Origin of the sequence: Arthrobacter sp. C2 (assembly GCA_024207135.1) — a bacterium.
Classification (GTDB): Bacteria; Actinomycetota; Actinomycetes; order Actinomycetales; family Micrococcaceae; genus Paeniglutamicibacter.
This window is the reverse complement of sequence record CP042428.1, coordinates 1,597,028-1,708,879: the sequence shown is the minus strand read 5'-3', so window position 1 is coordinate 1,708,879 and position 111,852 is coordinate 1,597,028. Positions and strand designations below refer to the sequence as shown.

115 protein-coding genes and 4 tRNA genes (2 of these 119 only partly in view) are annotated in these 111,852 nt (G+C 65.8%); 84 read left to right on the top strand and 35 right to left on the bottom strand.

Features of this window, described 5'->3' with window-relative positions; genetic code table 11:
* Both FPY90_RS08015 and FPY90_RS08010 read right to left on the bottom strand, forming a co-directional pair.
* Positions 1–1,166: the 5' portion of an amidohydrolase gene (locus FPY90_RS08015; protein ID WP_071212885.1), read on the bottom strand. Its footprint begins 22 nt before the window's first position; 1,166 of the gene's 1,188 nt are visible here — the first part of the coding sequence; it begins with the start codon at positions 1,164–1,166; its stop codon lies beyond the left edge, outside the window.
* Between the two features lie 64 nt (positions 1,167–1,230).
* Positions 1,231–1,668: a hypothetical protein gene (locus FPY90_RS08010; protein ID WP_071212886.1), complete on the bottom strand. Its 438-nt coding sequence runs from the start codon at positions 1,666–1,668 to the stop codon at positions 1,231–1,233.
* Between the two features lie 130 nt (positions 1,669–1,798).
* On the opposite strand from FPY90_RS08010, the gene FPY90_RS08005 reads away from it, so the two are divergent.
* The 7 genes from FPY90_RS08005 to FPY90_RS07975 all read left to right on the top strand — a co-directional run bounded on the left by FPY90_RS08005 (position 1,799) and on the right by FPY90_RS07975 (position 7,759).
* Entirely contained in the window at positions 1,799–2,071 is a 273-nt protein-coding gene (locus tag FPY90_RS08005; RefSeq protein ID WP_071212887.1) for a metal-sensitive transcriptional regulator, read from the top strand.
* A 9-nt stretch (positions 2,072–2,080) separates the two neighbouring features.
* The gene (locus FPY90_RS08000; protein ID WP_071212888.1) at positions 2,081–2,767 is read left to right on the top strand and encodes an MOSC domain-containing protein; all 687 of its coding nucleotides are present in this window, start codon (positions 2,081–2,083) and stop codon (positions 2,765–2,767) included.
* Between the two features lie 339 nt (positions 2,768–3,106).
* A complete protein-coding gene (locus tag FPY90_RS07995; RefSeq protein ID WP_498684893.1) occupies positions 3,107–5,116 on the top strand; it encodes a DEAD/DEAH box helicase in 2,010 nt (669 codons plus the stop codon).
* 1,000 nt (positions 5,117–6,116) lie between these two features.
* A tRNA-Thr gene (locus FPY90_RS07990) sits at positions 6,117–6,188 on the top strand.
* Positions 6,189–6,259: 71 nt separating this feature from the next.
* Positions 6,260–6,333, top strand: a tRNA-Met gene (locus tag FPY90_RS07985).
* 480 nt (positions 6,334–6,813) lie between these two features.
* Positions 6,814–7,509 (top strand): VTT domain-containing protein, encoded by a 696-nt coding sequence (locus tag FPY90_RS07980; RefSeq protein WP_498685549.1) that lies wholly within the window; start codon positions 6,814–6,816, stop codon positions 7,507–7,509.
* A 178-nt stretch (positions 7,510–7,687) separates the two neighbouring features.
* Positions 7,688–7,759, top strand: a tRNA-Thr gene (locus FPY90_RS07975).
* Positions 7,760–7,826: 67 nt separating this feature from the next.
* On the opposite strand, the gene FPY90_RS07970 is transcribed toward FPY90_RS07975, so the two are convergent.
* A complete protein-coding gene (locus FPY90_RS07970; RefSeq protein WP_071213231.1) occupies positions 7,827–8,435 on the bottom strand; it encodes a DedA family protein in 609 nt (202 codons plus the stop codon).
* A 283-nt stretch (positions 8,436–8,718) separates the two neighbouring features.
* Here FPY90_RS07970 and FPY90_RS07965 point away from each other — a divergent pair, with 283 nt between their 5' ends.
* From FPY90_RS07965 to FPY90_RS07930, 8 genes are all read left to right on the top strand, one after another.
* Entirely contained in the window at positions 8,719–10,698 is a 1,980-nt protein-coding gene (locus FPY90_RS07965) for a MinD/ParA family ATP-binding protein (RefSeq protein ID WP_498684892.1), read from the top strand.
* A gap of 1 nt (position 10,699) precedes the next feature.
* Positions 10,700–11,635 carry a DUF2797 domain-containing protein gene (locus FPY90_RS07960; RefSeq protein ID WP_498684889.1) on the top strand — a complete coding sequence of 312 codons (936 nt, stop codon included), beginning with the start codon at positions 10,700–10,702 and terminating at the stop codon, positions 11,633–11,635.
* A 32-nt stretch (positions 11,636–11,667) separates the two neighbouring features.
* Complete coding sequence (locus FPY90_RS07955; RefSeq protein WP_071212891.1) at positions 11,668–11,961, top strand: hypothetical protein; 294 nt, start codon at positions 11,668–11,670, stop codon at positions 11,959–11,961.
* Between the two features lie 69 nt (positions 11,962–12,030).
* Positions 12,031–12,480, top strand: coding sequence for an FAS1-like dehydratase domain-containing protein (locus tag FPY90_RS07950; RefSeq protein ID WP_498684885.1), 450 nt, complete (start codon positions 12,031–12,033; stop codon positions 12,478–12,480).
* Positions 12,480–12,920 carry a MaoC family dehydratase gene (locus tag FPY90_RS07945; RefSeq protein WP_498684883.1) on the top strand — a complete coding sequence of 147 codons (441 nt, stop codon included), beginning with the start codon at positions 12,480–12,482 and terminating at the stop codon, positions 12,918–12,920. The genes FPY90_RS07950 and FPY90_RS07945 overlap by 1 nt, the downstream gene beginning before the upstream one ends.
* Positions 12,921–12,976: 56 nt before the next feature.
* On the top strand, positions 12,977–14,164 hold the full coding sequence (locus FPY90_RS07940) for an MFS transporter (RefSeq protein ID WP_498684882.1): 1,188 nt from the start codon (positions 12,977–12,979) through the stop codon (positions 14,162–14,164).
* A gap of 13 nt (positions 14,165–14,177) precedes the next feature.
* Positions 14,178–15,254, top strand: coding sequence for a UDP-N-acetylmuramate dehydrogenase (locus FPY90_RS07935; RefSeq protein ID WP_498684879.1), 1,077 nt, complete (start codon positions 14,178–14,180; stop codon positions 15,252–15,254).
* 18 nt (positions 15,255–15,272) lie between these two features.
* On the top strand, positions 15,273–16,415 hold the full coding sequence (locus FPY90_RS07930) for a winged helix DNA-binding domain-containing protein (protein WP_498684878.1): 1,143 nt from the start codon (positions 15,273–15,275) through the stop codon (positions 16,413–16,415).
* Positions 16,416–16,575: 160 nt separating this feature from the next.
* Here FPY90_RS07930 and asd read toward each other — a convergent pair whose 3' ends face one another.
* From asd to FPY90_RS07875, 11 genes are all read right to left on the bottom strand, one after another.
* Positions 16,576–17,658: an aspartate-semialdehyde dehydrogenase gene (asd, locus tag FPY90_RS07925; RefSeq protein WP_498685548.1), complete on the bottom strand. Its 1,083-nt coding sequence runs from the start codon at positions 17,656–17,658 to the stop codon at positions 16,576–16,578.
* Positions 17,659–17,854: 196 nt separating this feature from the next.
* Positions 17,855–18,088, bottom strand: a complete 234-nt coding sequence (locus FPY90_RS07920; protein ID WP_071212898.1) for an NF038396 family protein — start codon at positions 18,086–18,088, stop codon at positions 17,855–17,857.
* Positions 18,085–18,594: a dihydrofolate reductase gene (locus FPY90_RS07915; protein WP_498685546.1), complete on the bottom strand. Its 510-nt coding sequence runs from the start codon at positions 18,592–18,594 to the stop codon at positions 18,085–18,087. The genes FPY90_RS07920 and FPY90_RS07915 overlap by 4 nt, the downstream gene beginning before the upstream one ends.
* Positions 18,595–18,653: 59 nt before the next feature.
* A complete protein-coding gene (locus FPY90_RS07910; protein ID WP_498684876.1) occupies positions 18,654–19,457 on the bottom strand; it encodes a thymidylate synthase in 804 nt (267 codons plus the stop codon).
* A gap of 142 nt (positions 19,458–19,599) precedes the next feature.
* Complete coding sequence (locus FPY90_RS07905) at positions 19,600–19,986, bottom strand: GntR family transcriptional regulator (RefSeq protein WP_071212901.1); 387 nt, start codon at positions 19,984–19,986, stop codon at positions 19,600–19,602.
* On the bottom strand, positions 19,983–21,791 hold the full coding sequence (locus FPY90_RS07900; protein ID WP_498684874.1) for a hypothetical protein: 1,809 nt from the start codon (positions 21,789–21,791) through the stop codon (positions 19,983–19,985). The genes FPY90_RS07905 and FPY90_RS07900 overlap by 4 nt, the downstream gene beginning before the upstream one ends.
* A gap of 111 nt (positions 21,792–21,902) precedes the next feature.
* Positions 21,903–22,238, bottom strand: coding sequence for a GNAT family N-acetyltransferase (locus tag FPY90_RS07895; protein ID WP_498684872.1), 336 nt, complete (start codon positions 22,236–22,238; stop codon positions 21,903–21,905).
* Positions 22,239–22,330: 92 nt separating this feature from the next.
* Positions 22,331–23,296, bottom strand: a complete 966-nt coding sequence (locus FPY90_RS07890; RefSeq protein ID WP_498684870.1) for an NUDIX hydrolase — start codon at positions 23,294–23,296, stop codon at positions 22,331–22,333.
* A 4-nt stretch (positions 23,297–23,300) separates the two neighbouring features.
* Positions 23,301–25,514 carry an RNA degradosome polyphosphate kinase gene (locus tag FPY90_RS07885; RefSeq protein WP_498684868.1) on the bottom strand — a complete coding sequence of 738 codons (2,214 nt, stop codon included), beginning with the start codon at positions 25,512–25,514 and terminating at the stop codon, positions 23,301–23,303.
* Between the two features lie 86 nt (positions 25,515–25,600).
* Entirely contained in the window at positions 25,601–26,578 is a 978-nt protein-coding gene (gene mshD, locus FPY90_RS07880; RefSeq protein WP_498684867.1) for a mycothiol synthase, read from the bottom strand.
* 25 nt (positions 26,579–26,603) lie between these two features.
* The gene (locus FPY90_RS07875; RefSeq protein WP_071212906.1) at positions 26,604–27,302 is read right to left on the bottom strand and encodes a winged helix-turn-helix transcriptional regulator; all 699 of its coding nucleotides are present in this window, start codon (positions 27,300–27,302) and stop codon (positions 26,604–26,606) included.
* A 200-nt stretch (positions 27,303–27,502) separates the two neighbouring features.
* Here FPY90_RS07875 and FPY90_RS07870 point away from each other — a divergent pair, with 200 nt between their 5' ends.
* The 3 genes from FPY90_RS07870 to ygfZ all read left to right on the top strand — a co-directional run bounded on the left by FPY90_RS07870 (position 27,503) and on the right by ygfZ (position 30,153).
* Positions 27,503–28,252, top strand: coding sequence for a hypothetical protein (locus FPY90_RS07870; protein ID WP_498684865.1), 750 nt, complete (start codon positions 27,503–27,505; stop codon positions 28,250–28,252).
* 228 nt (positions 28,253–28,480) lie between these two features.
* Entirely contained in the window at positions 28,481–29,080 is a 600-nt protein-coding gene (locus FPY90_RS07865) for a heme-binding beta-barrel domain-containing protein (protein ID WP_307583365.1), read from the top strand.
* Between the two features lie 2 nt (positions 29,081–29,082).
* A complete protein-coding gene (gene ygfZ, locus FPY90_RS07860; protein ID WP_498684862.1) occupies positions 29,083–30,153 on the top strand; it encodes a CAF17-like 4Fe-4S cluster assembly/insertion protein YgfZ in 1,071 nt (356 codons plus the stop codon).
* Positions 30,154–30,270: 117 nt separating this feature from the next.
* Here the strand turns inward: ygfZ and FPY90_RS07855 are convergent, their stop codons facing one another.
* The 5 genes from FPY90_RS07855 to FPY90_RS07835 all read right to left on the bottom strand — a co-directional run bounded on the left by FPY90_RS07855 (position 30,271) and on the right by FPY90_RS07835 (position 34,592).
* The gene (locus FPY90_RS07855; RefSeq protein WP_071212910.1) at positions 30,271–30,999 is read right to left on the bottom strand and encodes a GNAT family N-acetyltransferase; all 729 of its coding nucleotides are present in this window, start codon (positions 30,997–30,999) and stop codon (positions 30,271–30,273) included.
* A gap of 92 nt (positions 31,000–31,091) precedes the next feature.
* A complete protein-coding gene (locus tag FPY90_RS07850; RefSeq protein ID WP_071212911.1) occupies positions 31,092–32,120 on the bottom strand; it encodes a 6-phosphofructokinase in 1,029 nt (342 codons plus the stop codon).
* A gap of 283 nt (positions 32,121–32,403) precedes the next feature.
* Positions 32,404–32,649 (bottom strand): PspC domain-containing protein, encoded by a 246-nt coding sequence (locus tag FPY90_RS07845; RefSeq protein WP_071212912.1) that lies wholly within the window; start codon positions 32,647–32,649, stop codon positions 32,404–32,406.
* Positions 32,650–32,718: 69 nt separating this feature from the next.
* Positions 32,719–32,946, bottom strand: a complete 228-nt coding sequence (locus tag FPY90_RS07840; protein WP_071212913.1) for a hypothetical protein — start codon at positions 32,944–32,946, stop codon at positions 32,719–32,721.
* Entirely contained in the window at positions 32,943–34,592 is a 1,650-nt protein-coding gene (locus FPY90_RS07835) for a PspC domain-containing protein (protein ID WP_498684860.1), read from the bottom strand. The genes FPY90_RS07840 and FPY90_RS07835 overlap by 4 nt, the downstream gene beginning before the upstream one ends.
* 126 nt (positions 34,593–34,718) lie before the next feature.
* Between FPY90_RS07835 and FPY90_RS07830 the strand changes: the two genes are divergently transcribed.
* Together FPY90_RS07830 and FPY90_RS07825 are read left to right on the top strand one after the other, a co-directional pair.
* Positions 34,719–35,993 (top strand): ATP-binding protein, encoded by a 1,275-nt coding sequence (locus tag FPY90_RS07830; RefSeq protein ID WP_498684858.1) that lies wholly within the window; start codon positions 34,719–34,721, stop codon positions 35,991–35,993.
* Positions 35,986–36,660: a LuxR C-terminal-related transcriptional regulator gene (locus FPY90_RS07825; protein ID WP_498684857.1), complete on the top strand. Its 675-nt coding sequence runs from the start codon at positions 35,986–35,988 to the stop codon at positions 36,658–36,660. The genes FPY90_RS07830 and FPY90_RS07825 overlap by 8 nt, the downstream gene beginning before the upstream one ends.
* A 99-nt stretch (positions 36,661–36,759) precedes the next feature.
* On the opposite strand, the gene FPY90_RS07820 is transcribed toward FPY90_RS07825, so the two are convergent.
* Together FPY90_RS07820 and FPY90_RS07815 are read right to left on the bottom strand one after the other, a co-directional pair.
* Positions 36,760–37,959, bottom strand: coding sequence for a pyridoxal phosphate-dependent aminotransferase (locus FPY90_RS07820; RefSeq protein WP_498684856.1), 1,200 nt, complete (start codon positions 37,957–37,959; stop codon positions 36,760–36,762).
* Positions 37,960–38,157: 198 nt separating this feature from the next.
* Complete coding sequence (locus FPY90_RS07815; RefSeq protein WP_071212918.1) at positions 38,158–38,736, bottom strand: hypothetical protein; 579 nt, start codon at positions 38,734–38,736, stop codon at positions 38,158–38,160.
* A 171-nt stretch (positions 38,737–38,907) separates the two neighbouring features.
* Between FPY90_RS07815 and FPY90_RS07810 the strand changes: the two genes are divergently transcribed.
* The 8 genes from FPY90_RS07810 (at position 38,908) to FPY90_RS07775 (ending at position 45,110) form a co-directional block, all read left to right on the top strand.
* A tRNA-Trp gene (locus FPY90_RS07810) sits at positions 38,908–38,980 on the top strand.
* 117 nt (positions 38,981–39,097) lie between these two features.
* Positions 39,098–39,364 (top strand): preprotein translocase subunit SecE, encoded by a 267-nt coding sequence (secE, locus tag FPY90_RS07805; RefSeq protein ID WP_071212919.1) that lies wholly within the window; start codon positions 39,098–39,100, stop codon positions 39,362–39,364.
* Positions 39,365–39,421: 57 nt separating this feature from the next.
* Positions 39,422–40,219: a transcription termination/antitermination protein NusG gene (nusG, locus tag FPY90_RS07800; RefSeq protein ID WP_071212920.1), complete on the top strand. Its 798-nt coding sequence runs from the start codon at positions 39,422–39,424 to the stop codon at positions 40,217–40,219.
* A gap of 133 nt (positions 40,220–40,352) precedes the next feature.
* Entirely contained in the window at positions 40,353–40,784 is a 432-nt protein-coding gene (gene rplK / locus FPY90_RS07795) for a 50S ribosomal protein L11 (protein ID WP_071212921.1), read from the top strand.
* A gap of 159 nt (positions 40,785–40,943) precedes the next feature.
* Positions 40,944–41,654, top strand: coding sequence for a 50S ribosomal protein L1 (gene rplA / locus FPY90_RS07790; protein WP_071212922.1), 711 nt, complete (start codon positions 40,944–40,946; stop codon positions 41,652–41,654).
* Between the two features lie 1,065 nt (positions 41,655–42,719).
* Positions 42,720–43,274, top strand: a complete 555-nt coding sequence (gene rplJ, locus FPY90_RS07785; protein WP_007271013.1) for a 50S ribosomal protein L10 — start codon at positions 42,720–42,722, stop codon at positions 43,272–43,274.
* 68 nt (positions 43,275–43,342) lie between these two features.
* Positions 43,343–43,714 carry a 50S ribosomal protein L7/L12 gene (rplL, locus tag FPY90_RS07780; RefSeq protein ID WP_071212923.1) on the top strand — a complete coding sequence of 124 codons (372 nt, stop codon included), beginning with the start codon at positions 43,343–43,345 and terminating at the stop codon, positions 43,712–43,714.
* Between the two features lie 202 nt (positions 43,715–43,916).
* Complete coding sequence (locus FPY90_RS07775; RefSeq protein WP_498684852.1) at positions 43,917–45,110, top strand: acyltransferase family protein; 1,194 nt, start codon at positions 43,917–43,919, stop codon at positions 45,108–45,110.
* On the opposite strand, the gene FPY90_RS07770 is transcribed toward FPY90_RS07775, so the two are convergent.
* Positions 45,073–45,576, bottom strand: coding sequence for an aminoacyl-tRNA deacylase (locus tag FPY90_RS07770; RefSeq protein ID WP_498684850.1), 504 nt, complete (start codon positions 45,574–45,576; stop codon positions 45,073–45,075). The two genes, FPY90_RS07775 and FPY90_RS07770, sit on opposite strands and share 38 nt — an antisense overlap.
* A 5-nt stretch (positions 45,577–45,581) precedes the next feature.
* Entirely contained in the window at positions 45,582–46,775 is a 1,194-nt protein-coding gene (locus FPY90_RS07765) for an acetyl-CoA C-acetyltransferase (RefSeq protein WP_307581732.1), read from the bottom strand.
* A 309-nt stretch (positions 46,776–47,084) separates the two neighbouring features.
* On the opposite strand from FPY90_RS07765, the gene rpoB reads away from it, so the two are divergent.
* Entirely contained in the window at positions 47,085–50,591 is a 3,507-nt protein-coding gene (gene rpoB, locus FPY90_RS07760) for a DNA-directed RNA polymerase subunit beta (RefSeq protein WP_498684847.1), read from the top strand.
* 190 nt (positions 50,592–50,781) lie between these two features.
* Positions 50,782–54,675, top strand: a complete 3,894-nt coding sequence (locus FPY90_RS07755) for a DNA-directed RNA polymerase subunit beta' (protein WP_498684843.1) — start codon at positions 50,782–50,784, stop codon at positions 54,673–54,675.
* Positions 54,676–55,189: 514 nt separating this feature from the next.
* Here the strand turns inward: FPY90_RS07755 and FPY90_RS07750 are convergent.
* Positions 55,190–55,831 carry an HNH endonuclease signature motif containing protein gene (locus FPY90_RS07750; RefSeq protein WP_498684842.1) on the bottom strand — a complete coding sequence of 214 codons (642 nt, stop codon included), beginning with the start codon at positions 55,829–55,831 and terminating at the stop codon, positions 55,190–55,192.
* A 45-nt stretch (positions 55,832–55,876) separates the two neighbouring features.
* Entirely contained in the window at positions 55,877–56,974 is a 1,098-nt protein-coding gene (locus FPY90_RS07745; protein WP_498684840.1) for a hypothetical protein, read from the bottom strand.
* A 507-nt stretch (positions 56,975–57,481) separates the two neighbouring features.
* Here FPY90_RS07745 and rpsL point away from each other — a divergent pair.
* From rpsL to FPY90_RS07540, 41 genes are all read left to right on the top strand, one after another.
* Positions 57,482–57,856, top strand: coding sequence for a 30S ribosomal protein S12 (rpsL, locus tag FPY90_RS07740; protein WP_007271021.1), 375 nt, complete (start codon positions 57,482–57,484; stop codon positions 57,854–57,856).
* Positions 57,856–58,326 carry a 30S ribosomal protein S7 gene (gene rpsG / locus FPY90_RS07735; protein WP_071212929.1) on the top strand — a complete coding sequence of 157 codons (471 nt, stop codon included), beginning with the start codon at positions 57,856–57,858 and terminating at the stop codon, positions 58,324–58,326. The genes rpsL and rpsG overlap by 1 nt, the downstream gene beginning before the upstream one ends.
* Before the next feature lie 81 nt (positions 58,327–58,407).
* A complete protein-coding gene (gene fusA, locus FPY90_RS07730; protein ID WP_071212930.1) occupies positions 58,408–60,522 on the top strand; it encodes an elongation factor G in 2,115 nt (704 codons plus the stop codon).
* 235 nt (positions 60,523–60,757) lie between these two features.
* Positions 60,758–61,948, top strand: a complete 1,191-nt coding sequence (gene tuf / locus FPY90_RS07725) for an elongation factor Tu (protein ID WP_498684835.1) — start codon at positions 60,758–60,760, stop codon at positions 61,946–61,948.
* Between the two features lie 217 nt (positions 61,949–62,165).
* A complete protein-coding gene (locus FPY90_RS07720) occupies positions 62,166–66,257 on the top strand; it encodes a hypothetical protein (RefSeq protein WP_498684833.1) in 4,092 nt (1,363 codons plus the stop codon).
* Positions 66,258–66,337: 80 nt separating this feature from the next.
* Positions 66,338–66,463, top strand: coding sequence for a hypothetical protein (locus FPY90_RS07715; RefSeq protein ID WP_286135228.1), 126 nt, complete (start codon positions 66,338–66,340; stop codon positions 66,461–66,463).
* 566 nt (positions 66,464–67,029) lie between these two features.
* Complete coding sequence (gene rpsJ / locus FPY90_RS07710) at positions 67,030–67,338, top strand: 30S ribosomal protein S10 (protein WP_003803825.1); 309 nt, start codon at positions 67,030–67,032, stop codon at positions 67,336–67,338.
* A gap of 20 nt (positions 67,339–67,358) precedes the next feature.
* Positions 67,359–68,009 (top strand): 50S ribosomal protein L3, encoded by a 651-nt coding sequence (rplC, locus tag FPY90_RS07705; RefSeq protein WP_071212933.1) that lies wholly within the window; start codon positions 67,359–67,361, stop codon positions 68,007–68,009.
* Positions 68,010–68,013: 4 nt separating this feature from the next.
* Positions 68,014–68,616 carry a 50S ribosomal protein L4 gene (rplD, locus tag FPY90_RS07700; protein WP_071212934.1) on the top strand — a complete coding sequence of 201 codons (603 nt, stop codon included), beginning with the start codon at positions 68,014–68,016 and terminating at the stop codon, positions 68,614–68,616.
* Positions 68,613–68,915: a 50S ribosomal protein L23 gene (gene rplW / locus FPY90_RS07695; RefSeq protein WP_071212935.1), complete on the top strand. Its 303-nt coding sequence runs from the start codon at positions 68,613–68,615 to the stop codon at positions 68,913–68,915. The genes rplD and rplW overlap by 4 nt, the downstream gene beginning before the upstream one ends.
* A 30-nt stretch (positions 68,916–68,945) precedes the next feature.
* A complete protein-coding gene (gene rplB / locus FPY90_RS07690; protein ID WP_071212936.1) occupies positions 68,946–69,785 on the top strand; it encodes a 50S ribosomal protein L2 in 840 nt (279 codons plus the stop codon).
* A gap of 12 nt (positions 69,786–69,797) precedes the next feature.
* Positions 69,798–70,079: a 30S ribosomal protein S19 gene (gene rpsS, locus FPY90_RS07685; protein ID WP_068731512.1), complete on the top strand. Its 282-nt coding sequence runs from the start codon at positions 69,798–69,800 to the stop codon at positions 70,077–70,079.
* A 57-nt stretch (positions 70,080–70,136) separates the two neighbouring features.
* On the top strand, positions 70,137–70,502 hold the full coding sequence (rplV, locus tag FPY90_RS07680) for a 50S ribosomal protein L22 (RefSeq protein WP_071212937.1): 366 nt from the start codon (positions 70,137–70,139) through the stop codon (positions 70,500–70,502).
* Position 70,503: 1 nt separating this feature from the next.
* On the top strand, positions 70,504–71,334 hold the full coding sequence (rpsC, locus tag FPY90_RS07675; RefSeq protein WP_071212938.1) for a 30S ribosomal protein S3: 831 nt from the start codon (positions 70,504–70,506) through the stop codon (positions 71,332–71,334).
* Positions 71,335–71,751, top strand: coding sequence for a 50S ribosomal protein L16 (rplP, locus tag FPY90_RS07670; protein ID WP_113762236.1), 417 nt, complete (start codon positions 71,335–71,337; stop codon positions 71,749–71,751).
* A 2-nt stretch (positions 71,752–71,753) separates the two neighbouring features.
* Complete coding sequence (gene rpmC, locus FPY90_RS07665; RefSeq protein WP_071212940.1) at positions 71,754–72,023, top strand: 50S ribosomal protein L29; 270 nt, start codon at positions 71,754–71,756, stop codon at positions 72,021–72,023.
* The gene (gene rpsQ, locus FPY90_RS07660) at positions 72,023–72,310 is read left to right on the top strand and encodes a 30S ribosomal protein S17 (protein WP_113762234.1); all 288 of its coding nucleotides are present in this window, start codon (positions 72,023–72,025) and stop codon (positions 72,308–72,310) included. Before rpmC ends, rpsQ begins: the two co-directional genes overlap by 1 nt.
* Positions 72,311–72,485: 175 nt before the next feature.
* A complete protein-coding gene (locus tag FPY90_RS07655; protein WP_498684831.1) occupies positions 72,486–73,469 on the top strand; it encodes an endonuclease/exonuclease/phosphatase family protein in 984 nt (327 codons plus the stop codon).
* Positions 73,470–73,837: 368 nt separating this feature from the next.
* Positions 73,838–74,206 carry a 50S ribosomal protein L14 gene (rplN, locus tag FPY90_RS07650; protein WP_071212943.1) on the top strand — a complete coding sequence of 123 codons (369 nt, stop codon included), beginning with the start codon at positions 73,838–73,840 and terminating at the stop codon, positions 74,204–74,206.
* 2 nt (positions 74,207–74,208) lie between these two features.
* Positions 74,209–74,553 carry a 50S ribosomal protein L24 gene (rplX, locus tag FPY90_RS07645; protein ID WP_071212944.1) on the top strand — a complete coding sequence of 115 codons (345 nt, stop codon included), beginning with the start codon at positions 74,209–74,211 and terminating at the stop codon, positions 74,551–74,553.
* Positions 74,553–75,122, top strand: a complete 570-nt coding sequence (gene rplE / locus FPY90_RS07640) for a 50S ribosomal protein L5 (RefSeq protein WP_071212945.1) — start codon at positions 74,553–74,555, stop codon at positions 75,120–75,122. The genes rplX and rplE overlap by 1 nt, the downstream gene beginning before the upstream one ends.
* A gap of 62 nt (positions 75,123–75,184) precedes the next feature.
* Positions 75,185–75,583 (top strand): 30S ribosomal protein S8, encoded by a 399-nt coding sequence (rpsH, locus tag FPY90_RS07635; protein ID WP_071212946.1) that lies wholly within the window; start codon positions 75,185–75,187, stop codon positions 75,581–75,583.
* Positions 75,584–75,604: 21 nt separating this feature from the next.
* On the top strand, positions 75,605–76,141 hold the full coding sequence (gene rplF / locus FPY90_RS07630; protein WP_071212947.1) for a 50S ribosomal protein L6: 537 nt from the start codon (positions 75,605–75,607) through the stop codon (positions 76,139–76,141).
* Between the two features lie 2 nt (positions 76,142–76,143).
* Entirely contained in the window at positions 76,144–76,515 is a 372-nt protein-coding gene (gene rplR / locus FPY90_RS07625; protein WP_071212948.1) for a 50S ribosomal protein L18, read from the top strand.
* Positions 76,512–77,219: a 30S ribosomal protein S5 gene (gene rpsE / locus FPY90_RS07620; RefSeq protein WP_071212949.1), complete on the top strand. Its 708-nt coding sequence runs from the start codon at positions 76,512–76,514 to the stop codon at positions 77,217–77,219. The genes rplR and rpsE overlap by 4 nt, the downstream gene beginning before the upstream one ends.
* A gap of 2 nt (positions 77,220–77,221) precedes the next feature.
* Positions 77,222–77,428 carry a 50S ribosomal protein L30 gene (rpmD, locus tag FPY90_RS07615; RefSeq protein WP_071212950.1) on the top strand — a complete coding sequence of 69 codons (207 nt, stop codon included), beginning with the start codon at positions 77,222–77,224 and terminating at the stop codon, positions 77,426–77,428.
* Between the two features lie 2 nt (positions 77,429–77,430).
* Positions 77,431–77,886 carry a 50S ribosomal protein L15 gene (gene rplO / locus FPY90_RS07610; protein WP_071212951.1) on the top strand — a complete coding sequence of 152 codons (456 nt, stop codon included), beginning with the start codon at positions 77,431–77,433 and terminating at the stop codon, positions 77,884–77,886.
* Positions 77,887–78,173: 287 nt separating this feature from the next.
* Positions 78,174–79,478, top strand: a complete 1,305-nt coding sequence (gene secY / locus FPY90_RS07605) for a preprotein translocase subunit SecY (protein ID WP_071212952.1) — start codon at positions 78,174–78,176, stop codon at positions 79,476–79,478.
* Positions 79,475–80,047, top strand: coding sequence for an adenylate kinase (locus FPY90_RS07600; RefSeq protein ID WP_071212953.1), 573 nt, complete (start codon positions 79,475–79,477; stop codon positions 80,045–80,047). The genes secY and FPY90_RS07600 overlap by 4 nt, the downstream gene beginning before the upstream one ends.
* A 110-nt stretch (positions 80,048–80,157) precedes the next feature.
* Positions 80,158–80,988 carry a type I methionyl aminopeptidase gene (gene map, locus FPY90_RS07595; protein ID WP_498684823.1) on the top strand — a complete coding sequence of 277 codons (831 nt, stop codon included), beginning with the start codon at positions 80,158–80,160 and terminating at the stop codon, positions 80,986–80,988.
* Positions 80,989–81,219: 231 nt separating this feature from the next.
* The gene (gene infA, locus FPY90_RS07590) at positions 81,220–81,441 is read left to right on the top strand and encodes a translation initiation factor IF-1 (protein ID WP_068731548.1); all 222 of its coding nucleotides are present in this window, start codon (positions 81,220–81,222) and stop codon (positions 81,439–81,441) included.
* Positions 81,442–81,524: 83 nt separating this feature from the next.
* Positions 81,525–81,638, top strand: coding sequence for a 50S ribosomal protein L36 (rpmJ, locus tag FPY90_RS07585; protein WP_071894985.1), 114 nt, complete (start codon positions 81,525–81,527; stop codon positions 81,636–81,638).
* Between the two features lie 150 nt (positions 81,639–81,788).
* Positions 81,789–82,163, top strand: a complete 375-nt coding sequence (gene rpsM / locus FPY90_RS07580) for a 30S ribosomal protein S13 (protein WP_071212955.1) — start codon at positions 81,789–81,791, stop codon at positions 82,161–82,163.
* A gap of 43 nt (positions 82,164–82,206) precedes the next feature.
* Positions 82,207–82,608, top strand: coding sequence for a 30S ribosomal protein S11 (gene rpsK, locus FPY90_RS07575; RefSeq protein ID WP_071212956.1), 402 nt, complete (start codon positions 82,207–82,209; stop codon positions 82,606–82,608).
* A gap of 173 nt (positions 82,609–82,781) precedes the next feature.
* Positions 82,782–83,789: a DNA-directed RNA polymerase subunit alpha gene (locus tag FPY90_RS07570; protein WP_071212957.1), complete on the top strand. Its 1,008-nt coding sequence runs from the start codon at positions 82,782–82,784 to the stop codon at positions 83,787–83,789.
* 94 nt (positions 83,790–83,883) lie between these two features.
* Positions 83,884–84,396 (top strand): 50S ribosomal protein L17, encoded by a 513-nt coding sequence (rplQ, locus tag FPY90_RS07565; protein WP_071212958.1) that lies wholly within the window; start codon positions 83,884–83,886, stop codon positions 84,394–84,396.
* 212 nt (positions 84,397–84,608) lie between these two features.
* Positions 84,609–85,475, top strand: coding sequence for a tRNA pseudouridine(38-40) synthase TruA (gene truA, locus FPY90_RS07560; RefSeq protein WP_498685544.1), 867 nt, complete (start codon positions 84,609–84,611; stop codon positions 85,473–85,475).
* 343 nt (positions 85,476–85,818) lie between these two features.
* Complete coding sequence (gene rplM, locus FPY90_RS07555) at positions 85,819–86,262, top strand: 50S ribosomal protein L13 (RefSeq protein WP_071212959.1); 444 nt, start codon at positions 85,819–85,821, stop codon at positions 86,260–86,262.
* A gap of 36 nt (positions 86,263–86,298) precedes the next feature.
* Positions 86,299–86,799, top strand: coding sequence for a 30S ribosomal protein S9 (gene rpsI, locus FPY90_RS07550; RefSeq protein WP_071212960.1), 501 nt, complete (start codon positions 86,299–86,301; stop codon positions 86,797–86,799).
* A gap of 176 nt (positions 86,800–86,975) precedes the next feature.
* Complete coding sequence (glmM, locus tag FPY90_RS07545) at positions 86,976–88,322, top strand: phosphoglucosamine mutase (protein ID WP_498684820.1); 1,347 nt, start codon at positions 86,976–86,978, stop codon at positions 88,320–88,322.
* A 129-nt stretch (positions 88,323–88,451) separates the two neighbouring features.
* Positions 88,452–89,795: a UDP-glucose dehydrogenase family protein gene (locus FPY90_RS07540; protein ID WP_498684818.1), complete on the top strand. Its 1,344-nt coding sequence runs from the start codon at positions 88,452–88,454 to the stop codon at positions 89,793–89,795.
* Between the two features lie 230 nt (positions 89,796–90,025).
* On the opposite strand, the gene FPY90_RS07535 is transcribed toward FPY90_RS07540, so the two are convergent.
* Positions 90,026–91,561, bottom strand: a complete 1,536-nt coding sequence (locus FPY90_RS07535) for an NAD(P)H-hydrate dehydratase (RefSeq protein WP_498684816.1) — start codon at positions 91,559–91,561, stop codon at positions 90,026–90,028.
* 84 nt (positions 91,562–91,645) lie between these two features.
* On the bottom strand, positions 91,646–91,996 hold the full coding sequence (locus FPY90_RS07530; protein WP_498684814.1) for a holo-ACP synthase: 351 nt from the start codon (positions 91,994–91,996) through the stop codon (positions 91,646–91,648).
* 103 nt (positions 91,997–92,099) lie between these two features.
* On the opposite strand from FPY90_RS07530, the gene FPY90_RS07525 reads away from it, so the two are divergent.
* A complete protein-coding gene (locus FPY90_RS07525; RefSeq protein WP_498684812.1) occupies positions 92,100–92,675 on the top strand; it encodes a mycothiol transferase in 576 nt (191 codons plus the stop codon).
* Positions 92,676–92,766: 91 nt separating this feature from the next.
* Here FPY90_RS07525 and glmS read toward each other — a convergent pair whose 3' ends face one another.
* Positions 92,767–94,638, bottom strand: a complete 1,872-nt coding sequence (gene glmS / locus FPY90_RS07520; RefSeq protein ID WP_498684810.1) for a glutamine--fructose-6-phosphate transaminase (isomerizing) — start codon at positions 94,636–94,638, stop codon at positions 92,767–92,769.
* A gap of 148 nt (positions 94,639–94,786) precedes the next feature.
* Between glmS and coaA the strand changes: the two genes are divergently transcribed.
* The 7 genes from coaA to tsaD all read left to right on the top strand — a co-directional run bounded on the left by coaA (position 94,787) and on the right by tsaD (position 100,494).
* Entirely contained in the window at positions 94,787–95,746 is a 960-nt protein-coding gene (gene coaA, locus FPY90_RS07515; protein ID WP_071212965.1) for a type I pantothenate kinase, read from the top strand.
* A gap of 95 nt (positions 95,747–95,841) precedes the next feature.
* Positions 95,842–96,240, top strand: a complete 399-nt coding sequence (gene mscL / locus FPY90_RS07510) for a large conductance mechanosensitive channel protein MscL (protein ID WP_498685541.1) — start codon at positions 95,842–95,844, stop codon at positions 96,238–96,240.
* A 165-nt stretch (positions 96,241–96,405) separates the two neighbouring features.
* Positions 96,406–97,608 carry an alanine racemase gene (gene alr, locus FPY90_RS07505; RefSeq protein WP_498684808.1) on the top strand — a complete coding sequence of 401 codons (1,203 nt, stop codon included), beginning with the start codon at positions 96,406–96,408 and terminating at the stop codon, positions 97,606–97,608.
* Positions 97,601–98,149 carry a tRNA (adenosine(37)-N6)-threonylcarbamoyltransferase complex ATPase subunit type 1 TsaE gene (gene tsaE / locus FPY90_RS07500; RefSeq protein WP_498684807.1) on the top strand — a complete coding sequence of 183 codons (549 nt, stop codon included), beginning with the start codon at positions 97,601–97,603 and terminating at the stop codon, positions 98,147–98,149. The genes alr and tsaE overlap by 8 nt, the downstream gene beginning before the upstream one ends.
* 13 nt (positions 98,150–98,162) lie before the next feature.
* The gene (gene tsaB, locus FPY90_RS07495) at positions 98,163–98,834 is read left to right on the top strand and encodes a tRNA (adenosine(37)-N6)-threonylcarbamoyltransferase complex dimerization subunit type 1 TsaB (RefSeq protein ID WP_498684806.1); all 672 of its coding nucleotides are present in this window, start codon (positions 98,163–98,165) and stop codon (positions 98,832–98,834) included.
* The gene (gene rimI, locus FPY90_RS07490) at positions 98,831–99,316 is read left to right on the top strand and encodes a ribosomal protein S18-alanine N-acetyltransferase (protein WP_498684805.1); all 486 of its coding nucleotides are present in this window, start codon (positions 98,831–98,833) and stop codon (positions 99,314–99,316) included. Before tsaB ends, rimI begins: the two co-directional genes overlap by 4 nt.
* A 104-nt stretch (positions 99,317–99,420) precedes the next feature.
* Positions 99,421–100,494: a tRNA (adenosine(37)-N6)-threonylcarbamoyltransferase complex transferase subunit TsaD gene (gene tsaD / locus FPY90_RS07485; protein ID WP_498684803.1), complete on the top strand. Its 1,074-nt coding sequence runs from the start codon at positions 99,421–99,423 to the stop codon at positions 100,492–100,494.
* An 81-nt stretch (positions 100,495–100,575) separates the two neighbouring features.
* Here the strand turns inward: tsaD and FPY90_RS07480 are convergent, their stop codons facing one another.
* From FPY90_RS07480 to FPY90_RS07450, 7 genes are all read right to left on the bottom strand, one after another.
* Positions 100,576–101,718, bottom strand: a complete 1,143-nt coding sequence (locus tag FPY90_RS07480; RefSeq protein ID WP_498684801.1) for a glutamate--cysteine ligase — start codon at positions 101,716–101,718, stop codon at positions 100,576–100,578.
* Positions 101,719–101,851: 133 nt separating this feature from the next.
* Positions 101,852–103,114, bottom strand: coding sequence for a class I SAM-dependent methyltransferase (locus FPY90_RS07475; protein ID WP_498684799.1), 1,263 nt, complete (start codon positions 103,112–103,114; stop codon positions 101,852–101,854).
* 137 nt (positions 103,115–103,251) lie between these two features.
* Positions 103,252–104,121 (bottom strand): GDSL-type esterase/lipase family protein, encoded by an 870-nt coding sequence (locus tag FPY90_RS07470; protein ID WP_498684797.1) that lies wholly within the window; start codon positions 104,119–104,121, stop codon positions 103,252–103,254.
* Between the two features lie 380 nt (positions 104,122–104,501).
* Positions 104,502–104,876 carry a flagellar assembly protein FliW gene (locus tag FPY90_RS07465; RefSeq protein ID WP_498684795.1) on the bottom strand — a complete coding sequence of 125 codons (375 nt, stop codon included), beginning with the start codon at positions 104,874–104,876 and terminating at the stop codon, positions 104,502–104,504.
* The gene (gene flgL, locus FPY90_RS07460; protein ID WP_498684794.1) at positions 104,873–105,751 is read right to left on the bottom strand and encodes a flagellar hook-associated protein FlgL; all 879 of its coding nucleotides are present in this window, start codon (positions 105,749–105,751) and stop codon (positions 104,873–104,875) included. The genes FPY90_RS07465 and flgL overlap by 4 nt, the downstream gene beginning before the upstream one ends.
* A 17-nt stretch (positions 105,752–105,768) precedes the next feature.
* Positions 105,769–107,178, bottom strand: a complete 1,410-nt coding sequence (gene flgK, locus FPY90_RS07455; RefSeq protein WP_498684793.1) for a flagellar hook-associated protein FlgK — start codon at positions 107,176–107,178, stop codon at positions 105,769–105,771.
* A 9-nt stretch (positions 107,179–107,187) separates the two neighbouring features.
* Positions 107,188–107,673 carry a flagellar protein FlgN gene (locus FPY90_RS07450; RefSeq protein WP_498684792.1) on the bottom strand — a complete coding sequence of 162 codons (486 nt, stop codon included), beginning with the start codon at positions 107,671–107,673 and terminating at the stop codon, positions 107,188–107,190.
* Between the two features lie 245 nt (positions 107,674–107,918).
* Between FPY90_RS07450 and FPY90_RS07445 the strand changes: the two genes are divergently transcribed.
* The 5 genes from FPY90_RS07445 to FPY90_RS07425 form a co-directional block, all read left to right on the top strand.
* Positions 107,919–108,707: a sigma-70 family RNA polymerase sigma factor gene (locus FPY90_RS07445; protein WP_498685539.1), complete on the top strand. Its 789-nt coding sequence runs from the start codon at positions 107,919–107,921 to the stop codon at positions 108,705–108,707.
* Positions 108,708–108,824: 117 nt separating this feature from the next.
* Positions 108,825–109,661 (top strand): flagellin N-terminal helical domain-containing protein, encoded by an 837-nt coding sequence (locus FPY90_RS07440; protein WP_498684791.1) that lies wholly within the window; start codon positions 108,825–108,827, stop codon positions 109,659–109,661.
* A gap of 164 nt (positions 109,662–109,825) precedes the next feature.
* On the top strand, positions 109,826–111,130 hold the full coding sequence (gene fliD, locus FPY90_RS07435) for a flagellar filament capping protein FliD (RefSeq protein ID WP_498684790.1): 1,305 nt from the start codon (positions 109,826–109,828) through the stop codon (positions 111,128–111,130).
* Between the two features lie 2 nt (positions 111,131–111,132).
* Positions 111,133–111,537 (top strand): flagellar export chaperone FliS, encoded by a 405-nt coding sequence (gene fliS, locus FPY90_RS07430; protein ID WP_498684789.1) that lies wholly within the window; start codon positions 111,133–111,135, stop codon positions 111,535–111,537.
* Positions 111,530–111,852, top strand: partial view of a hypothetical protein gene (locus tag FPY90_RS07425; protein ID WP_498684788.1) — the 5' portion only. The gene runs 7 nt beyond the window's last position; 323 of the gene's 330 nt are visible here — the first part of the coding sequence; the start codon lies at positions 111,530–111,532; its stop codon lies off the right edge, out of view. Before fliS ends, FPY90_RS07425 begins: the two co-directional genes overlap by 8 nt.

Sequence of the window (111,852 nt, the reverse complement as noted above, 5' to 3'; positions counted from 1 at the left end):
GAGGCCACGACCGGGGTGCGGGTGGACGCATCGTATTCCATGACCTGGACCCCGCCGATCCACACGCGCATCGCCCGGGACATCACATCCAGCGGATCCCCGCTCCAGAGCACCAGGTCCGCGTCCTTGCCGGCTTCCAGCGAGCCGATGCGCGCCTCCAGGCCCAGCACCTTCGCCGGGTGGATGGTCACGGCCCGCAGCGCGGTCTCCCGGTCCAGGCCCTCCTTCACGGCCAGCGTGCACTGGTGGATGAGGAAGTTGATCGGGATCACCGGATGGTCGGTGATGATCGAGATCTCCACCCCGGCCTCGGCCAGCCGGCGCGGGTTGGCCAGCGAGCGGCCGCGCAGCTCCACCTTCGACTTGGTGGTGAACAGCGGGCCGATCAGCACCGGCACCCCGGCGGCGGCCACCACGTCGCCGATCACATGCGCCTCGGTGCCGTGGTCCAGGACCAGCTCGTAGCCGAACTCCGCGGCCAGGCGCAGCGCGGTGGCCACGTCGTCGGTGCGGTGGGCGTGCTGGCGCCACGGGATCTCCCGACGCAGCACCATGCCCAGGGCCTCGAGCCGCGCATCGCGCTTGGCCGGGTCGTTGGCGGCCAGGTAGTTCTGCGCCTCGATGAACCCCTGGCGGATCACCAATGCGGTGCCCAGCCGGGTGGAGGGGGTCTTGTCCTTGGCGCCGTGGATGCGCTTGGGATTCTCGCCCAGGGCGGACTTGATGCCGCTGGGGGCCCGCAGCACCATCTCGTCGACGTAGCGCCCGTGCGTGTGGATCGCGGCGGTCTGCCCGCCGATCGGGTTGCCCGATCCGGGGTTCACGTTCACGGTGGTCACCCCGCCTGCCAGCGCGTCGTCGAAGCCCGGGTCGAAGGGATCGATGGCATCGATGGCACGCACCGCGGCCATGTTCGGGTCCGTCATCTCGTTCACGTCGGAGCCGGAACCGTCCTCGCCCTCCGGGTGCATGCCCAGGTGCACGTGCGCGTCGACAAGCCCGGGCAGCAGCCACGCGCCGTCCGCGTCGAGGACCTGCGCGCCGGCCGGGACCTTGGCCTGCGGGCCCAGCGCGGTGATGACCGAGCCGCTGACCACGACGGTCCCGGTGAATGGTTCCCCGATGATCGGGACGACGTGGGCATTGGTGATCGCAAAAGTGTTCATGGGTGCACTCTGCCATGGTTTGCCGCGCTCCGACATGGGTCGATGTCCGGGCACAGGGGATTTCCTAGCGCTGGTTGCGGGCCTTCTCGGCACTGCGTTCGGCTCGGCGCCTGGCCCGGGCGGCCTTGGTTTGCGGGGCGAAGTACCTGGTGGTTCCCGGGCTCCAGAGCAGCGCGACGCCCACCAGCAGCAGCGCGCCGAAGATGCCCAACCGCACCCCGCGGGTCAACAGCGGGATGCCCACGATGATCCCGCACCAGGTCAGGGACATCCGCCCGGCCAGTTTGCCCAGCCAGAGCTGGAAGGTGCAATACCCGATGACTAGGCCCAGCCCGACCAGGGCGATGCCCGCACCCCAGAAACCCGGCGCCTCATTGGCCGGGCGCGAGGCGGCGTTGAGGAAGAACCCGGCGGCGAATGCCAGCGCCGAGGCGCAGGCGGCGGCCCACCACCAGCGCGCGGTGCGCAGCGAGGCCGGCAGCGCGTCCTTCACGGTTTTCACGAAGCAGCCTCGACGGCGTTTTGGTTCTTCTCCATGCACCGCAGGTTACCCGATGAAAGCCGGTGCGCGGATTCGCCCCACGGCCGCGGCGCGGACCGGGAGCGTACCCCCGGGCGTATATTCTGTGGACATGGAACTCGACCCCGTGGAACTGAAACCGGTGCTCAACCGCCTCAAGCGCGCCCAGGGCCAGCTGGCCGCCGTGATCCGGATGATCGAGGAGGGACGCGAATGCAGCGAGGTCATCACGCAGCTTTCGGCCGCCTCCAAGGCCATGGACCGGGCCGGCTTCAGCATCATCGCCAGCGGCCTGCAATCCTGCATGCTCGCCGAGGCCCGGGAGCCCGGGTCCGCCCAGCTGGACCGGGACAAGCTGGAAAAGCTCTTCCTGTCCCTGGCATAGGATTTTCCCATGACCCCCAACCCCGCCACCGGCCACCCCGAATCCGCCGACATTGCCCGCGGGCACCTGGAAGCGGTGTGCATCGTGCACGCGCTGAAGCCCGACGCGGGCGCGGTGGGCATCACCGCCATCGACAAGCGGCCCGTTGCCGGACCGGTCAAGGTGCGCAAGATCGGGCTGTACGCCGACACCCAGGTGGACCGCGAACACCACGGCGGCTACGACCAGGCGATTTACGCCTACTCCACGGCCGAGGCCGAACGCTGGGGTGCGGAACTGGGGCGGGAAATCGTCGCCGGGCTCTTCGGGGAGAACCTGCGGGTCTCCGGCATCGAAACCTCCGACGCCGTGGTGGGGGAGCGGTGGCGGATCGGCGCCTCCGTCGTTGTCGAGGTCACCTGCCCGCGGATTCCCTGCTCGACCTTTGCCCGGCACCTCGAGGAGGACAACTGGGTGCCCCGGTTCACCGAACGCGGGGATGTCGGCTGCTTCCTGAGGGTCGTCCGCACCGGGAAGATCCGTGCGGGCGACGAAGTGGTGGTGCTGTCGCGTCCGGGGCACGGGGTGCGGATCCGCGATGTCTTCTTCGGCCCCACGCCCGCGCAGGCGCAGGCGCTGCTGGCCGACCAGGCGGCCACCGGCCACCGGCTTCCGGACAAGGTCCTGCGCACGCTGCCCGGTGCCGCCGGGCAGTAGCCCGGAAGGTCCGGGCCCGGCAAATAGGCGGATTCAAGCCGCGAACGGGCACATCATAGTCCGGCTTGCCACCCCGTGTGCGCAACCTCACCGGCATTAAGTACCCCATGTTGCGCCAAGGGCGATAAGATTAGGTGTTCACTGTATCCGGCTTCCCTCGCATTCTGCCCAATTCTTGAGGCAGAAGCTGTCGTGTGTGAGCCCGCCATCTGATGCGGGTTGTTCCTTTCATAGGGGAGTCGCCGGACCAAAGTGATTGAGTCCGATTGTGCTGCGGAACCTCGTTGATACGGGGTCCATCCGCCCCTATGAATGAGGTAATTCCCTTTGTCTTCTGACATGCCCGAAAACCAGCCCACCGCCGAAACCAAGACCGAAGAAGATTCGATCCTCTTCACCGATCTGGGCCTCGACGGCCGCGTTCTCGCCGCCGTCTCCGATCTGGGCTACGAAAAGCCCTCCCCGATCCAGGCAGCCACCATCCCGCTGCTGCTCGAAGGCCGCGACGTCGTGGGCGTTGCCCAGACCGGCACCGGCAAGACCGCCGCGTTCGCCCTTCCCGCACTGTCGAAGATGGCCGAACTGGCCGACCTCAACGGCACCGCCCGCAAGACCCAGGTCCTGGTCCTTGCCCCGACCCGCGAGCTCGCGCTCCAGGTCGCCGAGGCCTTCACCTCCTACGCCAAGCACATGGGGGACTTCACCGTCCTTCCCGTGTACGGCGGATCCGCCTACGGCCCGCAGCTTGCAGGCCTGCGCCGCGGCGCCCAGGTTGTCGTCGGCACCCCGGGCCGCGTCATCGACCACATCAACAAGGGTTCCCTGGACCTGTCGGACCTGCAGTACGTGGTTCTGGATGAGGCCGACGAAATGCTGCGCATGGGCTTCGCCGAAGAGGTCGACAAGATCCTCGAAGCCACCCCGGAAGAGAAGCAGGTGGTGCTGTTCTCGGCCACCATGCCGTCCTCGATCCGCCGCATCTCCAAGCAGTACCTGCGCAACCCGCAGGAAATCTCGGTCAAGTCGAACACCTCGACCGGCACCAACATCCGCCAGCGCTACGTGCAGGTCATGGGAGCCCACAAGCTCGATGCCATGACCCGCATCCTGGAGTCGGAGAAGTCCGAGGGCGTTATCGCCTTCGTTCGCACCAAGATGGCAACCGAGGACCTGGCCGACAAGCTCAAGTCCCGCGGCTTCACCGCCGCAGCCATCAACGGTGACATCCCGCAGCAGCAGCGCGAGCGCACCATCGAGAACCTTCGCGATGGCAAGATCGACATCCTGGTGGCCACCGACGTTGCGGCCCGCGGCCTCGACGTGGAGCGCGTGTCCCACGTGATCAACTTCGACATCCCGCACGACACCGAGTCCTACGTGCACCGCATCGGCCGCACCGGCCGTGCCGGCCGCTCGGGCGACGCGATCCTCTTCATGACCCCGCGCGAAAAGTACTTGCTGCGTGCCATCGAAAAGGCCACCCGCCAGACGGTGGAGCACATGCACCTGCCGAGCGTTGACGCCGTCAACGACAAGCGCCTGGCCAAGTTCGCCGACCAGATCGGCGAGACCATCTCCTCGCAGGACCTGACGGTCTTCCGCAACCTGGTGGAGAAGTACTCGGCCGAGCACGAGGACATCACCGAGGTCGAGATCGCCGCGGCGCTGGCCCACATGGCACAGGGCGGCCGCCCGCTGCTCATGCAGGAAATGCCGGCCGCACCGGCCAAGCAGGCACGCCTGGCCAGTGGCGGACGCGACGGATTCAACTCCCGCGGCCCGTCCCGCTCCCTGACCGAAGGCAACGCCACCTACCGCATCGCAGTGGGCCGTCGCCAGCGCGTCATGCCCGGCTCCATCGTTGGCGCACTTGCCAACGAAGGCGGCCTGACCTCCGCCCAGATCGGCGGCATCGACATCCGTGCCGACCACACCCTGGTGGAACTGCCGGCCGACCTCTCCTCGGAGCAGATCCGCTCGCTGTCCCGCACCCGCATCGGTGGCGAACTGATCCACCTCGAGCTGGACAACGGCCGCAGCCCGAAGTCCGACCGCGAAGGCGGCTACCAGGGTGGCGGCGGACGCGGCGGCTACAGCGGTGGCCGTGGCGGTGGCGGCGGCTACCAGGGCGGCGCACGCAGCGGTGGCGGCGGTGGCTACCGCGGTGGCAACGACCGTCGCACCGAAGGCGGCTCCTCCGAGGGCGACCGCGGCTACGACCGCAACGCCGGTGGCGAGCGCAGCGGTGGATACCGCGGCAACGCCGGTGCCGGTGCAGGTGAGCGCAGCTTCGGCGGCTCCTCGCGCAAGCCCCGCACCACCGGCGGCCCGCGCCGTCGCGACTACTAAGCACTAAACAGCCAAGACCCCCGGTGAGGGGTGTCCTTCCGTAAAAGGGAGGGGCACTCCCGCCGGGGGTTTTGCTTTTCCCGGGCCCCCGGCCCCGTTACGGGTCTGGCCCGTCACCGGCCGTGCGCCGAGGACCCCGCAGGCCTGGAACCCGATGCGAGCGTGCCCCTGGGTGAGCACCTGCACCCCGGGTGCCATGCGAACAGGGAAGGCGCCGTCACGGAAGCGGCTGATTTCCCGGCGGCGAGATCGTGCCGACCCCGCGGGAGACCGGGACGTGCAGTGCGCGGCAGCCAGGAAGCCCCGGACGATGGCCCCGGCCCCGGAGGCCGTTCCCGGCCCACGGCCGCCTTGGCGGGGGCGCAGCGGCCCCTGCCTGCCATTGGGGGAGGGGCCCGCGAGGTGGCCGGCGACGGATCGCCGATCCGAGACGGGAGCACTGCCGGCGCGGCTGCCGCGGTGCGCGCGGCGGGACCCCTCAGCTCCCGCCAAAGCGGGTTGCACGTATGGGTGTTTGCGGGATCCCTGCGCGAGTGCTCGTCCACTTTTCTGTTGCCTCGGCTCCCGAGAGGAACCCACGGAGCTTCCGGAAGGTGAGCCCGCCCGGACGGTTCCCGGCGGTTCCGAAGGCTTCAGCGGGCCCATTCATGCAGCGGCCCAACAACCCGGAGCCCGGGCCCGACCGTTTCCGCCAATGGCAACCAGTCCCGACGCGGGGAGAATGCCGAAGGGGAGCCAGGCACGTTTCGGGACCGCCGCATGAGTGGGCCTCCCGGCCACCGTGCTCCGAGGCGACACCTTGGGCCACCGTTGCCGGCATCACTGGAACCGGAGCATTCCGCGCCATCACCCCGCACCGATCATTCGGTGAATTGCGTCACTGAGATTTTGGGTGAGTAACACCCTGACGTGCCGTTTTCAATGGATTTTGTGCGGTCGATCACAAAGTGCCATTCCGATTTCACAGCGTCGAAAATTGCTGGTAGAGTTCTTACTCGTTGCCCCCCTAGCTCAGTGGTAGAGCGCGTTCTTGGTAAGAACGAGGTCACCGGATCGATTCCGGTGGGGGGCTCTGAATGGAATGGCCCGCGCCTGAGTCAGCCCGCAAGGGAACCTGACGCGGACGCGGGTCTTACCATTCGTGGCGGCTTAGCTCAGCTGGTTAGAGCGCACGACTCATAATCGTGAGGTCCCGGGATCGAGTCCCGGAGCCGCTACACAAGAATGGCCCCGGAAACCCCAAGGTTTCCGGGGTTTTTTGTGTCCAAAAGCAGCCCGGGTGTGGCCGCCGTTGGATCAGCGGGCCACTGGCCATTTCCATGCGGCCGAACCGCTGAAATTCGACGCACCGTTCGGCTGGGTTGGCGATGCGGGCATTGCTTGGCTGTGGTCGGCCAGGCGGGGAACGCCCGTCCGCCCGAGATCAAGGAATCCAGGCGGAGAAAATACCGCAGTGGTGGCGCTCAACGAGGCTTTGAGCACAGGAGCTGCAATGACCGTGACTGATGCCCGTCCGGCATGGTGCCTTTTTGGGCGGCGCGGTTGATCCAGAGGCGATGGAACGACGCAGTGCCGGCGCCCGTTGTCCGGCCCCACGGGACGTTTCCGCGTGCAGGCCGTGAATTCGCTGGGAAACCGGTGCGCGCCGGGGTCAATCCTGTCCGGGGAGAACCCGGTGCCGTAGGGTTTTATCGGTGATTCCCTTTCTTGATGTGCACGCGACACTGGCAGCGATTGCGGTGCGGCCGGTGTCGGCGAGCTTCCTGCCGGACTGGCTAAACCCCGACGTATTCCTGCGGAATCCCGCCTTGGGCCCGTGGGTGATCCTGCTGATTTGCGGCATCGTGTTTGCGGAGACCGGACTGCTGGTTGGTTTCTTCCTGCCGGGTGATTCCATGCTTTTCACCGCGGGGCTTCTGGTCGCTACCGGCGCCCTGGATGTCAGCCTGCCGCTGTTTGCGCTGCTGATCTTCATTGCGGCCTTCGCTGGTGACCAAACCGGATACCTTATCGGCCGCAAGGCCGGCCCCGCAATCTTCAAGAAGCCCGATTCGAGGCTCTTCCGCAAGGAATACGTCGACAATGCGCGCATCTTCTTCGAACGCTTCGGCGGGAGGGCCGTGGTGCTTGCCCGATTCGTTCCGATCGTCAGGACGTTCGTCCCGGTCATCGCAGGCGTGGCACACATGCGGTACCGCGTTTTCGTGCTCTACAACCTCTTGGGAGCCCTGCTGTGGGGCGTCGGGGTGACACTTCTGGGTTTCTGGTTGGGTCAATACGAGTGGGTCGGCGAAAACATAGATGTCATCTTCATCGTGATCGTGCTCATCTCGCTCGTCCCTGTCGCACTTGAGCTGCTGAAGGCCGGGCGTCGCAAGGCACCCGAAAACTGACCCGCATCCCGGAGTCGGGGGCGGCGCGGCCCCCCGCTGCTGCGGGGCCGCATGGAGGAGCTGCGCCTTTCGGGGGAGCGGAAGCGTGCGCTGAAGGACGCCAAGATGTGGCGTTGGTCATGTCCGAGGTTTTCGATGTGCATTTTATGTCGTTCATTGGGTAGAGTATTTTCTCGTTGCCCCCCTAGCTCAGTGGTAGAGCGCGTTCTTGGTAAGAACGAGGTCACCGGATCGATTCCGGTGGGGGGCTCGATAAAAAACCGCGGTTGGTCCCAGACAAGGGTCCAACCGCGGTTTTTGTTTTGCTCCGGCGCAGTCTATTTGCGCAGCGACGTGTTCCCGCTGACCTTGGAAACGATCCGGTCGATGAGGATGCCAAGTCCGATGGCCACCGCGACTGCGACCGCCATGCCCAGAAGATGGTGTTCCTCGAACCACCGGCCGGCCAGGACGCCGATGAGAACGGAATAGGTCGCCCAGCCGAGGCTGGAGAAGCACGTCAGGATGACGAAGGTCCGGCGCGGGAAACCCGTGGCTCCGGCCACCAGGTTCACTGCGACACGACCGATGGGAACGAACCGGGCAACCAGGATCAGGGATACGGGGCGAAGCCGCAATTCGTACCCGGCCCAGGCAAAGGCGTGCTGGAGCCGCTTGCGGCGCATCCACGCAAACCTGTCGGTTCCGATGCTGCGCCCGATCAGGTACGCCACGTTGTCGCCGACGAAGGCGCCCAGGCCGGCGACCAGCCCCAGCAGCCAGGGATTCGGATTTCCGTGGGTCGGCACCAGGGAAGCCAACGCAACGACCAGCGATTCGCTGGGCACCGGCGGGAAGAAGCCGTCAATCGCGCAAAACAGGAAAATCATCAAGTACGACAGGGGGTTTCCGGCAGCAGCGAAGATGAAGGCGCTTAGCGAGTCCAAAGCCGTGGTGAAAAAGTCCAAGAGAGATCCTGTTCGTTCAATGTCCCGGGCTCCCCATTAGGTCAACGCGAGCTTCCATCTCCAAGGCTAACCACGACACATACCATTTCCTACTTTGGTGGCGTCTGTGATCAAGCCGACTCAATCCGGCGGTTCACGTGGGTTGCCCGATAAGATGGACGAAGTGCGAAAGCCGCAATCATGCGTGCCCGACCTGGAAGGTTGGACTCGTTGGGGTGATTCGCTCTCGACGACCATGAATCTCCAGGAGAGGACGAAGCACATGCCGAAAGCGGACTTCAACCAAGAGTTCCCGACCCGTGCTTCCCTGCGGCGCGCCCGCCAAGCCGAAGTTGCAGCGCAGGAACAGGCCAAGGACGAAGCGAAGAAGACCGCGGAAAAGCCCCGGGTGCTGGACGAATTCGATGCCGTTCCCGAATCCGGCCTCGAAGGATCCCCGGCTGCAACCACCAAGCCCGGACCTGCCAGCCCGGTCAACACCGCGGACGCCGCAAAAGCCAAGACCGCACCGACGGCCGCGTCGAGCGCACCGGCCCCCGCGAAGCCGCAACCGAAGCCAGCTCCGGCAAAACCCGCTCCCGCAGCCGCCGCGCCGGCCCGGGAAACGGGCGGCAACGACACCAAGAGCGTGAACAAGCCCGCTGCCGCCGCATCGGCGCCGCCAAGTGCCAAGCCCGCCGCCAAACCAGCAGCCCCGGCTCCAGCAGCCGCAAAGGCGCCGCAGGCCAAGGCCGTGCCGCCCAAGGCCGAGGCGCAGCCCGGCGCCGCTGCACCGGCCAAGCCCGCGGCCCCCGCCGCAAGCGCCGCCAAGCCACCGGCGCCCGCAGCTGCCGCTTCCCCGAAACCTGCTGCAGCCGCCGCACCGGCCAAGCCCGCGGCCCCGGCTGCGAAGCCGGAAGCTGCCAAGCCGGCGGCCGCCCCCGTGGCAAAGCCGGCTCCCGTGGCACCAAAGCCCGCACAGGCCGCAGCCACAGCGAAACCGGCTGCCGAGGCGGCCAAGCCCGCACCTTCCGCGGCAAAGCCGGCTCCCGCGGCCGCCACGCCGGGCGCGAAGCCCGCGACAACTCCTGCCAAGCCGGCGGTCGCGACCGACAACAAGCCTGCAGCTGCACCGGCCAAGCCTGCGACGCCGACGGGAACCGCCAAGCCCGCTGCGCCCAAGCCGGTTGCCCCGAAGCCGGCCGAACCCAAGGCCGCCAACCCCGCAGTGCCCGCCGCGACCTCGGCCGAGGCAGCGGACGCCTCCGCACCGGCCGAGGACCTCACAACGCCCGAAGGCCGCCGCCAGGCCTTCCGCGAGATGAACCCGGCGGCCGGGACCCGCGACACGTTCCTGCGGCCCGAGGACGAGACCACGTTCCGTGCCGAACGCGGTTTCCGCGGCTTCCTCACGCGCCTGGGCTTCAACATGGAACCCTCTGCCGAGGAAGTCGAGGAACGCAAATGGCGCCGCATCGTCGGCACCCGGCTCACCGAATCCAAGACCATCTCCGTGGTCAACGGCAAGGGCGGAGCCAACAAGACCCCCACCGCCGTGCTGCTGTCGGCGGTCTTTGGCCGCAACACCGGCGACCCGGTCCTGGTCTGGGACAACAACGGAACCCGCGGAACGCTGGGCTGGCGCACCGTCCAGGGGCCGCACGCCGCCCACTCCATGGACCTGCTGTCCGCCGCACCGCGGCTCAAGGACGTGAAAGTCGGGGACCCGGTCATCCACAACTACACGCACTACCAGCCCGAAGACTGCTACAGCGTCCTGCGCACCGACCCGACGCTGCTGGCCAGCGAGCAATTCGTCAACGCCGCGGACTTCGACGCGCTGCACTCGATAGCCTCGCGATTCTTCGCGCTGACCATCATGGACTCCGGCAACGACGAGTCTGCCGAACGCTGGATGCGCATGATCGACCACACCGACCAGCTGGTCATCGCCAGCACCACCGTGGAGGAGCATGCCGAGGCCGGCGCCCTGCTGCTCGAGGCCCTGGCCAAGCGCGGGGGGCACTACAAGGAGCTGGCCCAGAACGCCGTCGTCATCGTTTCCCAGCACCAGCCCCACGGCAACAGCGAACAGCTTGACCGCATCGCCCACGGCTTCGGCCGCCTGGCCCGCTCCGTGGTCACCGTTCCCTACGACGCGGCACTGGTCAAGGGACAGATCCGCTTCGAGGGACTGCGTCCGGCAACGCGCCGGGCCTGGCTGCACGCCACCGCCGCGGTCGCCGGGGCACTGCACGACTGAGGTGGAAGCCCCCGCCCTGCTCTGCCGCGGGATCCGCTGGCCCTCGGAACCCGGAACCCCGTCGCTGGTGCTCGATGACGAGAGCCTTCAGGCCGGCGACGTGGTGCTGGAACCGGGAACCCGGCTTGGCTTCACGGTGCTGCCCGGCCGCTGGTGCCTGGGCCACCAACTGATCAAGGACAGGACCCACCGCACCCTGGTGCCCTGCCCGACCGGCTCGCTGATTGCCCGCGGCACCCAGTGCGCCCCCTGCGAGGCCGCCGACCAATCCCGGCCGATGCATGAATTCCACCGCACGGGCCGCGCTTCCCCGGGCCTGCGCGACTACCTGGACCAGCCGCACTGGCTCTACGTGGCGACATTCGCCCAGGGAACCACCAAGGTCGGCACGGCCGCGAACCCCAGCAAATGGCGGCGCCTGGCCGAACAGGGCGCGATCAGCGCCCGCTATGTCGCTTGGTGCCCCGACGGGGTCTCGGTGCGCAACCTCGAGGACCTGGTGACCCGCGAGCTCGGATTCACCCAACAGGTCAGGGCCAGCTCCAAGGCCCGCGGCCTGCTGGAACACCACGTGACCACCGCGGATCTCGATGCGCTCAACGCGTCCAGGGCCGAGGCCGCGCGCACCCTGCTGGCGCAGCTGGACCCCGGGACCCTGGCCGGTTCCCGCGCCGTCGAGGAGACCTGGAACCGGCCGCCCCAGGGACAGGTCCTGCTGGCCGGGTTCGACGCCCACCGGCTGCAGCCCTACCCGGGGAACCTGGCCGAGGGATCCCACGGCTTTTACGTGGCCGGGGTCTCCGGGCAGGTGCTGGGCGTGGAACTGGACGGGCAACCGGAGCTGTTCGTGGCCAATGCGGCACTGCTGAAGGGGCGCAAGCTGGCACCGGGCGAACATGTGACACAGTCGCCACCGGTCCAGGGCGCACTGTTCTAAGCCGATTTGCGGCGCTGAATTAGGATTGGAGCATGACCAATACCCCCTGGGAAGCTTCTTCCGGACTGTACAAGAAACTGGCCATCGGGTCGATGGTGGTTTCCGGCACGGGCATCGTCCTGGCCCTGATCGGTGCCAACACGCACAACCGGCCGCTGATGTACACGGCCATGGGCATCATCGGCATCGGATTGGTGGCGCACATGATCGGGATGGGGATCCGCGCCCGCGACGCCAGGGCCTGGCGCGTCTCCCAGGGACTGGTCCGGCCCCGGCCGCCCAAGCGCGGCAAGCGCAACAACACCACCCCCGGGGACACCCCCTAGCCGGACCCCGGGCCCCACAACTTCCACCCCCAGCATCAGCACTCGTCCCACACAGGAGCGGCACAACCGATGAGCATCAACCCCGACTTGGCAGGCCGGGTCTACCCGGCCCAGGAGCCCTACGCGGTGGGCCGCGAAAAGATCCGCGAATTCGCCGCCGCCGTGAAGGCCACCCACCGGGCCCACTACGACCTAGACGCCGCGGCCGAGCTGGGCCACGGCGATCTGCTGGCCCCGCCGACCTTCGCGATCATCGTCGCCCAACGCGCCGACGCGCTGCTGGTCAACGATCCCGACAGCGGCATCGACTTCTCCCGCGTGGTGCACGCCGACCAGCGCTTCACCCACCACCGCCCCATCGTGGCCGGGGACCAGCTGGTCGCCGAACTGCACGTGGACACCGTGCGCGCCATGGGCGGCGGGGCCATGATCAGCACCCGCGCCGAGATCGCCACCACCGACGGCCAGAAGGTCGCCACCACCGTTTCCTCCATCTTGGTACGCGGAGAGGACCAGTAATGATCGACTTCGACACCCTTGAAAAGGGCCAGCAGATCGGCTCCACCACCGTCTTCGTGAACCGCGCGGACCTGGTGCGCTACGCCGGGGCCTCGGGGGACTTCAACCCCATCCACTGGAACGAGCGCTTCGCCACCGAGGTCGGGCTGCCCGGGGTCATCGCCCACGGCATGTTCACCATGGGGGCCGCGGTGCAGCTGGTCACCGACTGGGCGCAGGATCCCGGTGCCATCGTCGACTACCAGACCCGCTTCACCAAGCCCGTCCCCGTCGCGGACCCGGCCGGCACCAACCCGTCCGACGCCGCCGGCACCGCCATCGAGATCGCCGGCACCATCGGCGCGCTGGACGCCGAGGCCCGCACCGCCCGCGTGGACCTGGTGGTCAGCGTCGAGGGCACCAAGGTCCTGATCAAGGCCCAGGCCGTGGTGCAGCTCTGAAACCAGCACCGGATTCCGCAGCGCCCGCCCCCGGGCGCCGGGGCAACCCCGAGGTCATGCCCTGGCGCAACGGGGTGCTGGCACTGTACCTGGCCTCCGGGCTGATGCTCGCCACGCTGGTCTCCCGGCTGCCCTCGGTGCGCGACGCGCTGGGGCTGAGCCACGGCGAGGTCGGCCTGCTGTTGCTGTGCATGACGGCCGGGTCCTTCGCCTCGGTCTCGGTCTCCGGATTCGTGGTCATGCGCCTGGGTTCCAAGCGGACCCTGGTGCTCGCCGCCTCGCTGACCGCCGTGGCACTTGCCGTGGTGGGCGTCGCGGCGGCGGGGCTGCACTCGCTGGTGCTCACGGGCACCGCGCTGGGACTGCTGGGCGCCGGCAACGCCGCCTGGAACGTGTCCTCCAACGTCCAGGGCGCGGCCATGGAACGGGCCCTGGGCGTGCCGATCATGCCGGTGCTGCACGGCTTCTTCTCCGTGGGCACCGTGCTGGGCGCAGCGGCCGGGGCACTGGGTGCCGCGCTGCACCTGAGCATTTCCTGGCACTTCGCGGCCATGTCCGTGGCCGTGCTGGCCATCATCCACCTCGGCACCAGGACCTTCAGGCCCGACGCCTCCAACGCCGGGTCCGGGCATTCCAACAAGTCGCTGCTGGCCGACGCCTGGCGCGAACCGCGCACGCTGGTGCTCGGCGTGCTGGTGCTGGGCATGGCGCTGGCCGAGGGCGCGGCGGGGGACTGGGTCGCCCTGGCCCTGTCCGACGGCTACGGGGCCATCAACTCCGTGGGCGCCATCGGCTACGGGGTCTTCGTCACCGCGATGACCCTGGCCCGGCTCGGCGGCGGGTTCGTCCTGGCCCGGCTGGGCCGGGTGGTGGTCATCCGGATCTCCGCGGCGTCCACCCTGGCCGGACTGCTGCTCTTCGTCTTCGGCCCTTCCCTGCACACGGCCTTCGCGGCCCTGGTGTTCTGGGGCCTGGGGGTGGCGCTGAGCTTCCCGGTGGCCATGACCGCGGCGTCGGACGACCCGATGCGCGCCGCCGCCCGGGTCTCGGTGGTCTCCACCATCGGCTACGGCGCGTTCCTGGGCGGGCCCCCGCTGCTGGGCCTGCTGGCGGACCGTGTCGGGCTGCTGCATGCCCTGGGCTACGTGGGCATCCTCGTGGTCCTCTCCTTCTTCCTGGCCCCGGCCGCCGGCCCCCGCAAGGCCGCCGTGCCGGCACCCGCAACCAACACCACCGAACCCTAAGGCGCAAACCACCGTGAACACCCAGCTGCTCGCACCCCTGACCACCACCGGCGTCGGCGGCCCCGCCGACGCCTTCGTCCGCGCCGACACCGAGGAACGGATCACCGCCGCGGTGGCCGCCGCCGACGCGGCAGGGGAAGAGCTGCTGATCGTTGCCGGCGGCTCGAACCTGGTCATCGACGACGCCGGGTACCCCGGCACGGTGCTGCAGATCGCCAACCGGGGGGTGGCGATCGGCAAGGAGCTCTCCGACGGGCGCATCCGCGTGGACATCGCCGCCGGGCACCCGTGGGACGACGCGGTCGCCCAGACCCTGGCCGCGGGGCTCTCCGGGCTCGAGGCCCTGTCCGGGATCCCCGGATCGGCCGGAGCCACCCCGGTGCAGAACGTCGGCGCCTACGGCTCCGAGGTCGCCCACACGCTGCTCGAGGCCAAGGTCTACGAGCGCGCCACCGGCACCACCACCCACTTCGGGAATGCCGGGCTGGGGTTCGGCTACCGCGACTCGCTGCTCAAGCGCACCACCGCCAACGGCTCCCCGCAATACGTGGTGCTCTCGGTGGCCTTCGCCCTGCAGCGCCGGGCCGATTCCGCGCCGATCCGCTATGCGGAGCTGGCCCGCAGCCTGGGCGTGGCGGCGGGCGAACGCGCCGACGCCGCGGCGGTGCGCGCCACGGTGCTGGCCCTGCGTGCCTCCAAGGGCATGGTGCTGGACGCCGCGGACCGCGACACCTACTCCACCGGATCCTTCTTCACCAACCCGATCGTGCCGGCCGCGGTGCTCGACTCGCTGCCCGCCGGGGCCCCGAACTTCCCGGTGGACACCCCGGGCCTGGTCAAGCTCTCGGCGGCCTGGCTGATCGACAAGGCCGGCTTCGCCAAGGGCTTCGGCCTGGAAGGCACCGCCGGGGAAGCGCTGGCCGGCGGGCGGGCGGCGCTGTCCACCAAGCACACCCTGGCCATCACCAACCGCGGACACGCCTCCAGCGCCGACGTGCTGGCCATCGCCCGCGCGGTGCGCGCCGGGGTGCTGGAGCGCTTCGGCATCGAGCTGCACAACGAACCGCTCTTGATCGGCTGCGCCCTGTAGGGAATCGTGGGGTGCACCATGGCACCGCACCCGATCAAGCTCAGCAGCCCGCAGCGCACCGCCGTCGCCCACATGCGCCTGGCCGCGCAGGGCCTGCTGCCGCATCTTCCGCTGGCCACCGCGGCGTCGGCGGCCGCCAGTCCGGCCGAGGTCGTATCCGGGATGGGCATGATCCAGGCCCAGGATCTGCCGCAGGGATGCTGGGCCGTGGGGGTGCGGCTGCCCGGGGCCGGGCTCAGCGACATCCACGCGGCCCTGGCCGACGGCTCGGTCATCCGCTGCTGGGGCGCCCGCGGCACGCTGATGCTCATCTCCCCGGCACTGCATGCCACGCTGCTCGCGGTCACCGGACCGCGGATGGACGCCTCGATGGCGGGGACCCGGGCGGCGGAAAACATCACCGAACCCGAAATCGCGCGCCTGGCCGAGGTGGCGCGCGAGCGCTGCTCCGGCGCCGGGGCCACCCGTGCCGAGTTGCTCGCCGCCTTTGCCCAGGCAGGGTCCAGCACCGCCGGGCAGCGCGGCTACCACCTGATCGTGGCGGTGAGCCTGCGCGGGGTGATCGTGCAGGGCCCGATGGAGCCGGGAAGCAGCACCCGCCAGCTGTTCATGGCCACCGAGCAGTGGATTGCGGGCCGCGGGCCCGCCGGGCACGCGGACCCCGAGGCGGCGCTGCGGCTGCTGGTGGGGACGTACATCCGCTCCCACGGGCCGGCGACGGCAGCCGATTGCGCCTGGTGGCTCGGCCTGCCGCTGGCTCCGGTGCGTGCGGCCCTCGCCGCGCAGCAGCAGGAACTGCCCGGGCGCTCGCTGGGCGGGGAGGTCTTCCACTGTGCCGAGGTGCATGCCAACCGCTGGGCGGGCCTGCGCGGGGCCCGCGGGACGCTGGCGCTGCCGGGCTTCGACGAATTGCTGCTGGGCTACAAGGACCGTTCGGCGGCGCTTGCCCCCGAACACGCCCAGGCAGTGACCCCGGGGAAGAACGGGATCTTCCTGCGCACCGTGGTCTCCTCCGGGCACGTGGTGGGCACCTGGGGCGTGGAGGGCCGCGGGCGGAGCCTGCGCGCGCAAAGCTCGCTCTTTGTCCCGGTGACATCGGCCCGCAACGGGGCAGCGATCGGGCGTGCGCTGCAGGCCTACCTGGATTTCCGCAACGGCTGAGCCGCCCGGTCGGGGGAAAGGTGACACGGCCGCGGCGGACGAGGAAGGCGGGGCGCCGCGGGCATGAAAAAGCCGGCCGCCGCCCCCGTCCCCCTGCAACCAGGGGGACGGGGGCAACGGCCGGCCGTGGGTCTTCGGCCCGCGGGGCCGGTGCCCGGGGCTAGAGCCGGCCCTGGGCGATGGCCAGCATGCGGCGCAGCGGCTCGGCGGCGCCCCAGAGCAGCTGGTCGCCCACGGTGAACGCCGAGATGTAGGTCGGGCCCATTTCCAGCTTGCGGATGCGGCCCACCGGGATGTCCAGGGTGCCTGAGGCGGCGACCGGGGTCAGCGCGTCGACTGTGGCTTCCTTGGTGTTGGGCACGACCTTGGCCCACTCGTTGTCGTTGGCCAGCAGCTTCTCGATCTCGGCCACCGACAGGTCCTCGGTGAGCTTGAGGGTCAGCGCCTGGGAGTGCGAGCGCATGGCGCCGATGCGCACGCACAAACCGTCGACGACGACCTTGTTGGCCTCGGTGTTGCCCAGGATCTTGTTGGTCTCCACCCCGGCCTTCCACTCTTCCTTGGACTGCCCGTTGCCCAGGTCCGCATCGATCCAGGGGATCAGCGAGCCGGCCAGCGGCACGCCGAACTGGGTGGCGTCCAGGCCGCCGCGCTGCGCGGCCAGGACCTTGCGGTCGATCTCCAGGATCGCGGAGGCCGGGTCGTCGAGCTCGGAGGCGACGTGGGAGTTGATGTCGCCGAACTGGGTCAGCAGTTCGCGCATGTGCCGCGCGCCGCCGCCGGAGGCCGCCTGGTAGGTCATCGAGGTGCCCCACTCGACCAGCCCGTTGGTGAACAGTCCGCCCAGGCCCATGAGCATGCAGGAGACGGTGCAGTTGCCGCCGACGAAGTCCTTGGTGCCGTCGCCCAGCGACTTGTCGATGACGTTGCGGTTGACCGGGTCAAGCACGATCACCGAGTCGTCGTTCATGCGCAGCGTGGAGGCCGCGTCGATCCACAGCCCGTCCCAGCCGCGCGCCCGCAGGTCCCCGTGCACGGCGGAGGTGTAGTCCCCGCCCTGGGCGGTGACGATGATCGGCAGCTTGGCCAGGGTGTCCAGGTCGTAGGCGTCCTGCAGGGCGGGTGCGCCTTCGGCGAAGGCCGGGGCCGCGCCGCCGGCGTTGGAGGTGGAAAAGAACACGGGGTCGAGGTTCGCGAAGTCGCCCTCGTCCTGCATGCGTTGCATCAGGACGGAGCCGACCATGCCGCGGTAACCGACAAAGCCAACGGAAGAAGTCATGGTTCAAGCTTAAGGGGTGCCGGGCCCGCGCGGGGATTCGGTTACGTGCCAAGGCCGAACGGCGCATGGGCCCGATAAACGCCGAACGCCCCGGCCCGGAGCAACGTCCGTGCGGGGGCGTTCGGTGGTGTTCGGCCGGCGGGCCGGTCGAACGGCCGGACTATTTGCCGCCGTCTGCCAGCAGCGCCTTGCGCATGCCCACCAGCTTGAGCGAGCCGAACGCGAAGATCTGGGTGAACACCAGCAGCAGCACCAGTCCCATGATCTTGGAGCCGGTCAGGACCATGAACAGGCCCAGCCCGGCGAAGATCAGCGCGAAGAGCGGGAAGAGCATGTAGCCGAGCACGAAGAGGCCCTCGGGGCTGGTCTTCAGCGCCTTGATGGCGTCCTTCATGACTTCTGCTCCCACGCCTCGACGCGGTACTGGGTGCCGTTGGCCGCGGTGAGCCATCCGGCATCCGGTTCCGAGAGCGACTTGCTCCAGCCGTTGTCCAGCGCCGGGGCCTTGGTGTCGCCCTTCGGGGAGGCATTGATCACGGTCTTCACTGCCAGGTGGGCCCGGCCGGCGAATATCGAGTAGATCTCCCCGCCGCCGATGACCCAGATTTCCTGTGCGCCCTCGGCCGCGCGGGCGGCCTTCAGGGCCTCCTCGGCGGTGGCCACGGGCACGGCCCCGGCGCTGCGCAGCGCTTCGTGGCGTGCGGCATCGCGGGTGATCACGATGTTGGTGCGCCCGGGCAGCGGGCGGAACTTCTCCGGGAACGACTCCCAGGTCTTCCGGCCCATGATCACCGGGTGGCCGTTGGTGGTGGCCTTGAAGTGGGCCAGGTCCTCGGGCAGGGACCACGGCATGGAGCCGTTGGCGCCGATGACGCCGTCCGCGGCCTCGGCCCAGATCATGCCGATGCGTTCGGGGGCGGTGGTTTCGGCGCGGTGTCCGGCGCCTTGGTTTGGGTTGCTCATACGGCGATGGGGGCCTTAATCGTCGGGTGGTGTTGGTAATCCTCGATCACGAAGTCCTCGAGCGTGTAGTCGAAGATCGAATCGGGGGTGCGCGTGATGCGCAGGCGCGGGTACGGGTAGGGTTCCCGGGTTAGCTGTTCGGCGACCTGCGCGACGTGGTTGTCGTAGATGTGGGTGTCCCCGCCGGTCCAGACGAACTCGCCGCGCTCCAGGCCGAGCTGGTCGGCCACCATGCAGGTCAGCAGCGCGTAGGAGGCGATGTTGAACGGGACGCCCAGGAACATGTCGGCGCTGCGCTGGTAGAGCTGGCAGGAAAGCCTGCCGTCGGCCACGTAGAACTGGAAGAACGCATGGCAGGGCGGCAGTGCCATGTTCTCGATCTCGGCCACGTTCCAGGCCGAGACGATGTGCCGGCGCGAGTCCGGGTTGGCGCGCAGCGATTCCACGACCTGGGATATCTGGTCGATGTGGCGCCCATCCGCGGTGGGCCAGGAGCGCCACTGCACCCCGTAGACCGGTCCGAGCTCGCCGTTCGCGTCGGCCCACTCGTCCCAGATCTTCACGCCGTTCTCGCGCAGGTAGGCGGTGTTCGAGTCCCCGCGCAGGAACCACAGCAGCTCCACGGCCACGGACTTGAAGTGCACCCGCTTGGTGGTGATCAGCGGGAAGGATTCGGAGAGGTCAAAGCGCATTTGTCGGCCAAAAACGCTCGAGGTTCCGGTGCCTGTCCGGTCGCCCTTGGCGGTGCCATGGGCCAGGACGTCACGCAGCAGGTCTTCGTAAGGAGTTGGAATCGTCACCGCATCAGTCTAGCCGCGGGCACGCGGGTCGGGGGGAAACGACTGGCCCCGGACACCGGAAATGCGCTCATGATCACCACGAAGGGACCCGCCGCGGGCAGGGCCGCGGAGGGCCCCGCACCCGTGCGTTGCCCCCCTGGAATCAGGCCCGGTCGGTGGCCCGCAGCCGTCCCTGGACCAGCGAGAGCAGGGTGGCATCCTCGATGCCGGCGGCGCGCGAGGCGGCGATGAGTTCGGTGATCCGCAGCCGGATCTCCACCTCGGCTTCCAGCTTGCTGCCCGACGGGGTGTGGGTCACCACGGTGCCGAGCCGGCGCCGGGACTCGATCAGCCCCAGCGCCTCGAGCTCCTTGTAGGCCCGGGCCACGGTTCCGGTGGCCACGCCGAGGTCCGAGGCCAGGGCCCGGACGGTGGGCAGGCGCGAGCCGTCGGCCAGCTGCCCCACGGCGATCAGCGAGGCGATCTGCGTGCGGATCTGTTCGAACGGGGGAGTGGCGTCGCGCAAATCGACGGTGACCAGGGCGCTCAATGGTTGCTCGGGCTTGGGACCGGGGCGTCGAAGCGCGCGGTGCGGTAGGCGGTGGAGGCCGGCAGCAGGCACAGCACCGCCCCGAGCACCAGGCAGGTGACCTGGAAGCCGGAGGGAGCCGGGTCCTGGAACGAATCCGCCACCTGGCCGAAGTCGGTTGTGACCCAGTATCCGGGGGTGCCCAGGATGCCCGCGATGATGAACGAGACCCCGCCGAAGGTGCGGGCCCCGCGCTGGGCCACCAGCACGCGCAGCTGCCGGTCTTCGGCGCCGCTGGCTCCGCGGAGCACCGGGCGGCGTGCTGCCATGCGGTACAGGCCCCGGGCGAGCGCCGCGGCCAGCAGCAGGATGCCCAGCAGCCACCAGGCGGCGGCGGCAAGCGCCGGCGGTCCGGTGAGCAGGAACGTGGCGATGCTCGCCACGCCCGTGGTCGCGGCCAGGCACAGCACGATCACGAACCAGGTGGGCAGCAGGTCGGTGCGCGGCCGATTCAGGAGAACACCGCTGCCCAGCCGGCGGGACACGATCCAGGCCACCAGGGCCTGGAGCAGGAAGTATCCGGCGATGGCCAGCAGCATGGTCAGCGCGATCGAGGCCAGTTCGTCCAGGGAAGTGGTGCCGGATTCGGCGGTCCACGCCGGGATCGACCCGAGCATCGCCACGGCGACGATCGAGGCGCCCTGGGCCAGCAGCAGGAAATCCCGGCCCTGGGAATACGACGCGGACGGGGCGCCGGGCCGGCGGCCGGTGAACTGGGCCGAGGCGGCCAGCTTCGGCGGCCCGAAGGCCACGATGAGCACCAGCACCAGCAGCATCCAGAGCGTGGCGATGCCGTTGAGCGCGTTGGCCTGGTCCTGGGCCGTTGAATCGAAGTGGTAGCCGGCGTCGCCGAGGGGCATGGCCCAGTCCGCGCGGGCCCGCATGCCCTCGGTGATGTAGCCCAGGGCGGCCATGCCGAAGCCGGTGACGGCGAAGATCGTGGTGCGCAGCAGCCGGTTGATCCAGATGGAGCGCAGCACCGCGTTGTCCCCGGCGTCCAGGGAGTCCAGCGGCGGGCGGCGGACGACCGCGGTGGCCGCGCCCAGGGATGAGAGCAGCACCAGCCCGAGCCCGCCGAGCAGGTACGGGCCCACGAGGGTGCCGGGCCGGGTTCCGTTGATGGGCCAGGTGGCCGGCTCGTTGGCGGCGGCGTCGGCCTCGGCTTCGGTGAGGTACTCCTCGGGGTGATCGAGGTCCAGCAGGTTGCCGTCCGTGTCGATGGGGTTGCCGTACGCGTCGGTGTCCCCGGCGTAGATTGGCAGTTCGATGCCGGTGGAGTCCTGGTTGCCCACCCGGTCCGGGGCCCCGGGATCGTTCCAGGCCACGATGATGAGCACGGTGCTGATGATGGTGCACAGAAGAAGGAATCCGGCGAGGAACCGCGGGACCAGGGTCTTGAGCCGGCGCACCTCCAGCGAGGCGGCGCGCACGGGCTTCAGGTGCCGCGGCCAGGTGAACTGGCCCAGCACGTAGACGATGCCCAGCCAGAGCCCCGGGGCGGCGGCATGCATGATGAGCGTCGGGACGCTGGTGCCCGCGGAGCCGGTCTCGCGGAGCAGGTTTTCGCCGGGGTTGGCCCACAGGTTGGACAGCCCGGAGGTTCCGGAGGCGAGAAAGGCGATCAGCGCGGTCCAGAAGGCGTGGCGTGAGATTGCGGCGGTGGCGTTGGACGCGTTGGGCTCGGCGACCAGGAAGCGCAGCAGCACATAGAGCAGTGCCGCCGAGATGGCCAGGCCGGAACCGATGGCGGTGAGCGCGGCCATCATGAGGAACCCCTTTGGTTGGATCTTTGTCTCAATGTATCAACCCATTGAGACAAAGTCCGTCCGTTCGAGGGATTTCGGCCCGGCGCGGCCAAATCGTTACGGAAAGGGGGCTCAGACCAGCAGGTCGTTGTACTCCGGGTAGCGGCGCAGGTAGTCCTGCACGTAGGAGCACTCCGGGACGATCTTCAGCTTGCGGGCGCGCATGTCCTCCAGGACCAGGGTGACCAGCGCACGGGCATAGCCGCGGCGTCCGTATTCCTCGTTGATGATGGTGTGCTGCAGCGTGGCGACATCTCCCTCGACGCTGTAGCCCAGGAATCCCACGTAGGTGGCGCCGTGCCACAGGCTGTAGCGGCCGCGGTCCTCGTCGTGGTCCAGCCGCAACCCCTGGTGCGCGATCTTTTCCCCGGCGTTGCCGTGGACTGGGGGGGAATCGTGTCGGGCCATGATGCACTCCTTGAACCGTTGAGCCGTGAAAAACGCAACCGGGGCGCCGCCTGTCCGGGCGCCTACCTAGAGACTACCGCGAAGGGTCCGCGCTAGTCCTCAAACGCGTCGTAAACTTCCACCGAGACGAGTTTGCGCTTGCCAGAGACCGGTTGGTGGACCACGACGAGCGCCCCGGGGCGCAGGAACGGGTCCCGTTCGGGCAGGAAGGCGGACAGTGCCGAATCCATCCTGGCGCGCAGCTCGGACAGCACCAGCGGCAGCACCGGGCGGTGCGTGCACACCGCCTGGGCGCGGCGCTTGTCCAGCAGCTTGGCGACGGCGCGCTGGGCCTTGTCCGGGCGGCGCTGGGCCTCGTGCTCGGTGATCGCCGGCAGCATCTTCACGATGAAGCGGTGCTGTTGCACGTAGGGCGCGACGGTCTGCACGCACCGGGTCCACGGGCTGGAGGCGACCTTGGCCGGGCGCCAGGAACCCAGCAGCCGGGCCACGGCCAGCGCCTGCCGCTGCCCGGTGGCAGCCAGCGGGCGCTTGCCCTCCTCGCGGGTCCAGTTGGAGCGCGGCTTGGCCTTGGCGTGGCGCACCACCACAAAGGGGTGGGTATCCAGCTTCCCGGCCAGGTGCGCGGCGACCAGCGCCTCCAGCGGTTCCAGGTCCCCGGGGTTGGTCAGCCAGGAGCGGGCCATCTTCGGGGTGGCCCAGCGCACCGCGTCGGTTTCCCTGCCGTCCGGGACTGGCGGGGTGCCCGGGAACTTCGCGGCCCAGTAGTAGACGACCTTGGTGCCGGAGCCCACCGCATAGGTCATCGCCGGCAGCGGGATGCCCAACTGGATGTCCAGCCCGACCTCCTCGAAGACCTCGCGGGTGGCGCACTCGGGCAGGGTCTCCCCGGGATCGAGCTTGCCCTTGGGCCAGGACCAGTCGTCGTACCGGTCCCGGTGGATCATCAGGACCTCGAGACCGCCGCCGTTGACCCGCCAGATGAGGGCCCCTGCCGCCCGCACCGCGAAGTCGCCGGTGCGGATGGATTCCGAATCGCTTGAACGCACGAAATGCACGCCCCTAGCGCCTGACCACGGTCCGCTGGCGGGTGCGCGACTCGATCAGCCACGACTGGATGTCTTCCAGCGGCGCGCCGTCCTCGTCCTTGTGGTGCCGGGTCCACTGGCCCTCGGCGTCCAGGTGCCAGCTGGCGGTGCCCGGATCCATGTAGCGGTCCAGCAACGCGACCAGCTCGGCGGTGTCCTCGCGGCTGCTCAGCGAGACCAGGGCCTCGACGCGGCGGTCCAGGTTGCGGTGCATCATGTCGGCCGAGCCGATGTAGACGATCGGCTCGCCGGCGTTGTGGAACATGAACACGCGGCTGTGCTCCAGGAAGCGGCCCAGGATCGAGCGCACCCTGATGTTTTCGCTCAGCCCCGGAACCCCGGGGCGCAGTGCGCAGATCCCGCGCACGATGACATCGACCGTGACCCCGGCCTGCGAGGCGCGGTAGAGCGCGTCGATGACGGCCTCGTCGACCATCGAGTTGACCTTGATGACCACCCGGGCAGCCAGGCCCGCCTTGCGGTTGGCGATCTCCGCCTCGATCCTGTCGATCAGCCCCGAACGCAGCGAGCGCGGGGCCACCAGCAGGCGCTTGAAGGTGGAGCGCGGGGCGTACCCGGAGAGCTGGTTGAACAGCCTCGAGAGGTCCTCGCCTACCGCGTCGTCACTGGTCAGCAAGCCCAGGTCCTCGTAGTAGCGGGCCGTGCGCGGGTGGTAGTTGCCGGTGCCGATGTGGCAGTAGCGGCGCAAGCGCTCGCCCTCGCGGCGGATCACCAGGGAGAGCTTGGAGTGGGTCTTCAGGCCCACGATGCCGTAGACCACGTGCACCCCGGCCTGCTCCAGCTTCCGGGCCCAGGAGATGTTTGCCTGCTCGTCGAAGCGGGCCTTGATCTCCACCAGCGCCAGCACCTGCTTGCCGGATTCGGCGGCGTCGATCAACGCGTCCACGATCGGCGAATCGCCACTGGTGCGGTACAGCGTCTGCTTGATGGCCATGACCTTGGGGTCGTTGGCAGCCTGCTCCAGGAACGCCTGCACACTGGTGGAAAAGGAATCGTAGGGGTGGTGCAGCAGGATGTCGCGGCGGCGCATCGCGGCAAACACGTTCGCGGCCTTGGAGGTCTCGGACTCGTTGAGGAAGCGCGAGGTGTGCGCCAGGTGCCTGGGGAAGTGCAGGTCCGAGCGGTCGATGTTGGCGATCACTCCCAGCCCGCGCAAATCCAGCGGCGCCGGCAGGGCGAAGACCTCGTCGTCCTCGACGCCGAGCTCGCGCACCAGCAGCGCACGGATGTTCGGGTTGATGTCGTCGACGACCTCCAGGCGCACCGGCGGGCCGAAGCGGCGGCGCAGCAGCTCCTTCTCCAGGGCCTGGAGCAGGTTCTCCGCGTCGTCCTCCTCGACCTCGAGGTCCTCGTTGCGGGTGACGCGGAAGAAGTGGTGCTCGACGATGTCCATCCCCGGGAACAGGTGTTCCAGGTGCTCGGCGATCACGTTTTCCAGCGAGATGAAGCGCGCCACCCGGCCCGCCGAGTTCCCGGCGCGCGGCCCGTCCACGGAGATCAGCCGCGCCATGGTGTCCGGGACCTTCAGCCGGGCGAAGAGCTCCTTGCCGGTCACCGGGTTGCGGACCACCACGGCCAGGTTCAGCGAGAGCCCGGAGATGTAGGGGAAGGGGTGGGCGGGGTCCACGGCCAGCGGGGTGAGGATCGGGAAGACCTGGTCAACGAACCAGCGGCGCAGCTCCTCGCGGGCCCGCTCGTCCAGGTCCGCCCAGCCCACCAGCAGGATCTGCTCCATTTCCAGGGCCGGGCGGACCTGCTGCGCGAAGACCTTCGCGTGGCGCAGCTGCAGCGCGTGCGCGTCGGCCAGCAGCATTTCGAGCTGGTCGATGGGGCTCATCCCGGCCGCCGAGGGCACCGCCAGGCCGGTGGCGATGCGCCGCTTGAGGCCCGCTACCCGGACCATGAAGAACTCGTCCAGGTTCGAGGAGAAGATCGACAGGAAGTTGACCCGCTCCAGCAGGTGCATTTCCGCATCCTCGGCCAGCTCCAGCACCCGGGCGTTGAAGTGCAGCCAGCTCAGCTCGCGGTCAAGGAACCTGTCGTCGGCGAAGTCGCCGTCGGGGATCGGCGAGGGCTCGAAGTCGGGCAGCTCGATCCGGTCCTGGGTGGCGCGGGCCGCCGGGACGTCGGTGATGCCCAGGGAGGAGGTGGGTGGGTGCGAATCCATGAGCGTTGCCCCTAGCATGAAATATTGGTGGTGGTGCGTGCTTTCACGGCGGGCCGCGGAAAGGGCACGCGGCCTTGCGTCGCTTACTACCTTACCGAAGCCGGGGCGTACATGACGTCCACATCCCACTTGGTGAAGCCCAGTTTCCGGTAGAGCGAGACCGCCGGGGCGTTGTCCGCATCCACGTAGAGCATCAGCGCATCCAGGCCCAGGGAATCGAGGTACTCGATGCCCGCCAGCGTGAGCACCTTGCCCAGCCCGGTGCCCTGCGCCTCGGGGACGACCCCGACCACGTAGATCTCCCCGATGGCCTGGTGCTCGCCGGTGGTGGGGGAGGAGAGCGCCGGGTGCACCTTGGTCCAGTGGAAGCCCAGGATCTTCCCGGCTTCGTCCACGGCCAGAAGGAAGCCGGCCGGGTCGAACCAGTCCTCGGCCATGCGCGAGGCCAGGTCCTCGAGCGTCAGGGCACCCTGTTCGGGGTGGTGGACGAAGGCAGCGGCGTTGGCCGCGACCCAGCCGGCGGTGTCGGTGGCCGGGTCGAAGGCGCGGATGGTGATGCCGTCAGGGACGATGGCGGCGGGCACCTGCGTTCCGGCGACCATGCGCATGCGCCACAGCTCGCGCACCGGGGTGTAGCCGAAGCGTTCGGCGAGCTTGGCGGCGGCCTCGTGGTTCCCGTGCGCCCAGGCCCGCAGCGTGCCCAGCTCGGTGTTCTTCCCCAGGGCGGTGACCAACGCCCCGGCGATGCCCGAGTCGCGGAAGGAAGGGTGCACCACCATTTCCAGGGTGCCCGGTGCCGCGTCGGTGCCGCGCACCGCCACCGCGGCGCCGACCAGGTCGGTGGAGACGGTGTCGTCGTCCTGGCCCAGGTAGGCGTAGGCCCCCACCAGCAGCCCGGAGGCCGAGGGCGTGCGCAGGTCGAGCAGGGTCTGTTCGCTCAGCGGCGGGTTGCCGTCGGCTTCCTCGCCGGCAGCCACCAGCGCATGCAGCTCGGCGAGCACCTCCGGGTCCGGGGTGCCGGTGACGACTTCGATGCTGACTTCGGGATTCGGTGCGGCGTTCATATCCCTAAGATAGCCGCAGCGGCACCTAGGCGTCGACGACCTCGGTGTTTTCGTGGCGCGCCGGGGCAAAGCGGTAGCCGACGTTGCGCACCGTGCCGATGAGCTGTTCGTGGTCGGTGCCCAGCTTGGCGCGCAGCCGGCGCACGTGCACATCCACGGTGCGGGTGCCCCCGTAGTAGTCGTAGCCCCAGACCTCGTGCAGCAACTGCTCGCGGGTGAAGACCCGTCCAGGATGCGCCGCCAGGTACTTGAGCAGCTCGAATTCCTTGTAGGTGAGGTTCAGCGGGGTGCCGTGGACCTTGGCGGTGTAGCTGGCCTCGTCGATGATGACCCCGGCGGCGCGGATGGGTGCGCCGGCGGCTCCCGCGGCGGGTGCCGAGCGGGCGATGGCCAGGCGCAGCCGCGCCTCCACCTCGGCGGGCCCGGCGGTGTCCAGCAGCACGTCGTCGACCTGCCAGGATGCGGAGATCGCCGCCATCCCGCCCTCGGTGAGCACCAGCAGCAGCGGGGCCGAGATGCCGGTGGTGCGCAAGAGCTGGCACAGCGTGCGGGAGCCGGCCAGGTCCTTGCGCCCGTCCACCAGCACGACCTCGGCGCCGTCGGAGGCCAGCAGCGCGGAGCCGGAGGCCGGCAGGACGCGGACCTGGTGGGAGAGCAGCTCCAGCGACGGGACGATCTGGGCCGAGGTGCCGGGGGTGTTGGTCAGCAGCGCGATGATCGCCATCGGGACCTCCCCCTGTGCTTGGGTTGCCGCTTGTCCCCGTGCGGCGCCGCCTGCGCGGCGCACCCTGGGGGGACAAACGGTGCTTACAACATGAAGTATAGATTGCGACGGGTTTCGAACATGTTTCGCTCCGCGCAACACGCCCAGCGCCCCGGCGCCCGAATGGGGGCCCCGGGGGTGGTTAAGGCAGGATGTAACCTGTGAGACTCAAAGTTTTGGCCACCGGAACCATTGCCCTGGCACTGCTCGTGACGGCCAGCTACCTGCCCGGCCAGCTGGAAGGCGCGACCAACTGGCCGCTGGCCGCCGTGACCCTGGTGCTGATTGCCGCCTTCGCGCTCGGCTGGCCGAAGCTGATGAAGCTCTCGGCACCGCTTCCGGTGTCCACGGTGATTTTCCTGGTGGGTGCCGGTTCGACGGTGCTGGGCCTGTGGGCCCCTCCGCGTCCCTCGCTGGGATGGGTGGCACCGGCCCTGGCGGCCGGCGTCATCCTGGTGTTCCTCACCCAGCTGGTGCGCGGCACCGATGCCACCAAGCGCCTGGAATCGGCAGCCGTGGGCATGCTTGGCCTGCTTGTCGCCGCCTTCGGCTCCGGCTGGGCGGTGCTGGGCACCGAACCGGCCTGGCGCTCGGTGGCGCTGATGGCCGGGATCAGCATCCTGGCCGCCGCGGTGCCCGGGGTGCTGCGTTTGCCGGACCGCATCGTCTTCCCGCTGGGATTCGTGCTGGCCGTGCTGGCCGGCGGGGCTGCGAGCCTGCTCCACCCGGCGGTCCAGCTGGCCCCGGCGCTGGTGCTGGGCGCCGCGTGCGGGCTGGTGGTCGTCGGCTCGCGGGCCATGCTGGTGTCCTTGGGCGGACCCAAGGGAACCGTGCAGATGGCGGCCGCGGCGCTGGCCCCGCTGCTGGTGTGCGGATCGGTCACCTGGTACGTGTTGCTGCTGCTGCTTTAGCGGCTGCGGCGTGTCGCACCCAATGCGTGGCTGGCGTCATGAAAGAGGCAACCGGCGCCCCGAAGCGGTTAGGATGGTGCCATGAACGAATACCTTGGACTTGAAATCTTCTTCCTCTCCCTGCTGACCCTCGCGGGCCTGGGCATGGCCGGCTTCGCCGGGCTCGTGGTCGCGCGCCTCTTCAAGGGCCAGAAGTAACCTACCCCCGGCAGCAAAGAAGTACACACGATGGCCATTGAGATTCCCACCGACCTGACCCCCGAGCTGGTGCCGCTGTCGTGGTTGATCGGATCCTGGGAAGGGACCGGCCGCCTCGGCGAAGGCGAAGTCGACGACGAGCACTTCTTCCAGCGCGTGAGCTTCACCCAGAACGGCTTGCCGTTCCTGGAATACCGGTCCGAAACCTGGCTCACCGACGAGCAGGGCAACACGTTGCGCCCGCTCACGGTGGAGACCGGGTTCTGGTCCCTGGAACGCCCCATGGTCGAAGCGGACCTCGGCCCGGGCATGGTGCCCGGCGACGTGGTTCCCGCACTTCGCTCGGCGCAGGACGTCGAGGAGCTGCGCACCGATGAGGGCGGGTTCAAGATCCAGGCCAACATCGCGCACCCCGGGGCGATCTCCGAACTCTACTACGGCGTCATCAAGGGCCCGCAGATCCACCTGGCCACGGACCTGGTGATGCGCGGCACCAACGCCAAGGACTACGCCTCGGCCACCCGCATCTACGGGCTGGTTAACGGCGATTTGTTCTGGCGCTGGGACGTATCCACCGGCGGCAACGACCTGAAGGCCCACGCGTCGGCCGCCCTCAAGAAACAGGGATGACCATGGCGAATTCGCCGTTACTGTCACGACCCGGCGCAGTCGCCGGCGCAGGGATCGACGCGGGCACCGCCGCACACTACGGGGAACTGAACAAGGAGCAACGCGCGCTGTCCAACGGCTCCGCGGTGGCCGACATGTCCCACTTCGAGGTGGTGACCCTCGCCGGCGAGGACCGATTGACCTGGCTCAACACGCTTTCCAGCCAGTCGCTGACCGGGCTGCGTCCGGGACAAAGCACCCAGACGCTGCTGCTCACCGTGCAGGGCCGCATCGAATTCGACATCCGCGTGCTGGCCGATACGGACAAGCTCTGGCTCCTGGTGGAACCGGGCCAGGCCGAGCCGCTGGCCGCGTTCCTGAACCGGATGCGCTTCATGCTGCGCGTGGAGATCTCCGACGTCTCGGAACGGTTCGCGATCCTCGGGGCGTGCGCGGCGCAGCCTTCACTGGAAAAGTACCCGGTGTGGGTGGATCCGTGGCCCGGGGTCACCGAGGGCGGCTACGCCTACTCCGCGCCCGAGCACCCCGGTGCCGAGCGCCCGTGGTTCGAGTACATCGTGCCGGCCGACGAGCTGGAAACCGCCGTCGGTCAGACGCCGCTGGCCGGGATGCTCGCGGTGGAGGCGCTGCGCATCGCCGCCTGGCGCCCGCGCTTCGGCTTCGACACCGACGAGAAGACCATCCCGCAGGAACTGGACCTGCTGCGCACCGCGGTGCACCTGGACAAGGGCTGCTACAAGGGCCAGGAAACCGTGGCCCGCGTGCACAACATCGGCCGGCCCCCGCGCCGCCTGGTGTTCCTGCAGCTGGACGGCTCGATGCACACGCTGCCCGCCCTGGGCTCCGAGGTCCGCATCGGGGAGAAGACCGTGGGCACGCTGACCTCGGTGGCCTCGCACTTCGAGGCCGGCCCCATCGGCCTGGCCCTCGTCAAGCGCAACATCGACCCGGGCACCGACGTCGAGGTCGTCGACGGGGACGAGCACTACGCCGCGAAGCAGGAAACCATCGTGAGCCCGGACGCCGGCCAGACCGCCGGGCGCTTCACCGGGTTCCTGCGCACCCCGCACTAAACGGAAAACAGCAGCAAGGGACGGGAACGCTCCGCTTGCGCCACAACACGCACAACGCCCGGCCGGGAAATCCTGGTCGGGCGTTGTGCGTGGACGGGCCGGCTTGGCCCCGCGGCGCTAGAGCCCGGTGTGCAGCTTCAGGGTCATCAGCGAGCCGACCATCTCGAATCCCAGCGAGGTGGCCAGCGCGTTGGCGGCGTCCTGCCCCTCCTTGATCCTCGCCTGCGGGACCAGGCCCTCGGACAACGCGTCGTCCACGGCCAGCGCCGCGGCGTACCGGCCCAGCCCGTGGCCGCGCAGCCCCGGCGCCGTGAGCACCGTGGTGTCGGCCAGCAACCCGCCCGGCGCCCAGTAGCCGGCCCCGGCCACCGGGTCCTCCCGGGTGTCGGAAAACAGCACGAAGCATTGGTCCCAGCCGGCCAGCTCGGTGGAGGAGGCATCGTCGCGAGGGCTCTGCTCGCGCAGCTCCGCCAGGTCCTCCGCGTCGACGGAGACCGTGATGTGCTCCGAGTCCACGATCTCGAACGGGGCGTCCAGGTAGGTCAGCGCATCCACGCCCAGCGAGCGGACCGAGGGGGCCAGCCCGGAGCCATGCAGCAGGCCCAGCAGCGCCCGGTCATCGACGAAGCGCTGGTCCCCGGCATCGCGCAGCAGCGGCAGGATGTCCGCCGGGGCGCGGACCACCTGGTGGTCGCCCAGGTGCAGCACCTCCACGCGGTCGCTGCCCAGCGCGGGGACGAACAGGCTCACCGGCGGGCGGTCGGGTTGCAGCGCGGAGTCGGGCACGGAAAATTCGCGTGCCCAGGACAGGGCAACGATGGCGCGGGTGCCGAATTCAAGATTCACGTTTTCGAGCCTAGTGCAGGTGAAGGGTCGCGGATGCCGCCGGATGCGTGCAAAACGCCTCGGCGTTGCGCAGCACCGGCCCGCCGGGCGCATCAGCCGAAGAGGATCCGCGCCTCGTCGTAGCGGTCCTGCGGAACGCGCTTGAGGTTGTTCAGTGCCGCCTGGAACGGCACCCGGTTGATCTTGGTGCCGCGCAGCGAGACCATCGAGCCCCAGGCCGCCTCGGCCACCGAGTCCACCGCGGCCATCCCCAGCCGGGTGGCCAGCACGCGGTCGAAGGCGCTGGGCACCCCGCCGCGCTGGATGTGCCCGAGCACCGTGGCGCGGGTCTCGATGCCGGTGGCGTCCTCGATGAACGGGGCCAGCTGCTCGCCGATGCCGCCCAGCCGCGGGCGGCCGAAGGCGTCCAGGCCGCGCTCGGAGAAGGCGCCTTCGGCGCCCTCGGGCACGAAGCCCTCGGCCACGACGACCAGCGGGGCGCGCCCGCGGTCGTGCGCCTCGGAAACCCAGGCGTAGATCTGTTCCATGGTGGTGGACTGCTCGGGGATCAGGATCGCGTGCGCCCCGGTGGCCATGCCGGCGTGCATCGCCAGCCAGCCCACGTGCCGGCCCATGACCTCGGCGATCATGCAGCGGTGGTGGGACTCGCCGGTAGTGCGCAGCCGGTCGATGGCCTCCACGGCGATCTGGTTGGCGGTGTCGAAGCCGAAGGTGTAGTCGGTGGCGTCCAGGTCGTTGTCGATGGTCTTGGGCACCCCGACGATCTTCAGCCCGGCATCGGTCAGCCGCTTGGCCCCGGCCAGGGTGCCCTCGCCGCCGATGGCGATCAGCGCGTCCACGCCCAGGCGCTCCAGGGTGGCGGCGATGTTCGCGGCCCCGCCGTTTTCGCCCTCGAAGGCGTTGGTGCGCGAGGTGCCCAGGATGGTGCCGCCCTGCTTGGAGATGCCGCGGACCGCGTGGCGGGGAAGTTCGATGAAGTCCCCGTCCTTGACCCCGCGCCAGCCGTCGCGGAAGCCGACGAATTCATGGTCGTAGCTCTTGATGCCGTTCAGGACGGCTCCGCGGATGACGGCGTTCAATCCGGGGCAGTCCCCGCCGCTGGTCATGATCCCGATGCGCATGCTCACTCAATTCTTTTCCGTGCTCGATCACCCACGATGGACCTGCCTTCGGCCCGGGCGTTGTGTTGGAGCGCGACGTTGAGCTCGCCGAGAACAAGTGTAGCCAAGGCGGGGTTGTGATCGCCAACACCGCGTCGGCTGGATGGTCCCTGCATGACGCCGCCGTGCCGGCTAGTGTACGCCGCCCTGGCGCCTGCCGGACGCGCCGCGGGCCATGCCGCACGGGGAGGTTTTTCCTCGGCGGCATGGCCCGCGGGCAATGCATGGGGGGCGGGGGAAGGCGTCAGCGCACGGAGCGGATCAGCTTCTGCAGGGCGATCGTGTCGTCCTGGTTGGGGATCAGCAGCCAGGCGACCACGTAGGCGCCGAGGCCGAAGAACGGCAGCAGGAAGCTGAGCAGCACCCCGATGCGCACCAGGGTGACGTCCCAGCCGAACTTGTCGGCGATGCCGCCGGCGATCCCGCCGACCAGGCGCTTGGGGCCGCGGCGGAGCGGGATTGAGCGAAGGGAATTGAAAAAGGTGTCCATGGTGTCAAAGTCTTTCATGTGGATCGCGGTTTGTGGGTGCGGGAGCGGATTTTGCCCCTTCGGGTTTTCCTACCGGGAGCGGCGGGCGGCCATGATCCCGGCGATGACCAGGATCAGCCCGGCCCCGGCCACGAGCCCGATGAACAGCAGCGGTGCGCTGATCTGGAAGCTGAGCAGCAGCCCGGCCAGCAGCGCGATGCCGATGGCCAGCAGGATCAGGCCGAAGACCAGGGTGCCGGTGGGGAAAGCCGGTGCCTCTTCGGCGGGGCTGGAGGGTTGTGCGGTGTGCTGGCTCATGGTGCAACCTCTGCCTTCTCTACGTTGATTTCGATGCTGCTGAATGCCCCGTCGATCTGCAGGTGCAGTTCGGGGCCGCCGAGCCCGGCATTCAGGACTGTGCTTCCATTGCGGATTTCGGCGGTGGCGCCATTGATCCGTTGGGATCCGAAGGCGCTTTGCGAGTCGATGACCACCGGGATGTTGTCCGGAACGATCAACTTCGTGGAGGAGAAGACGTTGTCGATCCGCACCGTGGTGTCCGAGGTGATGGTGGAGTACGACCGCAGGTCCAGTTCCCCGGAGTGGAAGACGTTGGTGGTGCCCCCGCCATCGGTGGTGGTGATGCCGCGGAACGAGGAGATCGGCCCGGAATCGCGCAGCGATCCGCCGCCCCAGACCAGGGCGAAGACCAGGGCGACGATGCCGAACCCGACCAGGGCCCCGCCGGTGCGGTTGCTCAGCGCCGCCCCGATGACTCCCAGGGCGATGATGATCAGTGCCACCGCGAATCCCACGGCCAGCGGGCTGGCCGGCACCGCGAGCATGCCCAGGTGTTCGAGCCCCGTGACCAGGGCGAAGGCGAGCACCGCCAGTCCCAGCACGATGGTTGCCACGTAGCCGGGGACGGACCTGCCGCGGACCTGCCGCGGAGCCTTGCCGGAATCCGGCGCGGGGGAGCCCGTTGCCGGTTCGAAGCCCGACGGAGGCGTCGGCCCGGATCCCGAGGGCTGCCCCGCGCGGTGGCCGGACCGTGCATCGGTCGGGGAGGCGGGGGACTGGGATGTTGGTTGCGGCATGGTTTGCTCCTCCGGGTACGGGCCGTGCCCCGGCACGGCGGCGGTGAGTGGCGTGGTGGGTGCCTCGGATCCCGGGGCACCGGGTCCGGCGGGGTCGCCGCCCGAGGTCCGGGCATCGGCCCCGGCCGGGGTTTCCGCGTCGTCCGCCTTGGTGGCGTCCGCGTCCGAAGCATCCGAGGCGGGCACATCGTCCCTCGTGGAGCCCTCGTCGAAGGTGTCCTCGGCTGCACCTGCCGTTGTGTGGGTGGCAAAAGCGTCATCGGGCACCGTGCCCGAGGCGGTGGCGGGGGTTGCTTCCCCCGGCAAGGAGCCGGTGGACGCGGCAAAGGACGCCGTGGGTGCCGCCGCCTGGGAGGCCGGGGCCTGCGTGGCACCGGAACCTGCCGGGTTGGCCGGGGCCGGGCTGTCGGTGCCCGTGGCCCACGATGCGGCGGGTTGCTTGCCTCCGGCATTTTCGGCAAAGCGTCCGCGCCGGGAGAAGACCAGGAAGCAGACGCCCAGGATCACCAGCAGCGTCCAGAACCCGCCGTCCCACCAGCCAAAGAGTGCCGGGGAGCCGACCGCGCCGATGACGAAGAAGACCAGCGCCCCGCTCATCCCGCTGCTCCAGCGCCCGGCAATCGCCTCCTGCACGTGGATCTTCCCGTCGGCCCCGGGCAGCAGGGCCCAGCCGACGCCGTAGACCAGCAAACCCAGCCCGGCCACGAAGCACAGCGCCACGAAGGCGCCGCGCACCAGGATGGGGGCGATGCCGAAGCGCGTCGCCACCCCGGAGGCGACGCCGCCGACCCAGTGGTCCTCGCCGCGCCGCAGCCCCAGTTCTCGTATCCACCGGAAAAACCCGTGTTCCATCGATGCTTCATTCATGCTTCAATCCTCGCGCCTCGGCTGCGCCCCGCGCTATGGGGGTCGCCCCTGATTGAACCCTGAGCCCTACCCCGGGATCGGTGGCCAAAGGCCCGTTTGGGGCCCGGGGCATGCTTGGATGGATACATGAGCCAAACACCCCTGCGTCCCGAGTTGCTGCGCGGACCGTCGCGCATCGTTGCCGGGGTCTGCTCCGGGGTGGCGGCGCACCTGGGCGTGCAGGTGAAATGGGTGCGGATCGGCTTCCTGGCCGCCTGCCTGCTGGCCGGGGCCGGGGTCGTGCTCTACGCCTGGCTGTGGATCTTCCTGCCCAGCGCCAACGACGCCGAACGCGACGCCGAGCGGCGCAGCGGCACTCGCCGCTTCACCCTCGCCGAGGAACTGGGCGCCGGCACCCGCGGCGCGTCGGATGAACCGGGGGACGGCGCCCGGCAGGCCTCGCTGCGCCAGGTGCTCATCGGCATCGCCCTGCTGCTGGTGGCGGGGCTGGCCGGTGCGCAGCTGCTCGGGGTGGCGATCCGCTGGAATGTCGTCTGGCCGCTGCTGGTGGTGGTGGCCGGCGCGGTGCTGGCCTGGACGCAATTGGACGAGGGCGGACGGCAGGACCTGCGCAAGAACACCGGGGCGCTGGGCGCCGCCGGGCTGGCGCGGCTGCTGGTGGGCGTCTCGCTGGTGGTCGCCGGGGTGCTGCTGCTGCTCAGCGGGGCCGTGGGCCTCAGCTCCCTGCTCTCGGGGCTCGCGGTGGCGGTGGCGGTCATCGCCGGGCTGGCGCTGGTGCTGCTGCCCTGGGCGCTGCGCTTCTGGCGCGACTTCGTCTCCGAGCGCACCAACCGGGTGCGGGCGGCGGAACGCGCGGACATCGCCGCGCACCTGCACGACTCGGTGCTCCAGACCCTGGCGCTGATCCAGAAGCGCGCCGAGGACCCGGCCAAGGTGCTCACCCTGGCCCGCGCCCAGGAACGCGAGCTGCGCTCCTGGCTGTACGACGAGCACGAGCGCAGCGAGGACGGGATCACCGCGGCGATCCGCACGGCCGCCGGCGAGATCGAGGAACTCTACCTGGTCTCCATCAACGTGGTGGGCGTCGGGGAGCGCACCGGAGCCCCCGGGCACGAGGCCCTGCTGCAGGCCACCCGCGAGGCCATGGCCAACGCGGCCAAGCATGCCGGCGGCACCATCTCGGTGTACGTGGAGGCATCCCCCGCCAAGGTCGAGGTGTTCGTGCGCGACCGCGGACCGGGCTTCGACCCCTCCGCGGTCTCCGCGGACCGGCACGGGGTGCGCGAATCGATCATCGGGCGCATGGAACGCAACGGCGGGAGCGCCCGCATCAAGAGCGACACGGAGGGCACCGAGGTGCATCTGGTGCTGGAAACGGAAAACGGAGAAGGACATGACTGAGTCAACCGAAAACACGGCATCGAACCGGGTGCGGGTGGTGGTGGTCGATGACCACGGGATCTTCCGCTCCGGGCTCAAGGCCGACCTGGACGGGCGCATCGAGGTGGTCGGCGAGGCCGCCACCGTCGAATCCGCCATCGCGGTGGTGCACGCCCAGCTGCCCGCGGTGGTGCTGCTCGATGTGCACCTGCCCGGCGGGCGCGGGGGCGGCGGCGCGGAGGTGCTCACCGGCTGCGTGGACGTATTCCCGCAGGTGAAGTTCCTGGCGCTGAGCGTCTCGGATTCCGCCGAGGACGTGGTCACGGTCATCCGTGCCGGGGCCCGCGGCTACGTCACCAAGTCGATCTCCGGCGCCGAGATCTCCGATGCGGTGCTGCGGGTGGCCGGCGGGGACGCGGTCTTCTCCCCGCGGCTGGCCGGGTTCGTGCTCGATGCCTTCGGCACCCAGGCGGCGATCAGCGCCGACGAGGAGCTTGACCTGCTCAGCGCCCGCGAACTGGAGGTCATGCGCCTGATCGCGCGCGGCTACAGCTACAAGGAGGTCGCCAAGGACCTGTTCATCTCGGTCAAGACCGTCGAAACCCATGTCTCGAGCGTGCTGCGCAAGCTGCAGTTGTCCAACCGGCACGAACTCACCCGCTGGGCCGTGGACCGCCGGATCCTCTGATACCCCCGCGCCGGGGCCACCCGGAACGCAAGGAAGGCCGGCGGCCGGAATCCCGCAGGGGAATCCGGACACCGGCCTTCGCCGTGGCAGGCGGTTGCGCTACCTGGCCTCGCCCAGCAGGGTGGCCAGGCGTCCGACGCCCTCGGCCAGGTCGGTGTCGCCCAGCGCGTAGGACATGCGGATGTAGCCCGACGGTCCGAAGGCCTCGCCCGGCACCACGGCCACCTCGACCTGTTCCAGGATCAGTGCGGCCAGCTCGGCCGACGTCGTGGGAACCACGCCGCGGATCTCGCGGCCCAGCAGGGCGCGCACGTCGGAGTACGCGTAGAACGCGCCCTCCGGGACGGGGCAGTTGACCCCGTCGATGGCGTTGAGTGCCGAGACCATCGCCTTGCGGCGGCGGTCGAAGGCGGTGCGCATCTGCGCCACGGCATCCAGCGGGCCCGAGACCGCGGCCAGCGCGGCGACCTGCGAGATGTTCGAGACGTTGGAGGTCGCGTGCGACTGCAGGTTGGTGGCGGCCTTGATGACGTCCAGCGGCCCGGCCATCCATCCCACGCGCCAGCCGGTCATGGCGTAGGTCTTGGCCACGCCGTTGAGCACGATGACCTTGTCGCCCAGTTCCGGGGCGGCCGTGGCGATCGAGGTGAACACCGCATCGTCGTAGGTCAGGTGCTCGTAGATCTCGTCCGTGATGACCCACAGGTCCTTGGAAGCGGCCCAGCGGCCGATCTCCGCGACCTGGTCGGGGGAGTACACCGCACCGGTCGGGTTCGACGGGGAGACGAAGAGCAGCACCTTGGTCTTGTCGGTGACCGCGGCATCGAGCTGGTCGACGGTGACCTTGTAGCCCTGCTCCGGTCCCGCGAACACCTCTACCGGGACACCGCCGGCCAGGCGGATGGCCTCGGGGTAGGTGGTCCAGTATGGGGTCGGCACGATGACCTCGTCGCCCGGATCCAGCAGGGTGGCAAACGCGTTGTACACGGCCTGCTTGCCGCCGTTGGTGACCATGACCTGCGCGGCGTCGAGCTGGTAGCCCGAATCGCGCATGGTCTTTTCCGCAATGGCCGCGCGCAGCTCGGGCAGGCCGGCGGCGGGGGAGTATCGGTGGTACTTGGGGTTGCGTGCCGCGGCAACGGCCGCCTCGACGATGTAGTCGGGGGTGGCGAAGTCCGGTTCACCGGCACCGAAGCCGATGACGGGCCGGCCCGCCGCCTTCAGTGCCTTGGCCTTGGCGTCTACGGCCAGCGTGGCTGATTCTGCGATGGACCCGATACGTCGGGAAATGCGTGGCATGTCGTCGCTTCCTGGAAAGGGAGGTGTGGGTGTGCGTATGGAACAAGCTTAGTGGTCGCGGCCGTGGCGGCACGATTATTTGTTGACGCGCCGTCGTAGTGTGAAGCCGCACTTGCCCGGCGGACCGAGGCCGCCGACGGCCGGGCTCCCGGCGGCACCGTGGACGGTGCGGCCACGGCTCCCGGAAGGCTTCGGGACCTAGTGGCCCGGCTCGCGGCCGTAGCGATTCCGAAGCAGCTCCGCGGACCGCTCCGCGTCGATGTCCGTCTCCGGCTGGCTGTGCCGCACCTGGTGCCACTGGTAGTAGGCGGCGGCACCGAGGAACAGCGGCGGGGTCAGGGCAAAGGGCAGGAACAGCACCCCGGAGAAGTCGATCATTCCGAACTGGGCCCCTCCGGCCAGCACCAAAAGGCTGGTGCCCGCCCACATCAGCAGGCTCCGGCCCAGGCGCATCGCCCAGAGCACCAGGCCGATGCCGAGGTACCAGGACAGCGGAAGCGCCGAGCCCATGGCCAGGACCCCCACTCCGATCGCCAGCAGCAGTTGCAGGAACAGGCTCCCGGAAAGCCCCTTCCGGCCACGCAGGCAGATCCAGGTGCCCATGGCGATGAACATCGGCACGGCGGCGAGCAGCAGCTGGGGCAGCATCCCTGCAGCCGGTGAATACCGCGAGGTTGCGCGCAGGATGGCGTCAAGCACCGAGCCGCCGGCAAAGACCAGCAAGACCAGGGCGGTGGTGGAGCCGGGGTGCGGGCGCCGGGCTGTCGTGGGGAACATGCCACCAACCTAGCAGGATGTTTCCGGGCCAAATATCGGCCGGAAAAGGCCTACCGGGCCCCCGGTTCGACAATCGGCACAATCTTTGCGTAGACTTGATCCTCGGTGTTGGAAAACATCTGGATCACCAAGTCCGATGAGGATTTGATGGTCCGCGAGCTTGACGCTCGAAGGGTAGTGGCGCAATTGGTAGCGCAGCGGTCTCCAAAACCGCAGGTTGCAGGTTCGAGTCCTGTCTGCCCTGCGCAGTGGCAATCATCTACGGTTGCTCGGCGAATATTCACGTCACGGTGTGTTGTGGTCGATACGGCTGCGGCACACCGTGATTGTTTCAAGTGGGATAATCTGAAACGAGGAATCGGTGACCGAAACGACTGCGAGCGATTCGCATGGCGCTGGGCACAACAAGAAGCCGTCGAAAGCCGGTTTCTTCGCAGGCATTGCCCTCTTCTTCCGCCAGATGATTTCCGAGCTGAAGAAAGTCGTCACACCTACCCGCAGTGAGCTGGTCAACTACACACTGGTTGTCATCGGCTTCGTGGTGTTGATGATGTTGATCATTTCCGGTCTGGACTTCGTGTTCGGCAACGGATCGATTCTGATCTTCACCAATTCGCCCGAACAGTAACCCGGGACCAAACGCCCCACATTTCTGGTGAACCAGTAACAGAAAGCAGGAACCGCAGTGTCCGAGCAGGAACTCGAACCGCAGGCCACCGAAGAACTCGAAGGCCAGGCAGTAGAGGTCGATACCGATAAGGTGTCGGCCGATTCCGTCGTTTCCGAGGACGCCGAGCAGGCTCCCGAGGTAACCGAAGACGCCGCGCAGGCCTCCGAGGAAGCCGAGCAGGATGAAGCAGCCGAGGAAGCCCCGGCCGTGGATCCCATTGAAGAATTCCGCACCAAGCTTCGCCGCCAGCCCGGCGACTGGTACGTCATCCACTCGTATGCAGGTTACGAAAACCGCGTCAAGGTGAACCTCGAGACCCGTATCCAGACCCTGGGCATGGAGGAATTCATTTATGAAATCCAGGTCCCGATGGAAGAAGTCGTCGAGATCAAGAACACCACGCGCAAGATCGTGCGTCGTGTCCGAATCCCCGGCTACGTGCTGGTTCGCATGGAACTGACCGACGCCTCGTGGGGCGCGGTTCGCCACACCCCGGGTGTCACCGGCTTCGTCGGCAACGCCCACGATCCGGTCCCGCTGCGTCTTGAGGAAGTCTTCTCGATGCTTGAGCACACCATCGTGACCGAGGAAGCCGGCGAGCACTCGAAGGCCGGCCGCGCCCCGATCACCGAGGTCCACGTCGACTTCGCGGTCGGCGAATCGGTCATCGTCAATGACGGCCCGTTCGAGACCTTGCCGGCAACGATCAGCGAGATCAAGCTGGAATCCTCGACCATGGTCGTGCTGGTCTCGATCTTCGAACGAGAGACCCCCGTGACCCTGTCCTTCAGCCAGGTCACCAAGATCCAGTAACATTTAGTTTTCGTGCCTGCCACCCGGATGCTTTACCGGGCACAGGCACGGTTTCGGTCGCCGCGCCACGGCGGCCAACCCCCCGAGGCACGCTCCTGTGCAACGGGGCAACGCAAAAGAAGAAGGACCCGACATGGCCCCCAAGAAAAAGGTCACCGGACTCATCAAGCTGCAGATCCAGGCAGGCGCCGCCAACCCGGCACCGCCGATCGGCCCGGCGCTTGGTCAGCACGGCGTCAACATCATGGAATTCTGCAAGGCGTACAACGCCGCCACCGAGTCGCAGCGCGGCAACGTGGTTCCGGTTGAAATCACTGTCTACGAAGACCGTTCGTTCACCTTCATCACGAAGACCCCGCCGGCAGCCGAGCTCATCAAGAAGGCCGCAGGCGTTGCCAAGGGTTCAGCCACCCCGCACACCGTCAAGGTTGCCAAGCTGACCCAGGCCCAGGTTGAAGAGATCGCCACCACCAAGATGGAAGATCTCAACGCCAACGACATCAAGGCTGCTGCCTTGATCATCGCCGGCACCGCCCGTTCGATGGGCATCACCGTAGAAGGCTAATAACGCCCTTTACAACCGCGAACCTGGCCAGCCAGGAACGCAAACCAAAAACAACCAGACGATGCGGAACCAGCCGGAACTAACCGGTGCACCGCATTGCAAGTGGCAGGGTCGCGCGCGACCCAAACATGACCACGACTGCATAAGGAGAAAAAGCAGATGGCAAAGCGCAGTAAAGCATTCGTAGCCGCCGCGGCGAAGATCGAAGAAGACAAGTTCTACGCTCCGGTCGAGGCAATTGCCTTGGCCAAGGAGGTCGCCTTCTCGAAGGCCGACGAGACCGTTGAGGTCGCTTTCCGCTTGGGCGTTGACCCTCGCAAGGCGGACCAGATGGTTCGCGGCACCGTGATCCTTCCCCACGGCACCGGCAAGACCGCCCGCGTCCTCGTGTTCGCGAACGGCGACAAGGCAGAGGCTGCAATCGCAGCCGGCGCCGACTTCGTTGGCTCGGACGACCTGATCGCCAAGATCGCTGGCGGCTGGACCGACTTCGACGCAGCGGTTGCAACCCCTGACCTCATGGGCAAGGTTGGCCGCTTGGGTAAGGTGCTGGGTCCCCGTAACCTGATGCCGAACCCGAAGACCGGCACCGTCACCATGGACGTCGCCAAGGCCGTCAACGACATCAAGGGTGGCAAGATCGACTTCCGCGTCGACAAGCACTCGAACCTGCACTTCATCATCGGCAAGGTTTCCTTCGATGCGCAGAAGCTTGCAGAGAACTACGCAGCAGCACTGGATGAGGTTCTTCGTTTGAAGCCTTCCTCCTCCAAGGGCCGCTACATCACCAAGGCGACCCTGACGACCACGTTCGGCCCGGGCATCGCGGTTGACTCCAACGTCACCCGAGTTCTGCCTGACGCTTCCTAATTACGCGTCCACGTCGCTGACCCGGTACCAGCCCCTCACGGGTGCTGGTACCGGGTCAGCCCGTTTAACGGCATGTCGTCGCCAGCCGGACATCGGGCACTTGCCCGGACGCAGGAGGGCACGGATCAACAAGCCTGTGCAACGACCATGGGCGAACACCGGATTGGTAGCGGGCAATGTGGACCAACACTGCCGGACGACACCGACCGCGCCTGGCAGAGGCCCATGAACTTGGTTCTGGCCGTGGGCCGGGAAGAAACGGCCCGGAGGACACCTGGGGGGCGATGCCGGGGGAGCACCACCGAAGGCATGCTCGAGTCCTTGCCCTGGCAGCTGGCTGCCGACTTCCGTGGAAGCCCGCTTGGTTTGGGCCGTTGCCACTCAAAAACCTTGTCTGGGGCTGCCGCGGTCGAGTGCCGACGTGCAACCACGCCGTAATCGCCGGCATTCCACGGTTTCCCGACGCGTCCGGGGCCGGCTGGCTACCAATAGAAAGGCCTTTCGCCTGATCAGCGAGGCATCGGGAAAGATTTCGGCCCAGTGAGTTGTCGGATGGCACATTCCTGATAGGCTTAGGTGGTCGCGATCTGATTGCGACGGGTGACTATGTCACCACGCGCTCCACGGCGGAGACCCCAAGCCCCGCCCCGAGCGTGATACCGCAGCAATGCGTTCCCCCAAGTTGCATTGCTGCACAGACGGGCCCCTCCCTTCCGCTTTCCCCCAAGTTGCGGAACCTGAGGGGCCCGTCGCTTTTTCCTGGCAAGCCGTATCCGCGCACCGTCCTGGCACTGTTGCAAGGAACACCCCGCACTCGATTTGGAGCCGGTGGCGTTCCGCTGTTAGGCTTGGAACTACCGAAGACCGTCGGTCGAGGATTGCTGTTTATGCGGTAAGACTCCGAAAGTCCCACAAAGGACGACCTGCGCAGGTGAACGAAGTGAATTTTCCGCAATACTGTTGCGTTCTTTCCGCCCCGTGCATCTGCATGGGGCGTTTTTTATGTCAGTACTCCTGACCGGGCCAGATTGACAGGTTTCAGATCTATACCCCGGAAGGAGTGTTATGGCAACGCCGACTAAGGTTTCCGCAGTTGAGGAAATCACCGCCGACTTCAAGGAGTCGACCGCCGCTGTCCTGACCGAATACCGTGGGCTTACTGTTGCGCAGCTCAAGCAGCTTCGCCGCTCACTTGGTCAGGAGACCAAGTACGCGGTTGTGAAGAACACCTTGACTGGTATCGCAGCAAAGGAAGCCGGCATCGAAGCATTCGAAGGCCAGCTTGCTGGCCCGACTGCTATCGCCTTTATCAAGGGCGACGCAATCGCTGCCGCTAAGAGCCTCACGGATTTCGCCAAGGACAACAAGCAGCTCATCATCAAGACCGGCTTCTTCGAGGGCAAGGCCCTTGACGCAGCCGGAGTTGCCGCACTGGCAGCCCTTGAATCGCGTGAGTTCCAGCTGGCACGTGTTGCCGGTGTGCTGCAGGCTCCGGCTTCCGCCGCAGTCCGCACCATCGAAGCACTGCGTGCAAAGCTCGAAGAAGCAAACGGTGGCGCTGCTGAAGCACCTGCCGAGGCCGAGGCACCTGCTGCCGAAGCCGCCACCGAAGAAGCCTAAGCTTTCTTCAACCCCTCACTCAAGTAACTTGCGGCACATAAGTGCCGCCGACGGAAAGGCTGCCCACCATGGCTAAGCTGTCCACCGAAGAGCTCTTGGAAGCCTTCAAGGAAATGACCATCATCGAGCTCTCCGAGTTCGTAAAGACCTTCGAGGAGACCTTCGAGGTCTCCGCAGCTGCTGTCGCAGTTGCCGGCCCGGCCGCTGGTGCCGCTGAAGCCGAAGAGCAGACCGAATTCGACGTTATCCTCGAATCGGCCGGCGAAAAGAAGATCGCAGTCATCAAGGAAGTTCGTGCCCTGACTTCGTTGGGTCTGAAGGAAGCCAAGGATATGGTTGACGCCGCTCCGAAGGCCATCCTCGAAGCTGCCACCAAGGAAGCTGCAGAGAAGGCAAAGGAGGCCCTGGAGGCCGCCGGCGCAACGGTTACTGTCAAGTAATTCTTCGCTTCATCGCCTCTGGCCCACAAAACCCCTGGTTTTGCGGGCCAGAGGTCTTTAACCCCGGGCTTCCGGCGAAAAAGCTTTTGACTTGCTGTGACATGCATCTCTTGTTGACCTTTGGGGTACTGCAACTAATGTTCTTTGATACCGTAGATAACGGATAGATAACGAACTAGGTCAAGCGCAGGGGGAAGCAGCAATGTCGCACAACGCCACGGCAACCATCACCGCCCCGGCCGCCGCAACCCAAACCAAACCCGCCCATAGGGCTGATACTGCTCCGAAGAAGGCCCCGCGCCTGGCCCTGCTCGACGGACTGCGACTCGGCGCAGCCGTGCTGGTGGTGCTCTTTCACTACACCGCGTGGCACCACGGCTTCTGGGGAACCGCCGAGGCCAGGGACGCCTGGCCCCTGCTCTCCAAGGTCACCGTATACGGCAACATGGGTGTGCAGCTGTTCTTCATCATCAGCGGATTCGTCATCCTGCTCTCCGCCTACGGAAGAGGCGCCGGCCGCTTCGTCGGTTCGCGGATCGGGCGGCTGTATCCCGCATACTGGTTCGCCGTGTTGGCCACCGGAACACTGGTGATTTTCGTGTGGCCGCAGATGGGCGCGGGGCTGGGCATCAGGGAGCTGCTGGCCAACCTCACGATGTTCCACCCGGCCATGGGCCTGCGGCACATCGACGGGGTCTACTGGACCTTGTGGGTCGAAATGCGTTTCTACCTGCTCATACTTGCGCTGATCATGCTGCGCCTGCTGACCGTTCGGACCATGACGGTTTTGGCCGCGGCCTGGCCCGTGATCGGCTTGGCGCTGCACATCGCGAACCGCGAGGCCGCGGCACAGTTCCTCATGAGCGAATATGCGCCGCTCTTCTGCGGCGGGATCATGCTCTTCCTCATCTACCGCTTCGGACACAGCCCGATGCGCTGGTTCCTGCTGGCGCTCAATGTCGTCATTGCCGGGTTCTTCACGGGGGTGAAGGGACCGGCCGAGGCCCTGGAACTGGTCGGCTACGTCATTCCTGCCTGGCACTACTGGCTGATCATTGCCGGGCTTTTTGCCGCGGTGATCTTGCTGTCGCTCACGCCCCTGCGCAACGTGCAGTGGCGATTCCTGGCCACCATGGGAGCGCTGACCTATCCGGTCTACCTCTTGCACCAAGTGTGGGGTTGGTGGATGATCGAGCACCTCAACCCGGTGCTGGGTCAGTACCTGACGCTGTTCCTGGTCATTGGCATGGTGGTCGGTGCCGCCTACCTGGTCCAGAGGTTCATTGAACGCCCGCTTGCCAAGCCGTTGGCCGCCGCGACCACCAGGTCCCTGAACTACCTGGGCGGCCGGCTCGGGCTCACGAAGAAGTTGGAAGCTGCGGCTCGGGATCACTGATGTCGGCCACCGTGGCATCAAGTGCCGCGATCAGGTCCGTGGAATCCACGAATGCCGAGTGCCCATGGGCGCCGGCACCGATGCAGATCCGCCCGGGTTCGACGCCGAAGTCCGCGTAGACCGGCCACGGGGTACTCGATCCAAGCGGGGTTATCGTGCCGCGCTCATAGCCTGTGGCAGCGAAGGCCACGTCGGAGCGCGGCATGGACAACTTGTTCACGCCAAGCAGGGAACGCAGCTTGGGCCAGGAAATGACCCTGTCACCCGGAATCAGGGCGAAGAAGAACGACCCGTCCTTGTGCTTGACCACCAGAGACTTGATGATCTCGCGCGGCTGGATTCCCAGGAGGCCGGCTGCCTCGGCCAGGCTGCCGGCCGGAGGGCGGGACACGACCTCGACATCGAGGCCGCGTGCCGATGCGTCATGCATCATTCGTTCCACACCTGCCGGCAGCTGATCCGCCATCTTGCCTAGGCCTCTCGGCTCAGCAGCAGGGCATCGCCCTGGCCGCCGCCGCCGCACAGGCTGACGGCGGTCCGGCCGGAGCCGCGACGCTTGAGTTCCAGTGCCGCGGTCAGGGCCAGGCGGGCGCCGGACGCGCCGATCGGGTGGCCGAGCGCAATCGCACCGCCGTGGATGTTGGTCTTTTCCAGCGGGTAGTCCAGGTCCTTCAGCGACTGGCAGGCCACGGCGCCGAAGGCCTCGTTGATCTCGATGAAATCAAGATCCGAGGTGGTCCAGCCCTGGGTCTTCAGCGCGGCGGCAATCGAGTGCGATGGCTGGGAATGCAGCGAGTTATCGGGGCCGGCGACCTGTCCGGCCGCCCCGATGGTTGCCAGGACCTCCAAGTTGTGCGAATCGGCGTATGCGCGCGAGGTGACGATGACCGCTGCTGCCCCGTCCGACAGGGGAGAGGAGTTTCCGGCGGTAATGCTGCCGTCCTTGGCGAAGGCCGGGCGCAACCCGGCCAAGGTTTCGAGGGTCGTGTTCGGCCGGATTCCCTCATCGGTGTCGATGACCAAGGCATCGCCCTTGCGCTGCGGGATGCTGACCGGGACGATCTCCTCGGCAAAGACGCCCGATTCGACGGCCGCCGCGGCACGCTGGTGCGAGGCCGCGGCAACCTCGTCCTGCTCGGTCCGTGTCAGGCCCAGCTCGGTGTTCTTGGTTTCGGTGCTCATGCCCATGGAATTCCCGTCGAAGGCGTCGGTCAGCCCGTCGTTGGCGACCGAGTCGATGGCGGTGATGTTCCCGTAGGTCCAGCCCTTGCGTGAACCCGGCAGCAGGTGCGGGGTCTGTGACATGGATTCCTGGCCGCCGGCGACCACGACGTCCGCGTCGCCGACGCGGATCAGGCGTGCCGCATCGGTGACGGCTGCGAGTCCGGAGAGGCAGACCTTGTTCAGCGTGGTGGCGTTGACGTCCCAGCCGATCCCGGCCGCGATCGAGCTCTGGCGGGCCGGGTTCTGGCCGCAACCGGCCTGGACCACGTGTCCCATGATGACGGCCTGCACGTCTGCGGCCGCAACGCCCGAGCGTTCCAGTGCCCCGCGGATGGCGGCGGCGCCGAGGTCGACGGCACTGAGGGTGGAGAGTTGGCCGTTGAGGCGGCCGAAGGGGGTGCGCGCTCCGGCAACTATGACTGCGTCTCGTGGTGAGGACATGATGGTGGATCTCGCTTTCGGGGGTTGCGGTGAAACAACTGCTACCTCTACACTAGCGCGCTGTGGTTTGGCCCACAGGACCCCTGATCAATCGTGATGGAAATCTCAGTCAAATCGGCCCTTGGGTAGCCGGGTTGCATGCATGCCGGTGGACATGGTAAGCCGCATGGTGTAGCGTAGAGATTTGCGTCTTCTCTTTTCATCTCCGGCCTTCATATAGCGGTGGGCCTGCTCAGCGGTGCTGTGATCAGTGAAACTGGTCACGGGGAGACGACGCCGGAAACCTGACGGTCTGTGGAAGGATCCATCTTGGTCGCCTCGAGCACCTCTAACAACCAAACCGCTAGTTCGGCCCGCAGCGCGGAATATGCTGGCCGACTTTCTTTTGCAAAGATTCACGAACCACTTGACGTCCCGAACCTCTTGGCGCTTCAGACCGAGAGCTTCGATTGGCTCATCGGCAATGAGCGCTGGAAGAACCGTCTGGCATACGCCCAGACCATCGGTGACACCAGTGTAGCCAACGTCTCCGGCCTGGCCGAGATCTTCGAAGAGATCTCCCCGATTGAAGACTTCCAGGAGACCATGTCCCTGAGCTTCTCGGAGCCGGAGTTCGCTGATCCCAAGTACACGATGGCCGAGTGCAAGGACCGCGACGCAACCTACGCGGCTCCGCTGTACGTCAAGGCCGAGTTCATGAACAACAACACGGGCGAAATCAAGCAGCAGACCGTGTTCATGGGCGACTTCCCGCTGATGACCGACAAGGGCACCTTCATCATCAACGGCACTGAGCGTGTCGTGGTGTCCCAGCTCGTGCGTTCCCCGGGCGCCTACTTCGAGCGCACCCCGGACAAGACCAGTGACAAGGACATCTTCACCGCGAAGATCATCCCGTCGCGTGGTGCCTGGTTCGAACTCGAAATCGACAAGCGCGACCAGGTCGGCGTCCGCCTTGACCGCAAGCGCAAGCAGTCGGTCACCGTCCTGCTCAAGGCCCTTGGCTGGACCGAAGGCCGCATCCTCGAGGAGTTCGGTCAGTACGACTCGATCCGCGCCACCCTCGAGAAGGACACCACCGATACCCAGGAAGAAGCACTCCTGGATATCTACCGCAAGCTTCGCCCGGGCGAGCCGCCGACGGTCGATGCCGCACAGGCGTTGCTGAAGAACCTCTACTTCGAGGCGAAGCGCTACGACCTGGCCAAGGTTGGCCGTTACAAGATCAACCGCAAGCTCGGCGTCGACACCCCGCTGAACTCCCCGGACGCCTCGGTGCTGAACATCGACGACATCGTCGCGATGATCAAGTTCCTGGTTGCCCTGCACGCAGGCGAGAAGACCACCCCGGGCATCCGCGACGGCAAGCCCGTCGACCTGACCGTCAGCATCGATGACATCGACCACTTCGGCAACCGTCGCATCCGCGCCGTGGGCGAACTGATCGAGAACCAGGTCCGCACGGGTCTTTCCCGCATGGAGCGCGTGGTTCGCGAACGCATGACCACCCAGGACGTCGAGGCGATCACCCCGCAGACGCTGATCAACATCCGTCCGGTTGTTGCAGCGATCAAGGAGTTCTTCGGAACCTCCCAGCTCTCGCAGTTCATGGACCAGAACAACCCGCTGGCCGGTCTGACGCACAAGCGTCGTCTTTCCGCGCTGGGCCCGGGCGGTCTGTCCCGTGACCGTGCAGGCATGGAAGTCCGAGACGTCCACCCGTCCCACTACGGACGCATGTGCCCGATCGAAACCCCTGAAGGCCCGAACATCGGCCTGATCGGTTCGTTGGCGACCTACGGCCGCATCAACGCCTTCGGCTTCATCGAAACCCCGTACCGCCAGGTCGTCAACGGCCAGGTCACCGGCCAGATCGATTACCTGACCGCGGACGACGAGCTGGACCACTTCATCGCCCAGGCCAACGCGCCGCTGAGCGAAGACGGACACTTCATCGAAGACGGCGTCCTGGTCCGCGAAAAGGGCGGTGGCGGCGAGCCCGTCATCGTCGAGCCGTCCGAGATCGCGTACATGGACGTTTCCCCGCGCCAGATGGTGTCGGTGGCAACCGCACTGATTCCGTTCCTCGAGCACGACGATGCCAACCGCGCCCTCATGGGTGCGAACATGCAGCGCCAGGCTGTGCCGCTGCTGGCATCCGAGTCCCCGCTCGTGGGCACCGGCATGGAGAAGTTCGCAGCCGTGGATGCCGGCGACTCCGTCGTCGCCTCCACCGGCGGCGTGGTCTCCGAGGTGTCGGCCGACTTGGTCACCGTCATGAACGACGACGGCACCGAGGCCTCCTACCCGATCATGAAGTTTGCACGCTCCAACCAGGGCAACGCATACAACCAGCGCGTGATGGTGTCCGAGGGCGACCGGGTTGACTACAACTCGATCATCGCCGACGGCCCGTCCACCGACAAGGGCGAGCTCGCCCTGGGCAAGAACCTCCTGGTGGCGTTCATGTCCTGGGAAGGCCACAACTTCGAGGATGCGATCATCCTGTCGCAGCGCATGGTCTCCGACGACGTGCTCACCTCGATCCACATCGAAGAGCACGAAGTCGATGCCCGCGACACCAAGCTCGGTGCCGAGGAGATCACCCGGGACATCCCGAACGTCTCCGAGGAAATCCTGGCGCAGCTCGACGAACGCGGCATCATCCACATCGGTGCCGAGGTCGAAGCCGGCGACATCCTCGTTGGCCGTGTCACGCCCAAGGGCGAGACCGAGCTGACCCCGGAAGAGCGCCTGCTGCGCGCCATCTTCGGCGAGAAGTCCCGCGAAGTGCGCGACACCTCGCTGAAGGTTCCGCACGGCGAGTCCGGCGTGGTCATCGGTGTTCGCATCTTCGACCGCGACAACGACGACGACCTGCCCCCGGGCGTGAACCAGCTGGTTCGCGTTTACGTGGCCCAGAAGCGCAAGATCACCAATGGTGACAAGCTTGCCGGCCGCCACGGCAACAAGGGCGTCATTTCCAAGATCCTGCCGATCGAGGACATGCCGTTCCTGGAAGATGGAACTCCGGTTGACATCGTCCTGAACCCCTTGGGTGTTCCGGGCCGAATGAACGTCGGCCAGGTTCTGGAAATCCACCTGGGTTGGGCAGCCAAGCAGGGTTGGAAGATCGAGGGCGAGCCGGAGTGGATCAAGGATCTGCCGAACCTGCCGCGCGAGGTCGGTTCGACCACGGTTTCGACCCCGGTCTTCGACGGCGCTTCCGAGGACGAGATCCGCGGACTGCTGGACCACACCGCGGTGACCCGCGACGGCGTGCGCCTGATCGGCAACTCCGGCAAGACCCGTCTGTTCGACGGCCGCTCCGGCGAGCCGTTCCCGGATCCGGTCTCCGTGGGCTACATGTACATCTTGAAGCTCCACCACCTGGTGGACGACAAGATCCACGCCCGCTCCACCGGCCCGTACTCCATGATCACGCAGCAGCCGCTGGGTGGTAAGGCACAGTTCGGTGGCCAGCGCTTCGGTGAGATGGAAGTGTGGGCCCTGGAGGCCTACGGTGCCGCATACACCCTGCAGGAACTGCTCACGATCAAGTCCGATGACATCCACGGTCGCGTGAAGGTCTACGAGGCGATCGTCAAGGGCGAGAACATCCCGGAACCTGGCGTTCCGGAATCGTTCAAGGTCCTGATCAAGGAAATGCAGTCGTTGTGCCTGAACGTCGAGGTCCTCGGAACCGACGGACAGACCATCGAAATGCGAGACTCGGATGAAGAAGTCTTCCGGGCCGCGGAAGAACTCGGCATCGACCTTTCCCGGTCGGAACCGAACTCCGTCGAAGAGGTCTAGTTCCCCGCAGTGGGTTTTCGTGCCAGGGGGAGCGGTGCACCGGCAACGCCGGTCCGCCCGCCCCCGGCACGAAACCACGGCCACGGAACTGGATCACTTCCAGACCCAACGGTGGGCGCCGATCCGCAAGGACCGGCGAACACCCCACCACATTAGACTTCAGAGAACTTAGAAGAGAGATAAGGACCATATGTCCAGCGAATCCTCATTCGGCCTCATGCGCATCGGCCTGGCAACTGCGGAAGAGATCCGCGGGTGGAGCTACGGCGAGGTAAAGAAGCCCGAAACCATCAACTACCGCACCCTCAAGCCGGAAAAGGACGGTCTTTTCTGCGAAAAGATCTTCGGTCCCACCCGTGACTGGGAGTGCAACTGCGGCAAGTACAAGCGCGTGCGTTTCAAGGGCATCATTTGCGAACGCTGTGGCGTAGAAGTCACCCGCGCCAAGGTCCGCCGCGAACGCATGGGCCACATCGAGCTCGCCGCTCCGGTGACCCACATCTGGTACTTCAAGGGCGTTCCCTCGCGCTTGGGCTACCTGCTTGACCTGGCCCCGAAGGATCTTGAGAAGATCATCTACTTCGCGGCCTACATGGTCACCGCCGTTGATGAAGAGCGCCGCCACGCCGAGCTGCCGAACCTCCAAGCCCAGCATGACCTGGAACGCAAGCAGCTGGTTGACACCCGCGACTCCGACATCGCCTCCATCGCCCGCGACCTCGAGGACCAGCTTGCTGCCCTCGAAGCCGACGGCGCCAAGGCAGCGGAAAAGAAGAAGACCCGCGACCTCGCGGACAAGACGATGGCCCAGGTGCGCAAGCGCGCCGACGCCGACATCGAGCGTCTTGACCAGGTCTGGGACCGTTTCAAGAACCTGAAGGTCGCTGACCTCGAGGGTGACGAAGGCCTGTTCCGTTCGCTGCGCGAACGCTACGGACTGTACTTCGAAGGCTCCATGGGTGCCGAAGCCATCAAGAAGCGCCTCGAGGGCTTCGACATGGAAGCGGAAGCCGAGATCCTTCGGGAAATCATCGAGACCGGCAAGGGCCAGCGCAAGACCCGTGCCCTGAAGCGCCTCAAGGTCGTCAACGCGTTCCTGACCACCACCAACTCCCCGTTGGGCATGGTCCTGGACGCCGTTCCGGTGATCCCGCCGGAGCTTCGCCCGATGGTGCAGCTGGACGGTGGCCGCTTTGCGACCTCCGACCTCAACGACCTGTACCGCCGCGTGATCAACCGCAACAACCGCCTCAAGCGCTTGTTGGACCTCGGTGCGCCGGAAATCATCGTGAACAACGAAAAGCGCATGCTGCAGGAAGCTGTGGACTCGCTCTTCGACAACGGCCGTCGTGGCCGTCCGGTGACCGGTCCGGGCAACCGTCCGCTGAAGTCCCTGAGCGACATGCTCAAGGGCAAGCAGGGACGATTCCGCCAGAACCTCCTCGGCAAGCGCGTCGACTACTCGGGCCGTTCGGTCATCGTGGTCGGCCCGCAGCTGAAGCTGCACCAGTGTGGTCTGCCCAAGCAGATGGCCCTGGAGCTCTTCAAGCCGTTCGTGATGAAGCGCCTGGTTGACCTCAACCACGCACAGAACATCAAGAGCGCCAAGCGCATGGTCGAGCGTTACCGTCCGCAGGTCTGGGACGTTCTCGAAGAGATCATCACCGAGCACCCGGTGCTGCTGAACCGTGCACCCACCCTGCACCGTTTGGGCATCCAGGCGTTCGAACCCCAGCTGGTTGAGGGCAAGGCCCTTCAGCTGCACCCGCTGGTTTGTGCCGCCTTCAACGCCGACTTCGACGGTGACCAGATGGCAGTCCACCTGCCGCTGAGCCCCGAGGCCCAGGCCGAGGCACGCATCTTGATGCTGTCCTCGAACAACATCCTGAAGCCGTCCGATGGCCGCCCGGTTGCACTTCCTTCGCAGGATATGATCATCGGTCTGCACCACTTGACCACCAAGCGCCTGGACGAGAAGGGCGCCGGTCGTGCGTTCTCCTCGGCCGCCGAGGCGATCATGGCGATGGACCGCGGAGAGCTGCACCTGAACGCACCGGTCAAGATCCGCGTGTCGGGCTTCGTCCCGTCCGCTGACCAGCCGGCTCCGGAAGGTTGGGTCGAGGGCGCCGAGGCGCTCATCGAGACCTCCCTCGGACAGGTCCTGTTCAACGAGACCCTGCCTGCGGATTACCCGTGGGTGGAGCGTGTCGCCGGCAAGGATGCCCTCTCGGACATCGTCAACGACCTGGCCGAGCGCTACCCGAAGGTTGTTACCGCGGCAACGCTGGACAACCTCAAGGATGCAGGCTTCAAGTGGGCCACCCGCTCGGGCATCACCGTTGCCATCTCCGACATCACCTCGAACATGGACAAGGCCACCATCCTTGCCCCGTACGAGGAGAAGGCGCGTCGTGTCCAGTCGCAGTACGACAAGGGCCTGATTGCCGACTCGGAGCGCCGCCAGGACCTGATCGACATCTGGACCAAGGCGACCGACGAGGTTGCCGCGGCCATGCAGGCCGGCATGGAAGAGCTGAACACCATCAACCGCATGGTGACTTCCAAGGCTCGTGGTAACTGGCTGCAGTTGCGCCAGATTGCCGGTATCCGTGGCCTGGTGTCCAACCCAAAGGGCGAGATCATCCCGCGTCCGATCAAGTCTTCATACCGTGAAGGCCTGTCGGTCCTTGAGTACTTCATCGCGACCCACGGTGCCCGTAAGGGCCTGGCGGATACCGCGCTGAAGACCGCCAACTCGGGTTACCTGACCCGTCGTCTGGTGGACGTCTCGCAGGATGTCATCGTGCGCGAGCAGGACTGTGGCACCAGCCGCGGCCTGACCGTGCCGATCGCCTACACGGACGAGATCGGCACCGTGCGCATGCACGAAACCGTCGAGAACTCGGCCTACACCCGTACGTTGGCCACCGATGTGACCGACGCAGAGGGCAAGGTGCTGGCCGCGGGCGGCTCGGACGTGGGCGACGTGCTCATCGACGAGCTGTTCAACGCCGGTGTCACCGAGATCAAGGTCCGCTCCGTGCTGACCTGTGAATCGGCCGTCGGAACGTGTGCACTGTGCTACGGACGTTCGCTGGCCAGCGGCAAGACCGTTGACATCGGTGAGGCAGTGGGCATTATTGCCGCACAGTCCATCGGTGAGCCCGGTACCCAGCTGACCATGCGTACCTTCCACACCGGTGGCGCTGCCTCCGCGGAAGATATCACCCAGGGTCTGCCGCGTATCCAGGAGCTCTTCGAGGCACGTACCCCCAAGGGTGTTGCCCCGATCTCCGAGGTTGCCGGTCGCGTGACCATCGAGGATTCCGAGAAGCAGCTGCGCATCGTGATCACCCCGGACAACGGCGACGAAGAAATCGCCTACCCGGTGCTGCGTCGTGCACGTCTGTTGGTTATCGAGGGCGAGTCCGTCACCGTTGGCCAGCAGCTGGTTGCCGGTGCGATCGATCCGAAGCAGGTCCTGCGAGTTCTTGGCCCGCGTGAGGCACAGAAGTTCCTCGTACGCGAAGTCCAGGAGGTCTACCAGTCCCAGGGCGTGGGCATCCACGACAAGCACGTGGAAGTCATCGTTCGCCAGATGCTTCGCCGCATCACCGTCATCGAGTCGGGCGAAACCGACTTGCTGCCGGGCGAGCTGGCGGACAAGGCACGCTTCCAGTCGGAGAACCGCAAGGCCGTCTCCGAGGGCAAGCGTCCCGCATCCGGTCGTGACGAGCTGATGGGTATCACCAAGGCTTCCTTGGCTACCGATTCCTGGCTCTCGGCCGCGTCCTTCCAGGAGACCACGCGTGTCCTGACCCAGGCCGCGATGGAAGGCAAGTCCGATCCATTGCTCGGCCTGAAGGAAAACGTCATCATCGGTAAGCTGATCCCGGCCGGTACCGGCCTGGATCGCTACACCCAGGTGAACGTGGAACCGACCGAGGCAGCGAAGGCTTCGCTGTTCACCGGGCAGTCCGCCTTCTCCACCGGCATGGATTACGAAGGTCTGGAGCCGGGCCTGAGCCCGGAATTCCACGCCATCGCCATGGATGACTACGATCTCGGCAACGATTTCCGCTAAGGCGTAGTTCTTCTTCCCGGCATCGCCGGGAAGAAGAACACGTAACGAGGCCGGCCCGTGCCGCACTTCCCGCTCCTTGAAAGAGGAGGCGGGGGAGTGCGGTGCGGGCCGGCCTTTTTCATGCCCAAGGGTGTCGGTGCCGTATCGGGGTTCGGGAACCGGGGCCTGGCCGCAAGTGACGGCGGCAGGTGTCCGGGGGGCGCGAGGGTGGCACGGTGGGAAGATGGTGCGGCATTGGATGTAATTGCACCCGGTGTTCGACTGGTGGTCCCCTGAACCGCACGCTTGCGGGGCAGTGCGTGCGGTCTCATTTCGCGGAATGATGCGGAATTTCGGACGCACGCGAGAACGACCATGGGATTGTGCACCTAGTGGACAACCTGCCTGGTGATGTCTTGGCGGGCGGAGGAATGGCGGCTGGTGCCGTGTGCTCCTGCATGGAACCAAGCGGCCTTGCCCCTTCCGTTCTGGGAGGCAGGCAACGTGAGAAGCGGCGGGCCAAGCCGTTTGACGGTTAGCCGATGGCCTTGGCGCTCGGGTGGAAGATCCAATTTCGGCGGAGTCGCTGTTCGGGATCAAGGGCCTTGTTCTGCAGGACGTAGGGGATCGAATTCACCACCACGATCTTGAAGTGTCCGGCGTGGAAGGAAGCATGGCATGCCGGGCAAAGAAGCGCGCTATTGGCCAGGTTGGTTTCGCCGCCTAGGTACCAGGGCTTGATGTGGTTGGCTTCGCAGCGATGCCCTGCCATGCTGCAGCCCGGATTGATGCAGCCGATGTCCCGCAGCATCATGGCCCGTCTTTGTGCGCGGTTGAAGAACCGTTGGGTTCTGCCGAGATCCAGGGGTTGCGACTCCGTTCCCAGTACGGCCGGAATGACGTTGGCGGAACAGGCGAGTCTTCGCGCGTATCCGGCCGAAACCAGATGGTTGTGGCTGGTGAGACCCGGGTCGTTCAGCTTCCCGATCAGGGAATCCCAGGAAATCGTCACGATCAATTCCACATTGGGTCTCATGGGCAGATCCGGCGAGGCTTCCTGGTCGCCGTCGGCAACGAAGCGCGCGGAATCGAACAGGAACCGGAGCAAGCTCCTTGCCTTCAACCGTTCCCGGGCCGCCGCCGGCGCCTCGCCGGGTTGGAGCTGCAGCTCGGGCATCTGGTCTTCGGCGGGTCCGGGCCGTCCAACGTCGGCAAACCCTGCTCACGGCCGCTGGTCTTCCGGCATGTCGGGGTCGACGGCCCACGCGGGGACCGGCGGTGCAACCGGGAAAAGCGACTCGTTCGAAAGGCCCGGAAGCTCGGGCTGCTCACCGGAAGATTCCCCTGACTGTTGCCCGTTGCCCTCTCCATCGGGGGGTGTGGTGTCACGACCGAATGCGGACCGCGGATTGGACAGTTGGTCCGATAACGTCTGGAGCATCTCATGTCCCCGGAGGTCGGTGCAGAGCTCCCAGATGAATCCGCGCGGCTGCTTGCCCTTGTAACGCAGTCCGATGTGGGCTTCCATCTCCGCCTCGCTGCGTTCCAGCGCGCTAGCGTCGAGTTCCGCGGAGATGCGCTTGAAAAGCTGGGCGGTGCCGGAGGGGTTCCTGTCCGCCAATGATTCGGCAAGCTGCTGCTCAATGGACTCGGCTGTTGCCGCGGGATCCTGCTGGGCATCGATGCCTGGTTGGAGCGCGAGCATTCGCCGGGCGGCGAGTGCGACCTCGTGGGGGTCGGCCGAACCGTCATTGAACACGCCGGCCAGCTGTCCAAAGTGCGGGGGGAGAACGGCACCGTTGAACCCTGCACGGGGGAGCAGCAGGTCGTGGACGATGACCCGGTGCTTGGCCTGGGCAAAGGAAAGATGCAGCTGGTCCTTGAGCAGATCGGTGGCGTCCTTGAACAGCATCTTGGTCCCGGGAGCGTTGCGATGGTCACCGGGCAGCGAGATGCTTCCCCCGATGAATGCAGCCAAGCCGCGGTGCGCTTCGTGAAGCAGGGCGAGGGGTTCTTCCCGAAGTGTGTGGGCCTCGGTTTCCTCGAGTTTCCCCGCCGCAACGATTTGGGCACGACCTGCTGTCCGGGCCAGGTCCTCGGTCAGCAGTGCCAGGAACACGGACCTGGCAGGAGACGACGAGACGGCGTGTGCGACGTCGTCGAGGAGGATCTTTTGCATGGAGTTCAGGACGGCGAGCAGGCGCAACTTCTCGTCCACGGTGGTTGCGGATGGGTTTGCATCCGGGCCTTTCGTGGACGGAGCCAGGATCTGCTGGAGACCAGCCAATCCGGCGGTCGCGAGTGTTGCCGTCGTCGTCATGCCATCCACCATGGACCTTTGCCGGGTCGAAATGTTGGGTCTGGGCGAATATGTGGATAACTTTCGGTGAAGTGGCGGTGGCCCCGGGGTCGGATGGGAAGTGAAGGGGATTGCCCGGGGCGGTCGAATGGAGGCGGAAATTAAGTGATGTGCGTTTCAGCGCAAGCGCGCGGGGAAGGTCTGGTGGCGGGAGGCAATGGCGGAATTACGGTGGTTCCTGGAGCGACGGGGGAGCGTGGCCCGATTCCGCGGGGATGGGGGGCTTCTCGGGAAGAGGCGCGGTGTCAGGGGGCGGGTGATCCGCGTGCTAAGCTTGAGCTAATTGTTTTTCATGTGTGGCAAATGGACACGGTCCGGGTTGCGGGTAGGTTGCGCAACAGATGCCACACTTTCGCACGCCTAGGGTCAAATCCGAAGTCGCTGTGATGAAACGACTATAAACGCAGCGTCTCCAAGCAGTTTGATTGTGGGTGGCGCCGCAGAACAAAGAAACCGGAGGACACGAAAGTGCCTACTATTCAGCAGCTGATCCGCAAGGGTCGCTCGCCGAAGGTCACTAAGACCAAGGCCCCAGCCCTTAAGGGCAACCCGATGCGTCGTGGCGTATGCACCCGTGTATACACCACCACCCCGAAGAAGCCGAACTCCGCACTTCGTAAGGTCGCACGTGTGCGTCTTGCCGGTGGCGTCGAAGTTACCGCTTACATTCCGGGTGTCGGCCACAACCTGCAGGAACACTCCATCGTGCTTGTGCGCGGCGGACGTGTGAAGGACCTCCCGGGTGTGCGCTACAAGATCGTACGTGGCGCTCTCGATACCCAGGGTGTCAAGAACCGTAAGCAGGCTCGTTCCCGCTACGGCGCCAAGAAGGAAGGTAAGTAATGCCTCGTAAGGGCCCCGCGCCACAGCGCCCCCTCGTCTCGGATCCGGTATACGGTTCCCCGCTTGTTACCCAGCTGATCAATAAGGTTTTGGTCGATGGTAAGAAGTCCACCGCAGAGCGTATCGTTTACGGTGCACTCGAAGGTGCCTTGGCCAAGAACGGTACCGACCCGGTCGTGACCCTGAAGAAGGCCATGGATAACATCCGCCCGGCCCTCGAGGTTCGCTCCCGCCGTGTTGGTGGCGCAACCTACCAGGTTCCCGTTGAGGTCAAGCCCGGACGCTCCACCGCGCTGGCTCTTCGCTGGCTCGTTGGCTACTCCAAGGCTCGCCGCGAGAAGACGATGATCGAACGTCTCATGAACGAGATCCTCGACGCATCGAATGGTCTTGGTGCCGCTGTCAAGCGTCGCGAAGACACTCACAAGATGGCAGAGTCCAACAAGGCCTTCGCCCACTACCGCTGGTAAAAAGCGTTTTGTCCGGTTGGCGGGATTGGTCATAGACCGGTTCCGCCAACGTCGCGGGCATAACCAACAAAGGGAGACATCGTGGCACAGGACGTGCTTACCGACCTAAACAAGGTCCGCAATATCGGCATCATGGCCCACATCGATGCCGGTAAGACCACTACTACGGAACGCATCCTGTTCTACACGGGTGTGAACCACAAGCTCGGCGAAACGCACGACGGCGGCGCAACGACCGACTGGATGGAGCAGGAAAAGGAACGCGGCATCACGATCACGTCTGCCGCCGTGACCTGCTTCTGGAACAACAACCAGATCAACATCATTGACACCCCGGGTCACGTTGACTTCACCGTTGAGGTTGAGCGCTCGCTGCGCGTCCTCGATGGCGCCGTTGCGGTATTCGATGGCAAGGAAGGCGTGGAGCCGCAGTCCGAGACTGTTTGGCGCCAGGCCGACAAGTACAACGTTCCGCGTATCTGCTTCGTCAACAAGATGGACAAGCTGGGTGCTGACTTCTACTTCACCGTAGACACCATCATCAAGCGCCTTGGTGCCAAGCCGCTGGTCATGCAGCTGCCGATCGGCTCCGAGTCCGAGTTCACCGGCGTTGTCGACCTGATGACCATGAAGGCTTTCGTCTGGGAGGGCGACTCCAAGGGTGACGTCACCATGGGTGCCGCCTACGAAGTCCAGGAAATCCCGGCCGACCTTCAGGAAAAGGCCGAGGAATACCGCGCCAAGCTGGTTGAGGACGTAGCCGAGGGCTCTGACGAGCTCATGGAGAAGTTCCTCGAAGGCGAAGAGATCAGCATTGCTGAGCTCAAGGCCGGCATCCGCAAGATGGTTGTCAACTCGCAGCTCTACCCGGTCTTCTGTGGTTCTGCCTTCAAGAACCGCGGCGTCCAGCCGATGCTCGATGCTGTCATCGACTACCTTCCTTCGCCGCTCGACGTCGAGGCCATGATCGGCCACGACCCGAAGAACGAAGAGATCGAACTGATCCGCAAGCCTTCCGAGGACGAGCCGTTCTCGGCACTTGCGTTCAAGATTGCAACTCACCCGTTCTTCGGCCAGTTGAACTTCATCCGCGTGTACTCCGGCAAGGCAACTCCCGGTACCCAGCTGCTGAACTCGACGAAGCAGAAGAAGGAACGCATTGGCAAGCTCTTCCAGATGCACGCCAACAAGGAAATGCCCGTAGACGAGGTCCACGCCGGCCACATCTACGCTGTGATCGGCCTCAAGGACACCACCACCGGTGACACCTTGTGCGATCCGGCACACCCGATCGTTCTTGAGTCGATGTCCTTCCCCGATCCCGTGATCTTCGTTGCCATCGAGCCGAAGACCAAGGGTGACCAGGAGAAGCTCTCGACCGCGATCCAGAAGCTTTCGGCCGAGGACCCGACGTTCACCGTCTCCCTCAACGAAGACACCGGCCAGACCGAAATTGGCGGCATGGGCGAGCTCCACCTGGACATCCTGGTGGACCGCATGCGCCGCGAATTCCGCGTTGAAGCCAACGTTGGCAAGCCGCAGGTTGCATACCGCGAAACCATCAAGAAGGCTGTGGAGAAGGTTGACTTCACCCACAAGAAGCAGACCGGTGGTTCGGGCCAGTTCGCAAAGGTCCAGGTCTCCTTCGAGCCCCTGGAAGTTGTCGACGGTGTCATCTACGAGTTCAAGAACGGCGTCACCGGTGGACGTATTCCTCGCGAATACATCCCTTCGGTAGACGCAGGTATCCAGGACGCCATGCAGTTCGGCATCCTGGCCGGCTACCCGATGGTGGGCGTCAAGGCGACCCTCCTCGACGGTGCCTACCACGACGTTGACTCCTCGGAAATGGCGTTCAAGATTGCCGGTTCACAGGTGTTCAAGGAAGGCGCACGCCGCGCCCAGCCGATCATCCTCGAGCCGGTCATGGATGTCGAAGTCCGTACTCCGGAGGAGTACATGGGCGACGTCATCGGTGACTTGAACTCCCGCCGTGGTTCCATCGCCTCGATGGAAGACGCTGCAGGCGTGAAGGTCATCCGTGCGACGGTTCCGCTGTCTGAGATGTTCGGTTACATTGGTGACCTGCGCTCGAAGACCCAGGGCCGTGCAGTGTACTCGATGACCTTCTCCAGCTACGCAGAGGTCCCGAAGGCAGTTGCCGAAGAGATCATCCAGAAGTCCCGCGGCGAGTAATCGTCCGGACCAAGAATTGGCCGTGACCCCGATCATCGGGTGAGTGGCCGCACGATGGGGCCGGTGCGGAGAAATCCAATCCGGCCCCGCCAGGCCAACTAACGGATCCCACGTTGGATCCCGCAGCTAACCACAATTTAAACATTTCACTAAGCCCCCAGTAGACTTGTACAAGTTTCGTCCGCGACCCGTGTGGACGAGGTACGTCTTCTGTAAACGTTTCTAGGAGGAACCTGTGGCAAAGGCAAAGTTCGAGCGGAACAAGCCGCACGTCAACATCGGCACCATTGGTCACGTTGACCATGGCAAGACCACGTTGACCGCCGCCATTTCCAAGGTGCTTGCTGACAAGTACCCGGATCTGAACGAGCAGCGCGATTTCGCTAATATCGACTCCGCTCCGGAAGAGCGCCAGCGCGGTATTACCATCAACATCTCGCACGTTGAGTACCAGACCGAGAAGCGCCACTACGCGCACGTTGATGCCCCGGGTCACGCTGACTACATCAAGAACATGATCACCGGTGCTGCCCAGATGGACGGCGCGATCCTCGTGGTTGCCGCCACCGACGGCCCGATGGCTCAGACCCGCGAGCACGTTCTGCTGGCCCGCCAGGTTGGCGTTCCCTACCTGCTGGTCGCACTGAACAAGTCCGACATGGTCGAAGACGAAGAGCTTCTGGACCTCGTGGAAATGGAAGTTCGCGAACTTCTCTCCTCGCAGGGCTTCGACGGCGACGAGGCACCGGTTATGCGTGTTTCGGGCCTGAAGGCACTGGAAGGCGACCCGGTTTGGGTCAAGTCCGTTGAAGCACTCATGGACGCCGTTGACGAGCACGTTCCGACCCCGGTTCGTGACCGCGACAAGCCGTTCCTGATGCCGGTTGAAGACGTCTTCACCATCACCGGTCGTGGCACCGTTGTTACGGGCCGCGCCGAGCGTGGAACCCTCGCCATCAACTCCGAGGTCGAGATCGTCGGCATCCGCCCGGTCCAGAAGACCACGGTTACCGGTATCGAGATGTTCCACAAGCAGCTCGACGAGGCATGGGCCGGCGAGAACTGTGGTCTGCTGCTTCGCGGCATCAAGCGCGAAGACGTAGAGCGTGGCCAGGTCATCGTGAAGCCGGGTTCCATCACCCCGCACACCGATTTCGAGGCCAACGTGTACATCCTTTCCAAGGATGAGGGCGGGCGTCACAACCCGTTCTACTCGAACTACCGCCCGCAGTTCTACTTCCGCACCACGGACGTCACCGGCGTTATCACCCTGCCGGAAGGCACGGAAATGGTTATGCCCGGCGACAACACCGAAATGTCCGTCGTGCTGATCCAGCCGATCGCCATGGAAGAGGGCCTCGGCTTCGCAATCCGCGAAGGCGGCCGCACCGTTGGTTCGGGCAAGGTCACCAAGATCACCAAGTAATTTCGACTTGCTGATCCCGGCCTAACGGCCTGGAGAAGGCCCCTGCCGCACTGTTTCGACAGTGCAGCGGGGGCCTTTTTCTTGTCCCGTGCAATGCCTTGTGTACATCCCTGCCACATATATCAAACGAATGGTCTGAATGGGGTACGCTGGGGACTGCGCACGGCCCGGTGCCGGGCAGGACGCGCATGGAAACAGCTGAAGGCGGGGAACCGGTATGGATGGGTTGGCGTTGATGGTGGTGGCCGCGATCATGTTCGTGGCCGGGCTGTTTGTCGGCAGGCAGGCGGCGGCGAAAAAGCTCGCCGCACGGCCTCCGGCCGACGGGACGACGGACCGCATGGCCTTGGCCGCGGCGTGGCAGCGCGGATTCGATGCCGCGACGCTGGCGGCCACCCGGCCGCCGGTGTCGGACGCAGAACCGCTGGAAGGTGCGGCGCCCGCTCCGGCGCCGGCTCCGGTTGGGCCTGCGCCCGCGCCGACCCCGGAGGCTTCCGAAGGTGTGGGGCAACCTGCCGGGATCCAGGCCGGGGCCCCGGCGGCCCCGGCGGGACCGGCGCCGTCCGGCCCGGCCGCGGCACCGGCCCGTGCGGTGCCGCAGCCACCGCCGGCAGTGGCCCCGGTCGACCCGCGCGTGCGGGCGCTGCGGAACATCAACATCACGCTGTACGTCGCGGCCCTGCTCATGGTTGCCGCCGCGTCGCTGTTCATCGCCCTCGCGCTGCCGGCCGCGGCCAAGGTCGTGGGCCTGGGCGTCGTCGCGGCGGGCTTCTACGTCGTCGGGCTCGTCATGCATGCCCGCAGCGAACGGCTCCGCCCGGCCGCGGCGGCCTTCACCGCCACCGGCCTGGCGCTGGTCCCGATGACCGGACTGGCCCACTACCTGCTGCTCTCCACCACCCCCGGCGCCAGCTGGTTCACCACCTCCCTGGTGGGCACGGCGGCCTTCATTTTCGCCGCGGGGCGGCTGCAGTCCAAGGTCGTCGCCGGCCTGGCCACCACCTTCCTGGTGTCCACCGCCTACTCCGGCGGCGCGGTGCTCAACCGCGGCCTGATTTTCTACTTCCTGTTCAGCATGCTGCTGGCCGCGGCGATCACCCTGGTGGGCCTGAAGCGGCCACGCTGGATCTCCAACATCTACCTGGCATCCTTCACCGTCGCCCACCGCTACCTGGTGCCCGCGACGCTGGCGGCCGCCGTCTTCTCCGCGGCCGTGCTCGATGCCGTCGACTACGGGTGGCTCTTCACCGCCGCCGCGCTCTACTACGCAGTCGCGCTGGCGGCCGGCCCGCGGGCCGAGCGGTTCGGGCACCAACTCGCGGCGCGCGCCGCCGCGCTGGTCGCCATCGCCTGCTTCCTGCACGTGGCCGACGTGCCCGCCACCGTCCTCTGGCGCATCTTGGCCGCGCTGCTACTCGTCCAGGTGGTGCTGCTGGCCCGGTTCACCGCGGCCTACCGACGCACCACGGGCCTGGGCCGGGGGATCGTGCACAGCGAGGCGTGGATCCTGCTCGTGATCGCCGGCGCCTGCACCATGTTGGGCGCCGAGGGACTGCTCTCCGGGATCTGGCCGGGCGGGAAGGCCGCCGGGCTGGACCTTAACTGGGCGCTGGCCGTGCTGCTGGCAGCCGGCGTCTATGCCGGGGTCAGGTTCGGCGGGAATTTCCGCTGGGTGCCGTTGGGCGCCGCGGTGCTGGGTGCCGTCGAGCCGTCGGCGCTGAACCTGGGGCGTCAGGGAATCCTGGTCGCCGCCGCCGCGCTGGCCACCTGGGCGCTGGCGCGCCGGGCGGGCGGGCGCGAGCGGCAGGCCCTGCACTGGGCCGCCCGGATCGCGACGGTTGTCGCCGCCGGGGCGCTGGTATCCCTCGCGGCCTCCGGCTGGGTGCTGCGGCCGCGCTTCCACCGCTTGCCCACCGAGGTCCCCGGCGCCGCCTTGTTGCTGGAGCGGTCCGTCGAGGTCGCGTCCTGGGTCGGGGTCGGCCTGGCTGTGCTGGTGCAGCTCGCGTTGGCCGCCCGGAACCTGCGGCGGGCCGGGCGGACCGCGCAGCCCGGTGCGGAAACGCGTTTCGGCATGGCCGGGGAATCGGTGATCTTCACCGGGTCCGTGCTGCTGGCCGCGGTCGCCGCCTGGACGGTCTCGGGGCTGCTGCGCCGGGGAAGCCAGGGGCTGGCCGCGGACGTGCAGGACTTGGGCCTGGGCTGGAGCGCCGCGCTGTGGCTGAGCCACCCGTGGGGACTGGTGCTGGCCTGGCTGCTGCTGGGTGCCGGACTGCTCGGCGCCACCGCGGTGCTGGGGCACCGCCGCCCGGTTCCGGGCGGTCCGCGGAACACCGTCACCGCGGAAGCGAACCGGCCGCACCTGGTGGTGCAAGCCGGCGGGCTGCTGGCCCTGGCCGCCGGGCTGGGCCTGGTGGCGGGGCGCAACCCGGACTGGCTGGTGGAGATCGCGGCGCTGGCCGGCCTCGCCTACGCGGGCATTCGCATCCTGGCCGCCACCGGGACGGCCGGCAGGATCGGCTACGCACTGTTGGCCCAGGCACTGTACTCCGGCACCGCGTGGCACATCGCCGACCGCTTCGCCATGGACGTGCACGGGCAGTACGCGCTGTTTGCCTTCACCGTGGCCTCCGCGCAGGGGGCGCGGGCCTACCTGGGCCGCAATTCCGCGGCACGCAAGCCGTCCGATCCACGCTCGCTGATGACCCTTGCCGCGGTTGCCGTGTTGCTGCTGGTCCCGTTCGCCTACCTGGTCTCCGGGCCCCGCGGCCTGGACCAGGCCGCGCTGCTGGTCCAGTTCCTGTGCCTGCTGGCCTTCTCCGCCCTGGTCGCCGTGACCCGCGCACGCAAGGACGCGGGATTCGCGTACGTCGCGATCCCCGCCGCGCTGGGACTGCTGGGGCTGGTGCTGGCACCGGCCAACGGGCAGTCGCTGCGCGGCGGGGGATGGCTGCCGGAGCCGCTGTGGAACAACGACGTGGCGTTCGCGATCCTCGCGGTGCTGCTCATCGGCCTGCTGGTGGCCGAGCGGCGCACCGCCGGGGGGAAGGAACTCCGCTGGGTGCGGGCGGGGGTGGCGCTGCTCTACGCGGCGGCGCTCTTCGGCTTGCACGACGCCGCCGAACCCGGCTGGCAGGTCGCGGCCGGGCTGCTGGGTGCCGCCGCGCTGCTGGTCTTTTCCGCGACCCGCGGCATCCCGCTGCTGTTGCTGGGCAGTGCGGCGCTGGTGCTGCTCGCCGCGCTGCGCGGAACCGAATTCATCCACGTGCTGGCCGGGCAGCAGGGGAGCGAGCCGCTGGACACCATGCTCGCGCTCGGTGCAACCTGCGTGGTGCTGCTGGTCGCCGCGATCTTCGGCGACCGCTTTGGCGGCGACGGCGTGCCGTTCTCCGCGGTCCTGCGGCGCACCGCAGGCTGGGGCCCGGCCCACGGGCGGGTGCTCTTCAGCTCCTCGCTGGCCGCACTGGGCATCGGCGGGCTGATCGGCCTGGCCGCAGACGCCGACCGGTACGTCTACGCCGGGGCCGCGATGCTGCTGGCGGCCGTCTTTGCCGCGGCGGCCCTCGAGGTTCCGCTGGTCCGCCGCGAAACGGGTTACGAGGCGGCGGCGCTGGTGGGCGCCGCGGTCATCCAGCGCTGCTGGTGGGTCGCCGTCGGCGGCACCGGCACGTTTGCCGCGCTCTACTACTGGATCATCGTGCTCGGGGTGCTGGCCGCCTACGAGTACACGCGCAAGCGCGAGCGGAACGGCACGCTCGTGCTGGGCACCGCGGCCGGAGTGCTCTCGCTGGTCGGTCTCGGGACGGTCTTTTCCTCCACGCTGGGCCAGCAGTTGCTGGTCTTGTTGACCTTTACCGCATTGCTGGTTTTCGGCCTGGTGACCAACCGGAGGATCTTCACCGTGTGGGGAGCCGTCGGGGTCGGCGTCGCGGTGCTGTGGTTCCTGCGCGGCTTTACGTTCCTGTTGCTGCTGCTGATCGCGGCGGGCCTGATCGCGCTGGCCCTGTGGAGGCTGGGCCGGATGAACCGGACCCCGGACTCCCACGGCCTGCCCGGTCACGGGCAACCACCGGCGGGGCCCGCGGCGCCCGGGGACGGACAGCCGAACGCCGAACACCCGTGGGCCGAAGTCACGACGGACGGCTTCGCGGGGCCAGGGCCGGAACCGGAGCAGCAAGAAACCGGCCAGGGACGGCCGGGCCAAGGGATGCCGGGAACCCCGGCGGACCAAGGACAGGCACCGGCACGGCTCACGGGCATGCCATGGATGAAGCCTCCGGCCGATGACGGCGGCGGCGGCGACCGGGGCTGAGCGGGAAACGCCGGGGGTGATCGCGCAATCGGCCCGGTCTCCGCAGTGACCTCGGTGCCGCCAGCGGCTAGGCTGGTCCCATGAAGTTCTTGATAGTCCTGCTGATCGTTGTGGTGGTGGTTGTGGTCGTGATGCGCTTGCGCACGCAATTCTCGAAGGAGATCGACCGGGCCAAGGAAATCCGCCGGGCCAACCGCGACGAGTAGCCGCGGCACCGCGACGAGGCCGGTCGGTGAGCTTGCTCACGCGACGAGAGGGCAGCGGCCCCGTCAGCGTCGGCGGCCGGGAGAGGGATCACCGAAATACCGGTGTTTTCATCCTCCGGCCCAGGCGCGCCGGCGCTTCCGCGTGGTGGCCGCGACGATTGGTCGCCGGAGCCGGAACCATCAAAGATTTGGTGTTTGGGCCCGGAACCTGACACACTAGACAAGTTGTTCGTGAGCATTTCCATGGTTCATGTCTGCTGATCGGGAAACCGACACCGGGATATGGATTTTTTCTACCGAGATTGTGTCTCACCCGGGATAATGCCCGGGGCTGGGGAGCAATACAACCGAAATTCCTGGAAACACGAACAATGTCCCCCAAGGTTTTTACGGGTTCGGTGTCGCTGAAAAGTGCGACACGCCCGACCGCGGGGGTCGGGCTTCGGCGGATTGAGGAACCCGGATTTATTCGGATTCAGTTCGATGCGAGGCGTGCCGGTCCCGAAAGGGGCCCGTAGGGCACAGTAACTGTACAGAGAGTGCTAATTAGAAAGAGGCATCAAGCCATGGCGGGACAAAAAATCCGCATCCGGCTGAAGTCGTATGACCACGAGGTCATTGACGTTTCTGCCCGGAAGATCGTTGAGACGGTGACGCGCGCTGGCGCGACCGTAGTCGGCCCAGTGCCGCTCCCAACGGAAAAGAACGTGTACTGCGTTATCCGTTCGCCCCACAAGTACAAAGACAGCCGTGAGCACTTTGAAATGCGCACGCACAAGCGTCTGATCGACATCATCGATCCGACCCCGAAGGCCGTAGATTCGCTGATGCGTCTTGACCTGCCGGCGGATGTCAACATCGAAATCAAGCTCTAAGGGGAGGTGGCGAGAAAACTATGACCGCAACCCGTAACGTAAAGGGCCTGCTGGGCACGAAGCTCGGCATGACCCAGGTTTGGGACGAGAACAACAACCTCATCCCGGTAACCGTTGTACAGGCCGACAGCAATGTCGTCACTCAGCTGCGCAACGCCGAGCGCGATGGCTACACCGCGGTTCAGATCGGCTACGGCCAGATCGACCCGCGCAAGGTCACCCAGCCGCTCGCCGGCCACTTCGAGGCAGCAGGGGTCACCCCGCGCCGCCACGTCGTTGAGCTGCGCACTGCCGACGCCGATTCCTACGCCGCAGGCCAGGAACTGACCGTCGAAATCTTCGCCGCCGGCCAGAAGGTCGACGTCGTTGGAACTTCCAAGGGTAAGGGCTTCGCCGGCGTCATGAAGCGCCACGGCTTCCACGGTGCTCCGGCATCGCACGGTGCTCACAAGAACCACCGTAAGCCGGGCTCCATCGGCGGCGCATCGACCCCGGGCCGTGTGTTCCAGGGCCAGAAGATGGCCGGTCGCATGGGCGCCGAGCGCGTCACCACGCAGAACCTCACCGTTCACGCTGTGGATGCCGAGAAGAACCTCCTGCTGATCAAGGGTGCCGTTCCAGGCGCTCGCGGCCGCGTCGTACTCGTGCGCACCGCTGTGAAGGGAGCATAACTAAATGTCTAAGGCACTTACTGTCGAGTTCCCTTCGGAGATCTTCGACGTTCAGACCAACGTTCCGCTGCTGCACCAGGTCGTCGTGGCCCAGCTGGCAGCTGCTCGCCAGGGCACGCACAAGACCAAGAACCGCGCCGAAGTTTCCGGTGCCGGTCGCAAGCCGTTCAAGCAGAAGGGCACCGGCCGCGCCCGTCAGGGTTCAATCCGTGCTCCTCACATGACCGGTGGTGGCGTTGTCCACGGACCGACTCCTCGCGATTACAGCCAGCGCACCCCCAAGAAGATGAAGGCTGCTGCATTGCGCGGCGCCCTGTCCGACCGCGCTCGCAACAACCGCATTCACGTCATCGAAGCCCTGGTTGAAGGCACCACGCCGAACACCAAGGCAGCACTGGCCACCCTGCGCGCTCTGTCCGAGCGCAAGAACCTGCTCGTAGTCATCGAGCGCGCCAACGACGTTGCAGCCCTTTCGGTCCGCAACCTCACCGAGGTCCACGTCCTGTACGTAGACCAGCTCAACACCTACGATGTGCTGGTTTCCGACGACGTCATCTTCACCAAGGCCGCATTCGATGCCCTGGTCCAGAAGGAGGAAGCCAAGTGAGCACCTTCTCAAAGGCTCCGCACGATGTGGTCATCGCACCCGTCGTATCGGAAAAGAGCTACGGTCTGATCGACGAAGGCAAGTACACCTTCCTCGTTGACCCGCGTTCGAACAAGACGGAAATCAAGAACGCCGTGGAAGCTATCTTCTCGGTCAAGGTTGACTCCGTAAACACCCTTAATCGTGCCGGCAAGCGCAAGCGCACCAAGTTCGGATGGGGGACGCGCAAGGCTACCAAGCGTGCGATCGTCTCCCTGAAGGAAGGCTCGATTGACATCTTCGGCGGTCCGCTTTCTTAAGCGGAGACCACTTTAACGAGGAATTAAACTATGGGAATCCGTAAGTACAAGCCGACAACCCCGGGCCTTCGCGGCTCGAGCGTTGCCGACTTCGCAGAAATCACCCGATCGACTCCGGAAAAGTCGTTGCTTCGCCCGTTGCACAAGACTGGCGGCCGTAACAACACCGGTAAGATCACCACCCGTCACAAGGGTGGCGGACACAAGCGCCAGTACCGTCTGATCGACTTCCGTCGCCACGACAAGGACGGCGTGCCGGCAAAGGTCGCTCACATCGAGTACGACCCGAACCGCACCGCTCGCATTGCGCTTCTTCACTACGCTGATGGAACCAAGCGTTACATCATCGCACCGAACAAGCTCTCCCAGGGCGACACCGTTGAGGCCGGCGCAAATGCCGACATCAAGCCCGGCAACAACCTGCCTTTGCGCAACATCCCGGTTGGTACCGTAATCCACGCTGTGGAATTGCGTCCCGGCGGCGGTGCAAAGATGGCTCGTTCCGCAGGCGCCTCGGTGCAGCTGGTGGCCCGTGAGGGTCGCTTCGCCCAGCTCCGTTTGCCGTCCGGCGAAATCCGCAACGTTGACGTGCGCTGCCGCGCAACCGTCGGCGAGGTCGGAAACGCCGAGCAGTCGAACATCAACTGGGGCAAGGCCGGCCGCATGCGCTGGAAGGGCGTTCGCCCGACCGTGCGTGGCGTGGCCATGAACCCTGTTGACCACCCGCATGGTGGTGGCGAAGGCAAGACGTCCGGTGGCCGTCACCCGGTCAACCCGAACGGCAAGCGCGAGGGACGCACCCGTCGTCCCAACAAGGACAGCGACAAGTTGATTGTTCGCCGTCGTCGTACCGGCAAGAACAAGCGATAGGAGCCTGGAAACATGCCACGCAGCCTGAAGAAAGGCCCCTTCGTCGATCAGCACCTGTTTGTAAAGGTCGCTGCTGAGAACGAAAAGGGCACCAAAAACGTCATCAAGACGTGGTCCCGCCGTTCGATGATCATCCCCGACATGCTCGGGCACACGATCGCCGTACACGACGGACGCAAGCACATCCCCGTGTTTGTCACCGAGTCGATGGTCGGGCACAAGCTCGGCGAGTTCAGCCCGACCCGGACGTTCCGCAGCCACGTGAAGGACGACAAGAAGGGCAAGCGCCGCTAACCCGCAAGGGTTCAGCGAGTGCTTAGCACTTCTTCGAGAGACGAGAGAAGGAAAGCAATGGAAGCCAAGGCAATTGCGCGCCATATCCGCGTGACGCCTATGAAGGCCCGGCGCGTCGTCAACCTTGTTCGTGGCAAGCAGACGAACGAAGCACTGGCGATCCTGAAGTTTGCCCCGCAGGCAGCTTCAGAGCCAGTGTTCAAGGTTGTAGCATCGGCAGTGGCTAACGCCCGTGCCGCCGCAGACCGCGAGGGTGTCGCGTTCAACGAAGACGAGCTGTTCATCAGCGAAGCGTTTGTTGACGAGGGTCCGACCATGAAGCGGTTCCAGCCGCGTGCTCAGGGTCGGGCATACCAGATCAAGAAGCGCACGAGCCACATCACTGTGGTCGTCGCAACCCCTAAGAAGGGTGGGGAAGAGTAAAATGGGACAGAAGGTTAACCCGCATGGGTTCCGTCTCGGTATCACTACCGACCATGTTTCGCACTGGTTCGCCGACAGCACCAAGGTCGGTCAGCGTTACAAGGACTTCGTAAAAGAAGACATCCGTATCCGCGAACTGATGACCGTTGGCATGGAACGCGCCGGCATCGCCCGCGTGGAGATCGAGCGCACCCGTGACCGTGTTCGTGTGGATATCCACACCGCACGCCCGGGCATCGTTATCGGTCGCCGCGGCGCCGAAGCCGATCGCATCCGTGGCGAGCTCGAAAAGCTCACCGCCAAGCAGGTTCAGCTGAACATCCTCGAGGTCAAGAACCCCGAGATCGAAGCCCAGCTTGTTGCCCAGGGCATCGCCGAGCAGCTTGCTTCGCGTGTGGCTTTCCGCCGCGCGATGAAGAAGGCCATGCAGTCGGCAATGCGCGCAGGTGCCAAGGGCATCCGCGTACAGTGCTCCGGTCGTCTGGGCGGGGCAGAAATGTCCCGCAAGGAGTTCTACCGCGAAGGCCGTGTGCCGCTGCACACCCTGCGTGCGAACATCGACTACGGCAAGTTCGAAGCCAAGACCACCTTCGGCCGCATCGGCGTGAAGGTCTGGATCTACAAGGGCGACGTAACTTCGAAGGAACTGGCAGCCCAGGCTGCAGCAGCTCCGGCCCGCGGTCGCGGCGATCGTCCCGGCGGACGTCCGGGTGGACGCCCCGAAGGTGGCGAACGTCGTCGTCGCCCCGAGCGCAGCGCAGCTCCAGGTGCAGAAGCAGCTTCGGCTGTTGAGGCTCCCGCAGCAGCAGTTGCAGAAGGAGGACAGGCTTAAATGCTTATCCCACGCCGAGTAAAGTACCGCAAGCAGCACCACCCCGGTCGGAGTGGCGCAGCTTCGGGCGGTACCACGGTAGCCTTCGGCGAGTACGGTATCCAGGCCCTTACCCCGGCCTACGTTACCAACCGCCAGATCGAGGCAGCTCGTATCGCAATGACCCGCCACATCAAGCGTGGCGGCAAGGTCTGGATCAACATTTATCCGGACCGTCCGCTGACCAAGAAGCCTGCCGAAACCCGCATGGGTTCCGGTAAGGGTTCGCCGGAATGGTGGGTCGCAAACGTAAAGCCGGGACGGGTTCTCTTCGAACTCTCCGGTGTCAGTGAAGAGGTAGCACGCGAGGCATTGCGCCTGGCAATCCACAAGCTGCCGTTGAAGGCACGCATTGTGCGTCGCGAAGGTGGTGAATAGGAATGGCAATCGGATCCAAGGATCTAGCAACCGAAGCACTGGACGGCTTTGATAACGCCCGTCTGGTCGAGGAGCTCAAGAAGGCCAAGGAGGAGCTGTTCAACCTCCGTTTCCAGTCGGCCACCGGTCAGCTCGAATCGCATGGCAACCTGAAGGCTGTCAAGCGTGACATCGCTCGTATCTACACCGTGCTCCGCGAACGCGAGCTGGGCATTCGTCCCGACGTTGTAGTGCCGGTCGAAGAGACCAAGAAGAGCAAGGAAGCCAAGTAATGAGCGAGAAGGATAACGTCGTGGATGCAGCTGCAGAGCGCAACGACCGCAAGACCCTCCGTGGTTACGTGGTTTCCGACAAGATGCAGAAGACCATCGTCGTTGACGTCGAGGACCGTGTAAAGCACGCCCTCTACGGCAAGGTCATGCGTCGCAACAAGAACGTCAAGGCTCACGACGAAGAGAACAGCGCCGGCATCGGCGACCTCGTTCTCATCGCCGAGACCCGCCCGCTGTCTGCCGACAAGCGCTGGCGCCTCGTGGAAATCCTCGAAAAGGCCAAGTAAGCCCCTTTCGTTGGTTTTCACTTAGACGTGAACCAAGCTCAACACCCCGGGACCGCTGGATTCATCCAGCCGGTGCCGGGGTGTTTTGCGTTCGGCGGGGGAGTGCCGCCGGTAGCATGGGGGACTTGGCCCGGTCCCGGATCGGCGGGCTTCAACACAAGGGGTGGGGAGCACCATGATGGCCAACTCCGGAGCGGGACAGGTGCAGGTCGGCCGCGCACCCAAGACCCGTGGCTTGTTCCCCGTGGTCATTGCCGGGGCGCTGTTGGCGCTCCTGCCGCACCTGGACCTCGGGGACTCCAGGTCCCTGGCGGTGCTCCAGGCACTGCTGCCAGCCCTCTGCCTGGCCGCGCTGGCACTTGGCCTGTTTCTGCTCTTTCGACGCGTCTGGGTTCCCGCTGCGGTGCTGCTGGTCAGCGCGGCCGTTTCATTGGTCCCGGTGCTCCAACCCGGTGCCGGGGGAACTTGTACACCGGGGGTGCCGGTGACAGTGCTGTCCCTGAACGCGGGGCGCGGGAATGCCGATCCCTCGGTGCTTGCCGATGCCATCACGGCGTCCGCCCCGGATGTGCTGGTCCTGGTCGAGGCGAGCGAGCCGATGCTGCAGGCGTTGGCCGGCACACTGCCGCAGTGGGACTACACCCACCGGACCGGGTCCGTTGTCACCGGCGGCGCCGTGGACACCGTCATCCTCTCGCGCCACCCGATACATTCCGAGGCTCCGGCGGCCCGGCAAGCGGACGGCTCCCTCTTTGACATACCGGTGGCGGTCATCGACCTCCCGCGGGCGGGGCGGATCCGCGTGGCCGGGATCCATCCGGTGCCGCCGACCCACGGCCCGGCATCCTGGGCGACCACCTTGGCCGCGGTGGAAAGCTGGGCGGGGCAAAACACCGATCTGCCGCTGGTGCTGGCGGGAGATTTCAATGCCACCAGGGCCCACCCCCGGTTCCGGGCACTGGCGCACGGTTTTTCCGATGCCTCCCCGGCGTTTGGGCCCCTGGCCGCCGCCACCTGGCCGGCCGACGGCGCGGTTCCCGCCTTTGCCGCGATCGACCACGTGCTGGTGCGCGGCCTTGGGGTCATTGACTCCGGGCTCATTGCGGTGGCGGGCACCGACCACCACGGGATCGTGGCCAGGCTGGCCACCTGCCGGTGAGCGACTGGCGATCTGCACCCGAATTGGGCCGTTTCATGTGACCAAGGACCCCCTGTTGCCCCATAGCACACGGTTTCGGGATCACGCATTCTTGCGGTAGACTTTTTATTCTGTGCGCGTTATGTCTGGAGACTATCCACCTCCGCCATGATGCATAGTGCAGCCGGAGGGTTTTTTACGGGCCCGGAAAGCTGTGCGGCATAGCTCTGAGCTAACGCCTCGGCCCTGCTTCCCCAGCACCAACTGTTCCTCGCCCTCGGGCGCCTTGAACCGTTGTGTATGGAGGTGGGGGTAAGCGGAAGCTGAGATGGACCATATCCGTTCCGCAAGGCTCCCTAGGAGAACCAGCGAGACGACAGGAGTAAAAAGTGATTCAGCAGGAATCGCGACTGAAGGTTGCCGACAACACCGGTGCTAAGGAAATCCTTACCATTCGTGTTCTCGGTGGCTCTGGCCGTCGCTATGCAGGCATCGGCGACGTAATCGTCGCCACCGTCAAGGATGCAATCCCTGGCGGAAACGTAAAGAAGGGTGACGTCGTCAAGGCTGTCATCGTTCGCACCAAGAAGGAGCGTCGCCGCGTCGACGGTTCCTACATCAAGTTCGACGAGAACGCAGCTGTCATCCTCAAGGCTGACGGCGAGCCCCGCGGCACCCGTATTTTCGGTCCGGTGGGTCGTGAACTTCGCGACAAGAAGTTCATGAAGATCGTTTCCCTGGCTCCGGAGGTACTGTAACCATGGGTGCAAAGATTAAGAAGGGTGACCTCGTTCAGGTCATCGCCGGTTCCGACCGCAACAAGCAGGGCAAGGTGCTGAAGGTATTCCCGGCAGCGCAGCGCGTTCTTGTTGAGGGTGTCAACCGCGTCACCAAGCACACCAAGGCCGGCCAGACCGAGCGTGGCACGCAGACCGGTGGCATTGAGGTCGTTGAGGCCCCGATGCACATCTCGAATGTCGCAATCGTTGACCCGGAAACCAAGAAGCCGACCCGCGTTGGCTTCCGCGAGGAAACCGTGGAGAAGAACGGCGTGTCCAAGACCGTCCGTGTTCGCTTCGCCAAGTCTTCCGGAAAGGCACTGTAATGACTGAAGCAGCTGTGAACATCCAGCCTCGCCTTAAGGCCAAGTACAACGCCGAAATCCGCGAAACCCTGACGAACGAGTTCAACTACGCCAACCCGATGCAGGTCCCGGGCCTGGTCAAGGTTGTTGTGAACATGGGTGTCGGCGAAGCCGCCAAGGACTCCAAGCTCATCGAAGGCGCAGTTCGCGACCTCACCGCCATCACCGGCCAGAAGCCGTTGGTTACCAAGGCACGCAAGTCGATCGCACAGTTCAAGCTGCGCGAAGGCATGCCGATTGGTACCCACGCAACGCTTCGCGGCGATCGCATGTGGGAATTCGTGGATCGTCTGGTTTCGCTGGCACTGCCGCGTATCCGTGACTTCCGTGGCCTGAGCCCGAAGCAGTTCGACGGCAACGGCAACTACACCTTCGGTCTCACGGAACAGTCGATGTTCCACGAGATCGATGTTGATTCCATCGACCGCGTTCGCGGCATGGACATCACCGTAGTGACCACCGCGAAGACCGACGACGAAGGCCGCGCCTTGCTCAAGGCCCTGGGCTTCCCGTTCAAGACCGCCAACTAGATCAACTACGTTGCAGGTCCGCGCTTGCGCGGAAACCGTAGCGAGGAAGGGCAGAAGCCCAAATGACAATGACAGATCCTGTCGCAGATATGCTGACTCGTCTGCGCAACGCCAACTCGGCTTACCACGACACGGTTTCCATGCCGTCGTCGAAGCTGAAGGTGCGCGTTGCCCAGATCCTCAAGGAACAGGGCTACATCGGCTCGTTCGTTGAAGAAGCAGCAGAGGTCGGCAAAAAGCTGACCATCACCCTGAAGTTCGGCCCGAGCCGCGAGCGTTCAATCGCTGGCGTTCGCCGTATTTCGAAGCCGGGCCTGCGTGTATACGCAAAGTCCACCAACTTGCCGCACGTCCTTGGTGGCCTCGGCATTGCAATCCTGTCCACGTCCTCCGGTCTCCTCACGGACCGCCAGGCAGCCAAGAAGGGTGTAGGTGGGGAAGTCCTCGCCTACGTCTGGTAACGGGAAAGGGAGAAAGAAACCATGTCACGTATTGGACGTCTTCCGATCACTGTTCCTGCCGGCGTTGAGCTCAAGATTGATGGCGACGTTGTCACCGTCAAGGGCGCCAAGGGCGAACTGAACCACACCGTAGCAAGCCCGATCGCTGTTGTTCTCGAAGAGAACACCGTGACCGTGTCCCGCCCGAACGACGAACGCGATTCGCGTTCGCTGCACGGCTTGACCCGTACCCTGATCGAGAACATGATCATCGGTGTCACCGCAGGCTACGAAAAGAAGCTCGAAATCCACGGTACCGGTTACCGCGTTGCAGCAAAGGGCTCGAACCTCGAGTTCGCCCTGGGCTACTCGCACCCGGTTGTTGTCGAGGCTCCCGAGGGCATTGCCTTCGCTGTCGAGGGCAACACCAAGATCACCGTCTCGGGTATCAACAAGCAGCAGGTTGGCGAAGTTTCCGCCAACATCCGCAAGCTCCGCAAGCCTGACCCGTACAAGGGCAAGGGCGTTCGGTACGCTGGCGAAATCATCCGCCGCAAGGTCGGAAAGGCTGGTAAGTAACCATGGCTCTCGGAATCAAGGGTAAGAGCAAGGCAGCCGCACGCGGCCGTCGCCACTTGCGTGTTCGTAAGCGCATCACCGGCACCGAGGTGCGTCCGCGCCTGGTCGTCAACCGCTCCGCACGCCACATTTTCGTTCAGGTCGTAGACGACAGCAAGGGCATCACCGTTGCTTACGCGTCGACGATGGAAGCTGACTTGCGCGCATTCGACGGTGACAAGACCGCCAAGGCCAAGCGCATTGGTGAGCTCGTCGCCGAGCGCGCCAAGGCTGCCGGCATCGAATCCGTGGTCTTCGACCGCGGCGGCAACAAGTACCACGGTCGCGTGGCAGCTGTTGCTGACGGTGCACGCGAAGGTGGGCTGGCACTGTGAGCGAAGCAACTAACAAGAAGGAAACTCAGGTGTCTGAAGCTACTGAGGCAGTCGCGACTGCTCCTGCCGCTGACAAGGCCGGAGCCGCTCGCGGCGAAGGCCGTGGACGTGGCGGCGAAGGCCGTGGCCGTGGCGAGGGTCGTGGCCGTGGCCGCGACCAGAAGGACAGCCGCAACGATGACAAGGACAAGTTCCTTGAGCGCGTTGTAGCCATCAACCGCGTATCCAAGGTTGTCAAGGGTGGTCGTCGCTTTAGCTTCACCGCGCTTGTGGTTGTGGGTGACGGCAACGGTCTCGTTGGCGTTGGCTACGGCAAGGCCAAGGAAGTTCCGGCAGCAATCGCCAAGGGCGTTGAAGAAGCCAAGAAGTCCTTCTTCCGCGTTCCCCGCGTCGGCACCACCATCCCGCACCTGGTGCAGGGTGAAGCCGCTGCCGGCGTTGTCCTCCTGCGTCCGGCTGCTCCGGGTACCGGCGTTATCGCCGGTGGTCCGGTCCGCGCCGTACTGGAATGCGCAGGCATCCACGATGTCCTGTCGAAGTCCATGGGCTCGAGCAACCAGATCAACATCGTCCACGGCACCGTTGCCGCACTGAAGGCCCTTGAAGAGCCTCAGGCAGTGGCAGCACGTCGTGGCCTGCCGTTGGAAGAAGTTGTTTCGGCACAGATGCTGTGGAACATCCAGAACCAGAAGGCAGGTGCGTAATAGTGGCGAAGAACATTGTCCCTAGCGACGCGACTCTGACAATCACCCAGATTAAGTCCACCATTGGTGGCAAGCAGAACCAGCGCGACACCCTTCGCTCGCTCGGTCTGAAGCGCATCGGCCACACCGTGGTCCGTACCGCCGACGCCGTCACCGTAGGCATGGTCAACACGGTTCCGCACCTCGTAAAGGTTGAGGAGGCGAAGTAGTCATGGCTGAAAAAGAAAACGCATTGAAGGTACACCACCTGCGTCCGGCCGAAGGTGCCAAGACCGCCAAGACCCGTGTGGGTCGTGGTGAGGCATCCAAGGGCAAGACCGCTGGTCGCGGTATGAAGGGCACCAAGGCGCGCTACCAGGTCAAGGCCGGCTTCGCCGGTGGCCAGTTGCCGCTGCACATGCGCCTTCCGAAGCTTCGCGGCTTCAAGAACCCGTTCCGCGTCGAGTTCCAGGTTGTAAACCTGGACAAGATCTCGGAGCTGTTCCCCGAAGGTGGCGAAGTCACCGTTGAGGCATTGGTCGCGAAGGGCGCCGTTCGCAAGAACGAGCCCGTCAAGGTCCTTGGCTCGGGCGAACTGACCGTCAAGGTCGACGTGAAGGTCAACGCCTTCTCCTCGTCCGCGTCGGAAAAGATCGTCGCAGCCGGCGGCTCTGCAGTAGAGCTCTAAGCTACGTGGTCTCTTGATCACACAGTGAGAAGGGGTGGACCCGGGAATTCGCTAAGCGGATTCCCGGGGACACCCCTTTTTTCTTTCCGCTACACCTTCGGGAACCGGCTGTCATGCAGTTATGCCGTGGGCATGGTTCCGCAGGTGGTTTCCCGCTGGATATATCGATCAGCCGGGGAATGATTACAGTCCCAGCCGCGATTCATTTGGTGTGTAACACTCACCACCCGATAGAATCAATAGGTCAACCCCCGGGTACCCCCGGCCACCACCAATCAGGAGGACGCTTGTTCAGCGCCATTGCCCGGGTATTCCGGACGCCTGACCTGCGACGCAAGTTGTTGTTCACGCTCGCCATCATCGCGATCTACCGTGCAGGTGTCTACATCCCTGCCCCTGGCGTGGACTACTCCAACGTCCAACAGTGTCTTGCCGCGGGTAACACCACCGGCGGCCTGTACCAGTTCGTGAACCTGTTCAGCGGCGGTGCATTGCTGCAGGTCTCGATCTTCGCCATGGGCATCATGCCCTACATCACGGCCTCCATCATCGTCCAGCTGCTGCGTGTGGTGATCCCTCGCTTCGAGGAGCTGCACAAGGAAGGACAGGCCGGACAGGCCGTCCTGACCCAGTACACCCGGTACCTGACCATTGCGCTGGGCCTGTTGCAGGCAACCACGCTGGTCTCGCTGGCACGCAGCGGAATGCTCTTCCCCTCCTGCCAGCTCCCGATCGTCCCCGAGGACAACCTCTGGGTCATCATCCTGATGATCTTCACGCTCACCGCAGGCACCGGCCTGATCATGTGGATGGGCGAGCTGGCCACCGAACGCGGCGTCGGCAACGGCATGTCGCTGCTGATCTTCGTGTCCATTGCCTCGGGCTTCCCCTCGGCCATGGGCGCCATCGCCACCTCGCAGGGCTGGGGCGTCTTCACGGGGGTCATCCTCATCGGCGTCGCGGTCATTGCCCTGGTCGTCTTCGTGGAGCAGTCCCAGCGCCGCATCCCGGTGCAGTACGCCAAGCGGATGATCGGGCGCCGCACCGTGGGCGGAACGTCCACCTACATCCCGATCAAGGTCAACATGGCCGGCGTGATCCCGGTGATCTTCGCTTCCTCGATGCTGGCACTGCCCTCGATGGTCGTGCAGTTCAACACGCGTGCCGACGGCACGCTGCCGGACTGGGCGCTGTGGGTGCAGACGAACTTCGCCGGTTCCTCGCCGCTGTACATGATCGCCTACACGCTGCTGACCATCGGCTTCACCTACTTCTACGTCGCCATCACGTTCAACCCGACCGAGGTTGCCGACAACATGAAGCAGTACGGCGGATTCATCCCCGGCATCCGTGCCGGACGTCCGACGGCCGAGTACCTCGAGTACATCCTCAGCCGCATCACGTTCCCCGGTGCCATTTACCTGGCATTCGTGGCCCTGATTCCGTTGATCGCCTTCGTGTTGATCAATGCCGATCAGAACTTCCCATTTGGCGGCACCTCGATCCTCATCATGGTTGGTGTGGGTCTTGAAACCGTCAAGCAAATCAACGCACAAATGCAGCAGCGACACTACGAAGGACTTCTGCGATGACAAGACTGTTGATCATTGGACCCCCCGGTGCCGGCAAGGGCACCCAGGCGGACCGCATCTCCGAGCGCCTCAACGTTGTGGCCATCTCCACCGGCGACATCTTCCGCGCCAACGTCAAGGGCGGAACCCCGCTGGGCGTCGAGGCCAAGAAGTACATCGACGCCGGGAACTTCGTTCCCGACTCGGTCACCAACTCGATGGTCCGCGACCGCCTGTCCCAGGACGACGTCAAGGACGGCTTCCTGCTGGACGGGTACCCGCGCACCAGCGCCCAGGTCGACGAGCTTGATTCGATCCTGGCCGACGCCGGGGTGCAGCTCGACGCCGTGCTGCAGCTGACCGCCGACGACGAGGAGCTCGTCGCCCGCCTGCTCAAGCGCGCGCAGATCGAAGGCCGCGCCGATGACAACGAAGAGGTCATCCGCCACCGCCTGGGCCTGTACCACGAGGAAACCGCCGTCGTGGTCAACCGCTACCAGGAGCGCGGCATCGTGCGCCTGGTGGACGGCATCGGCGAGATCGATGAAGTCACCAACCGCGTCATGGACGCGCTGGGACAGAACGTCTAAATCGCTCACGCACGCACAAACCGCGGGGACCGGCACACCAGTGCCGCGAGCCCCGCGGTTTTTTGCGATAATGACGTGGAGCAACGTCTTTGGAAAGGGACATACACACCATGGCTTTCAGCCAACGCAAGATCGAGTACAAGACCAACGGGCAGATCCTGAAGATGCGCGAGGCGGGCTTGGTCCTGGCCGAGGCCTTGGACGAAGCCGTTGCCGCCGCGCAAATCGGCGTGACCACCGCCCACCTGGACACGGTCTTCGCCTCGGTGCTTGAACGCCACGGGGCGACCAGCAACTTCAAGGGCTACCACGGGTTCCCGGCCACCATCTGCGCCTCGGTCAACGAGGAGGTCGTCCACGGGTTCCCCAGCGAGTACGTGCTGGCGGACGGGGACGTGCTGAAGATCGACGGCGGGGCCATCATCGACGGCTGGCATGCCGACTCGGCGCGCACCGTCATCGTCGGCACCGCGGCCCCCGAGGACCAGCGCCTGTCCGACATCACCCAGGAAGCCATGTGGCGGGGGATTGCCGCACTGGCCGAGGCACGCTTCGTCGGTGCGATCGGCGATGCCATCGACGATTTCGTCTCCGGGGTCCCGGGCGCTCCGCTGGGCATCCTGGAGGACTACGTGGGCCACGGCATCGGGTCCGAGATGCACCAGGCGCCCGATGTCCTGAACTACCGCACCGGACACCGCGGCGCCCGGGTGAAGCCGGGCATGTGCCTGGCCATCGAACCGATGCTGGTGCGCGGGGGGCTTGAGACCAAGGTGCTGGCCGACGACTGGACCGTGGTGACCGTCGATGGGCAGCGTGCCTCGCAGTGGGAACACTCGGTAGCCGTGCACATGGGCGGCATCTGGGTACTGACGGCCCACGACGGGGGAGTGGCGGGGCTTGCACCGTACGGCGTGGTCCCCTCCCCGATCGTTTCCTAGCGCCGGTCCGCCCTCCGGTGCGCGTGGCCGGGTGGGGAAGCTGTGGCCAACCTAACAAAACGGGTCGGCCACAATGATTTCCCTTTAAGCCCTCCAGCGCGTAGGCTTGACTGTTGGTTGTCTGTTCCTTGGTGCCCAAAAGCTGTTGCTGCGGGTACCTCTGTGATCGATGGCCGAGACCATAAATCTGTTGGCGGTAAATGTCGCCAGCAACAAAAGTTAGCGGAGGATATGGCCAAGAAAGAGGGTGTCATCGAGGTAGAAGGCACCGTGTCAGAGGCACTGCCCAACGCGATGTTCCGTGTTGAGCTGCCCAACGGGCACGTTGTACTTGCAACTATCTCGGGAAAGATGCGTCAGCACTACATTCGAATCCTCCCTGAGGATCGCGTAGTGGTGGAACTCAGTCCGTATGACCTCAACCGCGGACGTATCGTTTACCGCTACAAGTAAAGATTTTTGTTCTTCCTTCCCTTGGGACGGGCGACAAAGGTAATTACGCTCCACTGAAACCGCAACCGCAAAAGGAGTAAGCCGTGAAGGTTAACCCTAGCGTGAAGCCGATCTGCGATAAGTGCAAGGTGATCCGCCGTAATGGTCGGGTCATGGTGATCTGCGAAAATCCACGCCATAAGCAGCGTCAGGGCTAATTTCCCTCACGGGAAATCCTGCGCGTAGTAATTGTAATCGGCAGTACAGCATCCACCGCGCGATGCACACCCACGGCACGGAGGCCGTGGACTGGGAATTCCCAGGATTGTACTGCTTTAGACCTCCGCACATCGAAAGGTAGACAGCATATGGCTCGTCTAGCTGGCGTAGACATCCCGCGCGAAAAGCGCGTGATTATTGCGCTTACCTACATCTACGGCGTGGGCAAGACCCGTGCAGAACAGACCATCGCCGAGACCGGGATCAACCCGGACACTCGCGTGAAGGATCTGACCGACGCTGAGCTGGTTCAGCTGCGTGACTTCATTGAAGGCAGCTTCAAGGTTGAGGGTGACCTCCGCCGTGAAGTGGCAGCTGACATTCGCCGCAAGGTTGAAATCGGCTCCTACGAAGGCATCCGCCACCGCAAGGGCCTGCCGGTCCGCGGTCAGCGCACCAAGACCAACGCTCGTACCCGCAAGGGCCCGAAGCGCACCGTCGCCGGTAAGAAGAAGACCCGCTAAATCTAGCGGTCGTCACTAAGCCAAATTTCTCGTAGGAGTAAGCATGCCCCCCAAGACTCGTGGAGCGGTCCGCAAGCCGCGTCGCAAGGACAAAAAGAATATCGCGCTCGGACAGGCGCACATCAAGAGCACCTTCAACAACACCATCGTTTCCATCACGGATCCTTCAGGTGCTGTAATCTCGTGGGCCTCGGCCGGCGAGGTTGGCTTCAAGGGCTCGCGCAAGTCCACTCCGTACGCTGCACAGATGGCCGCCGAGGCTGCTGCAAAGCGTGCTCAGGAGCACGGACTTCGCAAGGTTGACGTTTTCGTCAAGGGCCCGGGCTCGGGACGCGAAACCGCGATCCGCTCGCTGCAGGCTGCTGGCCTTGAGGTTGGGTCCATCCAGGACGTTTCCCCAAGCGCACACAACGGCTGCCGCCCGCCAAAGCGTCGCCGCGTCTAAAAATGACTGTCTGGCTTTGATGCCGCCGCGTCTTTCCCCCGCAAGGGGGTTGGGCGCGGCGGCATGATCGCCACGGCTAGCCAGACCGAACCAGACGAACGCCGACGAGGCATACGTCGTTTCCACCCCCTGTGTTGCGTCATATAGCGGACGCTCGCTGAAAGGAAATGTAAGTGCTCATTGCACAGCGCCCTACCCTGACCGAAGAAGTCGTAGCGGAGAACCGCTCCCGTTTCGTAATTGAACCGTTGGAGCCTGGCTTCGGCTACACCCTGGGTAACTCGCTTCGCCGTACCCTGCTCTCCTCCATTCCTGGTGCAGCTGTCACCAGTGTGCGGATCGACGGGGTATTGCACGAGTTCACCACCGTAGCCGGTGTGAAGGAAGATGTCACCGAGCTGATTCTGAACATCAAGAATCTCTCAGTGTCCTCCGAACATGACGAGCCGGTCGTCGCCTACCTGCGCAAGCAGGGCCCGGGCGTCGTCACCGCAGCCGACATCACCCCGCCAGCCGGCGTGGAATTCCACAACCCGGACCTGCACATCGCGACATTGAACGCGAAGGGCAAGTTCGACATGGAACTGACCATCGAACGTGGCCGCGGTTATGTTTCTGCAGCGCAGAACAAGAACGTGGACGCAGAGATCGGTCGCATCCCAGTGGATTCGATCTACTCGCCGGTGCTGAAGGTGACCTTCCGCGTGGAGGCCACCCGTGTCGAGCAGCGCACCGACTTTGACAAGCTCATCGTCGATGTCGAGACCAAGGATTCGATGCTCCCGCGCGATGCAGTTGCATCCGCAGGCACCACCCTGGTTGAACTGTTCGGCCTGGCACGCGAGCTGAACACCGCCGCTGAAGGCATCGAGATCGGCCCGTCCCCGACGGACGCCGCACTCGCAGCCGACATGGCACTGCCGATCGAAGACCTCGAATTGACGGTTCGCTCGTACAACTGCCTCAAGCGTGAGGGCATCCACTCCGTGGGTGAACTCGTTGCACGCTCCGAGGCCGACCTGATGGACATCCGTAACTTCGGTGCGAAGTCCATTGACGAGGTCAAGGCGAAGCTGATCGATTTGGGTCTGGCCCTGAAGGATTCCCCTCCGGGCTTCGATCTTGCAGCACGTGCCGCCGCCATTGGCGACGATGACGTCTACGGTGAGGAAGAAGTCTAAGACTTCTTGGCCCACCAGCTATAGAACTTAAACCTTTGCGCCCGGTATCCCACCGGGGCCCCGGGCGCAAAGGCCACCATACTAGGAGAACACTATGCCTACCCCTCCCAAGGGTCCGCGTCTCGGCGGCAGCGCAGCTCACGAGCGTTTGATGCTCGCGAACCTGTCCGCGCAGCTGTTCGAGAACAAATCCATCACCACCACGCTGACCAAGGCCAAGCGCCTTCGTCCGCACGCAGAGCGCCTGATCACCTTCGCCAAGCGCGGAGACCTGGCCTCGCGTCGCCGCGTCCAGGCAGTCATTGCCTCGCGCAGCCGCACCAACAAGTCGATCGTCCACGAGCTGTTCGAGAACATCGCACCGGTCATGGCCGAGCGTCCGGGTGGCTACACCCGCATCACCAAGATCGGCAACCGCAAGGGCGACAACGCCCCGATGGCTGTCATCGAATTGGTCATGGAGCCGGTTTCCCCGAAGCAGGCCGTTGTGAAGGAAGCCGAAAAGGCTGCCGCAGTGGCTGCTCCGGTTGAAGAGGTCGTCGAGACCGAAGCAACCGAAACCGCCGAGGTCGTTGAGACCGAGGCAGCAGAGGAGAACAAGGCCTAGTCCTTGTCCCCCTGGCAACAGCCAAAACATTGGCCCGGCGCGGCTTTTCCCGATTAGGGGGAAAATGCGCCGGGCCAATGGCTTTAAACGGCGCCGGCCCGCAGCGGGCAGGCGCGTGGATCTAGGATTGAAACATGTTGATTCCCGCCATTGATTCGGTGGATCCCTCACTGGCCCCCAGCTCCAGCCCCACCGAGCCGGCGCTGGTGCGCATGTGCGTGCGACTGGGATATGACGGCACCGGGTACAACGGCTGGGCCATCCAGCCTGGCCTTCCCACGGTGCAAGGCGTGGTGGAAGCGGCCCTGGCCATGCTCCTGCGCCGGCCCGTGCGCACCACGGTGGCCGGGCGCACCGATGCCGGGGTCCACGCCCGGAACCAGATGGTCCACTTCGACCTGACCGCCGCCGAATTCGAGTCCCTGCCCCGCGGAGCGGCCATTTCCCCGGAACGAGCCCTGGTGCGCAGGCTGCGCGGGGTGCTGACCCGGGAGCGCGGGGCCATCCTCATCCACCAGGCTTCCCTCGCCCCGGCCGGGTTCGATGCGCGCTTCTCCGCCCTCTGGCGCCGCTATTCATACCGGATCGCCGACGGCGCCTCCAGCTGGGACCCGCTCTCGCGCGCCTACACGATGTGGCACAAGCGCGAGGTCGATGTGGAGCTGCTGGACGCCGAGGCGCAAAGCCTGCTGGGCCGCCACGACTTCCTGTCCTTCTGCAAGCCGCGGGACCACGCCACCACCATCCGCACGCTGACCGAGTTCTCCTTCGCCCGCGACGAGCGCGGCATCGTGGTGGCGCACCTGAAGGCGGACGCGTTCTGCCACAACATGGTCCGCGCCCTCATCGGGGCGTGCCTGCTGGTGGGCGACGGGCGGGAGGAACCCGGCTGGGTTGCCGCCCGCCTCGCCGAGGAATTGCGTGATTCCAAGACATTGCTGGCCGATCCCCGGGCCCTGGTGCTCGAGGAAGTGGCCTACCCCACCGGGCGCGAGGCGGCGGCGCGTGCCGAGCTCACCCGGGCCCGGCGGCTGCCGCACGACGTGGGCATCCCCATCGGGGGAGTGTCGCTGGAATAGCGGCAAGACCCTTGCCCGGGTGCCCCGATCCGGGCAGTGAGAGGCGAATCACGCAAGCGTAGCGCGGTTCACGGCGCACGCTTTGGTGGTGCCGGGGTTAATCCGATAGACTAACGGCTGTTGTGCGTGTCCTTTGTTCGACACAACCTTCTCCGCGTGACGGCTCAGTTGCAGAGCCACTGGTCTGCTGGGATTGCGAACATTCATGGACGGCCGGTCTTTTCAGTCCTCACCTGGCGAACTGGTACAGCGCATCGAAACACAGCACAAAGACAATAGTGGATCTCACAGCCGCTGTTTGGACCTGTGCTTGACCAGTAACCAATAAACAAAGGCAATTACAGTGCGTACGTTCACTCCAAAGCCGGCTGACCAGACCCGCCAGTGGCACATCATTGATGCCACTGACGTTGTACTTGGCCGCCTCGCCGTCCAGGCCGCAACCCTGCTGCGCGGCAAGCACAAGGCTACCTTCGCCCCCCACATGGACATGGGCGACCACGTCATCATCATCAACGCCGAGAAGGTTGCCCTCACCGGCGCCAAGCTCGAAAACAAGCGCGCCTACCGCCACTCGGGTTTCCCGGGCGGCCTGAAGTCCGTGACCTACGCCGAGCTTCTTGAAAAGAACCCGGTACAGGCAGTGGAGAAGGCCATCAAGGGCATGCTCCCGAAGAACTCGCTGGCTGCGGATCAGCTGTCCAAGTTGAAGGTCTACCGCGGTGCCGAGCACCCGCACGCTGCACAGCAGCCGCAGACCTTCGAAATCACCCAGGTCGCGCAGTAGCGCTGGGCCCCGAGAACAAGACTTTAGGAGATTATCGTGGCTCAGAACACTGAAGAGATCACTGAATTCGAGGGTGAAGCTCCGACTTCGTACACCTCGGAGACCGTTGCCGTAGAGGCAGAGGCAGTCAAGGAACGTCCGGCACTGACCGTTGCAGGCGCAGCAGTTGGCCGTCGCAAGCAGGCAATTGCCCGCGTGCGCGTCGTTCCGGGCACCGGCCAGTGGACCCTCAACGGCCGCTCGCTGGACAACTACTTCCCGAACAAGCTGCACCAGCAGGACGTCAACGAACCGTTCAAGCTCCTCGAGCTGGACGGCGCATACGACGTCATTGCACGCATCCACGGTGGCGGCCCCTCGGGCCAGGCCGGTGCGCTGCGCCTGGGCATCGCCCGCTCGCTGAACGAGATCGACCGCGACAACAACCGCGCCGCTCTCAAGAAGGCCGGCTACTTGACTCGTGACGCACGCGTCATCGAGCGCAAGAAGGCTGGTCTCAAGAAGGCTCGCAAGGCTTCGCAGTTCTCCAAGCGCTAAACCGCTTGCGCCGGGTTTTCACCCGGCACCGAAGGGTCCCGGCATTCGTGCCGGGGCCCTTCGGGCGTTAAGGCGCGGTGCCGTAGTGGGATATGGCACATGAATAGGCAAAGATTGCCTTGATAAACCCCACAGATGCCCGACTTCGGGGATTGCTGGCCCTATGATGGATGACGATGGCAAGGTTATTTGGGACCGATGGTGTCCGCGGAAAAGCAAACGAACTTCTGACCCCCGAACTGGCGATGGCGCTTTCACAGGCCGCCGCGATGGTGCTGGGGCACGAGAAAATACATGACGGGCGCAGGCCCGTGGCGGTGGTGGCCAAGGATCCCAGGATCAGTGGCGACTTCCTCTCTGCTGCAATCGAGGCGGGGCTCGCAGCCTCCGGCGTCGATGTGCACGATGCGGGGACCCTTCCGACGCCGGCGGCGGCGTACCTGGTCGCGGATCTGGGCGCCGACTTCGGCGTCATGATCTCCGCCTCGCACAACCCCGCCCCGGACAACGGGATCAAGTTCCTGGCCCGCGGCGGCAAGAAGCTCGACGACGCCCTGGAGGACGCCATCGAGGCGGCCCTGGACAAGCCCAAGTACCGTCCGGTCGGCGGTGACGTGGGACGGGTAACGCGCTTCGCGGATGCCGAGGACCGCTACGTCATGCACCTGCTGCAGACCCTGCCGAACCGGCTTGACGGCATGAAGGTCGTCCTTGACTGTGCCCACGGCGCGGCCAGCGGCTGCTCCCCGGAGGTCTTCAACGCCGCCGGGGCCCAGGTCGTGGTCATCGGTGCGGAACCCGACGGCATCAACATCAACGACGGCTACGGCTCCACGCACCTCGAGCGCCTGCAGGCCGCCGTGCTGGACAACGGCGCGGACCTGGGCATCGCCCACGACGGCGACGCCGACCGCTGCCTGGCCGTGGACCACGAAGGCACTGTCGTGGACGGGGACCAGATCATGGCGATCATGGCCACCGACATGAAGGAACGCGGCGTCCTGAAGGACGACACCCTGGTGGCCACCGTGATGAGCAACCTCGGCCTGAAGATCGCCATGCGCGAAGCCGGCATCACCATCCTGGAAACCGGGGTGGGGGACCGCTACGTGCTCGAGGGCATGCGCACCGGCGACTACAACCTGGGCGGGGAGCAGTCCGGCCACGTGATCTTCGCCGACCACGCCACCACCGGCGACGGGGTGCTTACCGGCCTGCACATCGCAGCCCGCGTCAATGCCACCGGCAAGACCCTCAAGGAGCTTGCCGCCGCCATGACGGTGCTCCCGCAGGTGCTGATCAACGTCAAGGGCGTCGACAAGGAAGCCGCGCCCAGCAACAAGACGCTGATCACCGCGATCGCCGCCGCCGAGGCGGAACTGGGCGAGAACGGCCGCGTGCTGCTGCGCCCCTCGGGAACCGAGCCGGTGGTCCGCGTGATGGTCGAGGCCACCTCGCACGCCATGGCGAGTTCCCTGGCTCAGTCCCTGGCCGACGTCGTCCAGCGCGAACTGGCGCTCTGACATCCACTCCCGCATTGCCAATGTGGCCGAGCGTTCCGGCACCACGGGTGCCCGGACCTCGGCCACGTTCATTTGTGCGGGTGCAACACCCCCGTTGCACCCCAAAAAGTTGAAGGGTTTCCCACGGGCATGAGCATGAAGATTTCGGTGGTCGGCACCGGGTACCTGGGCGCGACGCACGCGGCCTGCATGGCGGAGCTGGGATTCGAGGTCATCGGCGTCGACGTCGACCCGGCCAAGATCGAGGCACTCTCGGCAGGCTTGCTGCCCTTCCACGAGCCCGGCCTGCCCGAGCTGCTGCGCAAGCACGTGGCCTCCGGCCGGTTGCGCTTCACCACCGACTACGAGCAGGTGTCCTCCTGGGCGGACGTGCACTTCATCGGCGTCGGCACCCCGCAGCGCGCCGACGGGCACGGGGCCGACATGCGCTACGTCGACGCTGCAGTCGCCGAGCTGGCCACCCGCATCCGCGGCAAGGCCCTGATCGTGGGCAAGTCCACGGTGCCGGTGGGAACCGCCCGGCGCCTGCGCACCCTGATCGCCGCCAACGCCCACGCGGACGCCGAGATCACCCTGGCCTGGAATCCCGAGTTCCTGCGCGAGGGCTTCGCCGTGGCCGACACCATGACCCCGGACCGGCTGGTGCTGGGTGTCGAGGACGAAACCTCCGAGATGGTGCTGCGCAGCATCTATGCAAGCGCGCTGGAGGCGGACACCCCGTTGATCGTGACGGACTTCGAAACCGCCGAACTGGTCAAGGTCGCCGCCAACGCCTTCCTGGCCACCAAGATCTCCTTCATCAACTCCTTTGCCGAGGTGACCGAGACGATCGGCGGGGACATCACCGTGCTGGCCGACGCGCTGGGCCATGATGCTCGCATCGGGCGGAAGTTCCTCAACGCCGGGGTCGGGTTCGGCGGAGGCTGCCTGCCCAAGGACATTCGCGCCCTGCAGGCACGGACCAGCGAACTGGGCCTGACCCACACCATGGGATTCCTGGCCGAGGTGGACGAGATCAACCTGCGCCGCCGCGAACGCGTGGTGCGCCTGGCCCACACCATGCTCAACGAGCAACTGGTCGGTGCGCGCATCGCGGTGCTCGGGGTGACCTTCAAACCCGATTCGGACGACGTGCGCGACTCCCCGGCGCTGGACATTGCCGTGCGGCTCTTCAACGCCGGCGCCGAGGTGCTGGTCTACGACCCCAAGGGCAACAAGAACGCCGCCGACCGCTTTCCGCGCCTCCACTACGCCGACGACCTGCCCGAGGCCGTGGCCCAGGCGGACCTGGTACTGCTGCTGACCGAATGGTCCGAGTTCAGGGCACTGGTTCCCGCGGACCTGGAGCCGTTGGTGGCGCAGCGACGGATCATCGACGGACGCAATGTGCTGTCCCGCGCCCAGTGGGAGGCCGCCGGCTGGGAAATCGTTGGCATGGGCCAGCACTACGCCCCGCTGGATGGGGAACTGTAGGAGCGCCCTTACCGGCAAGCCTGCCGGTATTTCTTAACTTCAGCGGTGGGACGTGCCAAATCCGGAAAGTTGGGTAGCATGATCATCAGCGTTGGTTACCCCAATTACCCGCGTCAGCATGCTGCGAAAACCCCAAGTTTCCGCAACTGCGAAAAGGGCCCGCCATGACTCGCAATTTTGGTGGGCCCATTTTAATGCCCGAAACCGGGATCGTTCGCCGCAAACGGAACCTAGAGCCCCAGGTCCCTGGCCGCGCGCGGCAGCTCCACCAGCAGATCGACGGCGCTGAGCGTGCCTTCGCGGGCCGCCAGCGCGCCGGCGTGGGCGTGGATCAGCGCCCCTGCTGCAGCAAGGTCGGTCAGGCGGTGGCTCAGGGCGGTGGCGTCGCCGGTGGTCGGCGTGGCCGGGAAGTCGGCGGCCGCCAGCAACGTGCCCAGGATGCCGGTGAGGACATCCCCGCTGCCCGCGGTGGCCAGGTCCGGGGTTGAGGCGTGCACGATCAGTGCGTAGCCGTCCGGGGCCGTGCAGATGGTTGCCGAACCCTTGAGCAGGATCACGCAGTCGTAGGCGACCGCGGCCCAGCGGGCCCAGCGGATCGGGTCGGCGGCGATGTCCCGGGCGCTGACGCGCACCCCGGCCTTGGCCAGCAGGGCGTTCAGTTCCCCGGCATGCGGGGTGAGGATGCGCAGCTGGCGGTGTTCGCCCGGTTCCAGCATCGCCAGCGCGCTGGCGTCGATGACGCACGGGTTGTTGGCCGAGAGGATCTGTTGCAGGTGCCGGCGCGTCTCTGGCGTGTCTTCCAGTCCGGGGCCGATGGCCCAGGCTCCGATGCGGGTGGCGCCCTCGCGCCCGTTGCGGCGGTTTTGCGCCAGCAGGGCGGTCAGCTCGTCGGTGCCCAGCGGGACGGCCTCGGGGACCTGGCTGGTCAGGGCCGTGGCCACGTTCTCCGGGACGATGGTGCGCAGCAGCCCCAGCCCGGTGGCGACGGCGGCACGGGCGCTGAGCACCGCGGCGCCGGGGTAACGGACGGAGCCGGCCAGCAATCCCAGCACCCCGCGCTGGTACTTGTGCCTGCCCGCCGCCGACCAGCCGTGGTCGCGGTCGAGCAGCAATTCCAGGTCGTCTCCCTGCACGACCCAGGCCTCCGGCTTGCCCAGGGTCGGGGTGAGCCCGATGTCGGTGACGCGGATGCGTCCGGAGACCAGATGCCCGGATCCCACCACCAGGCCGGTCTTCAGCGCCCCGAAGGTCACGGTCCGCTCGGCCGGGATCACGCTCTGGGCAGCCGCACCAGTGTCGGCATCGACGCCGCTGGGCACGTCGCACGCGAGCACCGGGATATGGCGGGGGATGGCCGGCAGGTGGGCGCCGGGGCGCAGCCCGGTGCCGTAGGCGGCGTCGATGAGCAGGTCGCAGTCCTCGAGCAGCGTCTCCAGGCGCTCGGCGGCGGCGGTGCGGCCTCCTGCGCGCGCCAGCGCGGCCAAGCCCTCATGGTGGGCCTGGGAGGCCAGCAGCACCGCGGTGACGGCGACTCCGCGCTTGGCCAGGGCGGCAAGGGCGAAGAGTCCGTCCCCGCCGTTGTTGCCGGGACCGATCAGCGCCACCACGCGGGATCCGTAGAGCCGACCGGTGTGTTCCTTGAGCATCAGCACCGCCTGGTGTGCCAGCGCGTCGGCGGCCCGGCGCATCAGTCTCAGGTCGTTGGCATCGCGAAGCAGCGGCTTTTCGGCATCTCGAACACTGGAACCTGCATACACGGGGATCATGTCTTCAGAATACCCAACCGCGGCTGGTATTTGCCGCAGGTTTCGGCTGGCGGGCCCGGGCGCGCCCGGTGCGGGGGACGGGTCTCAGCGTTCGGCCACGACCATGGCCGTGGCCAGGTCCCCGTCATGGCTCATGGACAGGTGCCAGTGCACCACGCCCTTCTTTGCCGCGGCCTCGGCCACCGAACCGTCGAGCACCACGTAGGGATCGCCCGCCTGGTCCTTCTCGATCCGGCAATGCTGCCAGTTCATCCCGGACGGGGCACCGAGCGCCTTGGCGATGGCCTCCTTGGCGGCGAATCGCGCGGCCAGGGAACGGACATGCAGCTCGCGTTCCTCGGGGACGAAGAGGCGTTCGAGCAGTGCGGGGGTCCGCTCAAGCTGCGCCTTGAAACGAGACACCTGGACCACGTCAACACCAATTCCCACGATCATGCCCTCGAGTTTATCGGCTCAGCGCTCCGGTCCCGTCCCGGGGCGCACGGGCGTAGGCTTCCACATACCGTGTGCAGGGTGCAAACGGGGAAGGGGAATCTTCATGGGAGCGAACGGGAGCGAACCGGAACCCAGCGCGGTCTTGCTGCTGCGCGACGGCTTCACGCGGGTGAGCGAGGGGATCGAGACGTTGCTCGAGAGCGCCGAGCCGAGGATGCTGCGTTTTCGGGCCAGCAGCTCCGCGAACCCCGTGGCTTGGCTCATCTGGCACCTGACCCGGGTGCAGGATGACCATTTCACGTTCCTGGCCAGGGCGCTGGATCCGGATTCGGAGGCGGAGCAGCGATGGATCGCCAACGACTGGGTGTCCCGCTTCAACCTGCCTTACCGGCGGCTGGACACCGGATTCGGGCACAGCACCGAACAGGTAGCGGACTTCGGGATGTATGACGGCCAATACCTGCGCGGCTACCACCTGGATGTGCACCGGCATTCCCTGGAAATCCTGGGCACGCTGCGCGAATCGGATCTTGGCACGGTAATCGACCGGCGCTGGGATCCACCGGTCACTGCGGCGGCGCGGCTGGTGAGCATCCTGGGGGAGACCACCGCGCACCTGGCCCAGGCCGAGTTCGTCCGCGGCATCTACAAGGACATGAACCACACCAAGCGCCCTTAGGGCTTAACGCCGAACGGTGCCGGTGCCTTCCCACAAAAGTGGGGAAGGTACCGGCACCGCACGATGGTGGACCCTTGGAGAAGCCCGGAGGCTACTCGACCGTGACCGACTTGGCCAGGTTGCGCGGCTGGTCGACGTCCAGGCCCTTGGCCGTGGCCAATTCGCAGGCGAAGAGCTGCAGCGGGACGGTGGCCAGCAGCGGCATCAGCAGCGTCGGGGTCTCCGGGACGTAGAAGATGAACTCGGCGTAGTCGCGCACCGCCTCGTCGCCTTCCTCGGCGATGACCAGGGTCTTGGCGCCGCGGGCGCGGACCTCCTGGATGTTGGAGACCACCTTGGAGTGCAGCGAGTCGCGGCCGCGCGGTGAGGGGACCACCACGAAGACGGCCTTGTCCTGCTCGATCAGCGCGATCGGGCCGTGCTTGAGCTCGCCGGCGGCAAAGCCCTCGGCGTGGATGTAGGCGATCTCCTTGAGCTTCAGGGCACCCTCCATGGCGACCGGGTAGCCCACGTGGCGGCCCAGGAAGAGCACCGACTCGGTGTCCTTCATCGAGCGTGCCAGCGCCTTGATTTCCTCGGCGCGGTCCAGGATGTCCTGGATCTTCGCCGGGATCTTGCCCAGGTCGGCCAGGATGTCCTTGATCTGGCCGCTGAACAGGTTCCCGCGCAGCTGGCCCAGGTACAGGCCCAGCAGGTAGGTTGCGGTGATCTGGGCCAGGAAGGCCTTGGTGGAGGCCACGGCGATTTCCGGTCCGGCATGCGTGTAAAGCACGGCGTCGGACTCGCGGGGGATGGTCGACCCGTTGGTGTTGCAGATCGACAGGGTCTTGGCTCCCTGCTCCTTGGCGTAGCGCACAGCCATGAGGGTGTCCATGGTTTCGCCGGACTGCGAGATGGAGACGACCAGGGTGTTGGAGTCAACGATCGGGTCGCGGTAGCGGAACTCGTGGCTCAGCTCGACCTCGACCGGGATGCGGCACCAGTTCTCAATTGCGTACTTGGCAACCGATCCGCCGTAGGCGGAGGTGCCGCAGGCCAGCACGACGATCTTGGTGACGGAGGCAAGTTCCTCGGGGGAGATGCGCAGCTCGTCGAGAGTCAGGCGGCCAAAGGCGTCGGAGCGGCCGAGCAGGGTGTCTGCGACAGCCGCGGGCTGGTCAAAGATTTCCTTTTCCATGAAGGAGGCGAACCCGCCCTTTTCGGCGCTGGCGGCATCCCAATCGACGTGGAATTCCTTGCCCTCGGCGGGGTTGCCCTCGAAGTCGGTGATGCTGTGGGTTTCGGGGGTGATGGTGACGATCTGGTCCTGGCCCAGCTCGACGGCGCGGCGGGTGAAGTCGATGAAGCCCGAGACATCCGAACCCAGGAAGTTTTCCCCGTCGCCCAGTCCCAGCACCAGCGGGGAGTTGCGGCGGGCGGCCACGACTACACCGGGGTGTTCGGCGTGCACGGCCAGCAGGGTGAAGGCACCCTCGAGCTGGCGGGCGGTCAGCTCCATGGAACGGGTGAGGTTTCCCTCGCCGGCGCCGCGGTAGACGGAGCCGAGCAGGGCCGCTGCGACTTCGGTGTCGGTGTCGGAGATGAACTCGACGCCCTCGGCGCGCAGCTTGGCCTTCAGCTCGGCGAAGTTCTCGATGATGCCGTTGTGGATCATTGCGAGGTTGCCTTCATCGGCAAGGTGCGGGTGGGCGTTGGCGTCGGTCGGGCCGCCGTGGGTAGCCCAGCGGGTGTGCCCGATGCCGGTCAAGGCCGCCGGCAGCGGTGCGTCTTCCAGCGACTGGACGAGGTTGGCGAGCTTGCCAGCCTTTTTGCGCGAGTCGATGCCCGCGTCGGTGACAACGGCCAGGCCGGCCGAGTCGTAACCGCGATATTCGAGGCGCCGCAGGCCCTCGAGAATCACATCGAGCGCGCCGTGATCGGCCGCGCGTCCAGCATTACCTACGTATCCAACAATTCCACACATGAAAAAAAGAGTACCGTGCCGCACAAGGCCGCAGATACATTTGCCCTGTTGGGTGGGCATAATATTTTGTGGTCATGAACATAGCCGGGAAGTATGGCCAAATGGCGAAGTTTGGGAATACAGGTGGGTTGTTGGCACAATTCAAGGCGTGAATGGACAGCGTGCGGTCGACTACAGTGCAACACCCTTTGTCGAATTGGACCGCCAGACCTGGGCAAGACTGTCCAATGAACTGAAGCAGCCACTGGACGAAGCGGACCTCCGCCGCCTCAGCGGCCTGGGTGAACAGCTCAACCTCGCCGAGGTGCGCGAGGTGTACCTGCCCTTGTCGCGCCTGCTCAACCTCTATGTCCAGGGCGCGGCCTCGCTGCACCAGGCCACCAACACCTTCCTCGGGGAAAAAACCCGGCGAACCCCCTTCGTCATCGGCGTGGCAGGTTCCGTGGCCGTGGGCAAGTCCACGACCGCTCGCGTGCTGCAGGAATTGCTGCGCCGCTGGCCCGACACCCCCGACGTGCAATTGATCACGACCGACGGCTTCCTGTACCCGAACGCGGATCTGGAAAAACGCGGCATCATGCATCGCAAGGGCTTCCCCGAGTCCTACGACCGCCGACGCCTGTTGCGTTTTGTCTCGGAAGTGAAATCCGGGGCACCCGAGGTGCGCGCACCCTGGTACTCGCACCTGAGCTACGACATCGTCCCCGGCAAGGAAGTGGTGGTGCGCTCCCCGCAGGTGTTGATCGTGGAGGGACTCAACGTCCTGCAGCCGGCCCGGGCCCGGATGGACGGCACCGCGGGACTGGCGTTGAGTGATTTCTTTGACTTCTCCGTCTATGTCGACGCGCGGACGGCGGACATCGAGGAGTGGTACATCCGCCGATTCATGAAGCTGCGTTCGGGTGCCTTCTCGGATCCAGCGTCCTATTTCCACCGCTACGCATCGCTCAGCGACGACGAAGCCAGGGAAACGGCGCACGGCATCTGGAAGCGCATCAACGAGCCGAACCTGCGGGAAAACGTCATCCCGACGCGCGGCCGCGCACAGCTCGTATTAAGCAAATCGGCGGACCATTCGATCCGCAGAATGCTGCTTCGCAAGATCTAAAATCGGAATGCGCCCGATGAACGGTTCGTAAACTTTTCGAAAAATTACCGCGCTTCCACCTATTGACCACTGGCAATGTGTGCAAAGCTGGGCACATGTTAAAAGGATTCAAGGATTTCATTATGCAGGGCAACGTCGTTGACCTTGCCGTTGCCGTCGTCATTGGTGCCGCTTTTGGCGCCGTGATCAATTCATTGGTTGAGAACATTCTTATGCCATTGATTGCAGCATTGGTCGGTTCCCCGAACTTCGACAACTTCCTGGTTGTCACGATCGGGTCCGGCGTGGCCATCAAGTTCGGCGCATTCCTGACCGTCTTGGTGAACTTCATCCTGGTAGCTGCCGCCATCTACTTCATCGTTGTTGTGCCGATGAAGCATCTCGCCGAGATGCGCCAGGCTCGCCTGGGCGTCGAGGAACCCGCCGAGGAAATCGATCCGCAGGTAGCCCTGCTGGCCGAGATCCGCGACGAACTGCGCAATCGAACCGCCTGATCAACCGCGCACCTTCGGGTGCCACGACCGATGATGCCCCGGTGGCCGTGATCCTTTCGATCCGGCCGCCGGGGCATTCTCATGTCCAAGGCCAGTCACCACCAGGGCGTGGGCCGGGATGCGCCCCTGAAGCACGCACCGCATTGAAAGTGGGATGATGGAGCGGTGAGTGCACAATCTACCGATCAGACCGAAAATCCAACCCACACCCAGGACCCGACAACGACGTCGGACTGGGAACGGCGCGCCATCATCGATCTGGCCAACGTCCGCGAAAACGTGAAGCGGGTCGCCGAGCTCGTGGCGCCGGCCGCCATCATGGGCGTGATCAAGGCCGACGGGTACGGGCACGGAGCCGTGGCCGTGGGACGCGCAGCGGTGCAGGCCGGGGCCACCTGGCTGGGCTGCGCCCACGTCACCGAGGCCTTGAAGGTGCGGGAAGCGGGACTCGAGGTCCCGATGCTGGCCTGGCTGCACACCAAGGGGACCCCCTTCGCCGAGGCCATCGCCGCAAACATCGACCTGGCCGTGTCCGGCTGGGAACTTGAGCATGTGGCACGCGCCGCCGAAGCGGCGGCCCAACCGGCACGCGTGCACCTGAAGATCGACACCGGACTGGGTCGCAACGGCAGCACCCCCGCGGAGTGGGAGCTGTTGCTGGGCCGGGCGGCCAGCTACCAGGAAGAGGGATTGATGCGCGTGGTGGGCGTCTTTTCCCACCTGGCTGTCGCCGACGAGCCCGAACGCCCGGAAACCGACGACCAGCTCGAGGCCTTTAACCAGGCCGTGGCCCTGGCCGAGGACGCGGGCTTCGACCTCGAGGTGCGGCACATCGCCAACACCCCGGCGATCCTCACCCGCCCGGATGCACACTACGACATGGTTCGCCTGGGGCTGGGCCTGTACGGGCTGAGCCCCTTTGCCGGGGAAGACCCGGCACGCTACGGCCTGCGCCCGGCGATGACGCTGGTCAGCCGGATCGCCAACGTCAAGAAGGTCCCGGCCGGGCAGGGCGTGGGTTACGGCCTGCGCTACCACACGGAATCCGAAACCTACCTGGGTCTGGTCCCGATGGGCTACGCCGACGGGGTGCCGCGCGTTGCGCTGAACGCACCGGTGAGCATCAACGGCACGATCTACCGGGTGCGGGGCACCATCGCCATGGACCAGTTCGTGGTGGACCTCGGCCCGGATGTCGACGTCGAGGAAATGCTGGGTTCCGAGGTGATCCTCTTTGGGGATGGCGGCCCCTCGGCCACCGAATGGGCCGACGCGGCCGGCACCATCAACTACGAGATCGTCACCCGCATTTCCCCGCGGGTCCCGCGCCGGCTGGTGGAAGGCACCTGGGGTGAGTCCGGTGAGTGAGGCTTCCCTGGCCGTCGAGCTCGCGGTCCACGACATTGCCCAGACCAAGGCCTTCGCGCACCGGCTCGGGGCGATCCTGGAACCCGGGGACCTGCTGGTGCTCACCGGCGAGCTCGGGGCCGGCAAGACGACCTTCACCCAGGGCCTGGGGCTGGGGATGGGGGTGCGCGAGGGCATCATTTCCCCCACCTTCGTGATCTCCCGGACCCACCCGACCCTGGGCACCGGGCCCGACCTGGTGCACGTGGACGCGTACCGGCTGGCCAGCGCCGCCGAGCTCGACGACCTGGACCTGGAAGCGACCATGGCCCAATCCGTCACCGTCGTCGAATGGGGCGCGGGCAAGGTCGAACAACTCAGCGACTCCCGCCTGGAAATCGTGCTGCTGCGACCCGGCTCGGTGCAGAACCACGAGGACCTGGTCTTCGACTTCCACGAGGGCGAGGACGACGAGCCGCGCACCATCAAGCTCACGGCCATCGGCCCGCGCTGGGACAACGACCCGGCGCTCGCGGCCCTGCTGAACGACTTCACAAGCTAAAGGGAATTCATAAATGCTTCTATTGGCCATTGACACCTCCGCCAACGCCTCGGCGGCACTGCTGCGCTCCGAGGGCACCGTCGTCGAGGTGCTCGGCTCCTTCACCTCGACCGAGAGCAACGACCACTCCGAGGTCTTGGCCCCGGCCATCGAGTCCCTGCTGGCCGCCGCCGGCGGGGTGGTTCCCGAGGCAGTCGCGGTCGGCGTGGGCCCCGGACCCTTCACCGGGCTGCGCGTGGGCCTGGCCACCGCCCGAACCCTCGGCTTTGTCTGGGGAGTGCCGGTCCACGGGGTGATGAGCCTCGATGCCATTGCCCTGGATGCGGTGGCCAAACTACCGGCCGGGGAGTTCACCGTCGCCATCGACGCGCGGCGCAAGGAGCTGTACTGGGCGCGCTACGACAAGGCCGGGGCGCTGCTGGACGGCCCGCACGTCACCGTGGCCGAGGAACTGCCCGCAGGCCCGGTGTACGGGGCCGGGGCCGGCCTCTACGCCGACCGCCTGGCCGCGGTGGGTGCGAAGGCGGTGGACGGCTTCGAAAGCTCCCATCCCGGTGCCGTCTCGCTGGGCACCCGCGCGCTGCGCACCCTGGCCGCCGGCGATGCCCTGCTGGGCACCGAGCCCCTGTACCTGCGCGAATCCGACGCGAAGGTACCCGCGGTGATGAAGGGCAAGCTGCTGTGACCGAACAGGAGCCCCACCCCGTGCCGGCGGGCCTGGATACCAGGCCCATGCTCCACGCGGACGTGGACGAGGTCTGGGAGATGGAAAAGGCGCTTTTCCCGGCGGATGCCTGGCCGCGGGAGATGTTCATCGGCGAACTGGATCTGGTGGACACCAGGAACTACTGGGTGGTGCAGGACGCCGGGAAGATCGTCGCATACTGCGGGCTGATGTGCGTGCTGCCGTTGGCTGACGTGCAGACCATCGCCGTGGACCCGGACTACGAGGGCCGGGGGATCGGGACGCACCTGTTGCGCCTGATGATCGACACCGCCGTCAAGCTCGGTGCAACCGATCTGTTGCTGGAGGTCCGCGAGGACAACCCCCGCGCCCAGGGCCTGTATGAGCGCCACGGGTTCGAGGCCATCCACCGCCGCAAGGGGTACTACCGCGACGGCATCGATGCCATCATCATGCGCAAGGTCCTGTTCACTGCCGGTTGATCCGGCCATATCCACGCTCGCGGGCGGTCCCCGGCCGGCCCGGCGAGCGGCATCGAATACGCCCGCTTCGCCCAAAGCGGGGCCCCGGCCCTAAAATTGGAACCATGTCCCTTACTGCACCGCTCGTTCTTGGCATTGAATCCTCCTGTGACGAAACCGGGGTGGGTATCGTGCGTGGAACCGAGCTCCTGGTCAACGCCGTGGCCTCCTCCATGGAAGAGCATGTGCGCTTCGGCGGGGTCATCCCCGAGATTGCCTCCCGCGCCCACCTGGACGCCTTCGTGCCGACGCTGTCGGCCGCGCTGACGGACGCCGGGGTGTCGCTGGATGAGATCGACGCGATCGCGGTGACCAGCGGCCCCGGACTCTCCGGCGCCCTGATGGTGGGGGTCTCCGCGGCGAAGGCCCTGGCCCTGGCCACGGGCAAGCCGCTGTATGCCATCAACCACCTAGTTGCCCACGTCGGCGTGGGCATCCTGGACGGCGGAGAGCTGCCCGGGAACCTCGGGGCGCTGTTGGTTTCCGGCGGCCACACCGAAATCCTGCAGGTCAACTCGCTCACCTCCGACGTGCGCCTGCTCGGGGCCACGATCGACGACGCAGCGGGGGAGGCCTACGACAAGGTCGCCCGCCTGCTGGGCCTGGGCTACCCCGGAGGACCGGTCATTGACCGAATCGCCAAGGAAGGCAATCCCAAGGCCATCCGGTTCCCGCGCGGGCTGACCCTGCCCAAGTTCATCGGCACCGCCGAGGAACCGGGCAAGCACCGCCACGATTTCTCCTTCTCCGGGCTCAAGACCGCAGTTGCACGCTGCGTGGAGCAGTACCAGAAGCGCGGCGAGGAGGTTCCGGTGGCCGACATCGCAGCCGGCTTCCAGGAAGCCGTGGTCGACGTGATCACCTCCAAGGCCGTGCGCGCCTGCCAGGAACACGGGCTGACCAACCTGATGCTCGGGGGAGGGGTGGCGGCGAACTCGCGGCTGCGCGAACTGCTGGGCGCCCGCTGCGCCTCGGCCGGGATCACCCTGCGGGTTCCGCCGCGGAACCTGTGCACCGACAACGGCGCGATGGTTGCGGCCCTGGGTGCCCAGCTGGTGGCCGGCGGCATCGCGCCCACCGGATTGAAGTTCTCCACCGATTCCGGGCAGCCGGTGAGCCTGGTTTCTTTGGTCGCATAGGGCCAAAATGGCCTTGGACGCAACAAGGGGTGGGCGGGAAATTTTCCCGTCCACCCCTTGTTGCGTCCTTGGAACGTTGGCTCAGGCCAGATTCATCCTGCGGACATTGTCCTTGACGACCTCGTGGAGATCGCCGTTGTTCGCCGTGGCGATCTTGTGCTGCCACTGGTAGCCGGCGCCTCCGGTGATGATGCGTTCCACGTCGGCCAGCTCGGTGCTGCAGCCCAGCTTTTCGGCGACCGGGGCCAGCCGCTCAAGCTCCAGGCGCAGGTGGTCGGTGACGAGCATTTCGTCCCCGGCGGCATTCAGGATGATGATCGCTTCCATGCCGTAGCGGGCGGCACGCCACTTGTTCTCGACGCGATACCAGGGCGGCATGACGGGAATCTTTCCGCCGGCATCCAGCGTAGTCGACATGTCATCGACGAGGCATTGGGTGAGGGCGGCGATGGCGCCGATGTCCTGCAGCGAGGACAGTCCGTCGGAGATGCGCATCTCGACGGTTCCGAAGCGGGGGACCGGGCGCACGTCCCAGCGGATTTCCGAGATGTCGTCGATGACGCCGGTGTGCAGCATGTCGGCGACGTAGGCCTCGTATTGCTCCCAGGTCGGGAAATGGTAAGGGATCCCGGCGGTGGGGAGCTGCTGGAACATCAGGGCGCGGTGCGAGGCGTAGCCGGTGTCTTCCCCGCCCCAGAAGGGGCTGGAGGCCGAGAGCGCCTGGAAGTGGGCCTGGTAGTTGATCAGTCCGTCAACGATCGGCAGGGCCTTGGCCCGGGCGTCCAGACCCACGTGCACGTGCACGCCGTAGATGACCATTTGCTGGCCCCACCATTGGGTGCGGTCGATCATCTTCGCGTAGCGGTCCTTGTCGGTGACCGGCTGCAGCTTTGGCGGGGCGAAGGGGTGGGAGCCGGCGCAGTACAGGTCCACGTCCATGGGGTCGGTGACCTCGCGGACGGCCACCAGGTTCTCGTGCAGTTGGGCCTTGGCCTGGGCCACGGTTTCGCACACACCCGTCACGATTTCCACGGTGTTCAGCAGCAATTCCTGCTTCACATGGGGATGTTCGTCGTCGACGCCGAGGGATCCGTGCCGCACGTTCAATTCGGCAAGCACTTCCTCGGCGACGGAACGCAGGTCGGAAGTATGGCGATCCACCAACGCAACTTCCCATTCCACTCCGAGCGTGGACTGGCGTGATGATGCGAAATCTATTTGCATCGAACCTCCATGATTCATGAGGCGATCCACCCCAAAATGTTCTTCCCGCCAGTCTATCGAGCGAAACCGCACAGTTGATGCCACCGATGGAGGTTCGGTGGGGTTTGGCGGCCTTGCGGTCGTGCGTTTGCGCTCACACCGGGAAAACGACCGGCTCGACCTCGATGGCCAGGCGCCTATCGCCGATGCGGGTGAGCACCAGGGTCGCCTTGTTTTTCGCGTCGCGCCCGGTTCCGGCCAGCAGGATCTTGCGTAATTCCTCGGGGGTGACGTCCATGCCGCGCTTCTTGATGTCCAGCACGCCGATCTTTTCGGCCTTGACCCATGCGCGCAGGTTCTTCACGTGGTATGGGTGGACGGCCATGACCTTGTAGGCCTTGGCCAGCGGGGTCTCCACGGCTTCGGCTGTGCTGAAGTAGGCAATGTGCGGGTCGAGAAGGTGCCCGCCGGTGTCCTTGAGCAGCTGGTCGATCAGCCCAGCGCGGATCACCGCACCGTCGGGTTCGTAGATGTAGGAGTCGATTGCGCCGACCGGCACGTCCCCGCGCAGCGCCGCATCGGGGTCGAAGTCCACGGGACTGGTCAGTTCCGTGGCACCGTGCGCCCCGATCACCAGGGCCGCGCGACGGATGCCGGGGCGGGCCAGCGGGCCGAACCAGAGGGCGGCCTCGGTAACATCCCCGTTGATGGAGACCCACTGGACCTCGCAATTGGCCGGCACCGCATCGTGCGGCAGGCCGGGGCCCATTTTCACGCCCACGGCCAGCCCGCGGTCGGCCAACGACTCGACGAAGGACAGCGGAGGGGAAAACGCCTCGGGATCGAAGATCCGCGAGGTGCCGGAAGTGTCGGTGGTGCGCCGGGCCGGGTCGAGCCAGACCCCGTCGAATCCGGTGAGGTCGAACTCGGTTGCGTCAGAGTTGACGACCGTGGCGGTGGGCCACGGCATGAGGTTCAAGGTGGCCGCCGCCGCGGTGGTCTCGTCCATCTCCACTGCGGTCACCTCGATCTCGGCGCTGGCCAGGGCGAGGGAATCCGCGCCGATTCCGCATCCAAGGTCGGCGACCTTCTTGATCCCGGCGCGGGTGAAACGCTGGGCATGAAGGCCCGCAAGCTTCAGGCGCGTGGCCTGTTCGAGGCCGGCGGGGGTGAACACCATGCGGTCGGCGAAAGGCCCGAACTTGACCCGGGCCTTGGAGCGCAACTGTGCCTGCTGGACCACGGCGGTGACCAGTTCCACTGGGTGCCCGGCCTTGCGCAGCTCCAGATTGAGGTTCAGCGCCGCCTCCTTGGTGCCGGCGGCGGACGGGTCGACCGAGTTCAGCAGTTCCCACCCCTGGGGTGTCAACAGTATTTCCAGCTGGGATGCTGCGGCCTCGGAGCTTTGGTTTGCCATGGAATCAAGCCTAGTACGGATGCGGTCTGGTCCGCGGACGGACGGACGGGACGCGGTGGGTCGGGCAGGGCGCGGCCACCCGCACAGCCGGTGAAGTGCCGTGGGGGTGGCCGCGGTCAATAAGCCGCCGATTGGCGTTAGCGCATCAACTGGTTCATGTTGATGTGGTTGCGCACCGCCGGGTAGTAGCCGTTGAGGTAGCCGCTGGTGGTGGGGTGCAGGTTGAACGGGTCGCCAAGGTTGGCCATGTTGAAGTAGATCCAGGAATCCGTTGCACCCAGGCCATGGTCGTTGAACGGGCCCAGCACCGGAACGAATGTGGCGCTGGTGCCGTCCGTGGCGTCGCGGATAACCCGGTTCAGCGAGTCGCCCAGCTTGTTCAGGTCCCGGGCGTGGCTTGCGCTCATCAGCGGCTGGTCGCCGTTGGAGGCCGTGAAGAGCCTCGGGTAGCCCAGCACCAGGATCTCTCCGGGGGTCGCAGCGTCAATCAGTTGCAGGGTTTGGTGGGCGGACGCGCCAACCATCGGGAGCGCGGCGTTCCCGGCTGCCAGTGCGGCATCGCACGCGGCATCCGATCCAAGGGTGCTGCAGGCAAGAACCAGGCCGGCCAGGTTCAGGTCGTTGCCGCCGAGCGTGAGTGTCGTCAGGTCCGCGGTGGCGAGGTACGGGGTGATCTGCTGGGCCACTGCGCCGATCTGCGCGGTGGTCATCCCGGCACAGGCAACATTGGCAGTGAAGTTGACGTTGTCCATGGAAGCGATCTTGGTGACGTGTGTTTGGCCGCTTCCTTGCAGGCAACCCGGAAACGGTCCGGGGACGAGGGCCCCAGAACCGAATCCGGCGGAGTACGAGTCTCCGAGGTTGACGTAGTTTACGGTTCCCGAGGTGCTGGTTTCCGTGGGCGGGGCCAGCGCGCTGGCCGGGCCCACCCCGGTCAGGGAGAGGGCACACGCGGCAATGCCGGCGGCGAATAGGGCGAAAAGACGTGTTGGTGCGAAGCGAGCCATGGGAAAGATCCCCCTGCTTTCAACATGGCGGGGCGTCGGTGACGCGCCGCCGGTTTCCCGAAGGGTCGGGTGGCCGTGTGGGGCGCCGGGCCGTCGCCGGCGTGTGCCCGGTGGTTCAAATCCCCAAGGATGGGAACCACTGTCCGGCCGGGCGCGAAGCACTGCCGGTGTGCCAGGATGCGGGACCGAGGCTCTCGGCCCGCACGTATTGCCAATCCTAGGGCGCACCTTGGCCATAAGACAGGTTTGGGATGGGGAAAATATGGCACGTCACTGAGCTGCGGTGCCGGGGGAGCAGCCTGCAGAAGTGTGCTGCCGCTGCTGGTGCCAGGCCGGCCGGAGCGGCTCCGGCACTGCGGGGAGGCAATCAGGCCATGGAATCAGAGCGGCAGGGCCGAGCGGATGGGCCAGTCCTGGCCCTCGAGGATGATCTGGGCGCACGTGCCGGTGTCGGAGTTGAACACCAGCGGGGCGAGCAAGTTGACGCTCGCTTGGCTGTCGGAGGTGTTCACAATGACCAGGACGCCCCGGGACCCGGGCTCCGGATCCCCGAGCAGCGCCATTTGTTCGTTGGTGAACACCGGCTTGTAGTCGGCTAGATGCAATCCCGCATCCAGCACGAAGAGGCGCAGCCCCGCGGCCTGCGGGGAAGCCAACGAGTACAGACCCATCGCACCCTCGACGGGCTCCAGGGACAGCGTGGTGGCCTCGGGGAATCCCGGCAGGGGAGTGGCGGGAACCAGTACCCGGCTCATCGCAGGAAGTCCATCAGTGAAGGCTGCAGGGTGCGAGCCGCGGCGGACAGGGCCGCCTGGTATGCCACTTCCTGGGTCTTGAGCTCCAGTATGACCTTGCCCAGATCGATGTCCTCGATGCCGCTGCGGCGGGCTTCCAAGGAGACGGCGTCCGAGAGCAGTGCGTCGTCGGCGGCAAGCACGGCCGCGTGGCTGGCACCGATGGTGGCCTGGGCGCCGAGGACCTTCTGCAGGCTCTCATCGACATCGCCGATCTTTGGGGAGATGTTGGTCCCCGCAATCAGTGCATCGGCAATGTCCTTCACGAGCTTGAACACGCTGTCATTCCCTTCCCCGAAGACGTCTTTACCGGCGGCGTCCACGCGGACCGTCGAGTTCGGGCCGATGCGGCGTTGCACCTCGGCGGTGGCGTGGAACTGGTATGTGGTCTTGTCCAGCGCGTCGGATTCGTTGGTGGTTCCAGCAAAGACGCTCCGGCCCATGAATTGTGTGTTGGCCGCGTTGACCAAGGCGTCGTGAAGCTGGAGGAGCTCCACGGCAATGGCTTCCTTGGCGGCCGGGTTCAGGGCGCCGTCGTTGGCTCCCTTGACCGTGAGGTCGCGGACCTGCTGGATGATGTCGGTCGCGCTGGTCAGGGCCTTGTCCGTGGTGGAGAGCCAGCCATTGGCATCCTGCACATTGCGAGAGAACTGTGCATTTAGTCGCTGCTCGGCGCGCAGGGCCATGACATTTGCGGTGCCCGAAGGATCGTCGCTGGGCTTGCCGATCTCCTTCTGAGTGCCGGCCTTGTTCTGGATCGTGGCCAGCCGGGTCATGGCTGCCTGCAGGTTGCGCTCGGCATTGAGGTTGAGTGCCGCGGTCGTGATTCTGGTCATGGGTTTGGTTCCTTCCCCTAGCGTCCGACGAGCCCGGTGCGGTTGATCAGCGTGTCGAGCATTTCATCGATGGCCGTCATGACGCGCGCGGCCCCCTGGAAGGCATGCTGGTTGGCGATCAGTGCAACGTTCTCCTCATCCAGCGACACCGCGGAGACCGATTGTTGGGCGTTGATGGCCCCGGAGGCCGCCACCGCGGTGGAGACCGCTTGCTGGGCCTCGGCGCGGGTGGTTGTCCCGATCTTGATGACCAGGTTCGCCCACAAGGCGTCGGGACCGCCGGGCACCTTGCCGAGTTCCGCCATCTTCGCGGCGTTGGAACCGTCCAGGTTTCCGCCGGGGGTACTGCTGGTGGCAAGGTCTGCGGCCCCCTGGGCCAGAACCGACAAGTTGCCGGTGGCATCGAAACCGAAGAAGGCCAGACCCTTGTCTCCGGCCACGGTGAAGCCGTTTGCCTGGACATTGTTGACGCGATCGGCCAGTTCCTTGGCGATGCCTTCGAGTGATTCGGCGGCCTCGGCGAGCGAGCCTCCGGTGCCAGTGAGGTCGGCCGGTGCCAGGACCGCGAGCGCCCCGGCGAGCCGCCCGGATTGGAGGGCAATCGGCGACCCGGTGCGGTGGGCCCACTGGATGGATGGCGGGGAACCTGCGCCACCGAAGTTCAAGGCTCCTGTGGCTTCCAGCGGGCGGACAGTGTTGCCGGTGACCAAGGCATTTCCGTCGATCAGCACGTCGATGGTGCCGTCGGGCAGTTCGCGGACGGTTGCACCGGAAAGCTCGGCGATGTTCTGGGTCAACAGGTCCCGCTGATCCAGCAGGGCGTTGGGCGTGCCGCCGGATGCGACGGTCGAGCGGATCTGTTCGTTCAGGCCTGCAATGGCGGTGGCCGCGGCGTTGATGTCCCCGACCATGGTGTCCAAGCTTTGGCGCTGGGCTTCCCACTGGTCGGAGATCTCGGTGCGGGAGAGGCCGATGCGGTTGACCACCGCCTTGGCGCGCTCGATCAGGACTGCGGCGGGCGAGCTCTCGCCGGGCTGGATGGCCACATCCTGCCAACCCGCCCAAAAGCCGTTGAGCAGTGCGGAGAGCCCGTTCTCGCCCGGTTCCCGCAGGATGCCCTCGAGGTTCGTCATGGCCTCGGCGCGGGTGTCGGACTGGGCAGCCAGGGCGATGGTGCCGCGCACGCGGGCATCGAGATGTGCATCGGCCAGGCGGGCAATTCCTGTCAGGGCCACACCTTGTCCGACTCCGGGCCTGGAAGCCAGCAGGCCCGTCGATGCCACGGAGCCGACGGAAAGGAAGTCGGCGCGTTGCCGGGTGTAACCGGCCGTGCCCACGTTTGCCATGTTGTTGCCGGCCGTCTCCATCGCCAGGCGCGCGGCATTCAGGCCGGACATGGCCGTGTTCAGGCCACTGAATGTACTCACGTCGGTTCCTTAAAGGTTGGTGTCGATGATGTGTGCGCCGGCGTTTCGCGAGGCAGAAGCCCCTGCCGGGCCATACAGCGAGGGGTCGTCACTCAGGGTCGCCAGGGTTTCTTGGGTGGAGCGGTGGGCGGCCCGCAGGTATTGTTCGTTGGCGTCCCGCAACTGGCCGATCTCGGCACCGGTATGTCGCAAGGCCGCCAGATGTGCGCCCAGGATTTCATTCCACGGGCCTTCGGGTGCGGCTTCGATGATTTCCGACAGGGGCGCTGCTGCGTCAAGTCCCCAGGACAAGGCAACCCGCGCCGCTTCGACGGCACGGTTCAAGCCCGCGGCATTGACCTTTTCCAAGACGTTCTCGATCTCGCGTGTGGCCAACTGAATCCATTGGGACTTGCCGGCAACGAGCAAAAGATGCTGTTCCTCCAACTTGAAGTGCAGCAGCTCAAGTAGTTCCCGTTCTTTCCACAACAGGGCCGACAGCTCATTGGTACCCATGATTTTTATCTCTCCAAAACTGTTGTGCCCCCAATAATTTCCCCAGTCATAGGAGTCTATCGGCCGACACAAAGTGAACGTTAGTTAACCAACGAGCCATTTAGGCCGAAATGCGGCTAACATCTGTTCTTGGGGAAATACGCATTTGGGGAAAATGGCTAGTTGGCCAGAGGCGATAGCTTCTGGACTTTTGATCACTCAAATGGACAAGGACGATCCGGTTGGAGCGACAAGTACGCAACCAGATGGTATTGGAAAACCTTCCACTGGTAGGTTACCTCGCGGCGGAACTATGCGCGAAGGCGACGCATCTCTCGCGTGAAGATTTGGCGTCGGTGGGGGCCATTGCCCTGATCACCGCGGCGGATTCCTTTGACGACACCCTCGGGGTTCCTTTCGGGGCCTACGCCCGGCGGCGCATCGTGGGTGCCTTTGCCGATGACATGCGCTCAAACGATTGGGCGACGCGTGGGGCACGCAAGAAAATCACCGAAACGCGCACCGTCCAGGATTCCTTGACAGCCGCGCTGGGGCGAACTCCCTCGGTTGCCGAACTGTCCGAGGCGCTGGGCCTTGACCAGACGACTACTCTGGCGATCTTGAGCGACTCGGCACGTACCGTGGTGGCGATCGATGACACCATGAACGACTACCTCTCTTCCGGCATCGAGACCCCGGAAGAATCATTGCTCGAATCCGAACGCACCAAGGTCATCCGCGACGCCGTCGCGGCGCTGCCGGAGAACCTGCGCGTGGTCATCGAACGCATCTACTTCGAGGGTTCTACCGTGAAGGAACTCGCAACCGAAATGGGGGTCACGCACTCGGCCGTATCCCAGCGGCGCACCGCGGCCATGAAGCTGCTGTATGAAGGTCTGCAAACGCGCTACATCCCGGACCAGGAACCCCTGCCGGAATCCAGCCTCACCAGGGCGGCCACCCAGCGGCGGGAGCAGTACCTGAAGGACTTCGGTGAGCGCGTTGCCGGGGGCATCGTGCGGTTGGCCGGGCAGCCGGTCTGGCCTTCGGCGTAGAGGCCCAACACCTATTTCCCGTAACTGCTAACCGTCCTTGTTCGGTGGTCGATAGTCGGTGATTGAGGTCCACGGACGGACCTTGGTACATACACCCGTCTCACGGAGGAAATCACCATGGGTATGCAGATCAACACCAACATCGCGGCGCTGAATGCTCACCGCAACCTTTCCAACACGCAGAACGACCTCTCCAAGTCGCTGGAGAAGCTTTCCTCAGGCCTGCGCATCAACCGCGCAGCCGACGATGCTGCAGGTCTGTCAATCTCCGAGGGGCTCCGCGCACAGGTCAACGGCATGAATGTTGCGGCACGTAACGCGCAGGATGGCATCTCGGTCATCCAGACTGCTGAAGGTGCCCTGACCGAGGTGCACTCCATCCTGCAGCGCATGCGCGACCTCGCTGTCCAGGGCGGTAACGACTCGAACAACGATGATTCCCGTCTTGCAATCAAGGCTGAAGCGGACCAGCTCGGCAAAGAACTAGACCGTATCACCCAGGGAACCAACTTCAACGGCATCGAAGTCCTCAAGGGCGACACCCTGAGCTTCCAAGTTGGTGCGGGTGACACGGCCAACGATGTTATCTCGTTGACGCTGGCCAATGTCGCAACTGACATCGGCGCCATGGGCTCGGCCACAGGCGCAACTGACTTCAAAGTTGCCACAGCCGCCGAAGCAACCGCGACGATAACTTTGATCGACAGTGCCATCAAGGCAACGTCGACCTCGCGAGCCAGCCTCGGCGCCGTGCAGAACCGCTTTGAATCCACCATCAACTCTCTCAACGTCACCCGCGAGAACCTGCAGGCTGCAGAGTCCCGTATCCGCGACGTCGACATGGCTGGCGAAATGGTGAACTTCACCCGCTCGAACATCCTCTCCCAGGCCGGTACCGCCATGCTCGCGCAGGCAAACCAGTCCAACCAGGGTGTCCTGCAGCTTCTCGGCTAATCATCCAACGCCGCTTGGCAACCAAGCAGCTACTGGGCCACGGATGGTCTAGGGCCTGCGCCAAGCAACCATCGATCTCCCGTGGCAGGTGCCGACTCATTGAGTTCGGTGGCTGCCACGGGAGATTCGCGGTATCCACACCACAGCTAGAAAGCGGAGAATACATGGGCCTGGCACTCGACGGACTCGCCAGCGGGCTGGATACCACCTCGCTGATCAAATCCCTGATGCAGGTCGAAGCGATCCCGCAGGCCATCCTGAAAAACAAGGTCAGCGCCACCAAGACCATGGTCGCAGCCCTTCAGGCATTGAACACCAAGGTTGCAGACCTGGCCACACTGACGACGAAGCTGGCCAAACCCGAGTCGCTCCAGCTGTTCAACACCGCGGGAAGCTCCGAAGGCCTGAAAGTCACGACCTCCACCGGGGCCACCTCGGGCACCCTCGACCTGACGGTCGACAAACTCGCCCAAAGCCAGCTGCAGGTATCCGATCCCGTCACCGAATGGGACGTCTCGTCCTTTACCATCGCCGCGGGTGGCGCCGACACGGTCATCACGGCCATATCGAGCTCCCTCGATGACATCATTGCCGCAGTGAACGCCTCGGATACCGGAGTCAAGGCGGTCAAGGTTTCTGCCGGCAACGGGGAGTACCGCGTGCAGTTCTCCGCAGCCGAAACCGGTGCAGAGAACGCCTTCAAAATTTCTGGAACCACCGTTCCGATGACCCAGATCCGGGCGGCGCAGGACGCCGAAGCCACGCTTTGGGCCGGCACCGCCGCCGAACAGACGATCACCTCGTCCACAAACACCTTTGCGGCACTCCTGCCCGGGGTCGATGTCACCGTTTCGAAAGTATCGACCGAGCCGGTGACGGTTTCGATCGATCGCGACAACGAGGCCACCTCGAAGGTCGCCTCGGACCTGGTCGATTCCTTGAACGATCTATTCAAGTTCCTTGCCACGAACTCGTCCGTCACCTCGGGCACCGGCGGCGCCACCAAGGGCATGATCTTCACCGGCGACAGCACCGCACGCGACGTGAAGCAGCGCATCATGGATGCCGCCATCATGCCGATCGATTCGAAGTCCCCGTCGGAAATCGGAATTTCCATCACCAAGGACGGAAAACTCGAGTTCGACGCCGAGAAGTTCTCCAAGGCCCTGACCGAGGACCCCGCCCGCGTCGAATCGGTGCTCAGCACCATCTCCTCGCGCGTCTCCACGGTTGCTTCGAACATGTCCGACAAGTACGACGGGGCCATCACCTCCAGGATCAAGGGCCAGGAATCGATGGTCTCTCGCCTAGACACACAGATCCTTGACTGGGACCGCCGACTGAACAGCCGCGAGGCCACACTGAAGCGGATCTACTCGTCCTTGGAAGTGCAGTTGAGCAACCTCAACTCGCAACAGTCATACCTGGCCTCCCAGCTGGCCTCGCTCCCGACCACGCAGAAGAAGTGATGATGAACCCGGCCCTGAAACGTGCGCAGCTCAACCGCGAGGCGATCCTTTCGGCGAGCCCCGCGCGCCTGCTCACCATGCTCTACGATCGCCTGCTGCTTGACTTGAACCGGGCCGAAGCCGCCCAGCAGGCTGGGCAGTGGTCGGTGGCCTCGGAAAACCTGGTGCACGCCCAGTCGATCATTGCCGAACTGATTTCCTCCCTGAACAGCGATGTCTGGTCGGGGGCTACGCAGTTGCACAGCATTTACGCCTTCGCCACCCAGCTGCTCATCGAAGCCAACATCAAGCGCGACCCGGCATTGACCCGCCAAGCCATCACGCTGATGGAACCGTTGCGCCAGACCTGGCACGAGGCCGCGGCTGCACCTGCCGCACCCGTAGCCGGCGGCGAACACATTGGCTGATAGCCCGGACCCGCACCACAGCTCCGGTTCCTGGGAGTGGTTCCTCGAGGAGCTGGAGGCCCACGTGGCAGCGCTGCGCTCGGCCGCCGCGGAAGAATCCCTGCTGCTGGAACTGCCCGTCGCTCCGTGGCACCCGCCTGAAGGCCTAGGCGAGATCCCGCAGGAGCTCGCACCGCGGGCCGCGGACTTGCTCTCCCAGATGCAGGGACTGGCCCCGCTGCTCGAACAGCGCCGCGAGGCCACCATGAAGCAGCTGCGCGCCGTCGACTCCGTTCCCCGGGACACCGGGCAGACGTCCATCTACCTGGATTCAAT

What these genes read in the sequence shown, in the direction of transcription:
- FPY90_RS07765 (WP_307581732.1), bottom strand. Translation starts at nt 46,775, where the DNA reads ATGTCCTCACCACGAGACGCAGTCATAGTTGCCGGAGCGCGCACCCCC.
- tsaD (WP_498684803.1), top strand. Translation starts at nt 99,421, where the DNA reads ATGTCCCTTACTGCACCGCTCGTTCTTGGCATTGAATCCTCCTGTGAC.
- rpsG (WP_071212929.1), top strand. Translation starts at nt 57,856, where the DNA reads ATGCCTCGTAAGGGCCCCGCGCCACAGCGCCCCCTCGTCTCGGATCCG.
- FPY90_RS07755 (WP_498684843.1), top strand. Translation starts at nt 50,782, where the DNA reads ATGTCCAGCGAATCCTCATTCGGCCTCATGCGCATCGGCCTGGCAACT.
- FPY90_RS07850 (WP_071212911.1), bottom strand. Translation starts at nt 32,120, where the DNA reads ATGCGCATCGGGATCATGACCAGCGGCGGGGACTGCCCCGGATTGAAC.
- FPY90_RS07770 (WP_498684850.1), bottom strand. Translation starts at nt 45,576, where the DNA reads ATGGCGGATCAGCTGCCGGCAGGTGTGGAACGAATGATGCATGACGCA.
- FPY90_RS07440 (WP_498684791.1), top strand. Translation starts at nt 108,825, where the DNA reads ATGGGTATGCAGATCAACACCAACATCGCGGCGCTGAATGCTCACCGC.
- rpsM (WP_071212955.1), top strand. Translation starts at nt 81,789, where the DNA reads ATGGCTCGTCTAGCTGGCGTAGACATCCCGCGCGAAAAGCGCGTGATT.
- infA (WP_068731548.1), top strand. Translation starts at nt 81,220, where the DNA reads ATGGCCAAGAAAGAGGGTGTCATCGAGGTAGAAGGCACCGTGTCAGAG.
- fliD (WP_498684790.1), top strand. Translation starts at nt 109,826, where the DNA reads ATGGGCCTGGCACTCGACGGACTCGCCAGCGGGCTGGATACCACCTCG.
- FPY90_RS07875 (WP_071212906.1), bottom strand. Translation starts at nt 27,302, where the DNA reads ATGGCGATCATCGCGCTGCTGACCAACACCCCCGGCACCTCGGCCCAG.
- rplB (WP_071212936.1), top strand. Translation starts at nt 68,946, where the DNA reads ATGGGAATCCGTAAGTACAAGCCGACAACCCCGGGCCTTCGCGGCTCG.
- FPY90_RS07715 (WP_286135228.1), top strand. Translation starts at nt 66,338, where the DNA reads ATGAAGTTCTTGATAGTCCTGCTGATCGTTGTGGTGGTGGTTGTGGTC.
- FPY90_RS07940 (WP_498684882.1), top strand. Translation starts at nt 12,977, where the DNA reads ATGCCCTGGCGCAACGGGGTGCTGGCACTGTACCTGGCCTCCGGGCTG.
- FPY90_RS07885 (WP_498684868.1), bottom strand. Translation starts at nt 25,514, where the DNA reads ATGGATTCGCACCCACCCACCTCCTCCCTGGGCATCACCGACGTCCCG.
- FPY90_RS07945 (WP_498684883.1), top strand. Translation starts at nt 12,480, where the DNA reads ATGATCGACTTCGACACCCTTGAAAAGGGCCAGCAGATCGGCTCCACC.
- FPY90_RS07470 (WP_498684797.1), bottom strand. Translation starts at nt 104,121, where the DNA reads ATGGCTCGCTTCGCACCAACACGTCTTTTCGCCCTATTCGCCGCCGGC.
- rplJ (WP_007271013.1), top strand. Translation starts at nt 42,720, where the DNA reads ATGGCAACGCCGACTAAGGTTTCCGCAGTTGAGGAAATCACCGCCGAC.
- FPY90_RS07825 (WP_498684857.1), top strand. Translation starts at nt 35,986, where the DNA reads ATGACTGAGTCAACCGAAAACACGGCATCGAACCGGGTGCGGGTGGTG.
- FPY90_RS07830 (WP_498684858.1), top strand. Translation starts at nt 34,719, where the DNA reads ATGAGCCAAACACCCCTGCGTCCCGAGTTGCTGCGCGGACCGTCGCGC.
- ygfZ (WP_498684862.1), top strand. Translation starts at nt 29,083, where the DNA reads ATGGCGAATTCGCCGTTACTGTCACGACCCGGCGCAGTCGCCGGCGCA.
- FPY90_RS07845 (WP_071212912.1), bottom strand. Translation starts at nt 32,649, where the DNA reads ATGGACACCTTTTTCAATTCCCTTCGCTCAATCCCGCTCCGCCGCGGC.
- rpmC (WP_071212940.1), top strand. Translation starts at nt 71,754, where the DNA reads ATGGCAATCGGATCCAAGGATCTAGCAACCGAAGCACTGGACGGCTTT.
- rplR (WP_071212948.1), top strand. Translation starts at nt 76,144, where the DNA reads ATGGCTCTCGGAATCAAGGGTAAGAGCAAGGCAGCCGCACGCGGCCGT.
- FPY90_RS07835 (WP_498684860.1), bottom strand. Translation starts at nt 34,592, where the DNA reads ATGAATGAAGCATCGATGGAACACGGGTTTTTCCGGTGGATACGAGAA.
- asd (WP_498685548.1), bottom strand. Translation starts at nt 17,658, where the DNA reads ATGGTCGGCTCCGTCCTGATGCAACGCATGCAGGACGAGGGCGACTTC.
- rpsJ (WP_003803825.1), top strand. Translation starts at nt 67,030, where the DNA reads ATGGCGGGACAAAAAATCCGCATCCGGCTGAAGTCGTATGACCACGAG.
- FPY90_RS07930 (WP_498684878.1), top strand. Translation starts at nt 15,273, where the DNA reads ATGGCACCGCACCCGATCAAGCTCAGCAGCCCGCAGCGCACCGCCGTC.
- FPY90_RS07540 (WP_498684818.1), top strand. Translation starts at nt 88,452, where the DNA reads ATGAGCATGAAGATTTCGGTGGTCGGCACCGGGTACCTGGGCGCGACG.
- rplE (WP_071212945.1), top strand. Translation starts at nt 74,553, where the DNA reads ATGACTGAAGCAGCTGTGAACATCCAGCCTCGCCTTAAGGCCAAGTAC.
- FPY90_RS07915 (WP_498685546.1), bottom strand. Translation starts at nt 18,594, where the DNA reads ATGATCTGGGCCGAGGCCGCGGACGGCGTCATCGGCGCCAACGGCTCC.
- FPY90_RS07965 (WP_498684892.1), top strand. Translation starts at nt 8,719, where the DNA reads ATGCCGAAAGCGGACTTCAACCAAGAGTTCCCGACCCGTGCTTCCCTG.
- rplF (WP_071212947.1), top strand. Translation starts at nt 75,605, where the DNA reads ATGTCACGTATTGGACGTCTTCCGATCACTGTTCCTGCCGGCGTTGAG.
- mshD (WP_498684867.1), bottom strand. Translation starts at nt 26,578, where the DNA reads ATGAACGCCGCACCGAATCCCGAAGTCAGCATCGAAGTCGTCACCGGC.
- truA (WP_498685544.1), top strand. Translation starts at nt 84,609, where the DNA reads ATGTGCGTGCGACTGGGATATGACGGCACCGGGTACAACGGCTGGGCC.
- FPY90_RS08000 (WP_071212888.1), top strand. Translation starts at nt 2,081, where the DNA reads ATGACCCCCAACCCCGCCACCGGCCACCCCGAATCCGCCGACATTGCC.
- mscL (WP_498685541.1), top strand. Translation starts at nt 95,842, where the DNA reads ATGTTAAAAGGATTCAAGGATTTCATTATGCAGGGCAACGTCGTTGAC.
- FPY90_RS07815 (WP_071212918.1), bottom strand. Translation starts at nt 38,736, where the DNA reads ATGTTCCCCACGACAGCCCGGCGCCCGCACCCCGGCTCCACCACCGCC.
- glmM (WP_498684820.1), top strand. Translation starts at nt 86,976, where the DNA reads ATGGCAAGGTTATTTGGGACCGATGGTGTCCGCGGAAAAGCAAACGAA.
- FPY90_RS07530 (WP_498684814.1), bottom strand. Translation starts at nt 91,996, where the DNA reads ATGATCGTGGGAATTGGTGTTGACGTGGTCCAGGTGTCTCGTTTCAAG.
- FPY90_RS07475 (WP_498684799.1), bottom strand. Translation starts at nt 103,114, where the DNA reads ATGGCAAACCAAAGCTCCGAGGCCGCAGCATCCCAGCTGGAAATACTG.
- rpsQ (WP_113762234.1), top strand. Translation starts at nt 72,023, where the DNA reads ATGAGCGAGAAGGATAACGTCGTGGATGCAGCTGCAGAGCGCAACGAC.
- FPY90_RS07450 (WP_498684792.1), bottom strand. Translation starts at nt 107,673, where the DNA reads ATGGGTACCAATGAGCTGTCGGCCCTGTTGTGGAAAGAACGGGAACTA.
- FPY90_RS07720 (WP_498684833.1), top strand. Translation starts at nt 62,166, where the DNA reads ATGGATGGGTTGGCGTTGATGGTGGTGGCCGCGATCATGTTCGTGGCC.
- rpsS (WP_068731512.1), top strand. Translation starts at nt 69,798, where the DNA reads ATGCCACGCAGCCTGAAGAAAGGCCCCTTCGTCGATCAGCACCTGTTT.
- FPY90_RS07895 (WP_498684872.1), bottom strand. Translation starts at nt 22,238, where the DNA reads ATGGCCCGACACGATTCCCCCCCAGTCCACGGCAACGCCGGGGAAAAG.
- rplX (WP_071212944.1), top strand. Translation starts at nt 74,209, where the DNA reads ATGGGTGCAAAGATTAAGAAGGGTGACCTCGTTCAGGTCATCGCCGGT.
- FPY90_RS07600 (WP_071212953.1), top strand. Translation starts at nt 79,475, where the DNA reads ATGACAAGACTGTTGATCATTGGACCCCCCGGTGCCGGCAAGGGCACC.
- FPY90_RS07955 (WP_071212891.1), top strand. Translation starts at nt 11,668, where the DNA reads ATGACCAATACCCCCTGGGAAGCTTCTTCCGGACTGTACAAGAAACTG.
- FPY90_RS07750 (WP_498684842.1), bottom strand. Translation starts at nt 55,831, where the DNA reads ATGCCCGAGCTGCAGCTCCAACCCGGCGAGGCGCCGGCGGCGGCCCGG.
- FPY90_RS07655 (WP_498684831.1), top strand. Translation starts at nt 72,486, where the DNA reads ATGATGGCCAACTCCGGAGCGGGACAGGTGCAGGTCGGCCGCGCACCC.
- FPY90_RS07840 (WP_071212913.1), bottom strand. Translation starts at nt 32,946, where the DNA reads ATGAGCCAGCACACCGCACAACCCTCCAGCCCCGCCGAAGAGGCACCG.
- rpsK (WP_071212956.1), top strand. Translation starts at nt 82,207, where the DNA reads ATGCCCCCCAAGACTCGTGGAGCGGTCCGCAAGCCGCGTCGCAAGGAC.
- FPY90_RS07865 (WP_307583365.1), top strand. Translation starts at nt 28,481, where the DNA reads ATGGCCATTGAGATTCCCACCGACCTGACCCCCGAGCTGGTGCCGCTG.
- rpsC (WP_071212938.1), top strand. Translation starts at nt 70,504, where the DNA reads ATGGGACAGAAGGTTAACCCGCATGGGTTCCGTCTCGGTATCACTACC.
- rplP (WP_113762236.1), top strand. Translation starts at nt 71,335, where the DNA reads ATGCTTATCCCACGCCGAGTAAAGTACCGCAAGCAGCACCACCCCGGT.
- glmS (WP_498684810.1), bottom strand. Translation starts at nt 94,638, where the DNA reads ATGTGTGGAATTGTTGGATACGTAGGTAATGCTGGACGCGCGGCCGAT.
- rplV (WP_071212937.1), top strand. Translation starts at nt 70,137, where the DNA reads ATGGAAGCCAAGGCAATTGCGCGCCATATCCGCGTGACGCCTATGAAG.
- FPY90_RS07775 (WP_498684852.1), top strand. Translation starts at nt 43,917, where the DNA reads ATGTCGCACAACGCCACGGCAACCATCACCGCCCCGGCCGCCGCAACC.
- flgL (WP_498684794.1), bottom strand. Translation starts at nt 105,751, where the DNA reads ATGACCAGAATCACGACCGCGGCACTCAACCTCAATGCCGAGCGCAAC.
- rplA (WP_071212922.1), top strand. Translation starts at nt 40,944, where the DNA reads ATGGCAAAGCGCAGTAAAGCATTCGTAGCCGCCGCGGCGAAGATCGAA.
- FPY90_RS08005 (WP_071212887.1), top strand. Translation starts at nt 1,799, where the DNA reads ATGGAACTCGACCCCGTGGAACTGAAACCGGTGCTCAACCGCCTCAAG.
- rpsH (WP_071212946.1), top strand. Translation starts at nt 75,185, where the DNA reads ATGACAATGACAGATCCTGTCGCAGATATGCTGACTCGTCTGCGCAAC.
- rplL (WP_071212923.1), top strand. Translation starts at nt 43,343, where the DNA reads ATGGCTAAGCTGTCCACCGAAGAGCTCTTGGAAGCCTTCAAGGAAATG.
- rplC (WP_071212933.1), top strand. Translation starts at nt 67,359, where the DNA reads ATGACCGCAACCCGTAACGTAAAGGGCCTGCTGGGCACGAAGCTCGGC.
- rplD (WP_071212934.1), top strand. Translation starts at nt 68,014, where the DNA reads ATGTCTAAGGCACTTACTGTCGAGTTCCCTTCGGAGATCTTCGACGTT.
- FPY90_RS07820 (WP_498684856.1), bottom strand. Translation starts at nt 37,959, where the DNA reads ATGCCACGCATTTCCCGACGTATCGGGTCCATCGCAGAATCAGCCACG.
- FPY90_RS07950 (WP_498684885.1), top strand. Translation starts at nt 12,031, where the DNA reads ATGAGCATCAACCCCGACTTGGCAGGCCGGGTCTACCCGGCCCAGGAG.
- FPY90_RS07525 (WP_498684812.1), top strand. Translation starts at nt 92,100, where the DNA reads ATGGGAGCGAACGGGAGCGAACCGGAACCCAGCGCGGTCTTGCTGCTG.
- tsaB (WP_498684806.1), top strand. Translation starts at nt 98,163, where the DNA reads ATGCTTCTATTGGCCATTGACACCTCCGCCAACGCCTCGGCGGCACTG.
- FPY90_RS07445 (WP_498685539.1), top strand. Translation starts at nt 107,919, where the DNA reads ATGGTATTGGAAAACCTTCCACTGGTAGGTTACCTCGCGGCGGAACTA.
- FPY90_RS07995 (WP_498684893.1), top strand. Translation starts at nt 3,107, where the DNA reads ATGCCCGAAAACCAGCCCACCGCCGAAACCAAGACCGAAGAAGATTCG.
- fliS (WP_498684789.1), top strand. Translation starts at nt 111,133, where the DNA reads ATGAACCCGGCCCTGAAACGTGCGCAGCTCAACCGCGAGGCGATCCTT.
- rplK (WP_071212921.1), top strand. Translation starts at nt 40,353, where the DNA reads ATGGCCCCCAAGAAAAAGGTCACCGGACTCATCAAGCTGCAGATCCAG.
- FPY90_RS07920 (WP_071212898.1), bottom strand. Translation starts at nt 18,088, where the DNA reads ATGAAGGACGCCATCAAGGCGCTGAAGACCAGCCCCGAGGGCCTCTTC.
- rplO (WP_071212951.1), top strand. Translation starts at nt 77,431, where the DNA reads ATGGCTGAAAAAGAAAACGCATTGAAGGTACACCACCTGCGTCCGGCC.
- rplQ (WP_071212958.1), top strand. Translation starts at nt 83,884, where the DNA reads ATGCCTACCCCTCCCAAGGGTCCGCGTCTCGGCGGCAGCGCAGCTCAC.
- FPY90_RS07900 (WP_498684874.1), bottom strand. Translation starts at nt 21,791, where the DNA reads ATGATGGCCGCGCTCACCGCCATCGGTTCCGGCCTGGCCATCTCGGCG.
- FPY90_RS07535 (WP_498684816.1), bottom strand. Translation starts at nt 91,561, where the DNA reads ATGATCCCCGTGTATGCAGGTTCCAGTGTTCGAGATGCCGAAAAGCCG.
- FPY90_RS07745 (WP_498684840.1), bottom strand. Translation starts at nt 56,974, where the DNA reads ATGACGACGACGGCAACACTCGCGACCGCCGGATTGGCTGGTCTCCAG.
- FPY90_RS07480 (WP_498684801.1), bottom strand. Translation starts at nt 101,718, where the DNA reads ATGCAAATAGATTTCGCATCATCACGCCAGTCCACGCTCGGAGTGGAA.
- map (WP_498684823.1), top strand. Translation starts at nt 80,158, where the DNA reads ATGGCTTTCAGCCAACGCAAGATCGAGTACAAGACCAACGGGCAGATC.
- FPY90_RS07465 (WP_498684795.1), bottom strand. Translation starts at nt 104,876, where the DNA reads ATGAGCCGGGTACTGGTTCCCGCCACTCCCCTGCCGGGATTCCCCGAG.